This is a genomic window from Paraburkholderia sp. MM5496-R1 (assembly GCF_050436205.1).
In the GTDB taxonomy this organism is placed as follows: domain Bacteria; phylum Pseudomonadota; class Gammaproteobacteria; order Burkholderiales; family Burkholderiaceae; genus Paraburkholderia; species Paraburkholderia tuberum.
In genome coordinates this window covers 1,487,498-1,601,289 of the sequence record NZ_JBNDLT010000002.1, presented here as the reverse complement: position 1 = coordinate 1,601,289, position 113,792 = coordinate 1,487,498, and the positions used below count along the sequence as shown (strand labels likewise).

At 61.8% G+C, this 113,792-nt stretch carries 101 protein-coding genes and 6 pseudogenes; 59 read left to right on the top strand and 48 right to left on the bottom strand.

Translation table 11 applies throughout. The features are described 5' to 3' along the window. Positions 1-282: 282 nt before the first annotated feature. Positions 283-1,750: pseudogene (locus OKW38_RS14305) on the top strand (DEAD/DEAH box helicase). 107 nt (positions 1,751-1,857) lie between these two features. Here OKW38_RS14305 and gluQRS read toward each other — a convergent pair. Together gluQRS and OKW38_RS14295 are read right to left on the bottom strand one after the other, a co-directional pair. Further along, positions 1,858-2,748 (bottom strand): tRNA glutamyl-Q(34) synthetase GluQRS, encoded by an 891-nt coding sequence (gluQRS, locus tag OKW38_RS14300; protein WP_429361998.1) that lies wholly within the window; start codon positions 2,746-2,748, stop codon positions 1,858-1,860. Between the two features lie 52 nt (positions 2,749-2,800). Next, positions 2,801-3,664: a sulfurtransferase gene (locus tag OKW38_RS14295; protein ID WP_429361996.1), complete on the bottom strand. Its 864-nt coding sequence runs from the start codon at positions 3,662-3,664 to the stop codon at positions 2,801-2,803. A 314-nt stretch (positions 3,665-3,978) separates the two neighbouring features. Between OKW38_RS14295 and dnaE the strand changes: the two genes are divergently transcribed. Beyond that, the gene (dnaE, locus tag OKW38_RS14290) at positions 3,979-7,545 is read left to right on the top strand and encodes a DNA polymerase III subunit alpha (RefSeq protein ID WP_429336001.1); all 3,567 of its coding nucleotides are present in this window, start codon (positions 3,979-3,981) and stop codon (positions 7,543-7,545) included. 48 nt (positions 7,546-7,593) lie between these two features. Here the strand turns inward: dnaE and OKW38_RS14285 are convergent. After that, positions 7,594-8,356, bottom strand: a pseudogene (locus OKW38_RS14285) (glycosyltransferase family 2 protein). A 241-nt stretch (positions 8,357-8,597) separates the two neighbouring features. Here OKW38_RS14285 and msbA point away from each other — a divergent pair. Together msbA and OKW38_RS14275 are read left to right on the top strand one after the other, a co-directional pair. Further along, positions 8,598-10,391 carry a lipid A export permease/ATP-binding protein MsbA gene (gene msbA, locus OKW38_RS14280; RefSeq protein WP_429361995.1) on the top strand — a complete coding sequence of 598 codons (1,794 nt, stop codon included), beginning with the start codon at positions 8,598-8,600 and terminating at the stop codon, positions 10,389-10,391. A 124-nt stretch (positions 10,392-10,515) separates the two neighbouring features. Further along, positions 10,516-11,568: a glycosyltransferase family 2 protein gene (locus tag OKW38_RS14275; RefSeq protein ID WP_429361993.1), complete on the top strand. Its 1,053-nt coding sequence runs from the start codon at positions 10,516-10,518 to the stop codon at positions 11,566-11,568. A 43-nt stretch (positions 11,569-11,611) separates the two neighbouring features. Here OKW38_RS14275 and OKW38_RS14270 read toward each other — a convergent pair whose 3' ends face one another. Continuing rightward, positions 11,612-12,628 (bottom strand): glycosyltransferase family 2 protein, encoded by a 1,017-nt coding sequence (locus OKW38_RS14270; RefSeq protein WP_429361992.1) that lies wholly within the window; start codon positions 12,626-12,628, stop codon positions 11,612-11,614. A 181-nt stretch (positions 12,629-12,809) separates the two neighbouring features. Between OKW38_RS14270 and OKW38_RS14265 the strand changes: the two genes are divergently transcribed. Then, complete coding sequence (locus tag OKW38_RS14265) at positions 12,810-13,916, top strand: glycosyltransferase family 4 protein (protein ID WP_429336005.1); 1,107 nt, start codon at positions 12,810-12,812, stop codon at positions 13,914-13,916. A gap of 45 nt (positions 13,917-13,961) precedes the next feature. On the opposite strand, the gene OKW38_RS14260 is transcribed toward OKW38_RS14265, so the two are convergent. Then, on the bottom strand, positions 13,962-15,263 hold the full coding sequence (locus OKW38_RS14260) for an O-antigen ligase family protein (RefSeq protein WP_090803677.1): 1,302 nt from the start codon (positions 15,261-15,263) through the stop codon (positions 13,962-13,964). 291 nt (positions 15,264-15,554) lie between these two features. On the opposite strand from OKW38_RS14260, the gene OKW38_RS14255 reads away from it, so the two are divergent. Beyond that, positions 15,555-16,400 carry a glycosyltransferase family 2 protein gene (locus OKW38_RS14255; protein ID WP_184045841.1) on the top strand — a complete coding sequence of 282 codons (846 nt, stop codon included), beginning with the start codon at positions 15,555-15,557 and terminating at the stop codon, positions 16,398-16,400. A gap of 42 nt (positions 16,401-16,442) precedes the next feature. Here OKW38_RS14255 and OKW38_RS14250 read toward each other — a convergent pair whose 3' ends face one another. After that, positions 16,443-16,769, bottom strand: a complete 327-nt coding sequence (locus tag OKW38_RS14250; protein ID WP_429361990.1) for a hypothetical protein — start codon at positions 16,767-16,769, stop codon at positions 16,443-16,445. Between the two features lie 296 nt (positions 16,770-17,065). Here OKW38_RS14250 and OKW38_RS14245 point away from each other — a divergent pair, with 296 nt between their 5' ends. Then, positions 17,066-17,998, top strand: coding sequence for a recombination-associated protein RdgC (locus OKW38_RS14245; protein ID WP_429361989.1), 933 nt, complete (start codon positions 17,066-17,068; stop codon positions 17,996-17,998). Between the two features lie 3 nt (positions 17,999-18,001). Here OKW38_RS14245 and OKW38_RS14240 read toward each other — a convergent pair whose 3' ends face one another. The 5 genes from OKW38_RS14240 to OKW38_RS14220 all read right to left on the bottom strand — a co-directional run bounded on the left by OKW38_RS14240 (position 18,002) and on the right by OKW38_RS14220 (position 23,464). Next, positions 18,002-18,817 carry a FecR family protein gene (locus OKW38_RS14240; protein WP_429361987.1) on the bottom strand — a complete coding sequence of 272 codons (816 nt, stop codon included), beginning with the start codon at positions 18,815-18,817 and terminating at the stop codon, positions 18,002-18,004. Between the two features lie 607 nt (positions 18,818-19,424). Beyond that, on the bottom strand, positions 19,425-20,645 hold the full coding sequence (locus tag OKW38_RS14235; protein ID WP_429361985.1) for an MFS transporter: 1,221 nt from the start codon (positions 20,643-20,645) through the stop codon (positions 19,425-19,427). Between the two features lie 83 nt (positions 20,646-20,728). Then, on the bottom strand, positions 20,729-21,205 hold the full coding sequence (locus OKW38_RS14230) for a VOC family protein (RefSeq protein ID WP_187611002.1): 477 nt from the start codon (positions 21,203-21,205) through the stop codon (positions 20,729-20,731). A gap of 67 nt (positions 21,206-21,272) precedes the next feature. Then, positions 21,273-21,758 carry a VOC family protein gene (locus OKW38_RS14225; RefSeq protein ID WP_187611001.1) on the bottom strand — a complete coding sequence of 162 codons (486 nt, stop codon included), beginning with the start codon at positions 21,756-21,758 and terminating at the stop codon, positions 21,273-21,275. A 143-nt stretch (positions 21,759-21,901) separates the two neighbouring features. Then, positions 21,902-23,464, bottom strand: a complete 1,563-nt coding sequence (locus OKW38_RS14220; RefSeq protein ID WP_429361984.1) for an SH3 domain-containing protein — start codon at positions 23,462-23,464, stop codon at positions 21,902-21,904. Positions 23,465-23,622: 158 nt separating this feature from the next. Here OKW38_RS14220 and OKW38_RS14215 point away from each other — a divergent pair, with 158 nt between their 5' ends. Further along, on the top strand, positions 23,623-24,048 hold the full coding sequence (locus tag OKW38_RS14215) for a TOBE domain-containing protein (RefSeq protein ID WP_429361982.1): 426 nt from the start codon (positions 23,623-23,625) through the stop codon (positions 24,046-24,048). Positions 24,049-24,085: 37 nt separating this feature from the next. Here the strand turns inward: OKW38_RS14215 and OKW38_RS14210 are convergent, their stop codons facing one another. After that, complete coding sequence (locus OKW38_RS14210) at positions 24,086-24,526, bottom strand: hypothetical protein (RefSeq protein ID WP_429361981.1); 441 nt, start codon at positions 24,524-24,526, stop codon at positions 24,086-24,088. Between the two features lie 174 nt (positions 24,527-24,700). On the opposite strand from OKW38_RS14210, the gene OKW38_RS14205 reads away from it, so the two are divergent. After that, entirely contained in the window at positions 24,701-25,201 is a 501-nt protein-coding gene (locus OKW38_RS14205) for a GAF domain-containing protein (RefSeq protein ID WP_018419924.1), read from the top strand. 486 nt (positions 25,202-25,687) lie between these two features. On the opposite strand, the gene OKW38_RS14200 is transcribed toward OKW38_RS14205, so the two are convergent. The 4 genes from OKW38_RS14200 to OKW38_RS14185 all read right to left on the bottom strand — a co-directional run bounded on the left by OKW38_RS14200 (position 25,688) and on the right by OKW38_RS14185 (position 29,552). After that, positions 25,688-26,701: a tyrosine-type recombinase/integrase gene (locus OKW38_RS14200; RefSeq protein ID WP_429359809.1), complete on the bottom strand. Its 1,014-nt coding sequence runs from the start codon at positions 26,699-26,701 to the stop codon at positions 25,688-25,690. After that, positions 26,694-27,671: a tyrosine-type recombinase/integrase gene (locus OKW38_RS14195; RefSeq protein ID WP_429359807.1), complete on the bottom strand. Its 978-nt coding sequence runs from the start codon at positions 27,669-27,671 to the stop codon at positions 26,694-26,696. The genes OKW38_RS14200 and OKW38_RS14195 overlap by 8 nt, the downstream gene beginning before the upstream one ends. Further along, positions 27,668-28,921 carry a site-specific integrase gene (locus tag OKW38_RS14190; RefSeq protein ID WP_429359805.1) on the bottom strand — a complete coding sequence of 418 codons (1,254 nt, stop codon included), beginning with the start codon at positions 28,919-28,921 and terminating at the stop codon, positions 27,668-27,670. Before OKW38_RS14190 ends, OKW38_RS14195 begins: the two co-directional genes overlap by 4 nt. A gap of 241 nt (positions 28,922-29,162) precedes the next feature. Continuing rightward, positions 29,163-29,552 carry a hypothetical protein gene (locus OKW38_RS14185; protein WP_429361979.1) on the bottom strand — a complete coding sequence of 130 codons (390 nt, stop codon included), beginning with the start codon at positions 29,550-29,552 and terminating at the stop codon, positions 29,163-29,165. 625 nt (positions 29,553-30,177) lie between these two features. Here OKW38_RS14185 and oxlT point away from each other — a divergent pair. The 4 genes from oxlT (at position 30,178) to OKW38_RS14165 (ending at position 35,125) form a co-directional block, all read left to right on the top strand. Continuing rightward, on the top strand, positions 30,178-31,509 hold the full coding sequence (gene oxlT, locus OKW38_RS14180; RefSeq protein ID WP_429336015.1) for an oxalate/formate MFS antiporter: 1,332 nt from the start codon (positions 30,178-30,180) through the stop codon (positions 31,507-31,509). Between the two features lie 63 nt (positions 31,510-31,572). After that, on the top strand, positions 31,573-33,315 hold the full coding sequence (gene oxc, locus OKW38_RS14175) for an oxalyl-CoA decarboxylase (protein ID WP_429336016.1): 1,743 nt from the start codon (positions 31,573-31,575) through the stop codon (positions 33,313-33,315). A 25-nt stretch (positions 33,316-33,340) separates the two neighbouring features. Beyond that, positions 33,341-34,591 carry a formyl-CoA transferase gene (gene frc, locus OKW38_RS14170; protein ID WP_429361977.1) on the top strand — a complete coding sequence of 417 codons (1,251 nt, stop codon included), beginning with the start codon at positions 33,341-33,343 and terminating at the stop codon, positions 34,589-34,591. A 102-nt stretch (positions 34,592-34,693) separates the two neighbouring features. After that, entirely contained in the window at positions 34,694-35,125 is a 432-nt protein-coding gene (locus OKW38_RS14165) for a PAS domain-containing protein (protein ID WP_429361976.1), read from the top strand. A gap of 865 nt (positions 35,126-35,990) precedes the next feature. Here OKW38_RS14165 and rng read toward each other — a convergent pair. The 9 genes from rng to upp all read right to left on the bottom strand — a co-directional run bounded on the left by rng (position 35,991) and on the right by upp (position 44,660). After that, positions 35,991-37,460, bottom strand: a complete 1,470-nt coding sequence (rng, locus tag OKW38_RS14160) for a ribonuclease G (RefSeq protein WP_090803712.1) — start codon at positions 37,458-37,460, stop codon at positions 35,991-35,993. Between the two features lie 9 nt (positions 37,461-37,469). Next, entirely contained in the window at positions 37,470-38,099 is a 630-nt protein-coding gene (locus tag OKW38_RS14155; protein ID WP_429336019.1) for a Maf family protein, read from the bottom strand. A gap of 254 nt (positions 38,100-38,353) precedes the next feature. After that, positions 38,354-38,824, bottom strand: coding sequence for a 23S rRNA (pseudouridine(1915)-N(3))-methyltransferase RlmH (gene rlmH, locus OKW38_RS14150; protein WP_008919684.1), 471 nt, complete (start codon positions 38,822-38,824; stop codon positions 38,354-38,356). A gap of 36 nt (positions 38,825-38,860) precedes the next feature. Then, the gene (gene rsfS, locus OKW38_RS14145; protein ID WP_187610991.1) at positions 38,861-39,310 is read right to left on the bottom strand and encodes a ribosome silencing factor; all 450 of its coding nucleotides are present in this window, start codon (positions 39,308-39,310) and stop codon (positions 38,861-38,863) included. Between the two features lie 4 nt (positions 39,311-39,314). After that, positions 39,315-40,037 carry a nicotinate-nucleotide adenylyltransferase gene (locus tag OKW38_RS14140; RefSeq protein ID WP_221307877.1) on the bottom strand — a complete coding sequence of 241 codons (723 nt, stop codon included), beginning with the start codon at positions 40,035-40,037 and terminating at the stop codon, positions 39,315-39,317. 43 nt (positions 40,038-40,080) lie between these two features. Next, complete coding sequence (gene hemF, locus OKW38_RS14135) at positions 40,081-41,004, bottom strand: oxygen-dependent coproporphyrinogen oxidase (protein ID WP_429361975.1); 924 nt, start codon at positions 41,002-41,004, stop codon at positions 40,081-40,083. A 292-nt stretch (positions 41,005-41,296) separates the two neighbouring features. Further along, a complete protein-coding gene (purD, locus tag OKW38_RS14130; RefSeq protein WP_184059377.1) occupies positions 41,297-42,580 on the bottom strand; it encodes a phosphoribosylamine--glycine ligase in 1,284 nt (427 codons plus the stop codon). Between the two features lie 104 nt (positions 42,581-42,684). Further along, positions 42,685-43,413 (bottom strand): YebC/PmpR family DNA-binding transcriptional regulator, encoded by a 729-nt coding sequence (locus OKW38_RS14125; protein ID WP_018419973.1) that lies wholly within the window; start codon positions 43,411-43,413, stop codon positions 42,685-42,687. Between the two features lie 596 nt (positions 43,414-44,009). Beyond that, positions 44,010-44,660, bottom strand: coding sequence for a uracil phosphoribosyltransferase (gene upp / locus OKW38_RS14120; protein WP_026225693.1), 651 nt, complete (start codon positions 44,658-44,660; stop codon positions 44,010-44,012). Between the two features lie 215 nt (positions 44,661-44,875). Here upp and OKW38_RS14115 point away from each other — a divergent pair, with 215 nt between their 5' ends. From OKW38_RS14115 to OKW38_RS14050, 14 genes are all read left to right on the top strand, one after another. Next, positions 44,876-45,655, top strand: coding sequence for an SDR family oxidoreductase (locus OKW38_RS14115; protein ID WP_429361974.1), 780 nt, complete (start codon positions 44,876-44,878; stop codon positions 45,653-45,655). 101 nt (positions 45,656-45,756) lie between these two features. Beyond that, positions 45,757-46,146 (top strand): methylglyoxal synthase, encoded by a 390-nt coding sequence (locus OKW38_RS14110; protein ID WP_013088898.1) that lies wholly within the window; start codon positions 45,757-45,759, stop codon positions 46,144-46,146. A gap of 53 nt (positions 46,147-46,199) precedes the next feature. Continuing rightward, the gene (locus OKW38_RS14105) at positions 46,200-47,174 is read left to right on the top strand and encodes a quinone oxidoreductase family protein (protein ID WP_429363763.1); all 975 of its coding nucleotides are present in this window, start codon (positions 46,200-46,202) and stop codon (positions 47,172-47,174) included. 181 nt (positions 47,175-47,355) lie between these two features. Further along, entirely contained in the window at positions 47,356-47,466 is a 111-nt protein-coding gene (locus tag OKW38_RS14100) for a hypothetical protein (protein ID WP_018419977.1), read from the top strand. Next, positions 47,466-47,558 carry a K(+)-transporting ATPase subunit F gene (kdpF, locus tag OKW38_RS14095; RefSeq protein WP_013088901.1) on the top strand — a complete coding sequence of 31 codons (93 nt, stop codon included), beginning with the start codon at positions 47,466-47,468 and terminating at the stop codon, positions 47,556-47,558. The genes OKW38_RS14100 and kdpF overlap by 1 nt, the downstream gene beginning before the upstream one ends. Continuing rightward, positions 47,555-49,360, top strand: a complete 1,806-nt coding sequence (gene kdpA / locus OKW38_RS14090; RefSeq protein ID WP_429361972.1) for a potassium-transporting ATPase subunit KdpA — start codon at positions 47,555-47,557, stop codon at positions 49,358-49,360. The genes kdpF and kdpA overlap by 4 nt, the downstream gene beginning before the upstream one ends. A gap of 92 nt (positions 49,361-49,452) precedes the next feature. Continuing rightward, complete coding sequence (gene kdpB / locus OKW38_RS14085) at positions 49,453-51,564, top strand: potassium-transporting ATPase subunit KdpB (protein WP_429361970.1); 2,112 nt, start codon at positions 49,453-49,455, stop codon at positions 51,562-51,564. Positions 51,565-51,603: 39 nt separating this feature from the next. Continuing rightward, positions 51,604-52,182, top strand: a complete 579-nt coding sequence (gene kdpC, locus OKW38_RS14080) for a potassium-transporting ATPase subunit KdpC (RefSeq protein WP_429361969.1) — start codon at positions 51,604-51,606, stop codon at positions 52,180-52,182. Between the two features lie 152 nt (positions 52,183-52,334). Next, entirely contained in the window at positions 52,335-55,223 is a 2,889-nt protein-coding gene (locus tag OKW38_RS14075) for a DUF4118 domain-containing protein (protein WP_429361967.1), read from the top strand. After that, positions 55,216-55,914, top strand: coding sequence for a two-component system response regulator KdpE (kdpE, locus tag OKW38_RS14070; RefSeq protein WP_176109149.1), 699 nt, complete (start codon positions 55,216-55,218; stop codon positions 55,912-55,914). Before OKW38_RS14075 ends, kdpE begins: the two co-directional genes overlap by 8 nt. A 102-nt stretch (positions 55,915-56,016) precedes the next feature. Further along, positions 56,017-56,337: a quaternary ammonium compound efflux SMR transporter SugE gene (sugE, locus tag OKW38_RS14065; protein ID WP_429361965.1), complete on the top strand. Its 321-nt coding sequence runs from the start codon at positions 56,017-56,019 to the stop codon at positions 56,335-56,337. A gap of 232 nt (positions 56,338-56,569) precedes the next feature. Further along, complete coding sequence (locus OKW38_RS14060) at positions 56,570-57,181, top strand: DUF4126 domain-containing protein (protein ID WP_429336026.1); 612 nt, start codon at positions 56,570-56,572, stop codon at positions 57,179-57,181. 101 nt (positions 57,182-57,282) lie between these two features. Beyond that, the gene (locus OKW38_RS14055; protein ID WP_429363761.1) at positions 57,283-59,772 is read left to right on the top strand and encodes an ABC transporter permease; all 2,490 of its coding nucleotides are present in this window, start codon (positions 57,283-57,285) and stop codon (positions 59,770-59,772) included. A gap of 37 nt (positions 59,773-59,809) precedes the next feature. Further along, complete coding sequence (locus OKW38_RS14050) at positions 59,810-60,238, top strand: group II truncated hemoglobin (RefSeq protein ID WP_429361964.1); 429 nt, start codon at positions 59,810-59,812, stop codon at positions 60,236-60,238. Between the two features lie 543 nt (positions 60,239-60,781). Here the strand turns inward: OKW38_RS14050 and OKW38_RS14045 are convergent. From OKW38_RS14045 to OKW38_RS14035, 3 genes are all read right to left on the bottom strand, one after another. Then, positions 60,782-61,030, bottom strand: coding sequence for a helix-turn-helix domain-containing protein (locus OKW38_RS14045; RefSeq protein ID WP_429361962.1), 249 nt, complete (start codon positions 61,028-61,030; stop codon positions 60,782-60,784). 277 nt (positions 61,031-61,307) lie between these two features. Then, positions 61,308-62,684, bottom strand: a complete 1,377-nt coding sequence (locus OKW38_RS14040; RefSeq protein WP_429361960.1) for an IS4 family transposase — start codon at positions 62,682-62,684, stop codon at positions 61,308-61,310. A gap of 149 nt (positions 62,685-62,833) precedes the next feature. Continuing rightward, complete coding sequence (locus tag OKW38_RS14035; RefSeq protein ID WP_429363759.1) at positions 62,834-63,637, bottom strand: IS5 family transposase; 804 nt, start codon at positions 63,635-63,637, stop codon at positions 62,834-62,836. 62 nt (positions 63,638-63,699) lie between these two features. Here OKW38_RS14035 and OKW38_RS14030 point away from each other — a divergent pair, with 62 nt between their 5' ends. The 6 genes from OKW38_RS14030 (at position 63,700) to OKW38_RS14005 (ending at position 67,758) form a co-directional block, all read left to right on the top strand. Continuing rightward, on the top strand, positions 63,700-64,218 hold the full coding sequence (locus OKW38_RS14030) for a hypothetical protein (protein ID WP_429361958.1): 519 nt from the start codon (positions 63,700-63,702) through the stop codon (positions 64,216-64,218). Between the two features lie 756 nt (positions 64,219-64,974). Continuing rightward, a complete protein-coding gene (locus tag OKW38_RS14025) occupies positions 64,975-65,184 on the top strand; it encodes a BPSL0761 family protein (RefSeq protein ID WP_429361956.1) in 210 nt (69 codons plus the stop codon). A 74-nt stretch (positions 65,185-65,258) separates the two neighbouring features. Then, positions 65,259-65,615 (top strand): hypothetical protein, encoded by a 357-nt coding sequence (locus tag OKW38_RS14020; protein ID WP_429361955.1) that lies wholly within the window; start codon positions 65,259-65,261, stop codon positions 65,613-65,615. 153 nt (positions 65,616-65,768) lie between these two features. Beyond that, complete coding sequence (locus tag OKW38_RS14015; RefSeq protein WP_429361954.1) at positions 65,769-66,305, top strand: HAD domain-containing protein; 537 nt, start codon at positions 65,769-65,771, stop codon at positions 66,303-66,305. A gap of 23 nt (positions 66,306-66,328) precedes the next feature. Beyond that, on the top strand, positions 66,329-66,841 hold the full coding sequence (locus tag OKW38_RS14010) for an HAD domain-containing protein (protein ID WP_429361952.1): 513 nt from the start codon (positions 66,329-66,331) through the stop codon (positions 66,839-66,841). 290 nt (positions 66,842-67,131) lie between these two features. Further along, positions 67,132-67,758, top strand: coding sequence for a hypothetical protein (locus OKW38_RS14005; RefSeq protein ID WP_429361950.1), 627 nt, complete (start codon positions 67,132-67,134; stop codon positions 67,756-67,758). A 479-nt stretch (positions 67,759-68,237) separates the two neighbouring features. Here the strand turns inward: OKW38_RS14005 and OKW38_RS14000 are convergent, their stop codons facing one another. The 4 genes from OKW38_RS14000 to OKW38_RS13985 all read right to left on the bottom strand — a co-directional run bounded on the left by OKW38_RS14000 (position 68,238) and on the right by OKW38_RS13985 (position 73,194). Continuing rightward, positions 68,238-68,789, bottom strand: coding sequence for a hypothetical protein (locus tag OKW38_RS14000; RefSeq protein WP_429361948.1), 552 nt, complete (start codon positions 68,787-68,789; stop codon positions 68,238-68,240). A 1,650-nt stretch (positions 68,790-70,439) separates the two neighbouring features. Next, on the bottom strand, positions 70,440-70,634 hold the full coding sequence (locus tag OKW38_RS13995; RefSeq protein ID WP_429361946.1) for a type II toxin-antitoxin system Phd/YefM family antitoxin: 195 nt from the start codon (positions 70,632-70,634) through the stop codon (positions 70,440-70,442). 899 nt (positions 70,635-71,533) lie between these two features. Continuing rightward, positions 71,534-72,232, bottom strand: a complete 699-nt coding sequence (locus OKW38_RS13990) for an SDR family NAD(P)-dependent oxidoreductase (protein ID WP_429361944.1) — start codon at positions 72,230-72,232, stop codon at positions 71,534-71,536. Positions 72,233-72,309: 77 nt separating this feature from the next. After that, positions 72,310-73,194, bottom strand: coding sequence for an SDR family oxidoreductase (locus OKW38_RS13985; RefSeq protein WP_429361942.1), 885 nt, complete (start codon positions 73,192-73,194; stop codon positions 72,310-72,312). Between the two features lie 160 nt (positions 73,195-73,354). Between OKW38_RS13985 and OKW38_RS13980 the strand changes: the two genes are divergently transcribed. After that, positions 73,355-73,549, top strand: a complete 195-nt coding sequence (locus OKW38_RS13980) for a hypothetical protein (RefSeq protein WP_429361941.1) — start codon at positions 73,355-73,357, stop codon at positions 73,547-73,549. A gap of 919 nt (positions 73,550-74,468) precedes the next feature. Here OKW38_RS13980 and OKW38_RS13975 read toward each other — a convergent pair. Continuing rightward, complete coding sequence (locus tag OKW38_RS13975; RefSeq protein WP_429361939.1) at positions 74,469-74,867, bottom strand: fasciclin domain-containing protein; 399 nt, start codon at positions 74,865-74,867, stop codon at positions 74,469-74,471. 1,558 nt (positions 74,868-76,425) lie between these two features. Then, on the bottom strand, positions 76,426-76,815 hold the full coding sequence (locus OKW38_RS13970; RefSeq protein WP_429361937.1) for a response regulator: 390 nt from the start codon (positions 76,813-76,815) through the stop codon (positions 76,426-76,428). Positions 76,816-76,958: 143 nt separating this feature from the next. Between OKW38_RS13970 and OKW38_RS13965 the strand changes: the two are divergent. Continuing rightward, positions 76,959-77,225 (top strand): annotated as a pseudogene (locus OKW38_RS13965) (SOS response-associated peptidase family protein); the annotation flags it as partial. Between the two features lie 270 nt (positions 77,226-77,495). Here the strand turns inward: OKW38_RS13965 and OKW38_RS13960 are convergent. The 7 genes from OKW38_RS13960 to OKW38_RS13930 all read right to left on the bottom strand — a co-directional run bounded on the left by OKW38_RS13960 (position 77,496) and on the right by OKW38_RS13930 (position 83,396). Further along, complete coding sequence (locus tag OKW38_RS13960; RefSeq protein ID WP_429361935.1) at positions 77,496-77,705, bottom strand: hypothetical protein; 210 nt, start codon at positions 77,703-77,705, stop codon at positions 77,496-77,498. A gap of 104 nt (positions 77,706-77,809) precedes the next feature. Continuing rightward, entirely contained in the window at positions 77,810-78,382 is a 573-nt protein-coding gene (locus OKW38_RS13955; RefSeq protein ID WP_429361933.1) for a DUF3331 domain-containing protein, read from the bottom strand. 111 nt (positions 78,383-78,493) lie between these two features. Then, the gene (locus OKW38_RS13950; protein WP_429361931.1) at positions 78,494-78,859 is read right to left on the bottom strand and encodes a response regulator; all 366 of its coding nucleotides are present in this window, start codon (positions 78,857-78,859) and stop codon (positions 78,494-78,496) included. Between the two features lie 1,049 nt (positions 78,860-79,908). Beyond that, positions 79,909-80,715, bottom strand: a complete 807-nt coding sequence (locus OKW38_RS13945) for an IS5 family transposase (RefSeq protein ID WP_429361929.1) — start codon at positions 80,713-80,715, stop codon at positions 79,909-79,911. A gap of 638 nt (positions 80,716-81,353) precedes the next feature. Further along, positions 81,354-82,226, bottom strand: a complete 873-nt coding sequence (locus OKW38_RS13940) for a YihY/virulence factor BrkB family protein (RefSeq protein WP_429363757.1) — start codon at positions 82,224-82,226, stop codon at positions 81,354-81,356. A gap of 155 nt (positions 82,227-82,381) precedes the next feature. Continuing rightward, the gene (locus OKW38_RS13935; RefSeq protein WP_429363755.1) at positions 82,382-82,504 is read right to left on the bottom strand and encodes a glycine zipper domain-containing protein; all 123 of its coding nucleotides are present in this window, start codon (positions 82,502-82,504) and stop codon (positions 82,382-82,384) included. Between the two features lie 433 nt (positions 82,505-82,937). After that, positions 82,938-83,396 carry a hypothetical protein gene (locus OKW38_RS13930; protein WP_429361927.1) on the bottom strand — a complete coding sequence of 153 codons (459 nt, stop codon included), beginning with the start codon at positions 83,394-83,396 and terminating at the stop codon, positions 82,938-82,940. Between the two features lie 192 nt (positions 83,397-83,588). Here OKW38_RS13930 and tnpA point away from each other — a divergent pair, with 192 nt between their 5' ends. The 4 genes from tnpA to OKW38_RS13910 are packed head-to-tail and all read left to right on the top strand — an operon-like array spanning position 83,589 to position 86,525. Then, entirely contained in the window at positions 83,589-84,002 is a 414-nt protein-coding gene (gene tnpA / locus OKW38_RS13925; protein WP_090801995.1) for an IS66-like element accessory protein TnpA, read from the top strand. After that, complete coding sequence (gene tnpB, locus OKW38_RS13920) at positions 83,999-84,346, top strand: IS66 family insertion sequence element accessory protein TnpB (RefSeq protein WP_090801994.1); 348 nt, start codon at positions 83,999-84,001, stop codon at positions 84,344-84,346. Before tnpA ends, tnpB begins: the two co-directional genes overlap by 4 nt. Before the next feature lie 41 nt (positions 84,347-84,387). Beyond that, entirely contained in the window at positions 84,388-85,929 is a 1,542-nt protein-coding gene (tnpC, locus tag OKW38_RS13915; RefSeq protein WP_429361925.1) for an IS66 family transposase, read from the top strand. Positions 85,930-85,931: 2 nt separating this feature from the next. Further along, on the top strand, positions 85,932-86,525 hold the full coding sequence (locus OKW38_RS13910; protein ID WP_429332306.1) for a plasmid pRiA4b ORF-3 family protein: 594 nt from the start codon (positions 85,932-85,934) through the stop codon (positions 86,523-86,525). Positions 86,526-86,551: 26 nt separating this feature from the next. Here OKW38_RS13910 and OKW38_RS13905 read toward each other — a convergent pair whose 3' ends face one another. Further along, positions 86,552-87,391 (bottom strand): manganese catalase family protein, encoded by an 840-nt coding sequence (locus OKW38_RS13905; RefSeq protein WP_429361923.1) that lies wholly within the window; start codon positions 87,389-87,391, stop codon positions 86,552-86,554. Positions 87,392-87,949: 558 nt separating this feature from the next. Here OKW38_RS13905 and OKW38_RS13900 point away from each other — a divergent pair. The 11 genes and pseudogenes from OKW38_RS13900 (at position 87,950) to OKW38_RS13850 (ending at position 98,589) form a co-directional block, all read left to right on the top strand. Next, positions 87,950-88,444: a ferritin-like domain-containing protein gene (locus OKW38_RS13900; RefSeq protein WP_429361921.1), complete on the top strand. Its 495-nt coding sequence runs from the start codon at positions 87,950-87,952 to the stop codon at positions 88,442-88,444. A 177-nt stretch (positions 88,445-88,621) separates the two neighbouring features. After that, positions 88,622-88,843 carry a hypothetical protein gene (locus OKW38_RS13895; RefSeq protein ID WP_429363753.1) on the top strand — a complete coding sequence of 74 codons (222 nt, stop codon included), beginning with the start codon at positions 88,622-88,624 and terminating at the stop codon, positions 88,841-88,843. Next, positions 88,809-89,416, top strand: a pseudogene (locus tag OKW38_RS13890) (DNA polymerase ligase N-terminal domain-containing protein); the annotation flags it as partial. The gene OKW38_RS13895 and the pseudogene OKW38_RS13890, both read left to right, overlap by 35 nt. Beyond that, positions 89,408-90,688: a non-homologous end-joining DNA ligase gene (gene ligD, locus OKW38_RS13885; protein ID WP_429363751.1), complete on the top strand. Its 1,281-nt coding sequence runs from the start codon at positions 89,408-89,410 to the stop codon at positions 90,686-90,688. The pseudogene OKW38_RS13890 and the gene ligD, both read left to right, overlap by 9 nt. Before the next feature lie 72 nt (positions 90,689-90,760). Continuing rightward, complete coding sequence (locus OKW38_RS13880) at positions 90,761-91,114, top strand: hypothetical protein (RefSeq protein WP_429361920.1); 354 nt, start codon at positions 90,761-90,763, stop codon at positions 91,112-91,114. Further along, on the top strand, positions 91,077-91,544 hold the full coding sequence (locus OKW38_RS13875; RefSeq protein WP_429361918.1) for a DNA primase small subunit domain-containing protein: 468 nt from the start codon (positions 91,077-91,079) through the stop codon (positions 91,542-91,544). The genes OKW38_RS13880 and OKW38_RS13875 overlap by 38 nt, the downstream gene beginning before the upstream one ends. A gap of 217 nt (positions 91,545-91,761) precedes the next feature. Beyond that, complete coding sequence (locus OKW38_RS13870) at positions 91,762-92,712, top strand: Ku protein (protein WP_429361916.1); 951 nt, start codon at positions 91,762-91,764, stop codon at positions 92,710-92,712. Further along, entirely contained in the window at positions 92,709-93,551 is an 843-nt protein-coding gene (locus tag OKW38_RS13865; protein WP_429361914.1) for a tetratricopeptide repeat protein, read from the top strand. Before OKW38_RS13870 ends, OKW38_RS13865 begins: the two co-directional genes overlap by 4 nt. Positions 93,552-94,972: 1,421 nt before the next feature. Continuing rightward, the gene (locus OKW38_RS13860) at positions 94,973-95,872 is read left to right on the top strand and encodes a LysR substrate-binding domain-containing protein (RefSeq protein ID WP_429363749.1); all 900 of its coding nucleotides are present in this window, start codon (positions 94,973-94,975) and stop codon (positions 95,870-95,872) included. 151 nt (positions 95,873-96,023) lie between these two features. Beyond that, the gene (locus OKW38_RS13855; protein WP_429361913.1) at positions 96,024-97,319 is read left to right on the top strand and encodes an MFS transporter; all 1,296 of its coding nucleotides are present in this window, start codon (positions 96,024-96,026) and stop codon (positions 97,317-97,319) included. Between the two features lie 10 nt (positions 97,320-97,329). Continuing rightward, positions 97,330-98,589 (top strand): amidohydrolase family protein, encoded by a 1,260-nt coding sequence (locus tag OKW38_RS13850; protein WP_429361911.1) that lies wholly within the window; start codon positions 97,330-97,332, stop codon positions 98,587-98,589. A gap of 247 nt (positions 98,590-98,836) precedes the next feature. Here OKW38_RS13850 and OKW38_RS13845 read toward each other — a convergent pair. Then, positions 98,837-98,954 (bottom strand): annotated as a pseudogene (locus OKW38_RS13845) (GntR family transcriptional regulator); the annotation flags it as partial. 118 nt (positions 98,955-99,072) lie between these two features. Between OKW38_RS13845 and lhpI the strand changes: the two are divergent. The 3 genes and pseudogenes from lhpI to OKW38_RS13830 all read left to right on the top strand — a co-directional run. Next, positions 99,073-100,020, top strand: coding sequence for a bifunctional Delta(1)-pyrroline-2-carboxylate/Delta(1)-piperideine-2-carboxylate reductase (gene lhpI, locus OKW38_RS13840; protein WP_429361909.1), 948 nt, complete (start codon positions 99,073-99,075; stop codon positions 100,018-100,020). Between the two features lie 78 nt (positions 100,021-100,098). Then, a complete protein-coding gene (lhpH, locus tag OKW38_RS13835; protein ID WP_429361907.1) occupies positions 100,099-101,106 on the top strand; it encodes a trans-3-hydroxy-L-proline dehydratase in 1,008 nt (335 codons plus the stop codon). 1 nt (position 101,107) lies between these two features. After that, a pseudogene (locus tag OKW38_RS13830) lies at positions 101,108-101,335 on the top strand (SOS response-associated peptidase family protein); the annotation flags it as partial. Positions 101,336-101,881: 546 nt separating this feature from the next. Here OKW38_RS13830 and OKW38_RS13825 read toward each other — a convergent pair. Continuing rightward, on the bottom strand, positions 101,882-103,129 hold the full coding sequence (locus tag OKW38_RS13825; RefSeq protein ID WP_429361906.1) for an ISL3 family transposase: 1,248 nt from the start codon (positions 103,127-103,129) through the stop codon (positions 101,882-101,884). Here OKW38_RS13825 and OKW38_RS13820 point away from each other — a divergent pair. Together OKW38_RS13820 and OKW38_RS13815 are read left to right on the top strand one after the other, a co-directional pair. Next, a complete protein-coding gene (locus tag OKW38_RS13820; RefSeq protein WP_090804785.1) occupies positions 103,128-103,559 on the top strand; it encodes a hypothetical protein in 432 nt (143 codons plus the stop codon). The genes OKW38_RS13825 and OKW38_RS13820 overlap by 2 nt on opposite strands. A gap of 203 nt (positions 103,560-103,762) precedes the next feature. Then, the gene (locus OKW38_RS13815) at positions 103,763-104,110 is read left to right on the top strand and encodes a DUF429 domain-containing protein (RefSeq protein WP_429361904.1); all 348 of its coding nucleotides are present in this window, start codon (positions 103,763-103,765) and stop codon (positions 104,108-104,110) included. Between the two features lie 190 nt (positions 104,111-104,300). On the opposite strand, the gene OKW38_RS13810 is transcribed toward OKW38_RS13815, so the two are convergent. Then, on the bottom strand, positions 104,301-104,504 hold the full coding sequence (locus OKW38_RS13810; protein WP_429361902.1) for a hypothetical protein: 204 nt from the start codon (positions 104,502-104,504) through the stop codon (positions 104,301-104,303). 488 nt (positions 104,505-104,992) lie between these two features. Here OKW38_RS13810 and OKW38_RS13805 point away from each other — a divergent pair, with 488 nt between their 5' ends. Then, a complete protein-coding gene (locus OKW38_RS13805) occupies positions 104,993-105,712 on the top strand; it encodes an H-NS family nucleoid-associated regulatory protein (protein WP_429361901.1) in 720 nt (239 codons plus the stop codon). 64 nt (positions 105,713-105,776) lie between these two features. Here the strand turns inward: OKW38_RS13805 and OKW38_RS13800 are convergent, their stop codons facing one another. Continuing rightward, complete coding sequence (locus OKW38_RS13800) at positions 105,777-106,415, bottom strand: sel1 repeat family protein (protein WP_429361899.1); 639 nt, start codon at positions 106,413-106,415, stop codon at positions 105,777-105,779. A gap of 537 nt (positions 106,416-106,952) precedes the next feature. Then, entirely contained in the window at positions 106,953-107,282 is a 330-nt protein-coding gene (locus tag OKW38_RS13795) for an H-NS family nucleoid-associated regulatory protein (RefSeq protein WP_429361898.1), read from the bottom strand. Between the two features lie 907 nt (positions 107,283-108,189). On the opposite strand from OKW38_RS13795, the gene OKW38_RS13790 reads away from it, so the two are divergent. The 3 genes from OKW38_RS13790 (at position 108,190) to OKW38_RS13780 (ending at position 112,327) form a co-directional block, all read left to right on the top strand. Continuing rightward, positions 108,190-109,755 carry a hypothetical protein gene (locus OKW38_RS13790; RefSeq protein ID WP_429361897.1) on the top strand — a complete coding sequence of 522 codons (1,566 nt, stop codon included), beginning with the start codon at positions 108,190-108,192 and terminating at the stop codon, positions 109,753-109,755. Positions 109,756-110,290: 535 nt separating this feature from the next. Next, positions 110,291-110,638 carry a type II toxin-antitoxin system Phd/YefM family antitoxin gene (locus OKW38_RS13785; RefSeq protein WP_429361896.1) on the top strand — a complete coding sequence of 116 codons (348 nt, stop codon included), beginning with the start codon at positions 110,291-110,293 and terminating at the stop codon, positions 110,636-110,638. A 1,389-nt stretch (positions 110,639-112,027) separates the two neighbouring features. After that, on the top strand, positions 112,028-112,327 hold the full coding sequence (locus OKW38_RS13780) for a hypothetical protein (RefSeq protein ID WP_429361895.1): 300 nt from the start codon (positions 112,028-112,030) through the stop codon (positions 112,325-112,327). 146 nt (positions 112,328-112,473) lie between these two features. Here the strand turns inward: OKW38_RS13780 and OKW38_RS13775 are convergent, their stop codons facing one another. Continuing rightward, positions 112,474-113,700 (bottom strand): ISL3 family transposase, encoded by a 1,227-nt coding sequence (locus OKW38_RS13775; RefSeq protein WP_429361893.1) that lies wholly within the window; start codon positions 113,698-113,700, stop codon positions 112,474-112,476. Positions 113,701-113,792 lie beyond the last annotated feature (92 nt).

The following is a 113,792-nucleotide window of genomic DNA, read 5'->3' as shown; positions in this document are numbered from 1 at the left end:
CGAAGTGCCCGGCTGTCACGCCACTGTCGTCTGTGCGCACTACGCTGCGACCGAAGCAACGGCCGCGAGCCGCCGGCCGGCCAGCCGTCACGAGCGTTTTTGCTGAAGTGCTACAATGCTCGGCTTTCGGCGGATGCTTCCGCCAGCCGGAGCCGGCCGCATTATCCGAACTCAGACGGGTCTCGCGCGGAACGACGTGGCTCCGCCTTCATCCTGATGCCCTCCGCGGTCCCGACCGCTGCCGCGCGCATCGCGCCACGCGCCTTTTTAGCGAAAGCCACCATGTCCGACACAGCCGTCACGCCCAGCACCGAGACTATTTGATCAATTCGGCCTCGCGCCCGACATCCTGAAGGCCATCAAGGAATCGGGCTACACGTCGCCCACGCCGATCCAGGCGCAGGCGATCCCGGTCGTGCTGGCGGGCCGTGACGTGATGGGCGCCGCGCAGACCGGCACCGGCAAGACCGCGAGCTTCTCGCTGCCGATCATCCAGCGTCTGCTGCCGCAGGCCAGTACGAGCGCGTCGCCGGCGCGCCATCCGGTCCGTGCGCTGATCCTCACGCCGACCCGCGAACTGGCCGACCAGGTCGCCGCGAATGTGCAGGCGTACGCGAAGCACACGGCGCTGCGCAGCGCGGTCGTGTTCGGTGGCGTCGACATGAATCCGCAGTCGGACCAGTTGCGCCGCGGCGTCGAAATCCTGATCGCGACGCCGGGCCGTCTGCTCGATCACGTGCAGCAGAAAACCGCGAACCTGGGCCAGGTGCAGATGCTCGTGCTCGACGAAGCCGACCGCATGCTCGACATGGGCTTCCTGCCCGACCTGCAGCGCATCCTGAACCTGCTGCCGAAAGAGCGCCAGACGCTGCTGTTCTCCGCGACGTTCTCGGGCGAAATCAAGAAGCTCGCCGCGACGTATCTGCGCAACCCGCAGACCATCGAAGTGGCGCGCAGCAACTCGACCGCGACCAATGTCACGCAGATCGTCTACGAAGTCGCCGAGGGCGACAAGACCGGCGCGGTCGTGCAGCTGATCCGCGAGCGTGGCCTGAAGCAGGTGCTCGTGTTCTGCAACAGCAAGATCGGCGCGAGCCGGCTCGCGCGCAGTCTCGAACGCGACGGCGTGGTCGCGACCGCGATTCACGGCGACCGCACGCAGAGCGAGCGCATGCAGGCGCTCGATGCGTTCAAGCGCGGCGAAGTCGAGGCGCTCGTCGCGACGGATGTCGCCGCGCGCGGTCTCGACATCGTCGAACTGCCGACTGTGATCAACTTCGACCTGCCGTTCAACGCCGAAGACTACGTGCACCGGATCGGCCGCACGGGCCGCGCGGGTGCATCGGGCGACGCGCTGTCGCTGTGCAGCCCGAACGAGCGCAAGCAACTGGCCGACATCGAGAAGCTGATCAAGCGTCCGCTCGACTTGCAGCGGCTGTCCGTCGAGGCGCCGGTGCGCCATCATCACGAGGACCGTCCGCCGCGCCGCGAGCGCAGCGAATCGCGCGACGAGCGCAGCCGCCGTCGCCCGGGCGGGGCGTCGGGTTCGTATGACCGTGCGCATCATCATCGCGCGCAACCGGTCGACGATTTCTTCCTGAAGCCGTACGAGCCGTCGCCGGCATCGGTGCTCAAGATCGAGGAGACGGCCGCGTCGAACTCCGCGCCGCAAAAGACGGCGCCGCAGCGGCCACTGGCCGCGTTGCTCGGTGGCTTCGGAATGCCGAGGAAGACGCCTTCGTCGTCGTAAGACGGGCTGTCGGGTTCAGAGCTCGGGGTGCAACGCCTCGAGCGTAAAAACGGTGGGGCCGCGCGGTTCGATGTCTCGGAAAACGCAGCAGGCTTCACGCGTGCGCATCATCGGGATGCGCGAATGTTCATCCGTTTTGCCCAGGCCGCGGTCGCGGCGCTGTAGAACTGCTCCAGCGTCGTGGGCGGCTCGCTTCCCAACTTCAGTCCCAGATGCCGTGCCGCCGCGCCTAGTGCTTCGAGCGGCTTGTCGCTATCGAGCGCGGTCGCGCCGTTCTGCTTGCTCAGTTTCTCGCCGTGCTCGTTGGTGACGACCGGCACATGCAGATACTCGGGCGTTGCCACACCCAGACAACGCTGCAGATAAATCTGCCGCGCCGTCGAATCCATCAGATCCGCGCCGCGCACGATGTGCGTGATGCCCGCGTCCGCATCGTCCACCACCACCGCCAGCTGATATGCCCACTGATCGTCCGCGCGGCGCAGCACGAAATCGCCGACCTCGGTCGCGAGATTTTGCGTCTGCGGACCCTGCCAGCGGTCGTCGAACGTGATCACGGCGGGCTCGCCGTCGGGTACGCGCAGGCGCCACGCGCGTGCCGGCTTGCCATGCAGACCCGTGCGGCAGGTGCCGGGGTAGGCGAGTGTAGTGTTGCGCGCGTGCGCGTGCAGCAGCGAATCGGCGATTTCCTTGCGCGTGCAGCCGCACGGATAGACGAGACCGGTCGATTTCAACTGCTCCAGCGCGTGCTGATAGCGCGCCATGCGCTGGCTTTGCCAGACCGGCGTTTCGTCCGCGCGCATGCCGAAGCGTTCGAGGGTCGCGAGGATGTCCTCGGCGGCACCCGGCACCGTGCGCGGTCCGTCGATATCTTCGACGCGCACGAGCCACGCGCCGCGCTGCGCGCGCGCGTCGAGCCAGCTCGTGAGCGCGCTGACCAGCGAGCCGAAATGCAGCGGGCCGGTCGGCGACGGCGCGAAGCGTCCGCGATAGGTCATGGTTTGGGGACGACAGGTGCGGCGCCCGCGTCACGGAGCCCCCCGGCTGTCATTACGCGGCGCACGCGGCCTTGCTGTCCGGATGGCACGCCGGACAGGTCTTGCCCGCGACGTACATCGGCGATTGCTGTTGCTCGGGCGTGACCACCGCGCGGCAGCCGAAGCATTGCGCGGTCGCGGTCGGTTCGAGTTGCGGATTCAGCGCGGTGCGGTAGTCGAACACGAAGCAGTCGCCGTGATAATGCGCGCCGCCCACTTCCTCGAAGTATTTGAGGATGCCGCCTTCGAGCTGGTACACGTTCTCGATGCCGACCTCCTTCATATGGATCGCGGCCTTCTCGCAGCGGATGCCGCCCGTGCAGAACGACACCACGGTCTTGTCTTGGAGATCGGCACGGTTGTTCTCGATTACCTCGGGGAATTCGCTGAACTTCGTGATCCGATAGTCGAGCGCGTTGTCGAACGTGCCGACGTCGACTTCGAACGCGTTGCGCGTGTCGAGCATCACGACCGGACGGCCTTCGTCGTCGTGACCGCGGTCGAGCCAGGTCTTCAGCGTCGGCGCGTCGACGAACGGTGCGCGGCCGAGCTCGGGGCGGATCGCCGGCTTTTTCATCGTGATGATTTCGCGCTTGAGCTTGACCAGCATGCGCGTGAAGGGCTGCTTGTCCGACAGGCTTTCCTTGAACTGCAGATTCGCGAACTTGCCTTCGAACAGCGCGTCGTGGCGAATGTAGTCGATGAATGCGTCGGTGTTCTCGCGCGTGCCGGCGATGAACAGGTTGATGCCTTCCGGCGCGAGCAGGATGGTGCCACGCAGGCCGAGCGCATTGCAGCGTTCGGTGACGAGCGGGCGCCAGGCGGCGGTGTCTTCGATGGTCGCGAATTGATACGCGGCGAGATTGACGATACTCATGTGTGTTCTGCGGTAAAGATGGCCGGCGTGGCGAGGGGCGGCGGGATGTGCCGCCGCTGTTGCGCCCCGTATGAGACCCGGGGTTTGACGCGCGGGTTCGCGCGCGTTTGCCGCGCGTTTGCCGCGCGTTTGCCGGTTAAATGGCCACGTCGAGAGAGGCGAAACCTCTATTATCCCTCAACCCGGCATTTTCCCCGACCTGGCCGAATGGCTAACGAGTTGCGCTAGCGCAAACAGCGCTCGCGCCGACCTCGTCCTGGCCGCATGGCCAACGCGCCGTTTTGACCTGAAATCCGCGGAAGGGTGGAGTTACAATGTCGCCCATGTCAGATCCCCGCTTCGTTCATCTCCGCGTTCACTCCGAATTCTCGATTGCCGACGGCATCGTGCGTCTCGACGACATCGTCGCGGCGGCGGCCAAAGACGGTCAGGGCGCGCTCGCGCTTACCGACCTCGGCAACGCGTTCGGCCTCGTCCGTTTCTACCAGGAAGCGCGTGGCAAAGGGATCAAACCCATTGCCGGCTGCGACGTCTGGATCACCAATCCTGACGACCGCGACAAGCCTTCCCGCCTGCTGCTGCTGGTCAAGGACCGCCGCGGTTACCTGAACCTCTGCGAATTGCTCAGCAAGGCCTCGCTGACGAACCAGTATCGCGGCCGCGCGGAAATCGAAGCCGGCTGGCTCGAATCCGGTCTGGGCGAAGGGCTGCTCGCCCTGTCGGGCGCGCAGCAGGGCGACATCGGTCTCGCGCTGGCGGCCGGCAACGAAGAGGCGGCGAAGCGCCACGCGCAGCATTGGGCGAAGGTGTTCCCAGGCGGCTTCTATATCGAGCTGCAGCGCTACGGCCAGCCTGGCGGCGAGCAGTACGTGCAGCAGGCGGTCGCGCTCGCGGCATCGCTGAAACTGCCGGTCGTCGCGACGCACCCGATGCAGTTCATGACGCCGGACGACTTCACCGCGCACGAAGCGCGCGTGTGTATTTCCGAAGGCGACATTCTCGCGAATCCGCGTCGCCAGAAGCGCTTCACGGCCGAGCAGTATTTCCGCACGCAACAGGAAATGGCCACGCTGTTCGCGGACATTCCTTCGGCGCTGGCGAACACGGTGCAGATCGCCAAGCGCTGCAATCTGACGCTCGAACTCGGCAAGCCGAAGCTGCCGCTCTTTCCGACGCCCGACGGCATGTCGCTCGACGACTACCTGGTGCAGCTATCGAAAGAGGGCCTCGAAAAGCGGCTCGAACAGTTGTATCCGGACGAGGCCGAGCGCGACGCGCAACGCCCGACGTACTACCAGCGCCTCGAATTCGAGTGCGGCACGATCATCAAGATGGGCTTTCCGGGCTACTTCCTGATCGTCGCGGACTTCATCAACTGGGCCAAGAACAACGGCGTGCCGGTCGGGCCGGGCCGGGGTTCGGGCGCGGGTTCGCTGGTCGCCTATGCGCTCGGCGTGACCGATCTCGATCCGCTGCGCTACAACCTGCTGTTCGAACGTTTCCTGAATCCGGAGCGGGTGTCGATGCCCGACTTCGATATCGACTTCTGCCAGCACGGCCGCGATCGCGTGATCCAGTACGTGAAGGAGAAATACGGCGCGAACGCGGTGTCGCAGATCGCGACGTTCGGCACGATGGCGGCGAAGGCGGCGGTGCGCGACATCGGCCGCGTGCTCGATCTCGGCTACATGTTCACGGACGGCATCGCGAAGTTGATCCCGTTCAAGCCGGGCAAGCACGTGACGATCGCCGACGCGATGAAGGAAGAGCCGCTGTTGCAGGAGCGCTTCGACAACGAAGACGAAGTGCACCAGCTGCTCGAACTCGCGCAGCGCGTCGAAGGCTTGACGCGTAACGTCGGCATGCACGCGGGCGGCGTGCTGATCGCGCCGGGCAAGCTGACCGATTTCTGCCCCTTGTACACGCAGGGCGACGAAAGCGGCGTCGTCAGCCAGTACGACAAGGACGACGTCGAAGCGGTCGGCCTCGTGAAGTTCGACTTTCTGGGCCTGACCACGCTGACCATTCTGGATTGGGCCGAGCGCTACATTCGCCGCCTCGATCCGTCGAAGCAGGACTGGTCGCTCGCCCAGGTGCCGCTCGACGATCCGGCGTCGTTCTCGATCCTGAAGAAAGCGAATACGGTCGCCGTGTTCCAGCTGGAAAGCCGCGGCATGCAGGGCATGCTGAAGGACGCGCAGCCCGACCGCTTCGAAGACATCATCGCGCTCGTTGCGTTGTACCGCCCGGGTCCGATGGACCTGATCCCGAGCTTCTGTGCGCGTAAGCACGGCCGCGAGGTGGTGGAATATCCGGACCCGCGCGTCGAACCTGTTCTGAAAGAGACCTACGGCATCATGGTCTACCAGGAGCAGGTGATGCAGATGGCGCAGATCATCGGCGGCTACTCGCTGGGCGGTGCCGACCTGCTGCGTCGCGCGATGGGTAAGAAAAAGCCCGAGGAAATGGCCAAGCACCGCGAAATTTTCGCGGAAGGCGCGGCCACCAACGGCCTCACGCGCGAGAAGTCCGACGAAATCTTCGACCTGATGGAGAAGTTCGCGGGCTACGGCTTCAACAAGTCGCACGCGGCCGCCTACGCGCTGCTTGCGTACTACACCGCGTGGCTGAAGGCGCACCATCCGGCCGAATTCATGGCGGCCAACATGTCGCTCGCGATGGACGACACGGACAAGGTCAAGATCCTGTTCGAAGACTGCCTCGCGAACAAGATGGCCGTGCTGCCGCCGGACGTGAACCTGTCCGCGTATCGCTTCGAGCCGGTCGCCGAAGCCGACGGCAAGCGCTCGCGCACGATCCGCTACGGTCTCGGCGCGATCAAGGGCAGCGGCCAGAACGCGATCGAAGAAATCCTGCGCGCGCGCGAGGAAGGCCGCTTCATCGACATCTTCGATTTCTGCAACCGTGTCGATCGGCGCATCGTCAATCGTCGCACGATCGAGGCGCTGATTCGCGCCGGCGCGTTCGACACGCTGCATCTGAACCGCGCGCAGCTGATCGCGTCGGTGTCGCTCGCGATGGAAGCGGCCGAGCAGGCGGCGGCCAATGCGCTGCAGGCCGGCCTGTTCGACATGGGCGACGCGCCGTCGCAAGGCCACGAACTCGTCGACGAACCGGAGTGGCCGGAAAAGCGCAAGCTGCAGGAAGAGAAGGCCGCGCTCGGTTTCTACCTGTCGGGCCATCTGTTCGATGCATACAAGGACGAAGTGCGTCGCTTCGTGCGCCAGAAGATCGGCGAGCTGAAGGAAGGGCGCGACAAGCTGGTCGCGGGCGTGATCGTGTCGCTGCGCACGCAGATGACCCAGCGCGGCAAGATGCTGATCGCGCTGCTCGACGACGGCACCGGCCAGTGCGAAGTGACGGTGTTCAACGAGGTCTTCGAAGAGCACAAGCAGTTGTTCAAGGAAGACGAGCTGCTGGTCGTGCAGGGCCAGGCGCGCAACGACGCGTTCACGGGCGGCATCCGCTTCACGGTCGAAACGGTGATGGATCTCGGCCGCGCGCGCTGCCGTTACGCGGACTCGCTGAAGGTGCAGATGAACGGCAACGCGGACGCGCAGGCATTGCGCCGGGTGCTCGAAGCGCACACCGCCGGCAAGGACGAGCCGTCCGCCACAGCCGCGCCGGCGGCCGCGCCGCGCGGCAATGGCGGTGGGCGTGGCGGCTTCGGCGGCGACGGCGGCCGTCAGCGTCAAGCGGTGCAGATTCCGAACGGGCTCGCGGTGCAGGTCGTTTATCGCAGCGAGCATGCGCAAGGCGAAATGCGTCTGGGCGACGCGTGGCGCGTGAAGCCGACCGATGAACTGCTCGCCGCGCTGCGCGGCGAGTTTGCGGGAAGCTCGATCGAAATCGTGTATTGAGCGCGGTCCGCGGTATGGATGGGCCAGTGCCGCGTGTACCGGCTCGCCTTACCGCCCGCCCGTTTTTTCCAGGCGCGCGAGCTTCAGAAACCGGTAGTACACCGTCTCCGCATTGAACAGCGCGATCATCAGCCCGGTGCGGCCATCCAGAAAACCGCGCCGCAGCAGATAAGTCCGCACGAACGCCCACAGGCCGCGCCCGAGCGCGAGTCGAATGCTGCCTTTCTGCCCGGCCTCGTAACGCTGCCGCGCGCCGGCCGTCGAATACGCGTCGAGCTTGCGCAGCACACCCTCGTAGTCCTCGTACGAGTAGTGCATCAGCTTGCCGGTCAGGCGTTGCGCGGGCGTGTCGAACACGAGGCGCTCGTGCACGAGGTCGTCGGAGAAGCGCGCGGTGCCGCGTTTGAAGAGGCGCGGAATCCAGTCGGGATACCAGCCGCTGTGATGAACCCAGTGGCCGCAGAAGCTCGACAGACGGTCCACCGCGTAGACGTCGGCGGCGGGCGCGGCGAGCGTCGCGCGAATCGATGCGGCAAGTTCCGGCGTGACGATTTCGTCGGCGTCGAGCGAGAGGATCCAGCTGGTGGTCAGTGCATCGACCGCGCGGTTCTTTTGCGGGCCGAAGCCCGGCCAGTCCGTCTGTTCGATGACACGCGCGCCGTGCGCGCGAGCGATGTCGGCGGTGCCGTCGGTGCTGCCGCCGTCGATCACGACGATCTGGTCGGCAAAGGCCACGGCCTGCAGGCATTCGGCCAGCCGCGCCGCCGCGTTCCGCGGTGATGATGGCAACGCCAAGAGTGGTTTCTTGCATACCTGAGTTGCGTGGAGGACGAAGTGACGGAGAGGGTCGCGACCCGGCAATCGAGCAGCGAGTATACACATCTCATCCGTCCCCACACCACGGCACCGATCCGCCAGGCGTTGCGCGCATGCCGTCGCGCGCCGAGCGCCGGCCGTCATCTGCAACCGATTACAATGCTCTTTTTTGATATTTCACGTGGCCGTCCGATCATGCGCCGCGTGCTCGCCGTTCCGCATTTCCAGAGGATTCCTTGAGCGCGAAGCCAACGTTAAGCAAACCCATGGGTGCAGGCGATGCGTCGTCGCCGGCCGTCGTCCTGCGGCGCCTGTGGCCTTTCATCAAGCCGCTGCTGGGGGTCGGGGTCGGCGCGATCATCGCGATGGCGGTGAGCGCCGGCACCGACGCCGCCATTCCCGCGCTGCTCAAGCCGCTGCTCGACAAGGGCTTCGGCTCGCACGCAGTCGACACGACCAAGTGGCTCGTGCCGATCGCGGTGATCGGCCTCGCGCTGATTCGCGGCGTGTCGCAGTACGCGTCCGGCTATCTGCTCGCGTACGTGTCGAACAAGATCCTGCTCGAGCTGCGTCTGAAGATGTTCGACCGCATGATCCACACGAGCGTCGCGTTCTTCCAGCGCGAAACCGCGAGCACGGTGATCAACGCGATCGTCTTCGAGGTCAATCAGATCCTGAACGTGCTGCTGAGCGTGATGGTCACGCTCGTGCGCGACTCGCTGACGGTGATCTTCCTGCTTGGCTATCTGTTCTATCTGAACTGGCGCCTGACGTTGATCGTCGCGGTGCTGCTGCCGGGCATCGGCTGGCTGGTCGGCAAGATCAATCGCCGGCTGCGGCGACTGAACCGCGAGCACCAGCTGCTCACCAACGAGCTGTCGTATATCGTCGAAGAAACGGTGGGCGGCTACAAGGTCGTCAAGGTGCATAACGGCGAGCAATACGAGACGGACCGCTTCACCGCGATGAGCCGGCGCCTGCGCGGCTACGCGATGCGCATGACGGTGTCCGGTGGCCTCGCGCAGCCGTTGACGCAGTTCCTGGCGTCGATCGCGCTCGCGGTCGTGATCACGATCGCGGTGGTGCAGTCGTCGTCGGATCAGACGACGGTCGGCGGCTTCGTCGCGTTCGTCACGTCGATGCTCCTGATCATCTCGCCGCTCAAGCATCTGATGGACGTGAACCAGCCGTTGCAGCGCGGCATGACCGCGGCCGAGCTGATCTTCGGCCTGATCGACGAGCCGGCCGAGCCGGAAGGCGGCGGCAAGCCGCTCGCTCACGCGCGCGGCGAGGTCGAGTTCCGCGACGTGTCGTTCATCTACGGCACGAACTCCACGCACAACCGCCATACGCTCGACCAGGTGTCGTTCAAGATCGCGCCGGGCGAGATGGTCGCGCTCGCGGGTCCGTCGGGCAGCGGCAAGACCACGCTCGTGAACCTGTTGCCGCGCTTCTTCGATCCGACCGGCGGCGCGATTCTGGTCGACGGCGTCGCGCTGCCCGAGTACGACCTGCACGCGCTGCGCAGCCAGATCGCGATGGTGAGCCAGGACGTCGTGCTGTTCAACGACACCATCGCGCACAACGTTGCGTACGGTCAGGAGGTCGATGCGGAGAAGGTCAAGGCGGCGTTGCGCGCGGCTAACCTGTGGGACACCGTGCAGGCGATGCCGCAGGGCATCGAGACGCTCGTCGGTGACAACGGCATGATGCTGTCGGGCGGCCAACGCCAGCGTCTCGCGATCGCGCGCGCGATCTACAAGAACGCGCCGATCCTGATTCTCGACGAAGCGACGTCGGCGCTCGATTCCGAGTCCGAGCGCCACGTGCAGGCGGCGCTCGAAACGCTGATGAAAGGCCGCACCACGCTCGTGATCGCGCACCGCCTGTCGACGATCGAGCGCGCCGACCGCATCCTCGTGATGGAGGCGGGGCGGATCGTCGAGCGCGGCAGCCATCGCGAGCTGCTCGAGCACGACGGCTTGTACGCCCATCTGCATCGCATCCAGTTCCAGCAAAGCCCGGTTTGATCCGGCACATTGCGAACGGGAGCGCGGGCCGGTGTTGCGTTTAAGTCTCAATTTATTGCGCTTTTTCGGCGCTAATCGCATGCTGGCGGGCAATCACGGTCCGCCTCGCGGAAATCGACTGCCCATGTCTCACGACGATCCGAGCAAGCCGCTCGTCTCCATCGCGCTCGCGACGTACAACGGCCGCACTTATCTGCCCGAGCTGCTGGCTTCGCTCGAAGGGCAGAGCTGGCCCCATCTCGAAGTCGTGGTATCCGACGACGCCTCCTGCGACGGCACCCGCGAACTGCTCGCGTCCCATACGGGACGCGTGCCGGTGCGGCTCGTCGGCGATGGCACGCGGGCCGGCATCGTCGGCAATTTCGAGCGCGCGCTCGCCGGCTGCCGCGGCGACTACATCGCGCTCGCCGACCAGGACGACGTCTGGGCGCCCGAGAAGGTCACCGATCTGATGCGCGAGCTGCGGCGCGTGGAAAGCGCGGGCGACGCCGCCGCGACGCCGGCGCTCGCGTTCTGCGACATCGAGCTCGTCGACTCGACGCTGTGCTGTATGTCACGCTCGCTGTTCGATATCACCGCGAAGTCGCGCTGCGCGACGCGACTGCGCGATTTTCTGCTGAGCAACCATGTGCCCGGCTGCGCGATGCTCGTCAATCGCGCGACGCTCGAACGTGCGCTGCCGTTCCCGCCCGGCATCGTGATGCACGACTGGTGGCTCGCGATGGTGGTCGCGTCGTTCGGCGAGATTCGCCACGTCGCGGCGCCGCACCTGAAGTATCGGCAGCATGACGGCAACGCGGTCGGCGCGAGCGCGACCAACGAGCGCGGCGCGGCGCGCGACGAATGCGGCGCCGAGGCGGCACGACGGCGCGGCGCGAGCCGGCAGCGGCAGATCGAAGCCATCGCGGATCAGGTGCGGGTGTTCGTGCGACGCTTCGGCGCCGAGCTGCCCGTCGATGCGCGTCACGACATGTATGCGTTTTCGCGCGGTGTCGCGAGCTGGCGCGGCGCATTCGAGTTCGTGATGATCAGCCACACCGGCGAGACCTTCGTGCGCTCGGTGAAGATCCTGCGGCGCTTGCGCGCGAGCGTGCTGAGCTTCGGCGTCGAGGTGCGAAGGCCGAGTCTCGCGCGACGCTTGCGGCAGCGGCGGGGCGCGTCGCGCGGACTTTCCTGACCCATGTGGCGTCGCCAGGCACCGCGAGACCGTATCGTCGTCTTCAGGCCTTTCTGCCCCGCACGACCCCCTTGATCCAGATGCCCGGCGCGTAGACCATCGGGCAACTCGCATACAGGAACATCCGAATCCGCAGCCCGAGCTTCACGCCGGCGCTGCGCGTCACCAGCCCGAGGCGTTCGCCGAGGCTGCCCGCTTCGAACATCGCATGGATGAACTGCTCGCGCGCGAGCTTCGGCGCCATCGCCGCGCGCATGCGTTCACCGACGCCGGCGATCTGAGCGTCGCGCTGCAGTTGCGCGAGCTCCGCGAGTCCGTAGCGATTGCTTTGCCGCATCCGCGCGATCAGCTCGTCGACCGACTGGTAGCGGCGCTTGCGCGAAAGTCCGCCGCGCCGATAGCGCACCAGCGGCTCGCGCAGACTGATCGCGCCGCCCGACAGGATCGCGCGCAGCACCATGATCTGATCCTCGGCCGCGGCGCCCGGCAGCATCGGCCCGAAGCGCTCGATCAGGCGTCGCGACCACGTATGTGCCGCGCCGATCAGCCATGGACGCTCGACGAGCCAGTCGTCGAAGCTGCGATAGCGATCGAGCTCGGTCGGGCTCACGCGCTCGTGCACGTGACCCGCTTCGTCCATGTCGGCGAGATCGGTGGCGATCAGGTCGGGGCGGCGCCCATGCGCGAGCCAGCAGTCGACGACGCGCTCGCAGCGCTCGGGCGTCGACATGTCGTCGCCAGCGGCGACGAACAGCAGTTCGCCGTGCGCGAGCTGCGCGAGTTGCGACAGGTGCGCGCTGATGCCCTGGTTCACGGTATTGCGCCGTGCGATCACGCGATGCGGGCCCGCGTAGCCGGCGAGCGCCGCTTCGATCGCGGCGTAGGTGGCGTCGCTGGACGCGTCGTCGGAGACGATGATTTCGAGCGGCTCGTAGGTTTGCGCGAGCGCGCTGCGCACGGCGTCGCCGATCTGCTCTGCCTGGTTGTAGGCGATCAGCAGCATCGAGACGAGCGGGCGGGTGGTGTCGACGGTTGCGGCGGACGGCGGGCTATCGGTCATGGAGTCGGGACGAAGGCGATTGGCCTAGATTCTAGCCGCTGACGGCCGCGCCGCGCGACGCACGCGGCAAACCCGGGCACCCCGAGCTGAGCCCGGCGAAACCCATCCTTTACAATTGCCGCTGCCCCGAAACTGCGCACCCACGGCCTCGCCCGCGCGTGCGCCTCAACGAGACCGATCCTTGTCAGAGCCAACCCGCGACGCAGCCCTCGACCCGAACCGCCGCCCCCTCACCGACATCGCGCTGACCGCCCAGGCGCTGAAGAACAGCGGCGGCGCCGAGCGTTACACGCGCGACGTGATCGCCGGCCTGCATCGCATGGGTTTGCGCCCGACGCTGTTCGCGCGCGAGATCGACCGCGCGCTGCCCGAGGCCGCGTGGATCGATGCGCAGCCGCTCGACGTACGCTGGGCGCCGCGCAAGCTGCGCAACCTCGCGTTCGACTGGCGTCTGAAGCAGCGGTTGAAGCGGCATCGTCCGGCGTGCGTGTTCTCGATCAATCACTCGACGCATGCCGACGTCGCGTTGTGCGGCGGCACGCATCCGGGTTCGCTCGAAGCCGCGGGCCGCGCGCCGCGCCGCAGCGACGAATGGCAGATCGAGCTCGAGCAGCGCGTCTACACGCGGGCGCGCTCGATCGTCGCGCATTCGCAATTGATGAGCCGCGAGTTGCAGCGTTTTTATGACGTGCCGGCCGCGCGGATCGACGTGCTTTATCCGCCGGTCGATACCGCACGCTTCAGGCCGCTCGACCCCGCCGCGCGCGCGGCCGTGCGCCGCCAGCTCGGCGTGCCCGACGATCGCGTGATGTTCGTGTTCTCGTCGACGAGTCACGAGCGCAAAGGCTATCCGCTGCTCGAAGCGTTTTTCTCGCGCACGACGCTGCCGGTCTGCCTCGTCGTCGCGGGACGCCCGGTGCCGAAAACCGGCGACACAATTCGTTACGCGGGTTACAGCAAGGAGATCGAAAAACTGTTCGCGGCCGCCGATTTTACGGTCGTCGCGTCGGCGTACGAGCCGTTCGGGCTCGTCGGCGTGGAGTCGGTGATGTGCGGCACGCCGCTCGTGATCGCCGACAACGTCGGCTCGGCGGAGACGGTGACCGGTGCCGCGAAGATCGAGTTCTCGCGGCAGACCGCGGGCAGTTTCGAGCGCGCGATCGAGCAGGCGGTCGAGCGCGTGAAGAGCGGCGCCGCGCGCATCGCGACGCCGCGCGACAGCCTCGTGTACGACCCGAGCGTCGACGCGCACGTCGCGGCGCTTTACGAGGTGTTCACGCGGGGATGAGGGCGGCGCTCCGCGCTCGGGTTGCCGCTTCTCGTCAAATCAAAATCAATCGCGCGGCTGCGTCTCGGGCACGAGCGCGGCTGGCGCCGGCGTGGTCCGCGCATCGCTTCGCAACTCGCGCTTGCGTGCATCGATCACCGCCAGCAGCGTCGCCACCAGCGAGGCGAGCAGCACCGCCACCATCATCGGCACCAGCACGTCGATAGTGAGCCCGAAGATCACCGTGCTCGCCGCGACCGCGAGACCCGCGTACGACGCGGCGCGAATCGCCGGATCGGTCGCATGCCGGTGTCGCCAGAAATACACCGTGATCCCGTAGTAGAACAGCAACAGGCAGATCACGCCGACCGCGCCCATCTCGGCGAGCGTCGAGAAAAAGTCGCTATGCGCGCGCTCGTTGACGATCTCGGCCTTCACTTCGCCGCGCTTCGCCATCACGCCGAGCTCGTCGACCAGATGGCCTTTGCCGACGCCCCACACCGGATGCCGCTCGAACATCATCCGCGACGCGTTCCACAGTTGCAGGCGCAGGCCGGTGGCCGTGTCGTCCTCGCCCTTGCGCATCATCGACACGTCGTTCGGCACCTCGGCAAAGCGCTTCTGAACCCGTTCGGTCGACAACAGACCGCCCGCCCCGATCACGATGACGAGCGTCGCGATCAGCAGGCGCTTCTTGTGCGTGAACCAGTGGTACTGCATGCCGAGCAGCACGACGAACACCGGCACGGCGACCCAGCCGCCGCGCGAGCCCGACAGAAACGATGCATAGCCGCCCGACACCAGCGCGAGCACGCGCGGCACCAGCACGCGCCAGTCGCGCGGATTGTCCCAGCCAAGCGTGAACACCGACAGGAACCCGAGCAGCAGCGCGGTATCGCCGAACGGAATCGCGTTCGTGTACGAGTTGTTCAGCCGGTTCGCGTCGGTCCAGCCGCCGGGCGGCTGATCGATGAACGCCCATGCGCCGACCGCGAGCGCGCCGGCCGCGCAGCCCCAGCCGATCAAGCGCAGATTGCGCGACGGCAATTGCCGCAGCAGCAGGAACACCAGAAGCGCGAGCACGAAACGCGACGCATTGTCGAACTCGCGTGGCAGCCAGTAGCCGAGCACCAACTGCTGCGCGCCGATCCCGACGACGAACGCGAGCATGCCGATGGTGAACCAGCGGTAGGTCCGCAACGCGGAGAAATAGCCCGGCATGCGCCGGTTGACGATGGCCGCGCCGAGCGCGAGCGCGACGAGCGCGAAAAAGCAGTAGCCGGTGCCGCCGCGCCACACCAGATTGACTGCCGGCGCGAGAAACAGCAGAGCCGACGTGAGCCAGACCAGACTGGAAGCAAAAATCATAGATCTACGTTATCGATGAAAACACTACCGTTCCGGTGGTGAAATTGCAGGGGGACGCCGGACCATTTGAGTTTCTCAAGACGGTAGAGCGATCCGGATTATAACCATGCGCTTCCTTGCGAAATGCTTGCTGCCGAACGCGGGGAGGTTGCGCTGGTCCGCGGCATGCGGGTGGGGCGGGCGCGGGTGGCGTCTGTCGTGCGAGCAGGCGGGGGCGGTACAATCGCGCGACATTCATGGCCGGGGCGCGGCGCATGCCGCGCCCCGCGCCCAGCTCAACGGACCGACTCGATGTTCTCAATCATCATCCCGACCTGGAACAACCTGCCTTATCTGCGCCTCGTGATCAAAAGCCTGCGCCGTCATTCGACGCATCCGCACCAGCTCATCGTGCACGTGAACGACGGTTCGGACGGCACGCTCGCGTGGGTGCGCGACGAGGGCATCGAGCACACGGCGTCGCCCGGCAATATCGGCATCTGCCACGCGGTCAATATTGCGGCGGCGCGCGCGACGCAGGATTACATCGTCTACATGAACGACGACATGTACTGCTGCCCCGGCTGGGACGACGCGCTCGTCAAGCGTCTCGCGCAGATGCCGGCCGACAACCTGTTCATGTTGTCGGGCACGATGATCGAGCCGGTCGATTCGGGCAATCCATGCGTGGTCGTGCGCGACTTCGGCCGCGACGCGCAGGCGTTTCGCGCCGACGAGCTGGTCGCCGCCGCGGCCGGTCTCGTGCGCGCCGACTGGCGCGGCGCGACGTGGCCGCCGACGCTCGTGCATCGGGACTGGTGGTTCAAGGTGGGCGGCTACAGCAGCGAACTGAGCCCCGGCATGAGCAGCGACAACGATTTCTCGATGAAGCTGTGGGACGCGGGCTGCCGCGTGTTCGTCGGCGTCGGCGACAGTCTCGTCTATCACTTCCAGCAGAAGAGCACCGGCAAGATCGTGAAGAACGACGGGCGTCGCCAGTTCCTCAACAAGTGGGGGATGACACAGGCGACCTTCGACCGCTATTACCTGCGCCGCGGCACCGCCATCGACGGCGCGCTCGCGGTCAGCGAGCCCGAGCGCACCGGCCGGCTGCGCCGTGCGCTGCTGAAGTCGCGCATCAAGCGCGCGTTGGGCTGACGGGCGTCGAGCCGAAAACGGCTGCTTGACGCGCTGCGTGTGTCAAACGCCGCGCGTTACGAGCGGCAGCACCGTCAGATCCGGATGCGTGCCGTCGACGATGCTGCGTCCCACGTGCACCGCTTCGGAGAGCGCGTCGGCGAGGCTCGCGAAGCTCTCCTCGCCGTCCGCGTGAAACGGCACCGCATGGCCGGGAAGCTGGGGGTTGGCGCCCGGATGGCAGACGTAGCCTAGATACGTGTAGCGGCTGGTTTTCGCGGCCGCATCGGCGGCATGCGCCGGGTCGGGCGGATCCTTCGCGACAGGTGACACGTGTATCTCGAAGCCCTCGTATTGCACCGTCTGCCAGCTTGCGGTTTGGTCGGCCATGACCGCCTCCGTCCGGGTCTGTCCTGTCCAAAAGTCTAGGTGATTTGCCGCCAAAACGCGCGGGCCGCCGGCTACGGCCAAACCATGACGGCTTCGACTATGGAGGCGCTCCTGGGAAGTGGGTTGATGAAGCGCATTCTGCTGAGATCGGCGACGTTTTGATAATTGGGCCGCAGTTGGAGAGATTTTCGTTTAATTTTTGAAATTAGGCGGTCTGCAGGATCGCGTCCGCCAGAACGCCCCGGCTGGTTCTCCTCGGATAAAATGTTGCGCTTTGCCTAAATCCGACTTCGCTCATGTGGTTCAAAAACCTTCAGCTGCACCGTCTGCCCGCGCCGTGGTCCGTTAACCCTGAACAGATGCAGAAGTGGCTCGCGCCGTACGCGTTCGCGCCCGGCCAGAGCATCGAGATGCAGGCCCAAGGCTGGGCGCCCCCGCGCGACGGCGACTCGCTGGTCTACGCAATGAACGGTCAGATGCTGCTGACGTTCCGTGCCGAGAAGAAGCTGCTGCCCGCGTCGGTCGTCACCCAGGTCACGCGCGAGCGCGCGGCCGAGCTCGAGGAGCAGCAGGGCTTCAAGCCGGGCCGCAAGCAGATGCGCGATCTGAAGGAGCAGGTCACCGACGAACTGCGGCCGCGCGCGTTCAGCATCCGCCGCGATACGCGCGTGTGGATCGATTGCACGAATGGCTGGCTCGTGATCGACGCGGCGTCGCAGGCGGTCGCCGACGATGTGCGCGGCCTGCTCGTGAAGTCGATCGACCAGTTGCCGCTGATGACGGTGCGCGTCGCGCAGTCGCCGGTCGCGGCGATGACCGGCTGGCTGCTCGACGGCGACGCGCCGGCGGGTTTCACGCTCGATCAGGACACCGAGCTGCGTTCGGCCGCCGAGGGCAACGCGACGGTGCGCTATGTCGGGCATGCGCTGGACGCCGAAGACATGCGCCGCCACATCGAGGCGGGCAAGCAATGCATGCGGCTTGCGATGACGTGGAACGATCGCGTGTCGTTCGTGCTGACGCCGTCGCTGACGATCAAGCGCGTCGCGCCGCTCGACGTGCTCAAGGAAGCGAGCGACCCGACCGCGCAGAACGACGACGAGCGCTTCGATTCCGACGTCGCGCTGATGACGGCCGAGCTCGACCGCATGCTGCGCGATCTGCTCGATGCGCTGGGCGGCGAGCAGGGCGAGCAAGGGTTCGCGTTGCCGCAGGCCGTCGCGGCCTGAGCGTCAGATTCTCGCGCTGTCGAGCGCTTCGACGACGGTCCAGTAAGGCGTGATCGAGCGCAAGCGGATCGGGTAGGTCCGCTGCAGCAGCGCGAGCGTCGCGTCGGTATCGGTGAGCTGATAGATGCCCGACACGCGCAGATCGGCGACGTCGTCGGCATAGCGCAATACGCCGGCGTGATAGCGCGCGAGTTCGTCGACGAGATCCGCGATACGCATGTTGTTCGCGTAGAGCAGGCCACGCGTCCACATCGCCTCGCGCGGGTCGAGCGCTTGCGGCGCCGCGACGCCGAAGCGTGTCAGCGTGCACCGTTGGCCTTGCGTCAGCACCAGCGCCGCGCCTGATGCCGGCCTCACCAGCGCGTCGCCGCGAAACGCGGCCACGCGTGTGAAACCATCCCCTTGCCTCACGCTGAACTGCGTGCCGCGCGCTTCGACGACGCCTTCGGCCGTCTGCACGAGCAAAGGCGCATGAGTCGTTCGGGCGCCCGGTGCGCCGCCAACATCGCTCACGGGCCGCACCATGATTTCCCCTCCGAGCAGATCGACGCGCCGAACCTTCGCCTCGAACGCGGCGTTGATCGCGCTCGCGCTGCCCAGCGTGATATGAGTGCCGTCCGCCAGCAGCACGTCGTCCAGTTCGCCAGTCGCGGTGTGGAATTCGGCGGTCCACATCTGCCACGGCAAGCGGCTCGCGAGCCAGCCCGCGGGCGCGGCGATCGCAAGCCCCCAGAGCGTTTTCAGCGCGCGCCGCCGTCCCTGCGACACGCCGGCAGCATCCGCGTCTTCGCGTAGCGCGGGGCCGACGTCCGCGGGCACGGCGCCGGTTTCGCGCCGTAATTGCTGCGCTCGCCGAAGCATTTGGTTAAAGATGCGGTACTCCGGACGCATTTGACAAATGTGATTTAAATTGAATTTAGCAGATCGGGATTTAACGATTTATATCTGTTAATAATGATTTGCGGCGGATATTCGGATCGAGTTCACAGCGAATTGACTCAATACCTTATCCTAAGCGGAAGCGTAGGCCCAGATTGCGTCAGGACATGCAGATCCATTGTCATCGATACAAAAAATTTAGGCTATGTATGGATCGTTACTTTTCGTGAATTCTTAAGCAGAAATGCGGCTAATTGCGCTGCAATAGAACGTGGCATTTTTGTCACGAATTACAGCGTGCCGGGTTTAGCTGACGAGCGTGTAAATCTGATGAAACTCTTCGCATGCGCACGGCGCTGACGACGGTCTGCGCACAGCCGGCCACTCATGAACCCCGGTAAAACTCCGTGCGCTGCCGCACCTTCGATGCAGACGAAAAAACGACAGGCGTATCAAAGGCTTGCGGATTTTCCCGGGAAGTTATGCACAGATTTGCCAACAAAAACTGTGGGTAACTTCGAGCGTGTCGTCGCGCGTCGAAGCGCCGTTAGTCTTCGAGCGCCCACGCGCGCTTGCGGCGCTGCAGCGCCGAGCCGATCGATACCGCCGCGCCGATGCCGCCCATCGTCAGCGACAGCGCGACGATCAGTGGGCCGGTTTGGGTGCTCGCCGAGAACACGCCGACGAGCAGGCCGGCGAGCGGCTGCGTCAGGTTGTTCAGCAGAATCGCGACGCCGATGGTCTTGCCGTAGTCCTCGGGCGGGATGATCTGCAAACGCGCGCTGCGGATGTAGACGTTGAACATCTTGTCGAAGCCGACGATCAGCAGGAAGCCGAGCGCATAGCCCCACGGCGACGCGCTCGCGCCTGCGATCACGCCGCCCGCGCAGATCGTCACGAATGCGACGAGACCGAGCACGCGCGCCGGCCATCCGGCGCGCGCAACCGTCAGCAGCACCAGCACCGTGGCGATCGCGCCGGCCGTTTGCAGACCGGCGTAGTAGCGGCTCGATTGCGCATGCAAACCCGTCACCATCGCCGCCGACGTCGCAAGCGTGACACCGATGACGAGGTTCTCCGCGGCCGCGAACATGATGACCTTCTTCAGGCCCGGCAGCGTCCACACGTGATCGAGCGCGATGCGCAGCGGCGTGGTCCAGTGGGCGGCGGGCGTGAGCGATCGGGCGGACACAGGCGAAGGAGCGCGAAAGCCGCTCAGTCGCTGCCAGACGAACAGTGCGGCGTCGGCGCACAGAAACAGCACGCCGGTCGCGGCGACCACCGATTCCCAATGCCACACACCGAGCAGCAACGCGGCGAGCATCGGCCCAAGCACGAAGCCGAGCTGATCGGCCAGTTGCGAATACGCGAGCACCTTCTGGATCTGCTGCGTGCTGAAGATCTGCGGCAGCATCACCTCGCGCGCGACGAGCCCTTGGCTCGTCAGCACGCCGCACGCGGCCGACAGCGCGATCAGCCAGCCGATGCCGCCGAACAGCGCATACGCGGCGATACCGCCGAAGCATGCGAGCGCACGCACCGCCTGGCTCAGCCGCATCAGGCGCAGCGGTGGAAAGCGATCGCAGAGCGCGCCGAAGAACGGGAACACGAGGTAGCGCGGCAGCGTTTCGATGAAAAACGCGAGCCCCGACCACGAGACCTGGCGCGTCGTTTGAAACACCACGAGCGGCACCAGAAAGAGCAGGATCTGATCGGCGAGACGCGCGATGAACAGCGAGCAGAAGAAGGCCTGATGGTTGACGCGCACCGTGGTTGTCTCGCCGTGTTGGGGTCGAGACCGATCCTATCAAAAGATCGCGCGGGCGAGGGGGGCGCCCGCTGGCCGCCGTCCTATTCGCCGCGATACGCCTGTTCGAGCGGCGCGATATCAAGCTTGACCATCTTCATCATCTGCGCCATCACGCGGCTTGCCTTGGCGCGATCCGGGTCGCGCAGCATCTGCAGCAGCACGTTGGGCGCGATCTGCCACGACACGCCGAAGCGGTCCCGCAGCCAGCCGCATGCCCACGGCTCGCCGCCGCCGTCGAGCAGCTTCGACCAGTAGCGATCGATTTCCTCCTGCGAGTCGCAGTGCACGAACAGCGAGATGGCCGGCGTGAATTTATATTGCGGGCCACCGTTCAGCGCCATGAACTCCTGGCCTTCGATTTCGAAGGTGACGGCGACGACCTTGCCGGCCGGTCCTGGGCCGGCGTCCGTGGCGTGCAGCGTGGTGGCGATGCGCGACGCCGAAAACACCGACGTGTAGAACTCCACGGCTTCTTCCGCGTTGCCGTCGAACCACAGGCACGGCGCGATTTTCTGCATGACGTTGCTCCTTCGGGATTGGTGTCGGTGGGCGTGGGCGTGCGATTGCCCGCCGCCCATCGGCCGCTCACTTCTTCTCTTGGGACGAACAGTCCATCGCGGCCATCGCCTGCTGGATTTCCTCGGCGCTCAGGTCGCGCTTGTGCGTCGCGAGCGACCAGTTGTGGCCGAACGGGTCCTTGACCTGGCCGTAGCGGTCGCCCCAGAACATGTCGGTGACGGGCATCGTGACGGTCGCGCCCGCGTCGACCGCCTGTTTGAAACTCGCGTCGACGTCCGGTACGTAGTGGTGAATCGTGACCGGCGTGCCCTTCAGCGTGTTCGGGCCGAAGCTTTGGTGCTCGGGCCATTCGTCGGTCAGCATCAGCATGGAGTCCCCGATTTTCAGGGTCGCGTGCATCACCTTGCCGTCGGGGCCGGGCAGACGGATCTGTTCGACGGCGTTGAAGGCTTTCGTGTAGAACGCGATCGCTTCGGCGGCGTTCTTGCAGATCAGGTACGGCGTGAGCGAGTGCATCCCGTCCGGGATCGGTTTGGCTGCGGCGCTGGACATGACGGTGACTCCTTGAAGTAACGGTTCCTCAGGGGAAAGACCGGCTGCATGAGCTGGGTCTTCAACGTTACGACGAGTTGGTCACCGTCGGATCGACACTCCGAAAAAAATATTTTCAGGCGCGGGGGAGGGCGGCCCGCCATTTATCCCGCCGGATTGTCCTCGTCCGCCGGCGGCGCGGACGACGGCGCCGTGCTGCCCGCCGGCGCGCCGAGGATGCTGATCTGGAACGTGGGCGTCGCGGCGAGCGACTGCAGCGTCGCGTCCTCGGGGATGCGCTCGTCGAGCGGCAGGATCACCGAGCCGCCGATGACCGCGCGCCGGCTGTTGTCGGCCGGGCGCAGGCCCCACACGTCCTGATAGACGACGGGGACCGTGGCGCCGTTGCGCGTCGTGTTGCCGAGGTACAGCATCACGTGGCCGCCGATGTAGATCAGCGTGCGCAGCGGCACGCCATGCCGCGCCAGATAGTCGAGCCGTTCGGCGGGTGTCGACTCCGACAGATCGACCATGCGGCCGGCGCTCATCTGCGTCGACGAATGGCGCGGCAGCCACACGCCGAACGCGGCGAAGATGCTTTGCAGTTCCGACGAACAGTCGTTGTAGAGCCCGCTATTGCCCCAGCCGTACGGCCGACCGATCAGCGCCTTCAACAGCATCGCGAGATGGCGCGGCGTCGCGGCGAGCGGCATCGGCGTGATCTGCGTGGCGTCGAGCGACGCGGTGCGGATCAGCGCGCGGCCGTCGACGTCGCGTGCGGGAACGAGGAGCTGGAGTGTGCCTGCATTGGTGCTGGTCGCGGCTGGCGATGCCGAGGCGCCCGCCACCAGCGGCAGCATCGTCCCGGCCGGGGCAGCGAAGCGGAACACGCCGTGGCCGTCGTTGACCGCCGCCGACGCGACGATCACCGCCCCTAGCGACTTCCCGGCCGCCGCGCGCCATTGATCGATGAAACCATCGTCGGCGAACGCGACGCCGTCGCTGCGCACCCAGCCCTGTACGTCGGGCGTCTGCACGTAATGCCACGCGCCGTCGACGCTGCTACCGAGCACATAGAGCGGCGTGCCGGGTCGCACCGCCGAGATCTGCAGGTTGTCGAACGGATAACCCTCGCCGGCCAGGCGATGGTCGTAGAACGACGGATCGGTGGTAGGCAACTCGCGCACCATCAGGTTGCCGGTCGCGATCGCGCGCCGCTCGGGCTGATAGACCGGTGTTTGCGTGAACTGCGCGACGTTGATGTTGCGCGCGATCGCGTCGATCCACGCCTTGTCGTGCGGCCGGAAGTTTTCGCCGTAACCGATGATGCTGCCACGCTTGCCGGTGTTGTCGAACCTGTCGATGCGGCGCTGTTGCAGTGCCGCAATGTCCTCGCCCTGCTCGCGAAACACGTGTGTCGTCACCCAGGCGGGATTCCACGGCGACGGCGCGTTCTCGCCCGTGCCGAAGTAGCGCGCGAACAGCGCGTCGAAATGTGCGCGCTGCTCGGCGGCGCTGAGAAACGGCCGATCGTAGTCGGGGCTGTTCGGATCGAGCCAGTGATCGACGTTCTGGTCGTAATGGGCGAGCGAAAACAGCGTGACGTTGTCGACGAACGCGTGCGTGCCGCGCGGCGGCGTTGGCGTGCTGCACGCGGCGAGCGTCGTGACGGCGACGCACAGCACAACGGCGCGGCAGGCACGGCGGGAGAGAACGGCGACGGGCATAAAGATTCGGCGTATGAGGTGCACGGCCAAGATGATACGGTGTCGGCGATGCGCACGGCGCATCGGATGTTGGGCGGGGACGCGCGCGGCTTCGATTACACTCGCTTTATCCGCCCACCCGCGCGTCGCCACGCGCGACAATCGCCAGGGAGTCCGCCATGAAAACCAGCGCACGCAATCAGTTCAGCGGCGAAGTCACCGACGTCAAGCACGGCGCCGTCAACGACGAAGTCACGCTGCGCACGCCGGACGGTCTCGAGGTCGTCGCGATCATCACGCACGGCAGCGCGAAGTCGCTCGGGCTGGCGACCGGCAAGCAGGCGTTTGCGCTCGTGAAGGCATCGTCGGTAATCGTAATGGTCGATGTCGAGAGGCAGCAGGTGTCGGCGCGCAACTGCATCGAAGGGACCGTCGCGGCGGTGACGAAGGGCGCCGTCAATTCGGAAGTGACGATCAGTGCCGGCAGCGCGCAGATCGCGGCGATCATCACGAACGGCAGCGTCGAGCGCCTCGGCCTCGCGAGCGGCAAGGCGGCGACGGCGGTTTTCAAGGCGTCGAGCGTGATCATTGGGGTCGATCAGTAAAAGGCCCGGGCCTCTGGGACGGGTACTCAACGAGCTCTCACTGATCGCGGATGGCGCGAACGATGATCCCGTCCCATCCAAAAACAATCCTGTGAGCGTCCATCCGGAAGATCGCAAAACAATTGTCGCTATCTACGACAACGGTTGTAGCGGGCAACCCGGTTTCATTCACGCGAAGGTCGAACTGTTTCTTCAACGCCGAAAGCGTGTCAATTCGCTTGACGGTAAAACCTGTGTTGGGCTTGCAGGTTTCACTGTCGAAGCTCATGGATTGCGGCGTAATTGTCGTCGTCATGCCGAGAATCCGTTTTGCTTCGGGGATGCCACCAGAAATATCGGCATAGTCAACTACATCGGTCACGACCCAATTGCCGATGAAATCATTAATCGTAGCGTGTGGTGGTGTTTGTGCCGCGCACACGCTCGCCGAGGCGGTCAGCGTGAGAGCCACATACGAAAAAAGCTTGTGGCCTGTCATTGTGCCGACTGCCGGAAGGGAGAAACCAAGGACGGAGAGTCGAGAACCGACGGGGACGGCGAGCGTAGACGCGCGGCGCGTGTCACAGCGTTCGACACCCGCGCGCGGGGATTGCGCTTGCTTTACACTTCACCCCTTACCGCTTGCCATCCCGCTCTGATCACGGACGCCGTCATGTTCGAAGTTTCCTCCACCTCGCATCTGCCCAAAGCCGCGCAATATGAAGAACTGGTCGCGCAGGCGCGCGCGCTGCTGGCCGGCGAAACGGACTGGATCGCCAACGCCGCGAATTTCTCGTCGTTCGTCTTTCATTCGTTGAGCGATCTGAACTGGGCCGGCTTTTACTTTCACGACGGCCGCGAACTGGTGGTCGGCCCGTTCCAGGGCAAGCCCGCGTGCGTGCGCATTGCGCTGGGCAAGGGCGTCTGCGGTACGGCCGCGCAAACCCGTCAGACCCAGGTTGTGCGCGACGTGCACGAGTTTCCCGGCCATATCGCATGCGATTCGGCGTCGCAATCGGAAATCGTCGTGCCGCTCGTCGCGCCCGACGGCACGCTGATCGGCGTGTGGGATGTCGATAGCCCGGTCGTCGCGCGCTTCGACGAGGAGGACGCGAAGGGCATGGAAGCGTTGTGCGCGGTGTTCATCGAGGCAGCGCTGCCGCGCGGCGTGTAGCGTCGCCGGTCCGCTCCGCTTCGGCCAGCAAGTCGCGCACCGCGAGGCGTAACGGAGGGCCAGGAACGCATCACGCGTCGGCGCGATGTTCGCGAAGGCGCACACGCGTACGCACGCGGACCCGACCCTCGCGCCGATGTTGGCCGCGTTGGGCACGTGGGCGAGGTCGCCGGATGCGTCGTTGGCTGGCCGCAATCTGCACCAGAGGGCGCAGGCTGTGTTGGAGCAGACGGGGTGTGACGTGGCGGCTGAGAGGTTAGGGCTTGTTGCTAGTCGCTGCAATCTGCGCAATCTGACACGCCGGGACCGAAAAAGTACATTCTATCGGGCCGTTTCAATCTGCTGCAGTTTTCGCGTAACCGCAGCTTGTCGCGACCGGCCGCAGCCGACCCCTATGTATAGATCTCAACTATGTATAGGTTGGCTCGAAGGCGGGTATCGGCCCCTGTTCCGCAGGGCTTGAGGGGCCGACGGATCTTTACATAGTTATAGCGTCTGTAAGAAGCGGATGAGCGAATCCGGCGCACGAAATCGCCGCATCTTGGTCGCGGGAGCTTCCAGCCGAGCGAGTGCCTTCTCCTTGATGGCGAGGTCTGCCTCAACGTAGCGGTGAGTGGTATTGGTGCTCTCATGTCCGAGCCAGAGTGCGATCACGTTGAAGGGCACGCCCGATTGCAGCAGGTGCATCGCCGTGGTGTGACGCAACGTATGCGGTGAAACCTGCTTGTTGGCAAGGCTCAGCAGGCTGGTCGCGGCGCGGGCGACGGCAAGATCCAAGCGTTGCCCAACATTACAGCGAGTCATCGCGCGCCCGTCGCGATTAGGAAGCAAGGCTGCTTCAGTTCGCAGTTGTGGGTTGAGGCGCAGCCATGCGCGGATTTCCTGCACAGTCGTCTTCCACAGCGGTACCGATCGTTGTTTGCGACCCTTGCCCTGCAGGTGCACGCAAGCCGCTCCGTCGAGTACGACATCGCTCACGCGCACGCCGATAATCTCGGACACACGAGCGCCGGTGTTGTAGAGCATCGCCATGAGTAGATGGTCGCGCTGCGAGGACCAGGTCGGTCCGGGTTGCCCCAGGACTGCCACCATCTCTTCGCGAGTGAGGAAACCCAGCATCGGGCGTTCGAAGCGCTTCATCGGCACCGCCAAGGCTCGCTCTACAACATGTAGCGAGGCGACATCGCGTCGGCCGGCAAACTTCAGGAATGCGCGCAGCCCGGTCAGCCGCAGATTGCGGCTGCGAACCGAGTTGTTCCGCTCGCGCTCCAGATGATCCAGGAATGCCAGGATCAGATCGGGCTGGATGTCCACGAGTTGCATCGCGGTCGGCTCCTTGCCCAGCTTGCGCCCGGCGAAGTCCAGAAACAGCACCAGGGCGTCGCGGTAACACGCTACCGTGCGCGAGCTGAGCGCGCGCTGTGTGACCAGGTATTCGGTAAAGAACTGCTGCACGAGCGAAGCGAATGAAGGCGGCTTGGGTGCGACGGCATTACGCATCGGGCACCTCCACCTGGGGCATGAACGACTCGAATCGCTCTGCAGCCAAACCCATCAACTCCGGAACCGCCGAGAGGTACCAATACGTGTTGGTCACCATGGCGTGCCCGACGTAGGTCGACAGCGATAGCATCGCCTGATCGATATCAACACCCTGCGTGTGCCATCGCATGATGCGGTGCACGACGAAGGTGTGCCGCAGATCGTGGATACGCGGGGCGTGATGGGTCCCGCGGTTGCGCCAGTTCAGGTTCTCGCGTAGCCCTTTGAAGACGCGATGTACCTGGCGCTCGCCCAGCGGCAGTCCCCGGCGTTGACCGCGCGTGCCGACGAAGAACGGTGCGTCCTCCTGCACGGACTCGCCAGACAGGTCACGCGTCAACCGATAGCGACGCAGGGTTTCGATCGTGGTGGGGTGCATAGGTACCTGCCGCGACTTGCCGAACTTGGTCTGGTGGATGGTGAGCATGCCGCGCGTGAGGTCGACATCCTCGATGCGCAGCGCCAGCGCTTCTGAGATTCGCAGCCCCGTGCTGGCGACCAGTCCGAACAGTGTCTCGAAGATGATTCCGCGCAAGCCCGGGGCCGGCCCAAGCTGTCGAGCGGCAGCCAGCAGATCAACGATCTCGCTCTCGCTATAGATATGCGGTGCCTGTCGCTCCGGCAGGCGACCGAAGATCGCATCGTCGGGAACCTCGGTACGCGGCTCGAACTGTTGCAGCCAGCGCATGAACGAGCGCAACTGTTTGAGTCGTCTCGCCCACGTGTGCGGGTCGCTGCTGCCATGGCTGTCGCGTCGCGCCCAATCGGCCATGACCTCCACAGTCAACGGTCCGCGGTGACCGATGGACTGAACGTGCCGTGCGAAGCTGCGTAAGGCATAAGCCGGGCTGCGTAGACCAAACCCGAGGCCGCGGCGCTCAGTAAGGTAGCGCTCAACGTACGCGTGCAGAGAGAGGACGGCGCTCATGATGGGCTCCCCGGCCACGGCAGCGCCACCTCGACCAATTTACGGCTGTCGAGCTTGGCGTAGATTAGTGTCGTGTTCAGGGACCGATGGCGCAGCACGTCGGCCACCTCCTTGAGGGAGGAGCCGCTTGCCAGCAGTCGGTTTGCCATGGTGTGGCGAAGCAGGTGTGAGCCTGTGTATGGCAGCCCAGCGCGAGCGTAGGCCTGGCGAATCGTCTTGCGCACGAGATCGGGGCCTGCGGGCTCGCCGCGTGGGGCGACGTGACGTACGAAGACAGCGCGATTGCGGGTCTTGGGACGTTCATCCTTCAGGTACGCGGCAATCGCTGCGCCGGTGGTCGATGGCAGCGGCAGTACGTCTTCCCGACGCCCCTTGGTGTGCCGGAGTGTGATCGTACCGGCGCGCCAGTCGATGTCATCAAGGCCGAGCCGCGCAACTTCACCGCTGCGAAGCCCAAGATCAAGGGCACATCGTACGATGGCGGTACGCCGCATCGGGCAGCGGCCGGCTTGGCCGAGAGACCCGATCAGCCGCTCGACTTCTTCGGTCGTCAGGGTCTTGGGCAGCGAAGCCAATTGCCAGTTGGCAGGATACGAGAGCGCGCCGATGAGCCCATGTACAAGATCGCCGAGTGACGCGCGGTAGCGGAAGTAGCCGCGCAGCGCGGCCACCACTGCGCCGGCACTCGCCGGCTTGCTGTAGAGCTTTGCCTCTTGGGCGAAGAAGCGGCGCACGTGCTCAGGCCTGACCATCGGGATGTCGATGACGTAGTCGCCGAACCGCGAGGTCAGGAACCGACCTACGATGCGTAGTGCCGACTCCCGGGTCTTGGGAGCGAGGCCACGAACATGATCCATGTACTCGTCGTACTGGCGTAGTTCTTCGCTTACCGGCGCTTTGCTCACGACCGGTGGGGTGATCACTCCTCGAGCGCGTAGCACTACCAGCAGATGCCCTAGTGCAGCGCTCAGACTGGGTCGATGGCGTTGAACGACACCGTCGCAACGGCAGGACGGAAGGTGCTCGTTCAGAAACTCGGCGAGCACTGATTCGTCGATGCGACAAACATCCACACGACGGCGATGAATCCATTGCGCAAAATGATCGATGCTGCGCACGTAAGTGGCAAAACTGTTCTTGGCGTAACCACGGTCCGCCAGATATTGCACGAACGCATCGACATGAGGCGCCAAGGGCCCCACGTCGAGCCAGTTGCTGAAGCTGCGTTGAGGCAGTCGGACGTTTCCCATGACGGTCTCCTGAAGTGGAACCACCACTGGACTCCGATACCAAAACTATGTCTAGAAGATCGCTGACCGGCCTGCCACCAGCCGCGCTGCGCCTACATTACGCGAATTCGAAGCCAGCAAACTATACATAGTTGAGATCTATACATAGGGGTCGCTATGCAAAGCTTTACATAGCGACCCTGAACAGCCTTTCAGTTCTACCAATAACGGCCGTTCAACATACGCGGCTAACCACCGCGGTTTACACGCCAGCCAGCGCTGGCAACTCCACGCCATACGAACTGCGTTCGGACCAGCGGCTCATCGGTGGTTGATGCATCACTTGGCTCGGATGCGGCGCGCTATCGACGCGCTTCTGTAAGCGCGATGGATTGCGGGCGTTTTTCTTTTCGAGAATGGCTCGGCTCAGAAATTCGGCGCTATAGGCTTTCAGCAAGTGTGCATGATGCGTTTCGATATACGAGGCAATCTGCTCCTGTTCGCCGTCAATCATGGCCAGGGACATCAGCGTGTGCTCATCCCAACGGAAACGCAGGCCGAGTTCGTCGAAAGCGATGTTATAGGCAGAAACTTGTGCCTGGACTTCCGCGTCATGCGCGCTGTCGCAAACATGGAATTGAGAGGGATTCATGGTCGACTCCTTCCGGCAAATGGCCTGAGCAGAGAATAGGAGACGGCATAAATAAACAACAGTTAAAGTTTCTTCTACTAACCATACTAATTTGTTTATGCACGTGGAAGGCACTCATTTTCTCGGAGTGCTGCAATAGTACAGAGCATCACACGACATCCGACGACATCCAGGGCAGTGAGAGAACCCAGTCGCGCGTGCGCTCCGATCCGTTCAATTTCCAAATCGAACGCCCGCTGGGCGAAACCCAATTTCAGAGGTCTGCGGGCGAAAATATTACATGCCGGTCGACGGCTGGAAGACTTGCCGTTGGCGGGGGCCGCGTTCCGCATCACCGCGGCCGATCCATATATTATGGATACCTAATGCAAATCATAAAATATTTTAACTTCCGTTTATCACCGTTCTCGCGCAGCATCCCCTCACCCATGCTGCTCGCGCAATCGCTTGCACTCCACTGTTGTGCGTTCAACGAGCAAGGGGGTTTCGGTAGTGCAAGTTAGTGCAATACCCTCTGGCCGACCATTGGCGCTTCATTGCCGCAGGCGAACTGGCGACGAAGCGATTCGATCACGTAAGTCCAACGCGCCGCTTGAGCGCGACGGAATATGCAGGAGACGAAGGCATGGGACATTCGAACGTATCGGATGGCGGCCGCGCACGATTCTGGCATCACCGGTGGGTGCAACTCGCTATCGGCATCGTGTGCATGGGGCTCGTCGCGAATCTGCAGTATGCGTGGACGCTGTTCGTCGTACCAATGGACAACGCCCACCATTGGGGGCAGGCAGCGATCCAGACCGCATTCACGATTTTCATCGTCACTGAAACTTGGCTCGTACCCGTCGAAGGCTGGCTCGTCGACAAGTTCGGGCCACGCCCGGTTGTAACCGGCGGTGCGCTGTGCGCAGCGCTCGGCTGGATCATCAACGCGCATGCGAGCAGTCTCGCGGAGCTATACGTCGCAGCAGTCATCGCCGGCATCGGCGCGGGCTGTGTGTATGGCACCTGCGTCGGCATGGCGCTCAAATGGTTTCCGGACAAACGCGGTCTCGCAGCCGGTTTGACAGCGGCGGGTTTCGGCGCCGGCGCGGCCGTCACAGTGATACCGATCGCCAACATGATCCAGCGTTCAGGCTACGAGCACGCGTTCATGTTCTTCGGCATTTTCCAGGGTGTCTGCATCCTGCTGCTCGCCACCATGCTGGTAAGGCCAAAGCCGCCCGCCAGTGCGATCCCGACTAGACGTATCGTTGCAAGCAAGATCGACTACACGTCCGGCGAGATGGTCCGCTCGCCGCTCTTCTGGGTGCTGTATCTGATGTTCGTGTTCGTTGCGGCCGGCGGCATCATTGCGACCGCGCAGCTTGGGCCGATCGCGAAGGAATACGGCTTTGCCAAGCTGCCTGTGAGTTTGATCGGCATCACGCTGCCGCTCCTCACGATGACGCTGTCGATCGACAACCTGTGCAACGGACTCACCCGTCCCTTATGCGGCTTTCTGTCGGACCGCATTGGCCGCGAAAACACGATGTTCATGATCTTCCTCGGCGAAGGCGTGGCGCTGCTAGGGCTGATGCAGTTTGGCCACAACCCGTATGCATTCATGTTCTTCGCGGCCGCCGTTTTCCTCTGCTGGGGCGAGATCTTCTCGATCTTCCCCGCGACCTGCGCGGACACGTTCGGCAGCAAATACGCCGCTGCGAATGCGGGGACGCTTTACACGGCGAAGGGTACGGCCTCGATGCTGGTGCCGGTCGCATCGCTTCTGTCGGCGAATGGCGGCTGGAGCACGGTGTTCATCTCGGCGGCAGTGATATCGATCGCGGCCGCCATATCCGCGAAGTTCATCCTTGGACCCATGAGAAAGCGCTGGATCGAAAACTCGGGCGTGCCAGCAGGCGTAGCCATTGCCGAAGCACGACTGCAGCAGTGGCCAGGCGGCTCGTCTGAATAAACGACAGCGTGAGTGCACCGCTCACGACCAACCACACAACGCTCCACCACCAGGAGACATGTCATGGCAGAAGCCGACCAGCTCACAACAGACGGCACGTTGAAACAACGGACGACCGAAACGACCGACGGATTCCATCTCGTCATCGATGCACTGAAACTGAACGACATCAATACCATATTTGGACTGGTCGGCATCCCCATTACCGACCTGGCGCGACTGGCACAAGCCGAAGGAATGCGTTTCATCGGCTTTCGTCATGAGCAGCACGCCGGCAACGCGGCAGCCATATCCGGCTACATCACGCAGAAGCCGGGCATCTGCCTGACCGTGTCGGCGCCGGGCTTTCTCAACGGCCTGACCGCCCTCGCCAATGCGACCACTAACTGTTTCCCGATGATCCTGATCAGCGGCTCGAGCGAACGCGAAATCGTCGATCTGCAGCAAGGCGATTACGAAGAAATGGATCAGTTGAACGCGGCCAAGCCTTACGCGAAGGCTGCATATCGCGTTCTGCATGCGGAGGATATTGGCATCGGCGTAGCGCGTGCGATCCGCGCGGCGGTGTCGGGCCGACCAGGTGGCGTGTATCTGGATTTACCGGCCAAACTGCTTTCGCAAACGCTGGACGCCGTGAAGGCGCAGCAGTCGTTGGTGAAAGTCGTCGACGCCGCACCGCGTCAACTGCCGGCGCCGGAATCTGTCGAACGTGCGATCGAGGTGCTGAAGAACGCCAAACGTCCGTTGATTCTGCTGGGCAAGGGCGCGGCGTACGCGCAGGCTGACGCCGAGATCCGCGGCTTCGTCGAGCAAAGCGGCATTCCGTATCTGCCGATGTCGATGGCCAAAGGCCTGCTGCCCGATACACACGAGCAATCGGCGTCAGCGGCGCGCTCGTTCGTGCTCCAGGAAGCCGACGTGGTCGTGTTGATCGGTGCGCGTCTGAACTGGCTGCTCTCGCACGGCAAAGGCAAGACGTGGGGAGCGCAGCCGAAGAGATTCATCCAGGTCGATATCTCGCCGACGGAAATCGACAGCAACGTCGCGATTGCCGCGCCGGTGATCGGCGATATCGGCTCATGCGTGGCGGCGCTTCGCACCGGCATCGACGCGAGCTTCGGCAAACCGGACGCCGAGTGGATCGGAGCGATCGCCGAGCGCAAGAACAAGAATCTCGCCAAGATGGCCGCGACGCTCGACAAGAACCCGTTGCCGATGAACTTCCACAGCGCATTGCGCGCGATTCGCGATGTGCTGAAGACGCGCCCGGAAATCAACGTCGTCAACGAAGGCGCGAATACGCTCGACTACGCGCGCAGCATTATCGACATGTACGAGCCGCGCAAACGCTTTGATTCGGGCACGTGGGGAATCATGGGTATCGGTATGGGCTTCGCTATCGGCGCAGCGGTAACGACAGGCAAACCGGTTGTCGCGATCGAAGGCGATAGCGCGTTCGGATTCAGCGGTATGGAACTCGAAACGATCTGCCGTTACGACTTGCCGGTTTGCACGGTCGTATTCAACAACAACGGCGTGTATCGCGGCACCGACGTGAACCCGACGGGCGGCAAGGACGTCGCGCCGACCGTATTCGTGAAGGGTGCGCGTTACGACAGGATGATCGAGGCATTCGGCGGTGTTGGCTACAACGCGACCACTCCGGAAGAACTGGCGAAGGCGTTGCTCGAGGCTATCGCATCAGGAAAGCCGACCTTGATCAATGCCGTCATCGACGAAGCGGCCGGAACCGAAAGCGGCCGACTGACCAATCTGAATCCGCAAAGCGCGGCAATGAAGAAGTAATCAGGCTAACTCAGGAGATACCCAAATGACCAAACCTCTCGAAGGGATCAAGATCATCGACTTCACCCACGTTCAAGCCGGTCCCGCGTGCACGCAGTTGCTCGCCTGGTTCGGCGCCAATGTGATCAAGGTCGAAAGACCGGGTTCGGGCGATGTGACGCGTAACCAGCTGCGCGACATTCCCGATGCCGACGCGCTGTACTTCACGATGCTCAACAGCAATAAGAAGTCGCTAACGCTGGACACCAAAAAAGCCGAAGGCAAGGAGGTGCTCGAAAAGCTGATCCGCGAGTCCGACGTTCTGGTCGAAAATTTTGGGCCGGGCGCGTTGGACCGGATGGGCTTTTCGTGGGAGCGCCTGAATGAACTCAATCCGAAGATGATCGTCGCCTCGGTGAAGGGCTTCAGCGACGGCCATCACTACGATGACCTGAAAGTCTACGAAAACGTCGCCCAATGCGCAGGCGGCGCGGCGTCCACCACCGGCTTCTGGGACGGTCCGCCGACCATTAGCGCCGCTGCGCTCGGCGACAGCAACACCGGCATGCATCTGGCGATCGGCATTCTCACCGCGCTGCTTGGCCGCGACAAAACCGGCAAGGGCCAGAAGGTCGCGGTGTCGATGCAGGACAGCGTGCTGAACCTGTGCCGGGTGAAATTGCGTGACCAGCAGCGGCTTGAGCGAGTTGGCTATCTTGAGGAATATCCGCAATATCCGCACGGCGAATTCAGCGACGTGGTGCCACGCGGCGGCAATGCGGGTGGCGGCGGTCAACCGGGCTGGGTGCTGAAGTGCAAAGGCTGGGAGACGGACCCGAACGCCTACATCTACTTCACGATCCAGGGGCATGCATGGGAGCCGATCTGCAAAGCACTCGGCAAGCCAGAGTGGATCGATGACCCAGCCTACAAGACCGCTGAAGCGCGTCAGCCCCATATCTTCGAAATCTTCAAGACGATCGAAGCGTGGCTTGCCGACAAGACGAAATTCGAAGCGGTCGACATCTTGCGCAAGTTCGACATTCCGTGCGCGCCGGTGCTGACGATGAAAGAACTGGCCAACGATCCGTCGTTGCGCGCGAGCGGCACGATTGTCGAGGTGCCGCACAAGAAACGCGGCTCGTATCTGACCGTCGGCAGCCCGATCAAGTTCTCGGACATGAAGCCGCACGTCACCGCGTCGCCGCTGCTCGGAGAACATACGGACGAAGTCCTGGCGGGCCTTGGCTACAGCCAGCAGGAAATCTTCAATCTACGCGAGATCAAAGCAGTTTAACGGTGTCACGCAGGCGCAGTTTCAGCTTCTGACGTGCAAATGCGGTACCCCTGACGGCGCCGCATCCGATTTAAGTATACCCATTCGCTTTGGAGGAACGCCGTGCAAACTGCCATCGACTTCCAGCAACTTGCCAACGCAATCGGCGACGCCATCATCATCTCCAATTCCGGTGGCAGCATCACTTTCTGGAACCCCGCGGCCGAACGCATGTTCGGATTTACGCAGAGCGAGGCGCTGGGAAAGTCGCTGGACCTGATCATTCCGGAACGCATGCGCGGCCGCCATTGGGATGGCTATCACAAGACCATGGCAACGGGCGAAACGCGTTACGGCAATGATGTGCTGCGCGTCCCCGCTGTGCACAAAGACGGACGGTCAATGTCGATCGCCTTTACAGTCGCGTTGCTGCATTCGCAGCAAAATGGACTCACCGGCATCGTCGCAGTGATCCGCGACGAAACCACCCGCTTCCAGCAGGATCGCGTGCTACGCAAACGTCTTGCGGAGCTGGAGGCGTCCCAAGGCGCGTGAGACGCCGTGTGAATGAGCCACTCCCGTTCCGCGTCTACCGCTATCGCAGCCGGGATGACGGGCGTTGCCGCAGCCAGCGGCGCAAGCGCGTAAGCACGGTCCGAGGATGTCCCGGCGAGCCTTGCGACATAGAGAAAGTCTGGGCCGCAATCGGATTGGATAATTGCCTGACCAGATCGAGGTCGTCCCGTGCATGCACTGACGCAGTACGCGCGGCCAGCACGAACGCCGTCGTAGGTGCGGCACGCAACGGAGCCAAGGTAGATCTGATCAGGCGCAGCGCGTCAGAATCGTTCCACCCTAAAGGAATGAGCCGAGATGATGTCCCGGGTCCGTGGGGATCGTCGACGATCTTGGGGATGTCGTCGAGTGACCGGTAGTGGCCGACGAACTGAGACCGTCGAGGCGGCCGCGTTGCTAGCGGCGCATGACTTCTACGACGCGAACGCACTTCGCATGACCGATAGCATTGCCATCGCCTGCTCGGGCGTGATGCCACCATCGGTCGGCCACCTGTAGTAGGTGTGCTTATCAAACGCAGATGCAGATATGGGCGATTTCCACAAGAAAGACAATACAATGCAGTGGGAATGACCAGCCATCGAAACCGCAGCGACTATGCGGTTCGTGTTGTGAATGCGCATGGCGCTCACCATAGGTGCCGCAGCGCTGCCCGAATATCCACAAGCGAGGCGGAGATCATCCTCAGCGCGGGGTTGATGCGGCGGCAGCATGGCGGGCCGATACGTAATTAGGCGTCACTTAGCGCGCTACCAAGGCCCAAATGGGTACCTAGATGGGTACCAGCTTCCTTCTTTGACGCGATTTATGGACGGAAAGCCTTTCTGGATAAGGCTAGAAAGGTTTACATCAACACAATGTCGTACTGCTCCTGACTCAAATTCGACTCCACCTGCAACGACACCGGCTTGCCGATGAAATCGATCAGCATTGCCAGATGCTGCGACTCTTCCTCGAGAAACAGATCGATCACCTGCTGCGAAGCGACCACGCGAAACTCGCGCGGATTGAACTGCCGCGACTCGCGCAAAATCTCCCGCAACACGTCATAGCACACCGTGCGCGCAGTCTTCACTTGCCCCTTGCCCTGGCAAATCGGGCAAGGCTCGCACAGCACATGCGCGAGCGACTCACGCGTACGCTTGCGCGTCATCTCGACGAGCCCGAGTTGCGAGAAGCCATTGACGGTCACCCGCGTGCGATCGCGCGACAACGCCTTCTTCAATTCGCCTAGCACCTGGTCGCGATGCTCGACGTTTTCCATATCGATGAAATCGATGATGATCACGCCGCCAAGATTCCTTAGCCGCAGTTGCCGCGCGATGGTATGCGCGGCTTCGAGGTTGGTCTTGAAGATCGTGTCGTCGAAGTTGCGCGCGCCGACGTAGCCGCCGGTGTTCACATCGATCGTCGTCATCGCCTCGGTCTGGTCGATCACGAGGTAGCCGCCCGACTTCAGATCCACGCGACGCGATAGCGCGCGCTGAATCTCGGCCTCGATGTTGTACAGATCGAACAGCGGCCGCTCGCCGGTGTAGTGGTGCAGCTTCGACGATACCGCCGGTGTGAACTCGGCCGCGAAATCGGCGAGCATCTGATGCGTCTCGCGCGAATCGACCTGGATGCGCGATGTGTCATCGTTGACGAAATCGCGCAGCACGCGCTGCGCGAGATTCAGATCCTGGTAGAGCAGGCTGGTGGGCGGCATGCGCTGGGCCTGCGACAGAATCGTCGCCCACGTCTTGCGCAGATACGCGACGTCGGCTGCAAGCTCTTCGCTCGTCGCATCCTCGGCGATCGTGCGCACGATGTAGCCGCCTTTCTCGTCGGCGGGCAGCACGGCGGTCAGACGCGCACGCACGGCCTCGCGCTCGGCTTCGCTTTCGATTTTCTGCGAGATGCCGATGTGCGGCTCCTGCGGCAGATACACGAGCGTGCGCCCGGCGATGCTCACTTGCGTGGACAGCCGCGCGCCCTTGGTGCCGATCGGGTCCTTGACGACCTGCACCATCAGCGTCTGACCTTCGAAGACGATCTTTTCGATCGGCTGATGCGGTGTTTGATGTTGCGCTTCGCCGGCGATGCGCGGATGCCAGATGTCGGCGACATGAAGAAACGCGGCGCGTTCGAGGCCGATGTCGATGAACGCCGATTGCATGCCGGGCAGCACGCGCACGACCTTGCCGAGATAGACATTGCCGACGCGGCCGCGCGACAGCGTTCGTTCGACATGAAGTTCCTGGACGGCGCCCTGTTGAACGAGCGCGACGCGCGTTTCCTGCGGCGTGACATTGATCAGGATTTCTTCATTCATGGTGTTGTTCTAGAAGTCGATGCGCGCTGCACGCAGGAGGGCAGCGGTTTCAAAAAGCGGCAAACCCATAATACCCGAATAGGACCCGTCTATATGCTCGATAAACTCCGCCGCGCGTCCCTGCACGCCATACGCCCCCGCCTTGCCGAGCGGCTCACCGCTCGCCGCGTAGCGACGCAACGCGTCTGCGTGCACTGCAGCAAAACGCACCTTCGAGACCGACAACGCCGCGGGCAGCAGCGCGCCGTTGGCATCGATCACGGCGAGCGCGGTCAGCACTTCGTGCGAGCGGCCCGCGAGACGTGTGAGCATGGCGACCGCATCGCCGGCATCGATGGGCTTGCCGAGAATCGCGTCGTCGATCGTGACGGTGGTGTCGGCGACGAGTATCGGCCGCACCTCGTGACCGCCGTCGAGGAGCCGCGCGCGGGCCGCCTGCGCCTTCGCGATGCACACGCGCTGCACGTAGTCGCGCGCGTGTTCGCCGGGCCGTTCGGCTTCGAGCGCTTCGGCGTCTTCATCGGGGCGCGGCAGCAGCAATTCGAAACGCACGCCGAGCTGTTGCAGCAGCTCCTGGCGGCGCGGACTTTGCGAGGCGAGGTAGACGAACGGATGCAGCGAAGCGGAGGGCGTGGGCATGAACGGGTCTCGATGGAGCGGGAAACGGATGGCGCGGGGTGGTGAACGCGGGTGGGCGTGGAAGAGTGAGCGGGCGAGGTTGACCCGGTGATCCGATCGATGCGCTGCATCCACTAGCGGCATCGATGGACAGCGCGTCGGGCGCATCATCGCACGAAGCGGCGGCAATACGCTCAAGCGTATGGAGCAGAGCACCCGCGACGCGTCAGCAGCAACAAATCGTTGCCAGGCGTCGCCGCGCGAGGCTCCAGCACCTACGCGCGATGATACGGATGATTTTGCGTGATGGTCCACGCCCGATAAAGCTGTTCGGCCAGCAGCACGCGCACCATCGCGTGCGGCAGCGTGAGGCTCGACACGCGCAGCATCATATCGGCGCGCGCCTTCAGCTCGGGATCGAGCCCGTCCGCGCCGCCGATCAGAAAGGCCACGTCGCGGCCGTCTTGCTGCCAGCCCGGCAACGCGCCCGCGAGCTGCATCGTGGTCCAGTCCTTGCCGCGTTCGTCGAGCGCGACGATGCGTGCGTTCTTCGGCAACGCGGCTTCGATCTTCTGCCGTTCGGCGGCCATCACGCTTTCGGCCGAACGGCCCGACGAGCGCTGCTCCGGTTTGATCTCGCGCAGTTCGATGCGCAACTCCGGCGGCATGCGTTTCGCGTATTCGTCGAAGCCGGTCGCGATCCAGTCCGGCATCTTGTGGCCGACGGCGAGGATATGCAGTTTCATCGCGAGGACAGTAGCACTGTGCCCGACACGGCCCGCTTACTTGCGGCGCGCCGTGGTCTTGCGCGCGGGCTTCGCGGCCGGCGCTTCCTCGTCTTCCTCGTCGTCGGGCTCGCTTGCGCGCGCGCCGCCGAACGGATTCGGCGTCGACAGCTTAATGCGCACCGGCTTGTCGCCCCAGATTTCCTCGAGGTTGTAGTACTGGCGCAGCGCCGGCTGCAGGATGTGCACGATCGCGTCGCCGCAATCGACCAGCACCCATTCGCCGATATCCTCGCCCTCGGTGCTGATGATCTCGCCGCCGGCTTCCTTCACGCCTTCGCGCACGCTCGACGCGAGCGCCTTGGTTTGCCGGTTCGACGTGCCGCTCGCGACGATCACGCGATCGAACAGCGAGGTCAGGTGGCTGGTGTTGAACACTTTGATGTCTTGCGCCTTGACGTCTTCGAGAGAGTCAACGATTACGCGTTGCAGTTTGCGAATATCCATGGAGTTACCGGTGGTACAGATGATGTTGAAGAATATAGTCCCACACCGCGGCGGGGACGTGACTCGCGGCCCGATCCTGGCTTGTGCCGCCCGCACCCGCGTGGGCGAGCCGCTGGTTGACCTGCTCGCGCAGATGCGCGCGAATGTCGGTGGCCGATACGTTGAACGCGAGCGTCGTGTCGATCAGCAGATGGCCGCAGGGTGTGGCCTGCAGCACGTCGGCGCGCGCACGGCGCGCGGCGATTTCCTTGGCGACCGCGGGGGCGACCGACGCGAGGTCGAAGCCGGGCCGCGTGGCCGCGCCGATATGCGCGAGCTCGAACAGGCGCCGCCAGTCGCGCCATGTGTCGAGATGCACCAGTTGATCCGCGCCGATCAGCAGGGTGATCGATGCGTCGTCGCCTTCGCGCTCGCGCCAGCATTGCAGCGTCTCGACCGTGTAGGTCGCGCCATCGTGCTCGATTTCGTCGGTCGCGACGCGTACCGTCACGCCGGGGATCGCGAGCGACGCGGCCGCCGCGCGCGTCATCGCGAGCCGATGTTCGGCGGGCGACACGTCGGCTTTCTGCCACGGCTGGCCGGCCGGCAGCAGCACCAGTTCGGTCAGCCGCAGCACGTCGGCGAACCGCCGCGCAAGCGCGAGGTGGCCGTCGTGGATCGGGTCGAAAGTGCCGCCCAGCAGACCGATCCGGCGAGGCAGGGCGACAGGGTGAGCGTTTGGCTTCAGGTGAGGGTCCTTTGTCGTGACCGTAAGCGAGACAGGTGGCGCGTCACACCCACTCGCGCGGCACGAGGAAATCGCTGTACAAACGCGCTTCCGGCGTGCCCCGCTCGGGCTGCCAGTCGTAGCGCCAGTTCGCCACGGGCGGCATCGACATCAAGATCGATTCGGTGCGTCCGCCGCTCTGCAGCCCAAACAGTGTGCCACGGTCGAAGACCAGATTGAACTCGACGTAGCGGCCGCGCCGGTAAGCCTGGAACGCGCGCTCGGCTTCGCCGTACGGCGTGTCGCGGCGCCGCTCGATGATCGGCAGGTACGCCTCGAGAAAGCCTTCGCCGACGCTTTTGAGCATCGCGAACGACTGCTCGAAGCCCGGCGCCGAGAAATCGTCGAAGAAAATTCCGCCAATGCCGCGCGGCTCGTTGCGGTGCTTCAGGAAGAAGTACTCGTCGCACCAGCGCTTGAAGCGCGGGTACAGGTCCGCGCCGTACGGCGCGAGCGCGTCGCGACACACCTGATGGAACTGCCGGGCGTCCTCTTCGTAGCCGTAGTAGGGCGTCAGGTCCATGCCGCCGCCGAACCAGAACACCGGTTCTTCGCCTTCCCTCGTCGCGATGAGCAGGCGCACGTTCATGTGCACGGTCGGGCAGTGCGGATTGTGCGGATGCAGCACGAGCGACACGCCCATCGCCTCGAAGCCGCGCCCGGCCAGTTGCGGCCGCGCGGCGCTTGCCGAGCCCGGCAGCGCGTCGCCCGCGACGTCCGAGAAGCCGATGCCGGCGCGCTCGAAGAACTGGCCGCCTTCGAGAATCCGCGTGACGCCGCCGCCGCGCAGCCTCTCGCCGGGCGCGCGCTGCCACGCGTCGGTAGCGAACGCGGAGCCGTCGAAGGCGCCGAGCGTGTCCGCGATATGCGATTGCAGGCCTTGCAGCCAGCTGCGCACGGCTTGTGCGTCGTAGCTCGAATTGCTCATGAATGCAGGTGCTGGGGCGGCACGCTCGTCGTGCCGCGGGTTCTTCGAAAGAAAGCGATGGCCGCGTTGGCGCCGGGTGTCTGCGAACCTGGACCGCTGGTTCGGATTGCCTGGTTGCCGGAGGCGAACATCAGAGGCGGCTTGCCGCTTCAGTCGATTCGCGGGCTCCGGGCCCGTCTGCCGCGACGAGCGGGACAGATTCAGTGTAGCGCGCGTCGTGTAACGTGCCCGCACTGCGGCGCCTGTGGCACCGGCAGTGCGCCGCCCGCACGGCGTCCAGCGCTAGCGAAGCTTACTTGCCGTCGTGCTTGCGGTTGAGCGCGCGATAGCCGATGTCGCGGCGGTACTGCATGCCGTCGAACGCGATCTGGTTGATCGTGTGGTACGCGGCCGCCTGCGCGGTGCGCACCGAATCCGCGAGACCGACGACGCACAGCACCCGCCCGCCCGAGGTGGTCAGCTTGCCGTCCGTCAGCGTGGTGCCGGCGTGGAACGTGACTGAATCCGCGGTTTCGGCGGGAATGCCGTTGATGCGGTCGCCCTTCCTCGGCGTGTCCGGGTAGTTGTGCGCGGCGAGCACGACGCCGAGCGCGGTGCGGCGGTCCCATTCGAGCTCGACGGTGTCGAGCGTGCCGGCGATCGCGTGTTCCACCACCTTCGAATAGTCGCCTTTCAGACGCGCCATGATCGGCTGCGTTTCGGGGTCGCCCATCCGGCAGTTGAATTCGAGCGTCTTCGGGTTGCCTTGCGCGTCGATCATCAGGCCCGCGTACAGGAAGCCGGTGTAGCGGATACCTTCCTTCTCCATGCCGCGCACGGTCGGCAGGATGATTTCGCGCATCACGCGCGCATGCAGTTGCGGCGTGACGATCGGCGCGGGCGAGTAGGCGCCCATGCCGCCCGTATTCGGGCCCTGGTCGCCGTCGAGCAGACGCTTGTGATCCTGGCTCGACGCGAGCGCGAGCACGTGCTTGCCGTCCACCATCACGATGAAGCTCGCTTCCTCGCCGGCGAGGAACTCCTCGATCACGACGCGCGCGCCGGCGTCGCCGAGCTTGTTGTCCGACAGCATCATGTCGACCGCGGCGTGCGCTTCTTGCAGCGTTTGCGCGACCACCACGCCCTTGCCGGCGGCGAGGCCGTCGGCCTTGATCACGATCGGCGCGCCCTTGGCGTCCAGATACGCGTGCGCGGCGGCGACGTCGGCGAAGGTTTCGTACTCGGCCGTCGGGATGCCGTGGCGCTTCATGAACGCTTTGGCGAAATCTTTCGAGCTTTCGAGCTGGGCGGCCTCTTTGGTCGGCCCGAAGATCTTCAGACCGCGCGAGCGGAACAGGTTGACGATGCCTGCCGCGAGCGGCGCTTCCGGCCCGACCAGCGTGAACGCGATCTGTTCTTTTTCGACGAAATCAGCGAGCGCGGCCGGCTCGGTGATGTCGAGGTTGAGCAGACGCTCATCCTGAGCGGTGCCGCCATTGCCCGGCGCGACGTAGACGAGCTGGACCCGCGGCGATTGCGCGAGCTTCCATGCCAGCGCATGTTCGCGACCGCCGGAACCGACGACGAGTAACTTCATGTGAATCCCCGAGACTTGAAAACCATAAACGGCCGAGCGGTGTGCTCAGCCGTGCAATAAACCATCAACAGCAAGGGCAAACGATGCCAGAGCCCGGCGCGCCATCACTCGCCGGCGATCGACGCGTTTGTATAGACTTCCTGCACGTCGTCCAGATTTTCCAGCGCGTCGAGCAGCTTCTGCATTTTCACGGCATCGTCGCCGGTGAATTCGACTTCGGTCTGCGGCTTCATCGTGACTTCGGCCAGTTCGGCCTTGAAGCCCGCCGTTTCGAGTGCAGCCTTCACTTTCGAAAAATCGTTCGGCGGGCACAGCACTTCGATACTGCCGTCCTCGTTCGTCACGACGTCGTCGGCGCCCGCTTCGAGCGCGGCTTCCATCAGCGCGTCTTCGGCGGTGCCGGGAGCGAACAGGAACTGGCCGACGTGATCGAACATGAACGACACCGAGCCGTCGGTGCCCATGTTGCCGCCGTTCTTCGAGAACGCGTGGCGCACTTCCGCGACCGTGCGGGTGCGGTTGTCGGTCATCGTGTCGACGATCACCGCCGCGCCGCCGATGCCATAGCCTTCGTAGCGGATTTCCTCGTAGTTCGCGCCGTCCGCGCCGCCGACACCGCGCTGGATCGCGCGGTTGATGTTGTCTTTCGGCATGTTGGCGTCGTACGCCTTGTCGACCGCGAGCCGCAGACGCGGGTTCGAGTCGATTTCGCCGCCGCCCAGACGGGCCGCAACCTGGATTTCCTTGATGAGCCGCGTCCAGACCTTGCCGCGCTTGGCATCGGCCGCTGCTTTCTTATGCTTGATGTTGGCCCATTTCGAATGACCCGCCATACTTTTCTCCGTCGCGCGCGCCAGCGGGGCGCACGCATAGTGCAATTGTCGTTGCGATGTCGGGCGCCTCGCGTGTTGCGCCTCGATGTCAATCCGTCAGGTGAAAGGCTGCCGGCCGCTCGTGCTTGTCGCTCGTGTTGGCCCGTCGAGGCGGCCACCTGTGCCGCCGATCTCAGCCTGGCCGTTCCCGCGCGTCGTTCCGCGCTTGCCCGCCGGTGGGCGTTCGTGCCGGTTCGTGCATGATCGGCCGGCCAGGCGCAGCCGCAGGGCGGCAGCGCGGTGGAGCGGGGCAGCTTGCGCGGCCAGGCGCCGCATGACCTGATGCGAAAGCGCGGGGCGCCAGTCGAAATTGCAGGCGGTGGTGCGAGTGATCGTGCGGGTCGAGCCGCTCCGTCGAGCGGATTCGAATTTTATCATGCCGCGAGGGTGCGGCAGAGGGGGCCGCGCCGCGAAACCGGCTGCAAATGCAATGAAATCGACGCGAAAATGAATGGAGGCGGTGCGGATGTGTCGCCGGGAGGGCCGGATGCGGGCGAAAACGGGGCCGGTTCCGGGGCGGCGGCATCGCCAGGCCACCCCCGCTGGCCCCCGGCGCGTCAGTTCTTCGTACCGAACAACCGGTCGCCCGCGTCGCCCAGGCCCGGCACGATGTACGCATGCTCGTTCAGATGCGAATCGAGCGACGCGATGAACAGCTTGACGTCCGGATGCGCGTCCTGGAACACCTGCACGCCCTCGGGCGCGGCGACGAGCGCGAGGAACATGATGTTCTCGGCCGCCACGTTGCGGCGCTTGAGCACATCGACCGCGTGCACGGCCGAGTAGCCGGTCGCGACCATCGGATCGCAGAGGATGAACACGCGGTCTTCGAGGTCCGGCAGCCGCACCAGATATTCGACCGGCCGATGATCCTCCGCGCGATACACGCCGATATGGCCGACGCGCGCCGACGGCACCAGCTCAAGCAGGCCGTCCGACATGCCGACGCCCGCGCGCAGCACCGGCACGATCGCGAGCTTCTTGCCGGCGATCACCGGCGCGTCGATCTCGACGAGCGGCGTGGTGATGCGGCGCGTGGTCATTGGCAGGTTGCGGGTGATTTCGTAGCCCATCAGCAGCGTGATTTCGCGCAGCAGTTCGCGGAACGTGCGCGTCGACGTGTCCCGGTCGCGCATGTGCGACAGCTTGTGCTGGATCAGCGGGTGATCGAGGATGAAGAGATTGGGGAAACGGCTGTCCTGGGTCATGGCGGGTTCGCGCGCGGCGGCAAGGTGGATCGGTTCGGCGCGCTCATCAGTTGGCTCAGTCCGCGCTCGAAGGTCGGACGAACGGTGGAAAAGTGCGCCACCGCGCAGTTTACCGAAAGAGTACCGCCCGGCGATACCTGAGATTGCAGCGACGCGGCACAGTCCGGCACCGATTCTTCTAGAATCTGGGGAAACTTCGCAAAGAGGGCATACACATGGACATGGGAATCGCAGGACGCAGCGCGCTGGTTTGCGCGGCGAGCAAAGGTCTGGGACGCGGCTGCGCGGAAGCGCTCGCCGCCGAGGGCGTCGACCTGACGATCGTCGCGCGCACCGCCGAAACGCTCGAAGCGACCGCCGAGGCGATCCGCAAGCAGAGCGGCGTCGAGGTGAAGACCGTCGCATGCGACATCACCACGCCTGAAGGGCGCGCGGCCGCGCTCGCGGCCTGCCCGCAGCCGGACATTCTCGTCAACAACGCGGGCGGTCCGCCGCCGGGCGATTTCCGCAACTTCACGCACGAGGACTGGATCCGCGCGCTCGAAGCCAACATGCTGACGCCGATCGAGCTGATCCGTCAGACCATCGACACGATGAGCGCGCGCGGCTTCGGGCGCATCGTCAACATCACGAGCTCGGCGGTGAAGGCGCCGATCGACGTGCTCGGTCTGTCGAACGGCGCGCGCTCCGGCCTGACCGGTTTCGTCGCGGGGCTCGCGCGCAAGGTCGCGCCGACCGGCGTGACGATCAACAACCTGCTGCCGGGCCTGTTCGACACCGACCGTATCGCGGTCACGTTCGAGGCGCAGGCGAAGACGCACAACATTTCCATCGACGAAGCGCGCAAGCAGCGCATGAAGACGATCCCCGCCGGCCGCTTCGGTAATCGCGAAGAATTCGGCCGCGCCTGCGCGTTCCTGTGCAGCACGCACGCGGGTTACATCACCGGGCAGAACTGGTTGATCGACGGCGGCGCCTATCCCGGTACGTACTGAGCTGGTACGTACTGAGCAGGCACGTACCGAGCCGCCGCGCGCGAACGACACCCGTCACATCACAACAACGATAGTCACAAGGGTTTGAGGAGTCTTACGTCATGAGCACCCGCATTGCGCTGATCGCGCACGATCACAAGAAGGACGACATCGTCAAACTGGCCGGCGAATACGTCGACACGCTCGCGCGCTGCGAGATCGTCGCAACCGGCACGACCGGCGGACGCATCAGCGACGCGCACGGCCTGACGGTCGAGCGCATGCTGTCGGGCCCGCACGGCGGCGACCTGCAGATCGGCGCGCAACTCGCCGAAGGGCGCGTCGACATGGTGATTTTCCTGCGCGACCCGATGACGCCGCAGCCGCACGAGCCGGACATCAACGCGCTAGTGCGCGCGTGCGACGTGCACAACATTCCGTGCGCGACGAACATTTCGACCGCCCGCATGGTGCTCGACGTGCTGACGCTGCGCCTGTCCGGCGAGGCGTGAGCGCGCGCGTCGCCGCACCCGCATCCATACAGATGACAGATGAAGGAGACGTGATGGTCAAGGCAATCCGTTTCGACAAAACCGGCGGCCCCGAAGTCATGAAATGGGTCGACGTCGAGGTGGGCGAGCCCGGCGCGGGCGAGATCCGCATTCGCCAGACGGCGGTCGGCCTCAATTACATCGACGTGTATTTCCGCACCGGTCTGTATCCGCTGCCGCTGCCGGGCGGGCTCGGCATGGAAGCGGCCGGCGAGGTCAGCGCGGTGGGCCCGGGCGTGACCGGTCTGAAGGTCGGCGATCGCGTCGGGTATGTCGCGCGGCCGCCCGGCGCGTATGCGCAGGAGCGCGTGCTGCAGGCCGCGCAGGTCGTCAAGCTGCCCGATGCGATCAGCGACGAGCAGGCCGCGTCGGCGATGCTGCAAGGCTTGACTGCGCAATATCTGCTGCGCCGCACGTATCGCGTGAAGGCCGGTGACACGATCCTCATTCAGGCCGCAGCGGGCGGCGTCGGCCTGCTCGTGTGCCAGTGGGCGAAGGCGCTCGGCGCGACGGTGATCGGCACGGTCGGTTCCGACGAGAAAGCCAAGATCGCGAAAGCGCACGGCTGCGATCACGCGATCGTCTATACGCGCGAGAACTTCACGAAGCGCGTACGCGAGATCACCAACGGCGCGGGCGTGCCGGTCGTCTACGATTCGATCGGCAAGGACACCTTCGAAAAATCGCTCGACTGTCTCGCGCCGCTCGGCCTGTTCGTGAGCTTCGGCAACGCGTCGGGGCCGCTGCCGCCGATCGATTCGTCGGAATTCGCGGGACGCGGCTCGCTGTTCTTTACACGACCGACGCTCTTCACTTATATGGCGAAACGCAGCGACTACGAGGCGATGTCGGCCGAGCTGTTCGACGTGCTGAGCTCGGGCAAGGTCAAGACCAGCATCAATCAGCGCTATGCGCTGCCGGACGTCGGGCAGGCACATGCGGACCTCGAAGGGCGCCGCACGACGGGGTCGACGATCCTGCTGCCGTAAAGAAGTGGCAGCGCGGCCTCGGGCTGCGCTACACGTCATCCATCAGGGCCGTTTCATCGCGAGATGAAACGGCCTTGTCCGTTTACGCGATTTTTACGCGTACCCCGCGATCTTTGACCAGCCCTTTAGGCCGATCGGCATACCGTTCTATCCATCCAAAGTCCGTGAATGGAGAACGAGAATGGATGTGCTGTATGTCGGGGGCCTGGCGCTGTTTGCCTTGCTGACCTTTGGGCTGATTGGCGGCTGCGAGAAGCTGATGCAGTTGCGCCGCGGACAAGGAGCGCGCTGATGACCTGGATGCTGTGGCTGGCCGGCGCGTCCACCGCGCTGCTGTTCGTCTATCTCGTGTATGCGCTGCTGCGCGCGGAGGACATTGAATGAACACGAACGATGTCCTGCAAGCGAGTCTTTTCATTGTCGTGCTACTGGCCGCGGCGGTGCCGATGGCGAGCTATCTCGGCGCCGTGATGGACGGCAGTTCGCGCGTGGTGCGCTTCGGCGCGCCGCTCGAACGGCTGCTTTACCGTATCGCGGGCGTCGATCCAGCGGCGGAAATGGGCTGGAGGCACTACGCGGTCGCCACGCTCGCGTTCAACGTGCTCGGCGCGGCGTTCCTGTACGTGCTGCTGCGCGTGCAAGGGTGGCTGCCCGGCAATCCGCAGCAGTTCGGCGCGATGTCGGTCGACAGCGCCTTCAACACCGCGGTCAGCTTCGTGACCAACACCAACTGGCAGGACTACACGCCCGAGCAGACCGTCGGCTATCTGACGCAGATGCTCGGCCTGACCGTGCAGAACTTCCTGTCGGCGGCAACCGGCATCGTCGTCGTGTTCGCGTTGATGCGCGGCTTCGCGCGTCATACGGCGAAGACGATCGGCAACTTCTGGGTCGACATCACGCGCGTGACGATGTACGTCCTGCTGCCGATGGCGGCGATCATCGCCGCACTGCTGATGAGTCAGGGCGTGATCCAGAACTTCAAGGCATATCAGGAGGTGCCGACGCTGCAGACCACCACCTACGCCGCGCCGAAGCTCGACGCGCAAGGCAATCCGGTGAAGGACGCGAAGGGCGATCCGGTGACGCTCGACACGCCCGTGAAGACGCAGACCATCGCGATGGGCCCGGTCGCGTCGCAGGAAGCGATCAAGATGCTCGGCACCAACGGCGGCGGCTTCTTCAACGGCAACTCAGCGCATCCGTACGAAAACCCGACGCCGTTCTCGAACTTCGTGCAGATCATCTCGATCCTGATCATCCCGGCGGCGCTCGCGCTCGTGTTCGGCCGCGTGATCGGCGATCGCCGGCAGGGCGTCGCGGTGCTCGCGGCGATGACGATCGCGTTCGGCGTTTGCGTGTTCGGCGAGATCAGTGCCGAGCAGAGCGGCAATCCCGCGTTCACGGCGTTCAACATCGACCAGTCGGCGAACGCGCTGCAGGCGGGCGGCAATGCGGAGGGCAAGGAAACGCGCTTCGGCATCGCGCAGTCGGGCATCTTCACGGTCGCGACGACGGCGGCTTCGTGCGGCGCGGTCGACAACATGCACGATTCGTTGACGCCGCTCGGCGGCCTGTATCCGATGCTGCTGATCCAGCTCGGCGAAGTGATCTTCGGCGGTGTCGGTTCCGGCATGTACGGGATGCTCGTGTTCGCGCTGCTCGCGGTGTTCGTCGCGGGACTGATGATCGGGCGTACTCCTGAATATGTCGGCAAGAAGATCGAGGCCTACGAGATGAAGATGGTGTCGATCGTCGTGCTGCTCACGCCGCTGCTCGTGCTGGTGGGTACCTCGATCGCGGTGCTCAGCGCGGCGGGCAAGGCCGGCATCGCAAACCCCGGCGCACACGGCTTCTCCGAGATCCTCTATGCGTTCAGCTCGGCAGCGAACAACAACGGTAGCGCGTTCGCGGGTCTCACGGTGAATACGCCGTTCTACAACTGGCTCACCGCGATCGCGATGTGGTTCGGCCGCTTCGGCACGATCGTGCCGGTGCTCGCGATCGCCGGTTCGCTCGCCGCGAAGAAGCGCATCGCCGTCACCGGCGGCACGCTGCCGACGCACGGACCGCTGTTCGTCGTGCTGCTGCTCGGCACGGTGCTGCTGGTCGGCGCGCTGACCTACGTCCCGGCGCTCGCGCTCGGTCCCGGCGTCGAGCATCTGATGATGATCGGCGTGCAGTGACCCACGGCAGTGACCCACGGCAGCGAGCCAACGACCGAACAGGCGCTTGCACGCCGCAAGCCTGCAAGCGCCCACGGACATTCGAGGATTCAATGACTGAACATAACGCTACCCGGTCCATGTTCGACCCGGCGCTGCTGCGCCCGGCGATCGTGGACTCCTTTAAAAAGCTCACGCCGCGCACGCAGTTTCGCAACCCGGTGATGTTCTGCGTGTACGTCGGCAGCATCCTGACGACCATTCTGTGGATCGCCGCGCTCGGCGGTCAGGCCGAGGCGCCCGCGGGCTTCATCCTCGCGGTCACGCTATGGCTGTGGTTCACGGTGCTGTTCGCGAACTTCGCGGAGGCGCTCGCCGAAGGCCGCTCGAAAGCGCAGGCCGCGTCGCTGCGCAGCGCGAAGAGAGACGTGATGGCGAAGAAGCTCAACGAGCCGCATCCGAAGTCGCCGATCCGCATCACGACCGCGACCGATCTGCGCCGTGGCGACGTCGTGCTGGTCGAGACCGGCGACGTGATCCCGGCCGACGGCGAAGTAATCGAGGGCGTCGCTTCGGTCGACGAATCGGCGATCACCGGTGAATCGGCGCCGGTGATCCGCGAGTCGGGCGGCGACTTTTCGTCGGTGACGGGCGGCACGCGGGTGCTGTCGGACTGGATCGTCGTGCGCGTCACGGCCAACCCGGGCGAGGCGTTCCTCGACCGCATGATCGCGATGGTCGAAGGCGCGAAGCGTCAGAAGACGCCGAACGAAATCGCGCTCACCATCCTGCTCGTCGCGCTGACCATCGTGATGCTGCTCGCCACCGCGACGCTGCTGCCGTTCTCGATGTTCTCCGTCGAAGCCGCGAAAGCGGGCCACGTGGTGACGATCACCGCGCTCGCCGCGCTGCTCGTGTGTCTGATCCCGACGACGATCGGCGGCCTGTTGTCGGCGATCGGCGTGGCCGGGATGAGCCGCATGATGCAGGCGAACGTGATCGCGACCTCGGGCCGTGCCGTCGAAGCGGCCGGCGACGTCGACGTGCTGCTGCTCGACAAGACCGGCACGATCACGCTCGGCAACCGCCAGGCGTCGCAGTTTCTGCCGGCGCCGGGTCTGACCGAAGAGGCGCTTGCCGATGCCGCGCAGCTGTCGTCGCTCGCCGACGAAACGCCGGAAGGCCGCAGCATCGTCGTGCTCGCGAAGCAGCGCTTCAATATCCGTCAGCGCGATATGGCCTCGCTGCATGCGGTGTTTCTCGCGTTCACGGCGCAGACCCGCATGAGCGGCGTCGATCTGTCTGCGCAAGGGACTCCCTACGGGACTCATGGCCGTGAAATCCGCAAGGGCGCGGCCGATGCGGTCAAGCACTATGTCGAAGCGAACGGCGGCCGTTTCCCGAATGAAGTCAGCAACGCGGTCGCCGATGTCGCGCGGCGCGGCAGCACACCGCTGGTGGTCGCCGAGAAAGGCGAGCAGGGCGCGCGCGTGCTCGGCGTGATCGAGTTGAAGGACGTCGTGAAGGGCGGCATCAAGGAGCGCTTCGCCGAGCTGCGCAAGATGGGCATCAAGACCGTGATGGTGACAGGCGACAACCGCCTGACCGCCGCCGCGATCGCGGCCGAAGCGGGCGTCGACGACTTCCTTGCCGAGGCGACACCCGAAACGAAGCTCGCGACGATTCGCGCGCATCAGGCCGAAGGGCGTCTGGTCGCGATGACCGGCGACGGCACCAACGACGCGCCCGCGCTCGCGCAGGCCGACGTCGCGGTCGCGATGAACACCGGCACGCAGGCGGCAAAAGAGGCCGGCAATATGGTCGACCTCGATTCGAATCCGACCAAGCTGATCGAGATCGTCGAGATCGGCAAGCAGATGTTGATGACGCGCGGGTCGTTGACCACATTCTCGATCGCCAACGACCTCGCCAAGTACTTCGCGATCATCCCGGCCGCGTTCGCGTCGACGTATCCGGCGTTGAACGCGCTGAACGTGATGCATCTGGCGACGCCGACCTCGGCAATCATGTCGGCGGTGATCTTCAACGCGCTGATCATCGTGCTGCTGATTCCGCTGGCGCTGAAGGGCGTGCGCTATCGCGCTCTCGGTGCTGCGATCCTGCTGCGCCGCAATCTGCTGATCTATGGCCTTGGCGGGATCGTCGTGCCGTTCATCGGCATCAAGCTGATCGATATGGTGCTCGCCGCGTTCGGCTGGGTTTGAGCGCAGTGACCATGTGATGAAAAGGGAAAGAGACCCATCATGAAAAATCTGTTCCGTCCGCTGATCGTGATCTTCGCGGTGCTGACCGCGATCACAGGACTCGCCTATCCCGCCGTGATGACCGCGTTCGGCCAGGCGGTGTTCCACGAACAGGCCAACGGCAGCCTCATCGAGCAGAACGGCAAGGTGGTCGGCTCACAGCTGATCGGCCAGCAGTTCGACGCGCCCCAGTACTTCTGGGGCCGGCTGTCGGCGACGAGCCCGATGCCGTACAACCCGCAAAGCTCGGGGGGCTCGAACCTCGGGCCGAACAACCCCGCGCTGCTCGACGAGATCAAGGGCCGTCTCGCGGCGCTGAAGGCGGCGGGCACCGACATGTCGAAGCCGGTGCCGGTCGATCTGGTCACGTCGTCGGGCAGCGGGCTCGATCCGGAGATCAGTCCGGCCGCGGCCGCGTATCAGCTCGAGCGGGTCGCGCAGGCCCGTCACCTCGCGCCGAACGACGTGCAGGCGCTCGTCGAGCGCTACACGACGGGGCGCCAGTTCGGCGTGCTCGGCGAGCCGCGCGTGAATGTGCTGAAGCTCAATCTCGCGCTCGATGAAATGAAGCGCGGCTGACACTGAACGCATCGACGACGCACCAGCCGCAATTGCGGTTCATCGATGAAACAGCGGTGTTTCGCGTGGCGCCGCGCCGCCATTTGCGGGCCGGCGCGGGCCGTGCCACCATGCTGACACCGCCGCTCGCACGACTATCAAAACCACTGAGCATGAACCGCCCCGATCCTGACCAACTGCTCGACAAGCTGCAGCGCGACGAAGAAAAACGCCAGCGCGGCCGGCTGAAGGTTTTCTTCGGCGCGTCGGCCGGCGTCGGCAAGACCTATGCGATGCTGCAGGCCGCGAGCCGCCGCCAGCAAGAAGGTGTCGACGTGCTGGTCGGCATCGCCGAAACGCATGGACGCAGCGAAACCGCCGCGTTGCTCGCGGGGCTCGACGTGCTGCCGCTCGCGCAGATCGAGTATCGCGGCCGCAAGCTCGGCGAGTTCGATCTCGACGCCGCGCTCGCGCGCAAGCCGCAACTGATCCTCGTCGACGAACTCGCGCATTCGAACCTGCAGGGCGCGCGTCATCTGAAACGCTGGCAGGACGTCTACGAACTGCTCGACGCGGGCATCGACGTTTATACGACCGTCAACGTGCAGCATCTGGAGAGCCTGAACGACGTGGTCGGCCAGATCACCGGCATCCGGGTGTGGGAGACCGTGCCCGATCGCGTGTTCGATCATGCCGACGAAGTGACGCTCGTCGATCTGCCGGCCGAGGAACTGCTCGACCGCATGCGCGACGGCAAGGTCTACATGGCGCAGCAGGCCGAGCGCGCGGTGCGCAACTTCTTTCGCAAGGGCAACCTGATCGCGCTGCGCGAACTCGCGCTGCGCCGCACCGCCGATCGGGTCGACGCGCAGATGCGCGAGTACCGCGCCGATCGTTCGATCCAGCGTATCTGGCAGGCGCGCGAGCGGCTGCTGGTGTGTGTCGGTCCCGGTCCGGAGGCGCCGGCGCTGGTGCGCTCGGCGGCGCGCCTCGCCGCGAGCCTGAGGGCCGACTGGCTCGCGGTCTATGTCGAAACGCCCGCGTTGCAGCGCCTGCCCGACGCGCGCCGCGAACGCACGCTGAACGCGCTGAAGCTCGCCGCCGAGCTCGGCGCGGAAACCGCGACGCTCGCCGCCAGCGATGCGCTCGACGCGCTGATCGGTTACGCGCAGGCGCGCAACGTATCGAAGCTGGTGGCGGGCGCATCGTCGCGCACGGGCGCGAGCCGCTGGCTGCGCCGGCCGCTGGGCGAGCGCATCGCCGAGAAGAGCGGCGATCTCGATCTCACGCTGATTCGCGTGTCGTCGGAGCGCGACGGCGGCGAGCAGCGGCGGCTGTTGAACACGACCGCGAACGCGTGGCGCGAGGCGTTGAGCGCGGCCCGCGAGCGTCGCTCGCCGCCGCGCGCGTACGCGTTCGCGCTCGCGATCGGCGCGGCGATCACGTTGCTGTCGAGCCGGTTGATCGTCCGCATCGATCTGACCAACCTCGTGATGCTGTATCTGCTCGGCGTGATCTTCACCGCGGTGAAGCTCGGGCGCGGGCCGGGTGTCGTGCTGTCGTTCGCGAGCGTCGCCGCGTTCGATTTCTTCTTCGTACCGCCGCGCATGTCGCTGTCGGTCTCCGACACGCAATACCTGCTGACGTTCTTCGGCATGCTGCTGACCTCGCTCGTGATCAGCCATCTGACTTCGAGCCTGCGCCACGAGGCGAGCGTCGCGCGACGCCGCGAGCAGCGCACCGGCGCGATGTACGAGATGGCGCGCGAGCTCGCCGCGGCGCTCGCGACCGAGCAGATCGTCGGCATCGGCACCCGGCACGTGAGCGAGGTGTTCGGCGCGCGTGTGGCGATCCTGCTGCCCGACAGCGCCGACCAGATCAAACAGAAGATCGAGGACCCCGACGCGGCGATCACGCTCGAAGGCGACGCGCTCGATCTCGACGTCGGCCAGTGGGTCTACGATCAGCAGAAGCCGGCCGGCCACGGCACCGATACGCTGCCGGCCGCCGCGGCGCTGTATCTGCCGCTGAAGGCGCCGATGCGCACGCGCGGCGTGCTCGCGGTGGTCGTGCGTGACGAGCGCGAGCTGACCGTGCCCGAACAGCGCCGCATGCTCGATGCGTTCGCCGCGCAGATCGCGCTCGCTCTCGAACGGGTGCACTACGTCGATATCGCGCGCGATGCGCTCGTCAACATGGAGTCGGAGCGGCTGCGCAATTCGCTGCTGTCGGCGATTTCGCACGATCTGCGCACGCCGCTGACGACGATCGTCGGGTTTTCGTCGATGCTCGCGCAGGGGCGGCAGGCGGGACAGGGGCGGACAGAAGGCGAGGTGAATGCTTCTTTGCGGACCGACGCGCAATCCGCCGCGCGGCGTGACGACGAACTCGTCGACGCAATCCACGAAGAAGCGCTGCGCATGACCGGCATCGTCACGAATCTGCTCGACATGGCGCGCTTGCAGGCCGGCAGCCTGCAACTGAACCAGCAATGGACGCTGCTCGAGGAGACCGTCGGCGCCGCGCTGCGCGCGTGCAAGCGTGTGCTCGCGGATCATCCGGTGCGGGTTACGCTGCCCGCCGATCTGCCGCTGCTGCATCTCGACGCGGTGTTGATGGAGCGCCTGTTCTCGAACCTGTTCGAGAACGCGGCCAAATACACGGCGTCCGGCACGCCGCTCGCGATCGGCGCGCAGCAGATCGACGCGGACGGCACGCCGTTCGTGCGCATCACGATCGACGACAACGGCCCCGGCCTGCCCGCCGGCATGGAAGCGCGCGTGTTCGAGAAGTTCACGCGCGGCGAGAAGGAGTCGGCGAAACCAGGCATCGGCCTTGGGCTCGCGATCTGCCGCGCGATCGTCGAGGCGCACGGCGGTACAATCGGCGCGCTCAACCGGATGGCCACGGATGGCCACGTCGAGGGCGCGCGCTTCTGGTTCACGCTGCCGGTCAAGACGCCGCCCGACGCACCCGAGACGTTTGATACGCTCGAAGACGAAGGCGCAGCCACCGACACCGCCGCCGACCTCAACCCGCTCACCCGCCCCGCCCATGAGTGACCTGAGTATCACCGTCGTTCTGATCGAAGACGAGAAGCAGATTCGCCGCTTCGTGCGCACGGCGCTCGAAGGCGAGGGCATCGCCGTGTACGACGCCGAGACCGGCAAGCAGGGGCTCGTCGAAGCGGCGACGCGCAAGCCCGATCTCGTGATCGTCGATCTGGGCCTGCCCGACACCGACGGCCTCGACGTGATCCGCGAGCTGCGCGGCTGGAGCGAGCTGCCGGTGATCGTGCTGTCGGCGCGTACCCAGGAAAGCGAAAAGGTCGCCGCGCTCGACGCCGGCGCCGACGATTACCTGACCAAGCCGTTCGGCGTGTCCGAGTTGCTTGCGCGGATCCGCGCGCATCTGCGGCGGCGCAATCACGGCGGCGCGAACGAATCGCCGCAGGTGCGTTTCGGTGCGGTCACCGTCGACCTCGCGCTGCGCCAGGTTACGCGCGACGGCGCCGCGGTCCATCTGACGCCGATCGAATACCGGCTGCTCGCGACCCTCGTGCGCCATGCGGGCCGCGTCCTCACGCACCGGCAGTTGCTGCGCGACGTGTGGGGGCCGTCGCACGTCGAGAGTCACCACTATCTGCGCATCTACATGGCGCATCTGCGCGGCAAGCTCGAGCGCGATCCGGCGCAGCCGGAGCATATCGTCACGGAGACGGGCGTCGGGTACCGGCTGGTGGGTGCGGTGTGAGTTCGTCCGCGATGCCGCTTCGTTATAATCTCCCGACGTAAGGACGACCTTGCGCCTGCATCAATCATCGGGGACGGCCCCATTTTTCATGGAGCTGTGTCGATGTCCTGGTTTCTTCTCCTGATTGCCGGTCTGCTCGAAGTCGCGTGGGCGGCCGGTCTCAAAACTTCCGAAGGTTTCACCCGCGTGTGGCCGTCCGTCTTCACGGTCGTGACCGCGCTCGGCAGCTTCGTGCTGCTCGCGCTCGCGATGCGCCAGTTGCCGCTCGGCACAGCCTATGCTGTTTGGACAGGGATCGGCGCGGTCGGCGCGTTCATCTTCGGCGTCGTGATGATGGGCGAGGCGTTGACGGTAGCGCGCGTCGCCAGTGCGTCGCTGATCGTGATCGGCCTCGTCGGGCTGAAGCTGTCGTCGGGGCACTGACCGGGCGGCCACGTCCGCTCGGGGCGCGGCCGCCATTGCCTGCAAGCCACAGCGAAGGCTTCGCGGCTCTACGTTCTGCGAATTATCGTAGCTATAATGAGACAGAAACGACCTTGAGATTGCCCGCGGCCTGGCTGGCGCGGCCAGCTTGGCGAGCCTGATGGCTTCGGCGCGGAACGCCCGCTCGTTCCCGCCGCGGCGCCTGGCACGCACTGAGCGCGCGGAGGCGGCCATGCTTGAATCACTTTCACTTGCAGCGGGCCTTTCATGGGGCAGCGGTCTGCGCCTCTATCTGACGGTCCTCCTGGCCGGCGTGTTCGAACGTCTTGGCCTGATTCACTTGCCGAACACATTGTCCGCGCTGTCATCGCCATGGGTGATCGGTGCGGCGGCTGTGCTGACGCTGGCCGAATTCTTCGCCGACAAGATCCCCGCGTTCGATTCGCTGTGGGATGCGATCCACACCTTCATCCGCATTCCGGCCGGCGCCGTGCTGGCCGCCGGCGCGCTCGGCCACGCCGATCCGACGCTGCTGAGCGTTGCCGCGCTCGCGGGCGGCACGCTCGCCGGCACCGCGCATCTCGCGAAGGCGGGCACGCGCGCGCTGATCAACCTGTCGCCGGAGCCGGTGTCGAACGTCGTCACGTCGACCGCCGAGGACGGCCTCGTGGTCGGCGGCGTGCTGCTTGCGCTGTTCGTGCCGCTCGTGTTTCTGGTCTTGATGGTAGGCTTCCTGCTGCTCGCGGCGTGGGCATTGCCGCGATTGTGGCGTGGCGTGCAGGGCGGTTTTCGCGGCATGGCCACGCACATGGTGTCGCGATTTGCGAGGAGCAGGCACGATTGAGCGAAGCACTACCAGGATCCAAGGCGGGTTCAAGAACGCGCGCCGACACGAGACCGGCGCGGCGGCTTGGCGGCATCGATCTATTGCGCCAGGCCATGCGGATGACGGCGCGCGACTGGCGCGCGGGCGAACTGACGATGTTGCTGCTCGCGCTCGTGCTGGCGGTCGCGGCGTTGTCGAGCGTCGGGTTTCTGGGCGATCGGCTGCATCAGGGGCTCGAGCGCGATGCGCGGCGCATGATCGCCGCCGACTTCATCGTGCGTGCCGATCATCCGGTCGATCCGCAATTCGCCGCCGAGGCGCACGCCCTGGGCCTGCGCACCGCCACCACGGCGATCTTTCCCAGCATGATCAATTCGACCGGCGCGCAGCCGGCGTCGCGGCTCGCCGCCGTCAAGGCGGTGTCGTCCGGCTATCCGTTGCGCGGCGCGCTGCGCATCGCGGCGGCGCCGGGTGCGGCCGATCATGCGGCGACGTCGATTCCGGCGCCGGGCACCGTGTGGGTCGACCGGCAGTTGCTCGACGCGCTGAAGCTGAAGATCGGCGATGCGGTGAAGCTCGGCAATCGCAACTTCACGGTCGGCGCGCTGATCACGCGCGAGCTCGATCGCGGCTTCTCGTTCGTCAACTTTTCGCCGCGCCTGATGCTGAATGCCGCTGACGTACCGTCGACGGGCCTGATCACCTATGGCAGCCGCGTCACGTACCGGCTGCTGGTCGCCGGTTCAGACGAGGCGGTCGCGCGCTTCGCGAAGTTTGCGCATGCGCGCGTCGACGGCGGCAAGATGCGCGGCGTCGCACTCGAGTCGCTGCAGGACGGCCAGCCGCAGGTGCGTCAGACGCTCGATCGCGCGGGCCATTTCCTGACGCTCGTGTCGCTGTTGACCGCGCTGCTCGCGGCCGTCGCGATCGCGATGGCCGCGCACCGCTATATGCGCCGGCATCTCGACGGCTGCGCGGCGATGCGCTGTCTCGGCGTGAGCCAGGCCGCGCTGCGCGCGCTGTTCACGCTCGAATTCGTCGGGCTGGGCGTACTCGGCGGCGTGCTCGGCGTGGCGCTCGGTTATCTCGGGCATCTCGCGCTGCTGACGTGGCTCGGCGGCCTGATCGACGTGGTGCTGCCGCAGCCGACGCTGTGGCCCGCGCTCGAGGGCATCGCGGCCGGCCTCGTGCTGCTGCTCGGCTTCGCGCTGCCGCCGCTGTTGCCGCTCACGCGCGTGCCGCCGGTGCGCGTGCTGCGGCGTGAATGGGGCGAGGAGGGACGCACTGCGTGGGCCGCCTACGCGGTCGGCATCGTGCTGTTCGCGGGGCTGCTGATACTCGCCGCGGGGGAATTGAAGCTCGGGGGCATCGTCGCGGGTGGATTCGCGGGCGGGCTGCTGGTGTTCGCCGGCATCGCGCGGCTCGCGTTGTGGGGCGCGGCGCGCGTGGTGCGCAGCGAGCGCGTCAATGCGGGCATCGGCTGGCGCTATGCGCTGGCGTCGCTCGAGCGGCGCAGCAGTACCAGCACGCTGCAGATCACCGCGCTCGGCATCGGCCTGATGTGCCTGCTGCTGATCGCGATGACGCGCAACGACCTCGTGCAGGGCTGGCGCAAATCAACCCCGCCCGATGCGCCCAACGAGTTCATCATCGACATCCAGCCCGATCAGCGCGACGCGGTCACGCAGTATCTGGACGCGCACGGCATCGCCGGCGCGGCGCTGTCGCCAATGGTGCGCGGGCGGCTCGTCGCGATCAACGGTAAGGCGGTCGATCCGGATTCGTTCAAGGGCGAGGATGCGCGGCGACTGGTCGACCGCGAGTTCAACCTGTCCTACACGACGCAACTGCCCGACGACAACCGGATCGCCGCGGGAACCTGGTTCGGCGAGACGACGAAGCCGCAGATCTCGATCGAGCAGGGTCTCGCGAAGCTGATCAACGTGAAGCCCGGCGACGTGCTGCGCTTCGACGTGACGGGGCTGACTGTCGAGGCGCCGGTGACGAGCGTGCGCAAGCTCGACTGGGGTTCTTTCAAGGTCAACTTCTTCGTGCTGATGCCGCCGGTTTCGTTGCAGGATTTTCCGGCGACTTTCATCACGAGCTTCCATCTGCCGGTGGACAAACAGTCGACGATCGATGGCCTGATCGCCGCGTATCCCAATCTGACCGCGATCGATACCGGCCCGATCCTCGCGCAGGTGCAGCGCGTGTTGCAGCAGGTGATCGGCGCGGTGCAATTCCTGTTTGCGTTCACGCTCGGGGCCGGCGTGCTGGTGCTATACGCGGCGCTCGCCGGCACGCGCGACGAGCGTATGCGAGAATCCGCGCTGCTGCGTGCGCTGGGCGCATCGCATCGTCAGGTGCGGTCGGTGCAGGTGTCCGAATTCGTCGCGGTCGGCGCGCTTGCCGGCCTGATGGCGGCGCTCGGCGCGCAGATCGTCGGCTCGATGCTGGCCACGCACGTGTTCGAGTTTTATCTGGACTTCGATCCGTGGCTGCTGCCGGCGGGCATTGCGGCCGGCATCGCGTGTGCCGGTGTCGGCGGGTGGTTGAGTTTGCGGCATGTGTTGGCGCGGCCAGCGCTGCAGTCGCTGCGCGACGCGTGAGTTTTCCTGGTGATGTCTTTTTGCTGTTGAGCAGGGTATGAGCGATTTGAACGACGAAGTGTCCTCGGACAAGCCGACGGCCTTCGAACTGTTGGGCGGCGAGACGCGCGTGCGCGACCTGGTCGACCGGTTTTACGACCTGATGGATCTCGAGGCGGATTTCGCCGGGATTCGCGCGCTGCATCCGGCGTCGCTCGAGGGTTCGCGCGACAAGCTATTCTGGTTTTTGTGCGGCTGGCTCGGCGGTCCCGATCATTACATCGGCCGCTTTGGCCATCCCCGTCTGCGCGCGCGGCACCTGCCGTTCGCGATCGCGTCGAGCGAGCGTGACCAGTGGTTGAGGTGCATGGCATGGGCGATGGAGGATGTCGGCTTGCCGGAACCGCTGCGCCAGCGCCTGCTCGGCTCGTTCTTCGAAACCGCCGACTGGATGGTCAACCAACATTCGTTAGTTACGAAAAGATGAACTAGACGATGGTGTCAGTCTTTCGTCTCTTCGAGACGAGCAGCAGATAGGGGGTCCGGGGGAAAGACGACGCCTGTGGATAACTTTGCGTTTGGTCCGCTGCGGCCTCTTTGCGGTGGTAAGTTTCGCTTGGAAGCATGAGACCGACCTATTTGCCACTTCGTTCGAGCGGCAGTATCTGGAAGGCATAGCGCCGGTCGGCCGCCTGCGTGAGCCGCGTTCAAGATGGCGCGCTATACAGTGCATGACTCCCCGGAAAAGGCCTCTACGCGCACTTACCCGGCAAATATGAACTGGCCGAGGTTTATGGACTTTCTATCAAACAATCCGTCGACGCTCTAGACAGCGGCCTTGGCTCCTTTTGCCACGGCGCTCGGCTTGCTTCTCGACCGAGCGCACCTGCGCTGGCGGCAGGACGTTTTCGAGACGTGGTTGCTTGAGCGGGAGCGAAGTACGGGTCCGGAGCGACCAACTTGATGTTGCGAATGCATGGCAGGCTCTAGGGTGTCCACGTTTGGCGCGTCAGCAATCCGCCGATTAACGTCACTCATCGGGCTTCTCTTGCCTTTTGTTCGCAGCGGTTTCCGCACGCCGTAGCAGTGTCGACGCAGAGGTGTCGAGAGCGTCGGCGAGTGCAAAAAGGGAGTCGAGCGCAATCTTGCTCTGTCCTCGTTCGACCAACGATATGAAGTTGCGGTGCAGGTTCGCCTTCTCGGCCAGCTCCTCCTGCGAAATGCCTCTCGCGAGCCTCTCCTCTCGGACGACCCGGCCAAAGGCGGCGATGCGGCTCATCTGTCCCCCAGTACTGAACGAATGGGGGAGAGTGTCCTAGCAGCGACTTTAACAATCTACACAATATATTGTGAACATGAGTCGTCTGGTCCAGAATGACCAATATATTGTGAAAACGACCAGTTACTGGAGGTTGCGTGGCGGTGCGAGGCGGCCGTGCCGCTTTGTTTTCAATTCCAATGATGGAGCCACCGTGGTCTATGTTTTTTTCTGCGTGAGCGGCGCTCTTGGCCCGTTGAACCTAAATTTTTCGGTTCCTAGAGCGAATGGCACTTACTTAAGCCCGTGGAGCGTGCCCATATTTTTGGACGCGCTCACGTGCGATGTGACGAGGCTCTTTCAGCCATGGGTAGGACTTCGGTCTTCGTTTGCGCATTCGTGGTTCGATGCGACCGGGGCGACTCCCAACGCAAGACTGCGTGATCAGGTTGAACAGGAGACTCTGGTTGTGAGTTGCCGTCAGACCTCTGGCCAGCCATTCAGTCCATAACTGCACCGTGTGTTTGAAACTCAGTGTTCTCGGGTCAGTGGCATGGTGACTGGCGGCCTGAGCCATCAGCAGCCGAATCACGTTGTAGGCCAGCAGATGGACCCAGATCTCCTTTTCGTTCATGTGGGCAGTCTGGCAATGCAGCACATCCATGCCCATCGTCGTCTTGATGTTACGTAGATCCAGTTCCACGTTCCAGCGCCTGGCGTACAACTGCGAGAGGTCCTGTTTGCTGGTCTTGCGTGCATCACGCATCGTGGTGACCAGCACCCGGTGATGCAGCCTGGACTCGCGCACCATCAGTTCATCGGGGAAGGCCTGGTACTGCTCATGCGTCATCCAGTCGGGACGCTGCCGGGGTTTGGGCCACGTCACAATGTGATCGCGCGTGCCCAGGGACCGGCCTCGCCGAAAGTCGGTGCGGCGTGCCCCATGCTGTTCCATCACGACGTCCACCCCGGCGGCGATCATTGAGGCCATCAGAAAGTAGTGGCAGTACAAGGCATCGGCGACGATCACGTCACCTTTGCGAAACGTGCCTTGCAGCATGCGAAACGCCGTCAGCTCCCCGCTGCCTTTGCCCGCGTAAGTTCCGACCGCCGACTCCAGTACTGCGCCGCTTGCCAGACAGATCACCGCAACCAGATAGGCCAATGGAAAGCCCACTCCTTCGGCCTGAGCACTGGACTGCGGGAAACGGGCCTGGTTCGACGGCGTATCGGGCATCGAGATCCCGGTGCCGTCAACCAGCTTGACCGGGCGCCCGCGCCACTTCCAGGCAGCCTCGGCCTGCTCATGCAGTTGGCGCCCCGTCTCGCGCGCCAACTCCCGCACCATCGTCAGCGGCAGTCTCTGGCGAGCGCGGCAGTAGCCTCCCGTACGCACACTCATGGGCCGCAGCCCGTCGGCAGCTCGCTGCGCCGCCCACCCGTTGACCGCCTTCTGACAGGAGGCGTCCTCTTCCAGCGCCTGGCGCATGAACATCGACAGTGTCACCGTCGGCGGATACAGCCGTTCCCGATGTTCTGGCAAATACGCTTCCGTTATGCCCAACAGCCCCGGGCTCGTCAGTATGTTGAAGTAGTCTACCGCCTGGGCCCTGCACGCCCGGCTTTGAACCCTGCTTCGTGTTTGCCTGTGATGACTTCGTGCATTACGATCCATGGGGGCTGATCTTTGGAATGAGACGGTGTTTGCCTGGTAACAACCATCGTATCAATCCCTGGATCAGCCCCCTCCCTTTCTCTTCAAGCACTTACCCGCGTCTTCTCCTCCATGTAGGCTTAAGTAAGTGCCATTCTTCCTAGAGCGTGTTAGGTACTTTTCATAATCGGTGCAGCATGAACGAGCATGAGCATGGCGAAGACGACGAAGTGCAGGCCTGCCAGGGTTTCGGGCAGGCGCTCGTAGTCGCGTGCCAACCGCCGGAAGCGGTTGAGCCAGCCGAAACTGCGCTCGACCACCCAGCGGCGGGGCAGCAGCACGAAGCCCTTCTTCGCCTCAGGCAGCTTGATGACCTGCAGCTCAATGCCTTCATCACGTGCGGCCTGTGCAGCAGTGTCGCCCGTATAGCCCTGGTCAGCAAACGCAAGTTTCACCGTCTGACCGGTGACGTGCTGAACCTGACGCGCAAGCTCGGCCACCTGCGCGCGCTCCTGCTCGTGGGCCGGCGTAATGTGCACCGCGAGCAGCATCCCCAGTGTGTCGACAGCCATGTGAACCTTGCTGCCCCGCTTGCGCTTGTAACCGTCGTAGCCCGCACGTGGCCCGCTTTCACACGTGGACTGCAATGTGCGTCCATCGAGAATGACCGCGCTGGGCTGGCCCTGACGCTGTTGCGCCACGCGCAGCACCGAGCGCAAATCGTTGACCATCGCCTCGAAACAACCCGCGTTCAGCCAGCGCTGCGTTTGCTGGTAGACCATTTCCCACGGCGGAAAGTTGGTCGGCAGCATGCGCCACGATGCACCCGCGCGCGCCATCCAACGAAGCGCGTTGAACATTTCGCGCAGTTCGTATCGGCGCTGCGGTGCATCTTCGTTCATCAAGGTCAGATACGGAGCGGCGAAGCTCCATTCCTCGTCCGAAACATCTGTCGGGTATGGCTTGCGTTCTATCATCCCGCCAGGTTACCAGGTCTGACAGAAAGTGCCTAACACGCTCTAAGGAGCAGGGCGCGATGGCAAACATGCGAAGTCTTGAGCCGGACGTGTTGCTTTTGACAGAAACTGTGCGCGACTACCCAGGTGTGGTCATCGTCGCCGGGAACGCTTGGCCGTTTCATTACAGCCTAGACTCGCTGCGACAAGCATTTTCTATATTGGGGCGGCGTGTCACAAATTTCGTCAGCACGCTGGCTGATAGGCAGGAAGAAGCGATTTTTGATTTCATGAAAGACCGCGCCGAGCCATACGTGGTCATTGCCTCCAAAGAGACTGAGTTTTCAGAACCCACCGACTTCCAACGTGTTGATTTTGATATGCAGCTCGGATTTAACGAATCAGCGCAATCAGCTCTGGTCTCGCACCTACGGGCAATTGGAGAGCCTGCAATCCGGGAGCTCTCGTACGACGACATGCTGCGTGCCACGGTTTCGGGGCATGCCCTTCGCCGTGCCAGACGAATGTTCTCGCTCATGCATGCGCGAGAAGACACTCTGTTTCAACAAAGCCTGCACGCCCTAGTCGGAAAGCGTTAAACAGGCGGGATAACTCAGAGCTTTCGTCCCCGGAGACATCCGTCGACCGGTTTGGCGTGAGATTCGTACATCGGGGCGAACTCTAGTGGCACTGGCCGCTGGGCAACTGGAATCGAAGCGGGAACGTGGAATGAAAGTCCGTGAACTGATTGAGCAGCTCGTCACAGCTGACCCTGACGCTGTAGTGGTTTACCTGGACTCGTACGCGGACGTCTACGAGTCCGATGAGATTCATGAAGCCTTCGTGGATTCTTACCTTTGGACTCATGAGACGGGATTGCGATACGGTGAATGGTACGACATCCGATACCCAAGCGGTCCCGAGCCAGTAGAGGGCGAGCGCCACGTAATAGCAGCCCAAAAGCCCGAGCACGTGGTCGTTCTGTCAGATGGGCCCACGAATCTCCGGTACGTGACGCGGTACCAGGTAAGTCAGCGTCAGCAGGAACTTGTTAATCGTGGTCTGCGTAGCCATAGATGGGCGCAGGCAATCAACAGATACGCGCCATCCCGCCTTGTTCGCAGGTGGTCGAACGAAAATCCGAATTTGTCCGACCGAGGTAGGCTTGCTCAACGCAAAAGACGGAGGTTTTTGGGTGTTTCCAAACCGAGCGGCCGTAGCCTGGTCACGGTGCCTCGTGCTGTCAGAAGTACGCTCAGGCTCAAGGCTGGAACTCGATTGTGCTGGTATCTCTCGGGCGACGGTTTCGTCTCTTTGAGAACCGGGCCTACCCATTTGCGAAATGGGACCACGCCATGACTATGCGCTATGAGAGAACGAGAGCACCGAGGGAGGTGCGAGGCCTGCTCCTGCAGCTATCTCGCTTGCCTTCTGAACTCAATGCCTGCGGTTTGCGAGAGTTAGCACTTCGCGTCATCAGACAGTACCCAGACGACGGAACCCTCCGATTGATTGCGGAGCAGACGATGTGCTGGCCCCAACGCGTTGGGAGAGATATCAAGTGATGCAGAGCTGTCGTTCACCTGTGTCTCCGCCGGTTGAAGAATTGCCTGAGAAAGGGCGCGACGCAGTGACACCAATGAGTAATTCCAGCCCCACATCGCCGATGAAAGTAAGCGGTCCTTGGTTTTACGTGTGCTACGGCTCGCGCGAGGGCCGGGGTATGGGGGACGGGTTTGTGGTGCAGACATATTCAGACCTGTACAAATTGCTGACTGAAGAAAGCGCCGATAAGACTGAGGCAGATGTGTATATCTGTTCGAAGGAAAAAGGGGGGCCAATGGCGTTCAGACGCGTCGTCGCATTGAGGCCGGTGCGAAGCCCGGACATGCACGCATTTGAGCTCGAAGCCGGGCAAGTTGTGCTGTGGGTAGATGGAAAAACGAGTGCCAAGGCTTATATTGAAATTGGTGGCCGCGTATCGTTGGTCGACTAGAAAGCATCGAGCTCAGGAGGGGCGAACATGCAGCTTGAAAGCGGCTTTAAATGCAATTATCGACTCGACGACTCCACAATCTTCGTACGGTGACCTGCAGCGAGCGGCCTTGAGGGCAGACGTTCAGGCGCCTGCCAATAGCCTTGGATGTAGATGTTGAGCGCTTCTATGACTGAGAGCAACGACAGGGTTGAAAAGACGAAAAGGGGCCGGGAGGTCCTGTTCTTGGATTTTGACGGGGTTATTCACTGCCTTGGCGCGGTAAGGACGCGACACGGTATTCGGAGCGCGTCTCCTTCAATCAATCTGTTCGAATTCGCCCCAGTTTTGTCTGAGCTCTTGGAGCCGCATGTTGGAGTGGAAATAGTTCTCTCAACATCGTGGGTACCTGCTCTTGGTTTTCAACGAGCGAGAGACGCGTTGCCTGCCACGCTTAGGAATCGAGTTGTCGGCGCAACGTATCACTCGAAATTTGCAGACGCGGGCAGGTGGTCGACGATTGAGCGCGGGACGCAGGTGCTACGCTATGTCTGGACACATCGTTTGACCAGATGGCTCGCGATTGACGATGACGTAAAGGGTTTCGGTGAGCACCTCTCACATGTCGTCCGATGTGATGAGAATTTGGGCCTCGGTGATATCGGCACCCGGAATGCGCTGCGCATTCGACTCGCTGAACAATTCGGATAGGCCGATTTTTTCGGAGCAGAACGATGCGAAAGGTTCTATTTATGGATATAGACGGCGTGCTGCATCGAGGCGGCGCTCGTCGTGCCGGCAACCGGGTGATAAGCAGTTCCCCAGAAATTGCATTGTTCGAATACGTTCCAGTGCTCGACGAATTGCTACTTCCTTATTCCGATGTAGAAATCGTGCTTTCAAGCGACTGGTCAGTCGTCCTCGGGACGGAATTTACGCGAAACGCGATTCCATCGTCACTAATTAAGGAGCGCATAGTCGGTGCGACGTTCGACGGTTGCGCATGCAATCCGCTGTTTTGGCCAGTTCTCTCACGCGGACAGCAAATTCTGGATTATGTCGAACGCAATGCGCCGCTCAAATGGTTAGCGGTCGATGACCGAAAGGACGGATTCGAAGCGCACCGGCACAAGCTTGTACATTGTCAAACTGATGCAGGGTTGGGCGACTGTGCTGTGGTCGAGCAATTCCGCGAGAGGCTACAGCAGTATTTCACGGACGGGCCCAGATATGACGCCGAGAACTAACGCGCGCAGGAAAGCAAAGACGCGTGGTGAAAGCACAGACTCGATATCTGAGAGCAGACCGAGCCGACGGGCTAAAAAGCAACTAGCCGTAGCAGTCGACCACGGCCTCGAACCTGTGATATATGAAATAACTCCGCGCCTCTACGTAGAGCTGATGACAACGTCCAGCGCGGAGCTTGGTCGCGCATTTAAGAGAGCTATTCGGGACGAACAATTTGAGCAGCGACCAAAGAGCAGGCCGAAGGCTAAGTCGTAGCCGTGGAGAACGTTGATGGAGATATGGAGGGGGAATGTCTATCTATCTTGAGATTGCTGGAGACGGCCCCGAAATCGTCTGGCTAAGCCACTGGTCGATACGCGAGTCTGCTGACGGTGCGAGGCATTTTGTAGGATACAGTCGGGAAACGCGTAATGGTCGCGTCAGCACAAAAGTACTTCATCTGGATAGCACTACACGTACGGCACAAACACTAAGCGGGCGAATCTACCAGCTTGTCGGCCCGAGCGGGTATCACGCCGATGCGGAATTCGTGTTTAACACGGTCGCGAAGGGTATCGGAGGCGGTAAGGCATGGCGGGATGCGACGGCAGAGCTGATTCCGGATTGTCGGGAGCGCAGCCGTGCTCCTGCCAACTATGACGAGGTGAAGCTCGATGCTGCCGCGCGGCTGCTCTGCCTTTCGCGTGCTTATTTGCGCTCACTGGTTCTTGACGGCAAAATTTCAGGTCGACTGGACGAAGACGGTGCTGTTCAATGGATACCGATTGTCGCTTTGACCGAGTACCGGCAGAGGATGCGCACCGAGCAGAAAGCGGCACTCGAGGCCCTCATGAGCGAATCTCAACGCCTAGGTCTCTATAACTATGACGCGGACCTTCCGCTGCGCTCTGCGTCTAGCGACGAGCCAAACGAATGACGAAGGGGCGAGGCGGTCTATTGTTGCTAGCACCAGATGCATGGACGGCCTATCTCACCATTCGCAGGAGAGTCGGATGAACGGTTTCAAGCTGGAATAACGAAGCCGGGATTGACCGCCCGCAGGATGCCGAAAGTCGCACGGACGAACCAAATAGTCAGGGCGAAACGCCGCCAAGCGACAGGGGTGCAAACCCGGAGTAGACAGAAAGTGGCTTCGCAAGCGGCGGCGCTTCAGGATAGTTCCTGAGAGTTCGCTCAGTACTTTGGCTCTTCGGACGAAGCGGGCCATCAACCGCGAATGAGAGACGCTATGTCTCACAATCGGGCTCCAACATAACTCTGGGTGGAGAACGAATTTCTCACACACCTCCGGGCGCGATTGCTCACGCCGGGCATTGTCTCGCTTCGGGCGGCGAGGAGCACTTCCGCGCATAGCGGCCGTGTGTCGTCTCATGTAGATAGAGTGCGAAAGTGAGGCTAAGCGAAGCCATAGTACGCGGCGCTTAGCGCAGCGTATTTCGTCTGGTCTATGCTTCGTCCGTCATCTCCCACCTTAGCGGTGGGGAGATAATCCTTTGCCGCGACAATTGCTTTCAATTGATTTTCCAGTTGTGCCGTAAAGTTTGTTTTGGTGAGAACACATCCGTCTTCGCAATCGAAGACAATGAGCAAAGGCTCATCAACCTCAATATGTGCGTCGAGAATGGTCTCTGCGTCAATTCCAATCAGGCCACCGTTCAGCATCAGGCATGGATAGTACCTGCCAAACCACGACGCAACGCCCGCACAAACGTCACGTGAACCGTTCATCAAATCACTCGTGCTCATGTCGCGCAGGCTAACGACAATACAATCCTGACCGTCACAGTGTGGAACAGATTCAAGCATTACCCATGCCGGTACGACAAACATATCGGCTTCCTCTTCTGTTAGAGATGTATGGTCCTCAATGTCACCGAGTACGCTTTCGTTTACTTCGTCGAAGGTTAACGTTTTTACTTCATAAGTCAGGGCTGTTCGATTGCTCATGTTTTGTAGACATCGGATTGAACGAGTTTTTGGGCTTGGGATTAACTTGCAGGCGCACCTAATCTGGCGGCAGCAACGTCTCGGCCGCAGAGGGTGCCTCACTGCATTCGCTACTAGGTTGCCGTTAGGGAGATGTGTGTAGTTGCAGTTTGAGAGGGAGGCGAGTTGACCTTTCTGTGCCAACAATTTCTTCGTTTTGGCGTCGTACTTGGCCTGATATCCTTGACGTGCGAGAGCTGTGGCGACACCTTCGGTATGAATCATGCAGTAGGTCGACTTTGTGCTAAGAGGAAAATTGCTAGTAATAGCCTCGCCAACTGCTCCCGAGCTAAGAGCTTCAATCGCTTGGTCACAAAAAATAGCTGATGATTGGACAGGTTTTACAGGGCGAAGGAGTGCGGCTTTGTCGATTCGACGCGTCAAGGGAATAACAAATAGGTGCGTGTTTTCACGGCTCAACGCTACCGAAGCCGACCCGTCGGTATTCCAACTGTTAACGGCGCTTGAGACGGCAGAGTCCGCTGGGTCGGCCAGCCACGACAAGATTGCGTCAGCAAGTTGAATTACGAATAGCAGCATCGGTGTACGAGAACCGTCTATAACCAATGTGGCAAACCTTGAACGGCGCGCGTTAGCGCAGCTTAGTGGGTCGAATTCGACGGGCTGTTCAAGAACAAACCCTCGAAATCGTGGGTTGGGGGAACCGTATTCAGCAGCAGGCAGAAGGAGTCCCAGCGGGACGTCGAAATTTTGGTATGGGTTGTAGATAGTCATTCGTTTGTATAAATAGTTCTAGTTGATTTCAAAGGGGTGATGTGAGATTAACTATTCGACTGATATAAATCAACGGTTAAAATGAATTTCCGTTGATTTTTTTAAAAAATATAAGCATTTGGATTTTGTGTTTATATATTTAAATATAAGGACTTGGTGGAGCGATGAAGTTAATGCTGGGATACGAGCCTGTGTCGGTGTGGTCACGAGCGGTCGCAGTTCGCTCTTGCATGCAACACTAGGCTGAGAAAGATTCATCCGGAAACATCGACGCCCGTGCAATGGAATGCGATGTCCGAGGTTATCAACCAGCGGTTATTTGATGACGCCCGGACTACGGGCATGTCTTATCTAGGGTGGCAGCGTAATCGCGTTTTCCGCAACGTCATTGGTGGGTGGTCAGACGGGCCGTCGGCAACACGGAATCGGCTGTCAGGCTAAAGGCCACGTCCAGTCGAGTCTCGAGTGCAATCGAAACGAACTTCTTGTCCGCCTCGGAGAAGGGATTTGGCGTAGCACGGGCGCAGTTCGGGGCAATGGATGTCGATGACCGAGCCATTGAAATCTACGGGGTATCGGTAAGTTTCGTTGAAAATTGGATTTGTGCCGAACAGCGCAGCTTGAGTGCGATGCCTCTCCCGGATAGTCTAGAAATTGCACCGCGTCTTCGAGCAGTCCCCAATTCTCTCCGCCTGCTTCCAAGCCGGCTGGTTCCCACTGCATCGAGAATCTCCTGCGCGAAATCCAGCCGGCCGAGTGCGCGCTGAACGCTCACGGTAGGGGAATGACTTTCATGAGGAACGACTCTCATCTTCAGCTTGGAATTCAGCGAAGAATGCACCCGGGTCACGGAAGTTGCCCGCCCGAATGTTTTTTTTAATCTAGAGCGAGAATTTTCAGAAGCGCGAGCGCTTGTTGCTGGTCCTCATAGGACTGCGCGTCCTGAACAACGACACAAGCCACGCCGTTCTGGGTGATGAGGATGGGCTCGCCAGTCTCGGTGACGATTTTCACCATCTCGGCCGTATGGCTCTTCAGGTAGCTGACGGGCTTGATTAGGCGGGGTTTCACAGGCGTCTCTCCTGACCAAGGTCTTAATTTGATATCAATCTAGACTGAGTTGACCTGCAGCCTCGCACAGTCGCGCATCGTCCCGCCATGCGTAAATATCTTAGAAAGAAAAGGACCCGCAATCCCTGGTACGTGCCGGGGAGCCTCTCAGTCGCGCAGGCATCGGGGATGGGTACACATATCAGGCTACCGACTAGAGTAACGACGGAATGCCATTTTTGGTCGTGGAAGGCGGCCATGGTGCCGATGAAATGGATGACTGAGTAGTAAGATTGACTCTCTTTTCCGCCGTCGGTGCGGTCCCATCTGTAGTTCCGAAATAAGTCCAAAACAGTTACGTTGATACCCGCTGGCGAATCCATGGCTGGAATCGAACCAAGTTTGTGGCAAGCCCTCAGTGCTGCCTTGCGTTCAACAACAACCAAATATGTCGCCTCGAAGGTCCCGCGAGAATGCGAGCAAACGCAGCCCGGCACTGCGTGCACGTGTAGTGCTCCTCTCGCCGGGAATCTTCAACCGTACCGACGCCGTTGAGCACAAGATTTTGATGAGGCGGTTCTGCCGCCGGTTTGCCATGAAGGTCGGCGCACTCCGCGCAAGGTTGTATCCAAAGGTCCATGCTTGGATTGTCGGAAAGCGGGAGCCTGTCATGCAGCGAGACGGTGCGCGTAGTACGGCCGGTTCCTGTCATCAAGTATCGCGTACATGTCCTGCAAGTTCGATGCATCCGGGCTAAGCCAGGCGTCATGTGCTGGGGTTGATAGGGATGATGTGCCAATCATAACCACGTCCATGCGAAGTCTTTGAAAGAATGGCGAGGTGTATCTCACTGTCTCTTCAGGGAGACCACGGCTGGCATAGCGGCCAAATTCGCAGCGTCGTGAGGTGAGCGGTGTTTCCTAAAACCGCTCCACCCATGGTCGGAGTTCCACCTCCCACGTCCACGCACTGCGGTGCTGACGATGAACGTGCAGGTATTCCCACGCTATTGCGTCAGGGTTCAACCATTTGTCGTCCGTGCCGCCATCGTCTGATTGTGCCCAGCTACTGGCAATGCCGCCGTCAATCACAAAATGCGCAACGTGGATATTCCTTGGGGCAAGCTCTCGCGCCATACACTGGGCCATTCCCCGCAGGGCGAATTTTCCCATGGCAAACGGTGTCGAACCGGCTAGCCCTTTCACACTTGCCGTAGCACCGGTCAGCAGGATGGTGCCGTGGCCGCGGGCCAGCATGCGCACGGCTGCGGCTTGCGCGACGAGAAAGCCGCCGAATGCGGTGACCCTAAGGGCGGCTTCAAGTCTCTCTGCCTCGATGGCTTCAACTGCCGCGCGATAGCGGCCACTCGCGTTGTAGACAACGAGGTCGGGGACGCCAAAGACGCGCTCTACCTGGTCAAAGAGTGCTGCAACCTCGTCCGGGCGACTGGCGTCGCAGCCCACAGCCACTCCACGCGTCTCGTCGACCAGGTCGGCGAGCTTGCTCGTGTCGCGTGCGGCGAGCGCAACCTGCATACCTTCCGCCGCAAACAGGCGAGCAAGGGAGGCGCTCAATCCCTTTCCTGCACCCACAATCAGCGCTGTCTCGGTTCGATTCACGGTTCCTCCGAATTCAACAGGGACTAGAGTAGCTACGTATGCCGTGCCGTCAGTCCGTTTCCGCACATCCTAACTATTTAGCGGAGGGGATTGCGGGATGGACGCTTCGTCATATTGTCCGCCGGCAACATGCCCGGCAAGGCCTCCACAAAGAAATCTGCCTGCAATGCAGCCCCAGCCTGCACGTCGTACTGTGCAAAGTCGCGCACACCGGCTGCCAGCAGAACCTCGTCGTCGAGGAAGAAATTTCCCGAACACTCCCTGGCTTGGCGCGTCAGGATATAGTGGGCCGCGTCGGCAACTATCTCAGGCTTGCGACACGCTGCAATCATGTCCTTACCACCAATCTCATTTCGCACAGCCGCGGTCGCGATAGCTGTTCGAGGCCACAGCGAATTGACTGCGACACCTCGGTCTTTGAACTCCCCGGCAAGCGCTAATGTGAACAGGCTCATTGTGTATTTTGCAATGGTGTATGCCGGAAAGTCGCCAAACCATTTTGCGTCGTGGACCAACGGAGGTGATAGCGTGAGGATGTGCGGGTTCGGCGAATTGAGGAGATGCGGCAGGCACGCTTGCGCGCACACGAACGTGCCTCTGCCATTGACCCCATGCATCAGGTCGTACCGTTTGACGGGTGTGTCTAGCGTGCCAGTCAGTCGAATGGCGCTGGCATTGTTCACGAGGATATCGATGCCACCGAACAACTCAACGGTCTCGGCAACCGCGGCTTTCACGCGTTCTTCGTCGCGAATATCCACAACAAGCGGGAGCGCCTTGCCGCCAGCAGCTTCAACAACTGCAGCCGCCGTGTGAATCATACCCTCGAGACGTGGGTCTGGGTCGGCGGTCTTTGCGGCAATCGCGACATTCGCGCCGTCGCGTGCGGCTCTGAGTGCAATCGCGAGTCCGATGCCGCGACTGCCACCAGACATGAATATGGTCTTGCCGGCAAGGGTCATGGTTGTCTCCTGAACACTCCCTGTAGCATACGCTGCTGCCGTCATCACGCCGTTGCCGATGTAGACGTTACTCGTGAAGGGGATGGCGTACGTTACTCATCTCGTTGTGAGCCGCAGTCGCTGAACTCCTCGTTCGCGCGTGGCTTCCTTCGCTTGAGGTTTGTATCGTGCAACTGGCGACCTTGCCAAGCGCAAGCTGCTGCCAGCACCCTATGAGGCGCATCGCGCAGACTCGGTGCCCGCGGCAGGAGTAAGTATTGGCGTGGTACGCAGACGACTTGACGCCAGTGCTAACTGCGACTGGCAGCGACCCTGCAGATTGGTGAGCGAGTCCAGGTCGCCGACGACTTTCTGACTGCGTCGTATTCATCGTGAAAGCCTACATGACCGGCGGGGGGCTGCCGGCCAGAATGTGCATTTCAGTTTTACCTGGTTTGGCAAGCCACCCGTACAGTCCCAGCCGCTCGCTCTTGCCCTGTACCCGCCAGCAGTGAGCGGGACAGGAGAACTGTATGAAACGCGCCAGCCTTTTACTGGCAGCGGGCACTACTGCCCTGTTTTTGCCGGCATAACATCGTCGTCCGGCGACATACTGTGCATGCCTGTATCGGTCGAGCCAGTGTTCTTTGTCATTTTGCCCGGTCTCGCGTTCCACGGGCTCGAGACAGGCTCGCTGTGGTATGTCATCCCTGCTGTTGCGGCACCGTGAGCACCGCCGCCCCCACTTCCACCGTTCCCATTCCCTCCACCTTGCGCAAACGTCGCGCTCGAGGCGCAGAGCGAGACGACAGCGACGCACGCCAGCACGACTTTCCGCGTTACCTTTTCCATCACATTTCTCCTGCGATTTCGGCGCGTGCTGTAGCAGCGTCGAAGTTTCATGCGCCGCTAACGGCTGACCGTTGGATGACTGATTGCGCAGCGGCGAAACGCAAGCAGCCGCTCGGGCCAGAACAGGGCAGACAGTTGCCTTATCCGGACGCCAGGCATGCAGGTAAGTCGTGGTTTGGCGCCGAAAATGACAGAGCCGGGCTGGATTCGAACATTTGACCGTGCGCGCCGGTCCTGCTACTTCGGCATCGGTATCTTGTCGACCATCATGACTACGCCGTTACCCTGGATGGCGTCGTAGGCCGAGATGTCTGCCGTGTGCCCCCGCAGCGTCCAATAGCACGATGTTGTGTGGTCCGTCCGTCCGAGGACGTGAGCGTCTCGCCGTTCACGGTTTTAAGTTCCACCTCGCCGTCACCTTCCCTGATGGGCTGGTCGGGCAACTAAAAATCGTAACGCCCCGGGATAACGGGACAGGGAAGGATACAGGTCAGCATCGGCTTGTTTTCTGGTTTGATAAGGTTGTCGACCGTGGCCGGCGGCAATGCTGCAAATGCTTCATTGGTTGGTGCGAAAACGATAAGGCGCGCAACACGCTTGTGCGTACCCACGAGGCCTGCTGCCTTAACTGCGACGACGGGCGTGGTGTGTTCCGTCGAATTCATCGCGATGTCCACAATGTCTTCAACGGGATACGTCGCCTGACCGCCCGCCGTGACGGTATCGCTAGCCGCGAAAACCCGGACCCTGCGGCTGACAACACGGCAGCAACGAGAAAAGCAGTGTGCTTCATGAGAGGTTTCCTCATGACGCGACGCCGGATTGCGCTGCGTTGACTGCATATACGGGGGCCTCGGGTAGCTGGATGCGGGGGATGACAGGTGTGTCGCTGCTTCCGATGGCAGTGCGAGCGACCAGGCGCGACTGTCGCCCCTGATTTGCCGATTGTCGATTCCGCTGTCAATCATGACCTTAGCGTTCTATAACATAAACGCAGCAGCGGTCTTATTGGTCAATGGGCGTACAACGTCCTGTCACCGGCGCACTCATTGCGCATACTTCTGCCCCGCCCGGTACCAGCCTCGCGTCATTACCCAGGTAGTCATCGAATAAGTCCGGCTTTGGGCACAAACGGTGCAACAAGCCAACTTCGCATTTGCTCGGCTAAACGGCGTCGGAGACGACGCTGTACGGCATTTGGTAAAGCGAAAGCAGGAATCAGCAAGGAGCGAGAAAAGGCCTAATGCAACCCTCGCGTGCTCGTGGGGATGCCAATCCCCTTGTTATTCCGGAGTCGTGTTATTCGCAACACGTTGACGACAAAGAGGTGACGAGATGAAAGTGCAACTTTTAGCTGTAGTCAGTGCGGTATCCCTGCTCGCTGCGACCGGCGCCGCCCACTCGCAGCAAATGCAACCGTCGGGCACAACTGACCCGTCGTCTGCCCAGCAGCCCATGACAACTGCCCAGCCGGCCACGACTATGGACCGCACCCCTGACCTGGGATACGGACCCCAGCCCGGCGGAAGCAGCGGCAGCGGCAAAGCCAGAAACGGTGCCGCGTGCACGGTGGGCCTGTCCTGCGATATCTATCAGGGCAGCTAGCCACGCAGACCCGAAGTGGGCTCCGCACGTCCGAAAATCCCGTGTCGATTTCGAGTTCGGAGCACGCGAATAGCGAATCTCATGCGTGGAAAACTCAACGTAGATTAAAGGAGCCAACGTGAAATCATCACTGATGGTCGCTTCTGCTGCAGGGTTGTTTGTCATGGCCGGGTTTGCGCATTCGCAAGGCGCGCCCCAAGCCCCTCAACCCGCCCCACAGGAAAACGCCGCGACTCAAGCCACCGACCCCAGTGCGGGGATGGAGGCATATGGCGGTATGCCCGATACGAGGGTACAAAGCGGCGTAAAACACAGCAGGCCCTGCAGGGTGGACCCACAATGCAACGTTTTTTTCGGGGGCAGCTAAAAACAAACTGACGGCGCGCGAGCCAACAACGGAAGCACCAGGCGCCCGCGCCGAGATGGGGGCCGACGTCCTTGGTGGGGCTGGCCCGGTCCCCTTTCATTCTTTAAGGTTCGGGGACGCCTGATTCGGGAAGCCTCTGGACATGCGAAGCGCGCCGGCTTCAAGAGCGAGCGGAATGGAGGTCACTACGAGAGTTTGGGCACTCGGGCGCCTTGAGTCCGAAATAGACGCCGCGAATTGCATGCGTCAGGACGTAGACCTCGACTCGGACCGAGTCCCAGTGACTTGTCGACATGTCGCATCTGCTTGGCGGTTTGCAAACGGTGAGCAGGAATTTTTGCTGACCAAAATTGTGCCCGTACCCCTCACTGGGCTCCGTCAGTCGGCATGTTTCGAGTTGCCCGTCGGCCCAAGCAGCGGTCGTTCGACTACGTTGCTCTGCCGCGCTGCGTTTCCCGGTGCGTGACGTTGTCCGCCAGCAACCGTTGCATTGTGGCCAGTAGCATTTGCCCATCTACAGGCTTGCGAAGAAACCCATCGTAGCTGACGAAGGCTGGTGGGCTGGGCTCCCCCGAAACCAGAATGAATGTGACGTCAGCTAAACCGGGACGTGTTCGCAAACGGTGACAGAGTTCGCTTCCCGACATCACCGGCATGCGCCAGTCGGCAACCACTATGTCGACAGGGGACTCGATGAACATCTTCAATGCCGCCTGGCCGTCGCTCGCGCTTCTTACTTCAAATCCGTCCGCGGCACAGATTGCGCCCCACGCGGCCAAAGCCTCCGCATCATCGTCTACCAGCAGTACGCTTGTCATGACCAATCGCAAGAGTCGCTACATGTTGTTTGGCAACTCGATGCAGGCCAAAGTTCACGGGGCCATTCATCGACGCCGCATATTCGTCGCGCTCGCGTCGTTCGAGAGAATGCGTGTCATGGGAGCATGAAACGGAGGCATCGATGTGCTACTCGGCTCAGATTCTGGTTGACTACCGAAAATTCGTGCGCACCTTCGGCGCCATCACGGACATTAGCGAATTTGCGCGGCTGTTTTTCGAGCGCACCGAAGGCATAAGCAGCGCGAAGATACCCAAGGCGATGGAAGATGCGTTCGCTGAGCCGCAAACTGACGCCGAAGGCGCCATCAAGGCCCTTATCGACAAGTTCAACGAGCAACAGACTTCGAAGCTCGAACAGGACCTCTTCAAACGGCGAAAAAGGCTGGCGTCTCCGGTCGCACTGCGGTAGCGCGCTCCTTTCTGCGTTGATTGGTCGCTCGCAATTGCAGGCGTAAGGTTGTCCGGCTTGATGCCAATCGCCTTAATCCGGCGACAAAGATAAGCAACTATGCTATCTCGCTTTCTTTCATCCATGACAGGCTGACGGTGTGGGACACGCAACAATTCGGAAAAAAAGCTGGATAGCATATGCCGACGGAACCGGCTTTTTGATGGCTGCGAGGCACCTGAAGCAGGCAGCCAGTCCCTAAGCGGTGCGTTACAGCGACTCAAGGGCGTCGAGTCGCACTTGCGCAATCTCGCCTGGATGTTGGCCGCGGTATGCATCGAAGAGCTGTGAGCATAGCTGGGCGAGCGAATAAAGGCCTACGGCCTGGTCTGCGTGGTCGACCTCGCCTGCGCTGAGAATGTCGTCGAGAACCGGGGCGAGACGGCGTAGTCGCACGAACGTGGCTGCCTCAAGTTTCACATTGAACCTCCTGTGGTCAGGCGGTGGAGAGCACCCTGAGACCGCCTGTGTTCTGGGGATGCTTTAGCGAGTCCGAGTCCAACATACATTAACTCCAGCGCGTGTCAGGCGCCTGTGCGGGCTTTGACCAGCTCGCTGGCGAGAATCATTGCGTCTCTGTTAAGTGGTATGACTCGTCCGCGGACTCGGGGACGGTAGACCGAGTCGCCCAGATTGATATGCTTGCCGGATAGGGCGCAACACCCTGACGCGCGAGCGAGACACGCCGCCCAGACCTGCTCTTCGTAGTTGCAAAGGGTCGCGTCACGCCAGCGCAGCACGAAGAGATAATTGGACAGTTCCTCAACGACGGTCACAGTGAAGGGTCGCACGTCGCCGCAGCCCGTCTGCCGCGGACGGAACGGCTCGCCCGTGGAGCGGCGGCGGCCGGACAGGTCCGGAGCAGTTCGCATCGGGTTTGGCGGGGAAGAAAATCGATGGATGGCTGCGAGCGTCGATGTCCAGGGGTCCATGCCATTCGGCGACGAAGTGCCGTAAGCGGACTTTGACTGGGCGAGCCCGCCCGGCCGGTGCGGCGACGGATAGTGGGCTGAAGGCAGCGCGGGGACAATAGACGTACGATTGGAGCCACTCTCTGACAGGATGTTGGAGCCCGTATTCGGTTCAGCGTTCAACATCGTGTTCCTCCCTTTAGCACTGTTTCCAGCGGCTGCGCTTTCTTCGAAAATGCGGTACTCCTCGATGGAGGCAGGAATGGCTTTCCATTGGCGGCATATCGAAGTGACCAGTCACGGCGATTGGGCCTTACTGTGACTGTGCAGTCGAAGCAGTTCGAGCAGGCGCGGGGCCGCGACTGGCTTTCTGAGAAATGCCGCCACCTGCAGGTGGGCCGGTGGTGTCGCCACCGCTGAGTTTAAAAGGACAGGAATAGTTGCGAAGTCCGGCTCGGCCGCGAGCGCACCTATGAGGGTGGGCCCGTCCATGACCGGCATCATGAAATCCGAAACCACGATGTCAGGGCGCCTTCGGCGTGCTGCCTGCAGTGCCTCATCCCCGTTCAACGCAGTCATTACCTCGTAACCTTCTCCGCAAATCAACGTTTCAAGCGCCTGAAGCAGGCTCATGTCGTCATCGACCAGTAACACCATCACCATGACCCGCCCCCGAAGCGGTGGTCTTTCACTTCGTCTGTTTGCCGGCAACAGCTATTCCGCTGCTCGCACGCGTTGAAAGCAGTCCGTTGGACGGGAGCGTTCTCGCGGCAGCTGACGTCGCCGACAGCACAGTCTGCGCTTCCGTCTTCATCAGGTGCGCATGCTTGCCCAGTGGGAGCAGCCTGACTCGCGCGCCTTACCGCGACAAGCGATGGCCGACATTCCGACGCTGACTTTCCGGCTGCGAGCATTTTCTGTTCAAACGCCCCTAGCAGAAACTCTGGGACCGCGTCGCTTAGCGCCTGCGACAGACGGTCGAGCGTCTGTTTTCTTCCGTCGTCGAGAGCGGCTGTCAACAGCGCCGCGAGTTCCTCCGTCAGTGCGGTGGCAATGGGCGCGAGCTGTGTTTTGAGGTCTTCGCGTAGAGTCGGAATTCCCGATGGGGTGATGCTCCTCAATGCAGACTTGCGCTTTGCGGCCATTGGTGGCTCACCAAGGTCTTTCGGTAGCGTGCATCCGCGCGGTGCGTCAGTGCCGGAAGCCGTTGAAATGTCAACGACCTGCACAACAGAGTTTCACGGTACGTGGCTAGAGGTCGAATAGTCCCTGACTTGCGGCTACTGGATGCATATTGCGGAGAGGTCGACGGTACGGCGATAGATGTTCCTGTCAAGCCACGGCACGAACGTGTACTCCGCATACGCGTTACTGCCGATATATATCCAGTTGTGCAAAACAGCTGACACGATGAATCCTTGAAGACGTTAAAAAAACGAACGGGTCGGGCCACCCCAAAAGGCGATGTTGTGGTCGGGCCGAACCGCGAGCTTTGCACTGTCATAACGGCAACGCTGTCTCGATGAGAGAAGAGTAGGTTTTGCCGAACGGAAAATCTACTATGCGGTCGGATATGTCGATACCGCGTTGGCGTTACCTGGTTATACGGGCGTATAACTTCGCTTAGGAGTTTTAACGAGCGGTGCCGAACCGTGCATAGTCCAGTCCCGCCTTGACCCTGAAGGCGATGTTGTCGCCGCGGTTAGAGCGTGTTAGGAACTTTGCATAATCGGTGCAGCATGAACGAGCATAAGCATGGCGAAGACGACGAAGTGCAGGCCTGCCAGCGTTTCAGGCAAGCGCTCGTAATCGCGTGCAAGGCGCCTGAATCGGTTGAGCCAGCCAAAGCTGCGCTCGACCACCCAGCGACGGGGCAGCAGCACGAAGCCCTTCTTCGCCTCAGACAGTTTGATGACCTGCAGCTCAATGCCTTCTTCGCGTGCGGCCTGCGCAGCCGTGTCGCCCGTATAGCCCTGGTCAGCGAATGCAACTTTCACCGTCTGACCGGTTTCGCGCTGAACCTGACGCACGAGCTCGCCCACCTGGGCGCGCTCCTGCTCGTTGGCCGGTGTAATATGCACCGCGAGCAGCAGGCCGAGCGTGTCGACAGCCATGTGGACTTTGCTGCCTCGCTTGCGCTTGTAACCGTCGTAGCCCGCACGCGGGCCGCTTTCACACGTGGACTGCAATGTGCGTCCATCCAGGATGACCGCACTGGGCTGGCCTTGCCGTTCCTGAGCCACGCGCAACACCGAGCGCAAATCGTTCACCATCGCCTCGAAGCAACCCGCGTTCAGCCAGCGTTGCGTTTGCTGGTAGACCAGTTCCCACGGCGGGAAGTTGGTCGGCAGCATACGCCAGGACGCGCCGGCGCGCGCCATCCAGCGCAGCGCGTTGAACATCTCGCGCAGTTCGTATCGGCGCTGCGGTGCATCTTCGCTCATCAAGCTCAGGTACGGAGCGGCGAAGCTCCATTCCTCGTCCGAAACATCCGTTGGGTATGGCTTGCGTTCTGTCATGCCGCCAGGTTACCAGGTCTGACACAAAGTGCCTAACACGCTCTAAGGACTCGGGGTCTGGTATTCGCGACGAAAAGCTTCCGCGACCTTCGAACCGTTCTTCACGACTTGCATTTCCGGCAGGGCGATGGGTCTGCGATTTCCAGTTCAATTCATGCAGCCCATGGTGGGCAAATCTGGGCCCCCAGTTGTTCTTAAGGCGGCGCAACATTCTCATTCAGCCTCTCGCCCGCCCTGACACAGGAGGTGGATGCGAAGGCGGATATAAGCGCTGCGCGCGGGTTGCGTCTAGAAGGATGCGAAGCGCCACAACGGCTCACATTGATACTGCGTATCTGCTGGAGCTGTCTGTAGGAAGCATCACATGTGGCCATGCATGCTGTATCCGGCGTCGCGGCAGGCACGTATTGAGGAGCTCAAGGAAAATTTTCTGGCAAGACATGGAAGCGCCGACCTAAAACGTTTTCTCCTGGCATTAGCGGTAAAACTCGATGCACGTGCAAACAGTGAGGGCGCCGTTGCGGTTCGACATTACGCAAAGTATGGAGCAGCTCCAGAAGCTCCCGTCGGCTCTGCACTCGCGCTCGCGACAAGAGGACACTGCGTACAGCATCACGCTAATCGCGGCCGCCGCAATTTCATCTACCTGGACCCTGCTTCTGCGGCGAAAGGTCAGAAAGCTTTTCGCCCCGTGCCTGTGACGCCTCCCGGATGGATGCGGCAATTTCCGCACCGAATAAGAAAACGACGGCAGAGAAATATAGCCACATCATCAGCACGGCAAGAGAGCCTGCCGCACCGAACGAGTTTGCGGTGCCGGCATGGGCGAGATAAAACGCGAAGAGATGCCTCCCAGCCGTAAAAAGCACCGATGCAGTCACACCGCCGATAAGCGCATGACGAAAATGCACCTTTGCATCCGGCAGCCACTTGATAAGGGCAGCAAACCCAATCGCGAGTATCACCAGCCCGAAGACTGATTCACCTACCGCCGCGAGCACAACCAAACTGGAGTCACCAAAAATCGCATGGCCGGCAAACTGTATGGCCGCGTCCAAGACAAGGGACACGACCAGCAGGAAACCCAGTCCCATGACCATCCCGAAGGAAATCAGACGCGCGCGCAGCAGGAGCGCTAGTCCGGCGATACCTTTAGGCGACTCTGCGCCAAACACGACATCCAGAGCGGTGTTGAGCGACGAAAACGTCGCCGAAGCACCGACAGCCAGAAGGACAATAGACAGTGCAGCGGCGATGCCACTTCCGCTTGCCCTATGTGCGTGTTCGACGAGAGATTGCATTGCGCTCGCAGCATCGTTGCCAAGAACGCCCTTGACCTGGTCAAAGAGCCGCCCTTTGGCTGCGTCCGGCCCGAAGAACCATCCGGCGACGGCAAGTACGATGAGGAGGGTTGGGGCAAGCGAAAAGGCGGAAAAGAAGCCGATGCTCGCGGCCATCATTGACGAACGGTCATCCAAGAATTTGCTGATGGCGGTCCGCGCGATGGCCATCACGGTTAGCTTGCGCTGGACGGCTTGATTTTTTACCTGACGCAACATACGGAACCTCGCGCGCTAAACCTGCGGGGAAGCCTGAAAAAGAGAGCCTGGCTAACTGGCTGCTCCGGCTCGCGCAGCCAGTCAGCGGTTTGTGCATATCACTCTCTTTATCGCGCTAGCAGCATCCCGATAATGATGCCGCCGAGCGCTGCAAAGGCAATGGACTTCCATGGACTCTCGTGCGCAAATTCGTCGGTCGAGGCGGAGACGGTCCGGTATCCGCTTGACACGGCTGCTTGCGCGCTGGTGAACGCACTCTTCGCCACCTCGAGCGCGGGTCTGGAGACGTCGGCCGCAGTTCCAGACTCTGTACCCCCGAAGCGCGCTACCGGCGCTGAAGTACCGACGACAGGTGGTTGCGCGAGCACGACTGGCCCGTCCAGCGGCTCAACCTCCGTGGGCGCGGTTGGAGACGGCGCATTACCAAGCGCCGAGCTTGATGTGTCGGTGCGACGTCTCGCGGCGGTGCGAATTCGGTCGGCGTGTTTGCGTTGCTTGCATTTGTGCTCATGACGGTCTCCCCTTGTTGCCTGTCAAAGCTCCCGCGAACGCTGTCCACTGCGGCCTGCGGTCCAGGTGTCGAACGCGACTGGCGCGTCATGTGCCCCGTAGACCGCTGCGGCAGTTTCCTGGGCGTCGACACATGTTCTCGCCTGTATGCGATTACTGCGGATTAGGCTCGTCCTCGTCGGCTTCTTCGCCGTCCTCTGACTCAATCCGGGTTGTTCCACCTGTCGCAGGTGGGTCACTGCCGGGGAAGCTCTCTTCAACAGCCTTGTCAACATCCTCCTCGGACTTGTCACTTGCGGGGTTCTTCTGCTTCGGGCTGGTGGCCATTTCAGTCTCCGGTTGGGTGGAATGAATTGATACAGCAAGGTGTATTCCGCAAATCAGGGTGAGCGCAATTTTCTCGACAGTTTTCGTCTGAGGTCTGCTTGTCTGGACGAGCACATGGCGCGAGCGCACATCGGCAATCAGGAAGAAGAGGACGAGCGGTATGACCAGATGAAGCTGGTCATGGAGTAAGCCGCCACGGGCGGCTCTCGGTTTTATGGGCGCCTTTGAGGCGCTCACAATCTCAAGCGACCGGCTTTGCCGGTGGTATTTGACTACCGCGCCCATCGCGGGCGGAGTGGCGACGATTTACGCCGCCACTGATGAGTACCCTCACTCTTTCGGCTCTGCCTCTTCGTATCCCGAACCCAGGTCGGCACCGGTGGTTGGGTCGTAAGCGTCATTTGAAGGCCGTATCGACGTCGACGTTGAGAGTGTCCAAAGTGATGCCCATCACTTCGAGTAGTGGGGACCACTTTGATGACAGAGATCGACTGTGCCGGGAGCCGCAAGGGGCGGCCGAATTACGCGCCTCAATTCAGGCGTGAAGTTGCGATGGCAGCGTGCGAGCCGGGCATCTCGGTGGCAAAGCTCGCGCAGTCGCACGGTCTGAATCCGAACATGGTGTTCAAGTGGCGCAGGCAGTACCGTGCTGGTCTGCTGGACAACAGGACGGTGAGCGAGACGGCAGTGTTCGTTCCGGTGGCGATGTCGCCGGATGATTCGATGGCGGTTTCGTCGCTACCGGTGCCGACAGCGCAATTGCCATTGCGCGCACAGGAAGCCGCGACTTCAGGTATCGAGATCGAGCTCAATGGCGCACGCGTGCGAGTGAGCGGGAAGGTAGACCCAGCCCAGCTGCGACTGGTGCTGCATTGCCTGAGGCCGGCATGATCGCGCTGCCGACCGGCACCCGCATCTGGCTCGCCGCAGGCGTCACCGACATGCGCCGTGGCATGGATGGTCTGGCTGCACTGGCGCAGGTGGCCCTTGAGCAAGACCCGTTCTCGGGCCACGTGTTTGCCTTCCGTGGTCGCCGGGGCGATCTGGTGAAACTGCTGTGGTGGAGTGGCGATGGAATGAACCTGTACGTCAAGCGCCTGGAGCGAGGCCGTTTTATCTGGCCGCAGGCCGACGCGGGATGCATCCATCTGTCGGCGGCACAACTGTCGATGCTGCTCGAAGGCATCGACTGGCGACGCCCCGAACGGACGTGGAAGCCCACATGCGCCGCGTAAATTTGCCCCCACTTCTGAACGTGCCTGGTAAACTCCCAGACATGCCAGTCAACCGACTCCCCGACGACATCGACACACTCAAGCGCATGCTTGTTTCGCGCGAAGAAACCATCGCGCGCCTGCTCGCCGAGATCTCGCGTCTGAAGCGCTGGCAGTACGGGCGCTCGTCGGAACGCATGGCAGAACTGACGGGACAATTGCAGCTCGCACTGGGTGACGGGACACTGCCGCAACAAGGTGCCGTGCCCGCATCGGCGCCAGAAGCGGCGTCGGATGAACCCGTAGACACGGCAGCGCCGGTGGTTCCACTGCGCCGCCGCTCGCGCGAATTCCCTGCGCACCTGCCACGCGAGGTGGTGGAGCACCGGCCACAGGGCTGCGACTGCCCCGAATGCGGTGGCCGGCTGCGCAAGCTGGGTGAAGACGCCTCCGAGATGCTGGACTACGTGCCGGGGTACTTCCGGGTGATCCGCCACGTGCGCCCCCGGCTGAGCTGCAGCCGTTGTGCGAAGGTCGTCCAGGAAGCGGCGCCGTCGCGCCCGATCGCACGTGGCATGGCCGGTGCGGGTCTGCTGGCACAGGTGATGGTCGCCAAGTACGCTGACCATATGCCGTTATACCGGCAGGTAGGAATCTATCGCCGTGCCGGCATTGAACTCGATCGTGCCACGCTGGCCTCGTGGGTTCGCGAGTGCGCCGCACTGCTGCAGCCGCTGGCGGATGCCGTTGGCCGGTATGTGCGTGAGGCGCAGAAAATCCATACGGATGACACGCCCGTCCCGGTGCTGGAACCCGGACGCGGCAAGACACGTACGGCACGCTTGTGGACGTATGTACGCGATGACCGGCCGGCGGGCAGCCGGGCACCCCCGGCAGTCTGGTACCAGTACTCGCCCGACCGCAAGGGAGAGCGACCTCGTACGCATCTGCAGGGCTGGTCGGGCATCCTGCAGGCAGATGCCTTTAGTGGCTACGATGCGCTGTACCGCGATGGCACGATCATCGAGGCAGCATGCTGGGCGCATGTGCGGCGCAAGTTCTACGACCTGTACGAACTGGAGCGTTCGCCAGTGGCGCAGGAGGCACTCAGCCGCATCGCAGCCCTGTATGCCATCGAGCGCGAGGTGCGCGGCCACAAGCCGGAGGTCCGGCAGTCCGTGCGCATGGCGCGGGCATTGCCGCTCGCAGGTGCACTGAAGGACTGGCTGGAACATACGCTCGCGCAGGTCTCGGCGAAGTCAGGCCTTGGCAAGGCGATCCGGTATGCGCTGGGGAACTGGCCGGCGCTGGTGCGCTACTGTGAAGACGGACGCATCGAGATAGATAACAACACCGCGGAGCGATCGATCAGGCCGCTGGTTCTCGGCAGGCGCAACTATCTGTTCGCCGGTTCTGACGGCGGTGGACAGAGTGCGGCGGTCATCTACAGCCTGATCGGCACGGCACGCCTGAATGGCATCGAACCGTATGCGTATCTGCGTATGGTGTTCGAGCGCATCGCCGATCATCCCATCAACCGGATCGACGCGTTGCTGCCGTGGCATTTGATGCCGGTGGAGCAGCCATTCCAGCAGGCCGCATGACGATGGCATCGACTCGCAAACCCGCGTTACGCGCGGTCAATTCACAGGTACCGGTCTACCAGCTGCGCATCGAGCTGAAGTATCTGAAGCCGGCGGTCTGGAGACGGGTACTGGTCCCTGCCTCGATCAGGCTGCCGAAGCTGCACGTCGTGCTGCTGTGGGCGATGGGCTGGGATGGCGGCCACCTGCACGAATTCGTGTTCGGCGACATCAACTACGGGGTGCCCGATCCGGACTTCCCGAGTGACCCACCGATGCTCAACGAAGCGCGGGTGAGCCTGGGCAAGGCGCTCGGTGCACTGAAGTCATTCACCTACATCTACGATTACGGTGACAACTGGCAGCATCGTGTGAAGGTCGAGAAGGTCTTGCCACCTGACCCTCAGCTGCGCTCGCCCCTCTGCCTGGACGGCCGCAATGCCTGTCCACCGGAAGATGTTGGCGGCGTACCCGGCTACATCGAGTTCCTCGACGCGATCATCGATCCGGCTCATGACGAACACCAGCGGTTGCTCGACTGGTGCGGCGGTAGTTTCGATCCTGTTGCCTTTGACCTCCAGAGCGTCAACGAACGCCTCTTCGAAATCAAATTCTGATCGTCAAGGCGGCCTTCAAATGTCGCTTACGTTGGGTCAGAACTTGTGTCCGAAGCTGTCCGTGCAGCCATCGCACTCAGCACTTTCGCGTCCGCGCCGGAGATGTTGGCGGAAGCCAACCCATCGCCCCCATCGACGGCAGGTTCGGGCGTCTCAACAAATTCCCAACCGGGGCCGTCGTTCCAGGGACCGCGTGGCGCATCATCGCCCTGTGACAGGTTGTAATAGACGTTCGTAAATTCGGGCACGCCAGGACGCTTGCCTTGCGGGAAGTTTGGTTGAATTGAATGCAGGGCTTTCTCGAAGGACTTCTGGTGAGCAATCTCCCGCGTCATGAGGAAGCCAAGCGCTTCGGAAATGCTCGGGTCGTCGGTCACGTTCATCAGTCGCTCGTAGACAATCTTTGCGCGCGCCTCCGCCGCTATATTTGAACGCAGGTCTGCCGTCGGCTCACCGATAGTGTCGATGTACGCCGCGCTCCACGGAACCCCGGCTGAATTCGTAAGAGCCGGGCCGCCTCCGTACAGCAGCGCTGTCGTGTGCGAATCATTTCCTCCGCCTGTGAGCGAACGGTAGAGTTCGGCCTCCGACTCCACAGCTTCTGCGAGTTGTCCCTTCGCGCCTTTATTGAGCATTGTCACGATAGAGCCGATGATTTCCAGGTGGCTCAGCTCCTCGGTTGCAATGTCAAACAGCAAATCCTTCCGACCGGGGTCATCCTCTCCGACCGCCTGTGTGAAGTATCTACAGGCTGCCGCCAGCTCACCTTGCGGTCCGCCGAATTGTTCCAGCAGGAGGTTGGCGAGGCCGGGATTCGGCGCTGAGACGCGCACCGTATATTGAAGCCGCTTGTTGTGCACAAACATGTCATTTCTCCATAGGAGGCCGGGTAACGGGCTACCGGATGGCCGGACCTGCCGTCACAGCGATGCGCACGTTACTTTGGCTGGTTAGGTAACTCCCGGACAGCGACACGCTGCAATCCTGAATGCCGCACCCTGCTGGGCGCCCGGGTCTCAGAACTGGGTTGCTCTGGCGAATGTGCAGCGAGGCTACACGGTGGAAAGAACATTGCGCTGGACACCGCGCATGCAGCGTTCCTGACCGGTGAAGTGCGGCAATCGCGCCGAGTCTTCGTCACGCGGCGTTCGAATTCCCACGCGGTGCAACCCTCCTGGCCCTGGTAGGGACACGTCTCTACAGCCGCTCATCGCGAAGACATTCCGGCGCTCGCGCGGCGATTGTTGCAACGAGAAGTTTGCAAGACGGCGAGCGCCCGAGACGTCTGGGAATTGTCTCGCCGCACGCTAGGCGCGGGTGTTCCGTCGGGTCAAGCACGTTGCCGAGCGGGAATGGTGATTGCGCCGGTGCGCTCACACCGCGCTTTCTTGCAGAGGCGGTTCCCAACCGACTAAGGAGTAGACATGCCTACGAAGACGTTGAAGGATTTGTTCATTCATTCGCTGTCCGACATTTACAGTGCCGAAAAGCAGATGACAAAGTCGCTTCCCAGGATGGCACGTGCAGCGACGAACCCGGGACTTCGCTCGGCCTTCGAGACGCACCTGGAAGAAACGCAAGGCCAGATTGAAAGAATTGACCAGGTAGTGGAAGCCAGCGGAATCAAACTCAAACGTGTCAAGTGCGTCGCCATGGACGGACTGGTCGAAGAAGGCCAGGAGCAGATTGACGAAATCGAGAAGGGACCGGTGCTGGATACAGCCCTCATCGCGGCAGCACAGAAGGTGGAGCACTACGAAATTGCAGCATATGGCTCCTTGATAGCACTGGCCAAACAGCTTGGCGAAACGGCTGCCGTCACACTTCTCAATGAAACGCTGCAAGAGGAAAAGGCGACTGACGACAAGCTATCTCTGCTCGCAGAAGAAAAGGTGGCGGCAGAGGCCCTGGGGAAGTAGGCCGCCCGACCCTTGCCAGCGGCGGGCGGGCGAACGAAACCGCGAGCGCCGGGAAATCGCGCGGAACTACGGCAAGCGATAGGCCTTCAGGGCGAGATGCCGAAAAGCCTTGGCGACGGGGCGACGGATACGACGCTTGCTGGATGGCTGTCCTCAACCATTCAAAAGGAAAGGATGATGGCAGGCGACAATTCATATAAGCCGAGCGAAACCGTGAAAGTGTCTGGCATCTACGCGGTCGTACATGATGATGGGAAGGACACTTTCGAGGTCACCTGCGTGGAAGGCGAACACTTTCCCCCGACGCGTAGCGGCAAGGGTGCGCATTTCGAGCTGAAATACGCGGCGACACATTCGCACAAGCATGGCGAACTGCAGGGCATGGAAGCTCGAAGCTAACATCCGTGTCGACACGGTACATCGCGGCGGTGAGTCCTCCCGGATGCGCAATAGCTATACCGAGTTCGACCCTTGGAGTCTCACAGCTCGTGCCGTGCGCGAAGCATTGCCGCCACGAGGTGGTACCTCCGGCGCACGGGGTCCGGACACGGCCTACGCATTCGCTTCCTGCTGGAAAACAATCATGGTCTCAGCACGTCAACCGACTTCTCCGCGTCTTAGCCGCTACGGGAAAATGCGAGACTTCGAGGGTACGCCTGAACCCTCGCCGTCAGATGTCACATCTGTCGGGCCAGCAAATGCTGGTTTTGTCGTGCAGAAGCACTGGGCGAGCCGGCTCCATTACGATTTCCGGCTCGAACTGGATGGGGTGCTCCTTTCGTGGGCCCTGCCAAAAGGGCCTGCTACGACCAGAAGGAGAAAAGGATGGCGGTCCATGTGGAGGACCATCCGGTCGCGTATTCGAAGTTCGAGGGAACGATTCCACCCAAGCACTACGGCGCCGGCGCCGTGATACTGTGGGACCGAGGGGCGTGGGAGCCGGTCGGAGACCCGCGCAAGGGAATGAAGGCCGGCAAGCTGGTCTTTCGGCTCCATGGCGAAAAGCTCGCCGGTTTGTGGGAGCTCGTCCGTATATCCAGGCCGGAGGACAAGCAGGACCAGTGGATGCTCTTCAAAAAGCGCGACGAGTGGGCGCAACCGCTCGCGGAATACGACGTTATCAAGGCGCTTCCCGACAGCATTACCACGAAGCCGCTCGGGCTTGTCGAAGAACGGGAGCCGAAAGTCGCGCGGCCTGGGCGCGGTAGTGAACCACAGATAGACCTGTCTGCCGCAGTTAGCGCGGCGCTGCCCGCCAAACTCGAACCGCAGCGCGCGTCGCTAGCTTCGTCGCTACCGACGAGCGGTGACTGGATAATTGAGTCGAAGCTGGATGGTTACAGAATGCTCGCCCGCGTGAACAAGGGGCGTGTGCGGTTGTTTACGAGCGGCGGGCACGACTGGACGAAAAAGCTTGCGAGGCTGGCCACAGAGGTCGAGAAGCTCCCTGTCTCCAGCGGATGGCTTGATGGTGAAATAGTCGTGCTCAGAGACGGTCTGCCCGATTTCGGCGCCCTCCAGAATGCGATAGACGGTGCAGCGAATCAGGAAATTGTCTATTTTCTATTCGACCTGCCGTACTGTATTGGGAAAGACCTGAGAAACGTCCCGCTGTGGGCGAGGCGCGCGCTGCTCTCTCAGCTTCTGCAGAAGGATGGCGACCGCGTACGGTTCAGTCAGGACTTCGACGCTCCGATGGCCCAGATATTCGAGGCCGCCGCGGGATTAGGTCTCGAAGGTCTGATGTTGAAAAGCCGCGACGCGCGATATGAATCGGGAAGGACGCAGACGTGGTTGAAGGCTAAATGCCGACTGCGGCACGAACTGGTCGTCTGTGGTTTCACTGCGAGAGGCGGCAAGGATGGTGAAGTCGGCAGTTTGCTGCTCGGTTACTACGTGGGCAACAAGCTCCACGACGCTGGCAGCGTGGGCACCGGTTGGGACACCCGCACTGGTCGGGACCTATGGGTTCGCCTGACACCGCTTGAGCGCGACGCAACACCATTTGACGTCGCTGTAACGAAGCCGGGTCGTTGGTCCAGGCGTGCCGCCGGCGCCGAACGCTGGGTACGTCCTGAGCTGGTTGCCGAGGTCGAGTTCGCCGAGTGGACTGCGGAAGGTGTTGTTCGGCAGGCGTCGTTCAAAGGTCTGCGCGTCGACAAACCGGCGCGCCGCGTCGTCCGCGAGTCCGGAGAAACGCTGACGCCCGCGCCTGTCTCGCAGGTCAAAGTCACGCATCCTTAGCGTATCGTTGACCCGTCGAGCGGCGTTACAAAACTCGACCTGGTCCGGTACTACGAAAGCGTTATCGAGTGGATGCTGCCTCACCTGAAGGACCGTCCGCTTGCAATGGTCCGCGCACCTACCGGCATATCTGGTCAGATATTTTTCCAAAAGCACGCTGAGAAGACGGGGATGCCCGGTCTCACGGCGCATGACCGCAGTTTGTGGGTGAATCACCCGCCGTTGCTTACCGTCGATACTGCGGACGCGCTGATGTCGGCGGCCCAGATGAATGTCGTTGAGTTCCATACCGGGAACTCGACAATTCTGCGAATCGACAAGCCCGACAGGGTCATCTTTGACCTTGACCCCGGCGATGGCGTGAAGTGGAAGCAGATGCAGGAGGCAGATGCAGGAGGCAGCGCTTCTTGTCCGGGCATTGCTTAACGAACTGGACCTGAAAGCCTGGTTAAAGACGAGCGGCGGCAAGGGGCTGCACGTCGTGGTGCCGTTAACGCCAAGACTGGATTACAAATCTGTGAAGGCGTTCTCGCAGGCGTTCGTCGGGCATCTGGCGAAAACAATTCCCGACCGCTTTTCAGCAACGTCAGGGCCAGCCAACAGAATCGGCAAAGTCTATGTCGACTATCTGCGCAACGGCAAGGCGCAGACGACCGCCACCGCGTTTTCCGCCCGGGCGCGGCCCGGGATGGGTGTCTCGATGCCAGTGTCATGGGAGCAACTGTCAGACCTCAAAAGCGGTGCGCACTGGACGGTGCAAACGGCGAGAGAGTATCTTAGCTTTCAAACGCGAGACCCATGGGAAGCGTACTGGTCCACAAGACAATCGTTGGCGTCAGTCATAAAGCGTCTGTGATGAGACGTCTCGCGCCGGAAGGTCCAGCGGTTCGCGGCGGCAGAAGTAGGAGTGCCGCGACAGCGCGCGTGGTACATGCACGCCAGCCGGTTGCACGGCGCAAGGTCGTCAGCCGACCGGCACATGACATGCTCTCTCTCGCGAAGCTTTGGCCCCTCGTGAATGGCTAGCAAGCAGCGCCGGCAACACTGTCACCGGCCGCTATCAGGAGAATCACATGGCAGCGCGTTCCATCGCATCGCTGACGCTATCCTTCGGATTGGTGTCCATACCGGTAAAACTCTATTCGGCGACAGACAGCGCTGCCGGTGTCGGCTTCAACCTGTTGACGCCGGAAGGCGGTCGGGTCAAGCAGCAGTACATATCGGAGGCCACTGGCGCGGTCGTCGCACGCGCAGATATGAAGAAGGGATACGAATTTGAAAAGGGGCAGTTCGTCGTCTTCGCTGCGGACGAGCTGAAGGCGCTTGAAGAGGGTGCTACGCACGTTGTAGAAATTGTCTCCTTCGTGCCGGAAAAATCGGTCGACCTGCTCTACTACGACAAGGCGTATTTCATTGCGCCGGACAAACGGGGTGGCAAACCCTACAGTCTGCTGCAGCAGGCGATGCGCCAAAGCGAACGGTGCGCACTCGCCAAATGGTCTTATAAAGGCAAAACCCGCATCGTCCAGATACGGCCCGCTGAAGACGGCATGGTTTTCCAGCAGCTGCTGTTCGCAGATGAGGTGCGCGCATTGAGCGATTTGCATATCGAGCAGGCGCCCGTAACCGCCACGGAACTCAAGCTTGCGCTGCAAATCATCGACCAGGTCTCCGAAGACGCTTACGACCCGTCGGCTTATGAGGACGAGGAGAAAAAGCGGATTCTCGAGGCCATCGACCGGAAAATCGCGGGCAAGCAGATTGTGTCTCCAGAGGAGACCACGAGTGAGTCGGGCGGCCAGGTAATTGACCTGATGGAGGCTCTTCGGGCGAGTCTCAGCGCCAACAAGGCGAAACGGGACGTACCGGCGCAGACGGCGCCGGCCAGGACAACGGCAACGAAGAAGACCACCGCCGCTGACGTCGAAGTGTTGGCAGCCAAACCAAGGCGCCCTGTCAAACGAGCCACACCGAAAGCCGACATCAAAGAGGCGCAACCGGCAAAGGTTCGAGCACGCAAGTGACCAGACGGAATCAGTCGAACGATTACTCGCTGCGCAGCCTTCAATCGCTGCTGGGGGTCTCGCGTCGGGTGCTTTCCGGGCTGATTGAAGCCGGATTTGTTCACCCTGCACGCGGCAGAAGAAACGAACTTCGATTCTCTTTCCAGGATGTAGTGGTCCTGCGCACAGCATTTCAGTTGCAATCAGCGAAAGTCTCATCACGGAAGATTCTGAAGGCGCTTGCCAAGCTGAAAGCCGACCTCCCTGATGAGCTTCCCCTGTCTGGAATCCGAATTACATCGGTAGGCGAGACCGTGGCGGTCAGGTCGGGACAGGCCCAATGGGACGCTGCCTCGGGCCAGCATCTGCTCGACTTCGAGGTGGCGCCTATTCGAGGTGATGTGGCTTTCCTCGACTCGGCACCGCGAAACCGGGCGAATCGGGAACAGCAAGCGGAGGAATGGTTTGCGCTCGCGGAACAACTCACCGGAACCGATGCTATTGGCGCAGAGCAGGCGTACCGGAAAGTGCTGCAGCTCGCGCCATCACCGCATTACCACGCTTATACGAATCTGGGCGTATTGCTGTGCGAGGCAGAAACGCGTTGCGACGAGGCATTGTCCGTTTTTGATGGGGCGCTACAGCACTTCCCAGACGACGCGTTACTGCACTTCAACCGCGCGGTCGTTCTCGAAGAGCTGAAACGCTATGACGCTGCGGCGGCGACCTATCAGCGGTGCATAGAACTTGACCCGACGCATGCAGACGCACACTTTAACCTCGCCCGGCTGAGCGAGATTCGCGGCGACAAACAGGGTCTAGTTCGACACCTTAGTGCTTATCGCCGGTTGATTGGCTGAACTGGACTTCGCCGACGATTCGTGTGGTTCAGAGCACGCTTTTCGACCTATCAACCCGTTCATGAGGATGCTGAAACTATGCGGCATGTCCAGGCGACGCCCGATGCAAGCGCGTACAAAGCTGCAGATGCGTTGCGCATCGTTCTCGTGACGCAACTGTTCTGTCGAAGTTCATCGACGTGACTTGTCCTCCACCCACGTTTTGCTTGGCCTTCACACACGGAAAATGGGTATCCACTTCTGAAAACTGTGCTGCAGGCAAGACGTTTTCTCGGTCGAGCACTCCGGTAATCTTATAATCTTTAATCTGTGTAACCCTATGCGTGAGCGAGAAGCCCCTAAGATTAGCTCAAGACAGCGATTCCGATAAATCTTCTCGGTGTTGTTGTACGGCTCTGAATATCCCGGGGGTAGCGCTTATGGCAACCAGGACGAAGGGCTGTGCGCACGAGCGGCGTTTCTGCTATCAAGCCGGGGCCCCCTTAAGGAAGCGTCAAGCTGTTCGGAAGTCACCGCCGTGCAGCGCACTCCCTGGCTGCCCTCTGTACAGGCATGAGAGTCCCGTAAGCGCAACACCGCCCGTGTCGAGGTTCGTGTTTTCCGCTCTCCAGCAGTTCACCTCTTTTGTGGTCGCCGTAAATGCCGGCTTCTTGCGACACGTCCACGAGACACTGCCTGGTTTAGTGGCTTTCTCGAGGTCGCAACTTGTGATACTCACGCACAGCGGCCGCGGACAAACGAAGTTGCGTACGGACGCGCGACGTTCAGAAAACGTACTCCTTCTTCGATTCACATCGATTCGTCCACCACTTGTCGCGATATGCCCAGCATCGACTTGAGAGTCGCAAGAGACAAACACTTCAACCCGCTCGGAGCATCTTCCCCGAAATCTGAGCGAGTGGGAGTGGGGAAAGATGAAGTACATCCGTCCTGTTTCGCACTAGCCATGGCTATCGACCCACGCGCGACACCACGAAAGGCCTGCTGATTCTGCCTCTTCGTCAGTATCGAAAGAGCCAAGCACCCCACCGGTCAGCGCCGGCGTCTCGATGAATGAGTCGGAAGGCACGCACATCTTCTTTGCTCGCAAACAGGTATGCGATGCCCTGGTTCGCGTCGAACCTGCCGGAGATGTACCCATTAATCGCGGCCGTCTGCTTCGTCAATACTGGTGATTTTGGCGAGTCGAGTGACTCGCTTACGCCGCTTACGGCATGAAAGGCACGTTGATATGGTCTGGCACCACGCTGATGAATGTGGAGGTTATCAGGCAGCCTCGGACTGCTCTTCCGTCCGTTCGAGCCGCTATCCAAGTGACGGTTGTACGGCCGTGAAATATGCGAGGACACTCATGACCCATCGGCTGACGTCGTTGGGCTATCCTGTTGCTCTACTACAACCTGGATAGTCCGCCGAACGCCATGGCTCTCTCTCCGTTGCCTCCACTCGCATGTCTGCAAGCATTCGAAGCTAGCGCCCGTTATCTGAGCTTCACTCGTGCGGGGCAGGAACTGCACCTGTCCACCAGTGCTGTGAGCCGCCAAATATCTCAACTCGAAGAATTCCTGGGACGCCGGCTGTTCGTGCGGGAGCACAACACCCTAAGGCTCACGCCGGCAGGGGAAACTTATGCGGTGGATGTGCGGCGCATGTTGGAGCTGTGCACTAGCGTTACGTCGAGCCTGATGGCTCGCGTCGTCAGGTCTCGTCTCACGGTGTCCTGCACAGCTGGCCTCTCGGTATTCTGGCTCGCGCCGAGAATCGGCTCGTTTATCGATGCGAATCCCGATGTGGACCTGCGCATCATCGTGCGGGACCACTTTGGAGCCGTCTCGCCAGCTGAGTACGACGTAGGCATTTTCTATCTGCGCAACCCCGAGGTTCCCGGAACGCACACACGGAAGCTTTTCGACGAGGAGGTATTTCCGGTTTGTTCGCCGACCTATCTTGATGGGCGCAAACTGAAGCCAGTGGAACTGCTGTCCTGCACGCTGCTTGTTCTGGAGGACGCGGAACGTAGCTGGATGTCCTGGCACACCTGGTTCGAACAGGCGGGGCTTGAACGACCAGAGCTCAATCAAACCATCATTGTCAACAGCTACCCACTCATTGTGCAGCTCGCGACGCATGGCAAGGGCGTCGCGCTAGGTTGGAACCGGGTCATTGACCCGCTCCTTGAGCACGGCGCGCTCGTCAGGGCATCGGACTCTTACGCCACCATGGGCGGCTCATACTTTGTCACTTGGCCATCGGAGCGTGCGGAAACACCTGCCGCCCGTCGGTTCCGCGAGTGGGTAATCGGTCAGACAGTCGCTCCCTGAGCTCTCCGTTGCAAGCCTCTCGATGCGGTTGCGTTTTTTGCAAGCGCGTTTGCGAATTTAGCGTTATGAGGTCGTCACGCCAAAAATTACATTGAATGCGTGACGAATCGCGAACGCTCACGTCGCTAAACGACAATTCCGAGAGGTCTAAATGGCAACGAGTGCATCAAACGGCATACTGGTGGGCGAGCCGCCCATCAGGATGGTGACGCGCCGGAAGGCGATTTTCGCCACTGTCATTGGCAGCGGTCTGGAGTGGTTCGATTTTTCCGGGTACGCATTCTTCGCAGCAACCATTGGTAAGTTATTTTTCCCCGCAGGCAACGAGACAACGTCGCTGCTGCTATCACTGGCAACCTTTGGGGTTGGCTTCGTGATGCGACCCCTCGGTGGCATCGCGTTCGGCATCTACGGCGACAAGGTGGGTCGCAAGCGAGCGCTGTCGCTCGCCATGCTCATCATGGCGCTCGGCTCGGGCATCATTGCTTTCGCCCCTACGTACCAATCTATCGGCATCGCCGCGCCGTGTCTTATCGTAATCGCGCGATTGCTGCAGGGGCTGTCCGCTGGCGGTGAAATGGGCGGCGCTACTGCGTTCCTTACCGAGCATGCTCCAGCTAAACGTCGTGCTTTCTATTCGAGCTGGATTCAGACGAGTATCGGTTTCGCCGTGGTCATCGGCAGCCTTACCGGTACGCTCATCACGTCGAGCATGTCGGCTGATTCGCTGACCGCATGGGGATGGCGTATTCCGTTTTTCATCGGCATGCTGGTGGCCCCGGTTGGATACTACATTCGGCTGAAAATCGAGGAAACGCCCGAGTTCGTATCCGAGAAGCGCCACACCAACACGCCGCTGCGTGACGTCATTCGCGAGTATCCTCGCCAGGTGCTCTCCAGCCTGCTGATGGTCGTACTGTGGACCGTCTGCACATACGTCATCCTGTTCTACATCCCGACTTATGTTGTGAAGTATCTGCACATGACCCAGCGTGAGGGCTTCACGTCGGGCGTCGTCAGCGGTGTCGTGCTGATGGTCATGGCGCCCGTGTTCGGGGCACTGTCGGATAAGGTCGGCAAGCGGCGGGTCCTGTCGGTTGCTGCGCTCGTTATTCTGGTTGCCAGCTATCCACTGTTCTCTCATCTGATTAAATCGCCCGACTTTGCCACGCTGCTGACCTTCCAGGCGATTTTCGGCGTGCTGATTGCTGCATACACCGGCCCGATTCTGGCTCTCTTCACGGAAATGTTCCCGAGCCGCGTCCGTGCGACCGGATTGTCTTTGGCCTACAACGGCGCAGTGACCATCTTCGGTGGCTTTGCCGCTTTCATCATCACCTGGCTTACCCAACACACGGGTGACGCCGAGTCTGCGTCTTATTACATCATCTTCGCCGCGGTGGTTAGCCTGCTCGGCATCTTGCTGACAAAGCCATACCAGTCTTGAGAAAATTCACATGAGCATGTTGGTAATCGAAGGGGTGAATGTTTTCGACCCCGCAACGAAGAAACGCCAGACAAACGTCAATGTCTGCATCGCCGACGGGAAGATTGCGGCAATAGGACAGATACCACCGTCGTTTGTCGGTGCCCGCAGAATGAGCCTCCCCGGGCGCACCGTTTTGCCGGGTTTCATCGACCTGCATGTCCACGTTGTCGCGTCGAATGCGAATCTGGGCGCTAACGCGATGATGCCAAACTTTCTGGCTGCGCTTAAAACGTTGCCCATCCTGCGCGGCATGCTGAATCGCGGGTTCACCACCGTTCGTGATGCAGGCGGCGCTGACTTTGCAATGTGCGATGCTGTCAACAGCGGCGTGCTTTGGGGCCCGCGCATCCTGTCTTCGGGCAAGGCGTTATCGCAGACCGGTGGGCACGGCGACTTCCGTCAGCGCAATGACAAGCTTGACGATGCCTGCGGGTGCCTGGGACGTCAGGGAGCGATTGCCCGGGTGGTCGATGGTGTCGAGGCGATGCGCCTGGCGGTACGCGAAGAACTCCTCAAAGGGGCCTCCCAAATCAAAATAATGGCGTCGGGCGGCGTCGCTTCGCCCAACGACCCCATCACCAACACCCAGTACTCGGAAGATGAAATCCGTGCCGCGGTTCAGGAAGCGGAGGCCGCCGGGACTTACGTGATGGCGCACGCCTACACCGCTCGTGCCGTCCGGCGCGCCGTCGAGTGCGGGGTGAAATGTATCGAGCACGGAAACCTCATCGACGAGGAGACTGCCCGTCTGCTCGCGGAGCGTGGCGTAGCGGTTGTGCCCACAATCGCTACTCTCGACCGTCTCATTGAACAAGGTCCCGCGCTTGGTTTCCCCGCTGAATCGCTCGCAAAGATTGAGGGAGCACGCTCTGTCGGCCGGCAGGCACTTGCGCTGATGGCGCGCGAAGGCGTGAAGGTCGGGTTCGGCTCGGACATGCTGGGCGAGCTGCACGCCTTCCAGTCCGACGAGTTTGCGGTTCGGGCAGAAATCGTCGGCAATGTTGAGGCCATCCGGTCGGCAACGTGCGTTGCCGCCGAAATCACGGGTGAACCAGGCGTGCGGGGAACGGTCGCTGTCGGAGCCGTGGCTGACCTCATCGTGGTCGACGGTGACCCCATTGAGGACATTTCCCTTCTGCTGGGGCAAGGCGAACACATTCCCGTGGTCATCAAGGCTGGAGTGTGTATGAAGGAAGCCGGCCGACTGCTCGAACCAATCGCAGAGTGAATTGCTGGTGCGTCGCATCGGTCGCGCCGACCGTTTGCACTCAAGGTCCTCCCGGCATCATTCGCGGCGCGCCGCGATTTCCGGATTCGCCCCATGGCAACCGGTGCCTTTTTCGTTGACCTTGAGCCAGGCCGCTCGCGGCCAGCTCTGGCACTGTAAGCCGGGGTTCGCACCTATTAGCTTAGCGGTCATTTTCTCGGACCCATGCGCTAAAGGGGCAACTTTCCATCTACTGTGAAACGATGTCTCATTGGACGCGATGAATATGTTGCTCTAGTAGAAGGTGCTACGTCAGCATTGCCGGTCACGATAGCCTCGTAAATCAGACGATGTTCAGCGACGTACAGGCGAATGCGCCACGGGTCTGTCGATGGCGGTCATCCAGACCAGGCGGAAGCCGCCGCACACTTGACTGATTAGCACTCAATTGGCGCATCCCTCCAGCGCATGGTCGTACCCACCTCTCCAAAGGCGAACCCGAACATGACCTCTCTCAGAACCCGAAATTTCGACGCCCATGCAACAGCTGCACTGCTGGACTATCCCTCGCTGGTTCGCGTTCTTCGGGAGACCATCGTCGAATACGGCGCAGGACACATCGCGAGTCCTGAGCGGCTGGCCATTCCGATGCAGGAAGGCGGCCTGATGCTGTCGATGCCTGCCAGTGCTGAAGACATCGCCATTCATAAGTTGGTGAACGTCTGTCCTTCGAATGGAAAGCGCCAGCTCCCGACCATCCAAGGCCAGGTCATCGCATGCGACGCGCACACTGGGGAAATGTTGTTCGTGCTCGATGGGCCGACCGTGACCGGGCGCCGAACGGCAGCTGTCACTGTGCTGGGCATCCAGACCCTGCATGGCATGGCTCCGCGCGAAATTCTCATCATTGGCACCAGGAAACAGGCGGCCAATCACGCGGAAGCTCTCGCGGCCTCGTTCCCGGAAGCCAAACTGTTTGCAAAGGGCACGTCACCGGCAGGCACAGACGCCTTCGTGGCCCGGACCCGGTCAGTAGCACCAAACCTGTCTGTCCTTGATGGCGATGTGATTCCCGACAGCATTGAAGTCGTCATGACTTTGACAACCAGCAGGTCTCCGGTCTACACGATGTCGGCGCGACCCGGTCGTCTCGTCGTCGGCGTCGGCGCTTTCACGTCGGACGCAGCGGAAATCGGCAAGGAGACCGTCGACAGAAGTTTCGTGGTCGTAGACGACCCCGTCGGTGCAAAGCATGAAGCGGACGACCTTATCCAGGCCAACGTCGACTGGACCTCAGTTTCTCCGCTTGCCAAGGCATTGGCTGGCGAGTTGAAGCCGAGTGCGCCGATTCTGTTCAAGAGCGTTGGCTGCGCTGCGTGGGACTTGGCCGCGTGCCGCGTCGCACGTAAAGCACTCGACGCAAACGCCTGTCAAGTCGGCGCTGACGTGTAAGTAGCGCCGATTTAAATTGCTTGCCGGTTCCGTACGGCGAGTAAAAGCAGGATACCCACCGAGTTCACCAAAGCAAACATGAAAATCACCCGCACCATCTCGACTGTTGAAGTCCACACCGGCGGTGAAGCATTCCGCATAGTTACCAGCGGTCTGCCGCGTCTTCCTGGCGATACTATTGTCAAGCGACGCGCGTGGCTGAAGGAGAACGCCGACGAAATTCGCAAAGCCCTCATGTTCGAGCCTCGCGGTCATGCGGACATGTATGGCGGTTACCTGACGGAGCCGGTTAGCCCGAACGCTGATTTCGGCATCATCTTCCTTCACAACGAGGGTTACAGCGACCACTGCGGGCATGGCGTCATTGCCCTGTCCACAGCAGCGGTTGAGCTGGGCTGGGTGCAACGTCAGATACCGGAGACACGCATCGGTATCGACGCGCCGTGCGGCTTCATCGAAGCGTTCGTGCAGTGGGACGGCGAGCACGCCGGAAATGTCCGCTTCGTTAATGTGCCGTCCTTTATCTGGAAACAGGACGTGACGGTCGAGACGCCGTCGTTCGGTTCGGTGACTGGCGACATTGCGTTCGGCGGTGCATTTTACTTTTACACCGATGGTCAACCACACGGACTTGAAGTCCGTGAATCGTCGGTGGAAGAACTCATTCGTTTTGGAGCAGAGGTAAAGGAGGCCGCGAACAAGGCATTCCCGGTTGAGCATCCCTTTATCCCTGAAATCAACCACATCTACGGAACAATCATCGCTGCCGCGCCCCGGCACCCCGGTTCGACGCAAGCCAATTGCTGCATCTTCGCAGACCGTGAGGTGGACCGTTCACCGACGGGTTCTGGAACGGGCGGCCGCGTTGCGCAGCTTTATCTGCGTGGAAAGCTGGGAAAGGGCGACACGCTCGTGAACGAGTCCATCATCGGCACTGTATTCAAAGGACGGGTGCTGAGCGAGACGACTGTGGGCAATTTCAGGGCCGTCATCCCCGAGGTCGATGGCAACGCTTTCGTTTGCGGCTTTGCGAATTGGATTGTGGACGAGCGTGACCCTCTGACTTACGGGTTCCTCGTACGGTAGCCGAGCCAAAAAGGAACGTCGCGAGCTTGCTCCGGGTGAGAAGGACGAGAATGTTGTACTGGAGTTCAAGCCCAACCCGCCACACGATATGTTGGTAGCCTGTCTTTGGTCACGCTGGTCAGCGCCGGGAGAGCCCGATTTGCTTTCATTCGCCGCAATTACCGACGAGCCGCCGACGGAAGTTGCGGCCGCCGGCCATGACCGACGAATGGACCTTTGGATTCAACCCTGCGCATCGCGCGCGGACCTCTACGGGCAGCCGGCCACTCAGTCCCCGCACCGTGACCTCACGCTCAACGGCTCTGGCGCAGTTGGGAATGTGCGAGCAGAAGAGCACTACACCTGCGTTCGATGCCGCGCGGTGTTTGCGCGCATTCTTGTAGCACCGCCGACGCGGCAGGTTTGGATGCTGAACGCAGGCCAGCACTGACGCAACGTTTGCTCAACGTCAGGGCGTGAGGTGCCTCACGCCTGGTTTTTCCAAATCGGGAGCGCGCTGCCAAGAGTGCAGTGTGGAGAAAAAAATGTTTGCCAACGCCCTTGCCGTTCAACGGCAAACTCGCACCGGACTATTTTCCGTTTCCTCCTGCGAACGCTGGGATTCATTTGAGGGGAAATTTCACGATGAAGTCGGGACGAGCTGCAGCTGGAATCGACATCGGCGGAGACCGGAAGGGAAATCATCTCGTTATCCTGCGTGGCACTGAGATTGTGTGCAATCTCCGCGAGGAGACGCCGGAGCATATGCTCGAAAAATGCCTCAAATTTAGGTTGGTCAGTAAAAAGTGTGGGTGGATGGAGGCTCGGGGAGCTTGCCAAGTGCATGATAGAGCGCGATTTCCGTGGCTCTGAAGGTTCGGAAGCCGTACGCTTTTCTCATGGTGACTTTGGCTTTGTTGTTCAGCCCCTCGATGACACCGCTGGAGAACTGTTTTCGTGCGCGGAAGTAGTTGAGGATCAGCTCTCGGTGTGTACGCACCGTCCGAGCGAACTTCTTCATCGGCTCGATACGTGAGCGCATTACCTGAGTGCACCACTGGTCGAGGAATTTGCCGGCCCACACGGGCGAGATGTAATCCCAGAGTTGCTGGAACTCTTGTTTGAGCAGATAGGCGCGCACGCTGCGCAGGTTGTACCGAAGCAAATCACGCAGGCGAACGCGTTGCTTGCCGGTGAGATTCTCGCGCCGCTTGAGCAGGCACCAGCGGGATTTCTTGAGCACCGGCTCATAGCCGTCGCGAGTCATGCGCCGGGCCTCGGCGGCACGAACTTCGTCGATGGCCTTGTTCATCTTGGCGACGATATGAAAGCGGTCGAGGATATTCAGGGCGTTCGGGCAATGACGCGCGATCATCTCCAGGTAGGGTTGCCACATGTCCGAGCACACGAATTCAACCTTCTCACATAGCGGCTTTCCGATCATGGCAAAGAACTTCGCGAAACTCTCTTTCGTGCGCTCTTGTCCGACCCACAGCAGTCGCGTATAGCCGGCCTCGATCTGGTAGACGAGCGTGAGGTATTGGTGTCCGCAGCCATACTGGATCTCGTCCACGCCGAAAGCGCGGATCGTGCCGAGCTCGCGATGGCTCAGCCCCCAGTCGACGACCCATTCCACTGCGTTGAAGACCTTCTCCCAACTGGTTCGGAAGCTCAGTGCTGTTTCTTTCCAGGACAGCTTACGCGCCCATTGCGCCAGGAAGATCATGTAAGCGCGGGTGAGCGTGTGCTTGCCGTTGGCCCACGGCAGCGCTTCGACCTTCACGCCACAGGCACGACAATCGACGCGTCGCATGGTATAGAGCAGAAACACGGCAAAGCCCCAGACGGGGATAAACTCGAAGCGGCGCTGTGTGAGCGAGTCGTAACCCCGCGCAGGCCGGTTACAGCATGAGCAAATCGGCTTCGAACCCTTGCGCGGCCGAACGTCGATCTCGATGGATTGAGTTGTCTCGCACAGCCGCGCCCCTTCATATACAAAGCCGGGAAAATGATGACAGGCGTTAAGCAGACGGGTCAGCAACATGGTTAGCAAGCCCAGAACCGGCAAGGACAAAGCCGCCATTGTCCCCGAACAGCAAGCGCTTGCGCAGTACGTCCCTGATCTGCATAACTGGCCTGCGTCGTGGCGAGTCGACGACGAAGATATTCCGACTGGACAGGCAATCGTGGCAATACTCACACCTTTCCTTGAGCATCTCCTAACCTTGGGATACGCACGCAGCACATTGCTTCGGCACCGCGATCACATTTGGATGCTCGGCGGCGAAATAATCCGACGCTGCCATGAAGATACCGATCTCCTTACTCTCCCCGTGGCAACCCTCCTGGACAAACTCATCGAGGAAGACGGCGGCCCCCTCATCTGGCCAGCTATCTCCGAGCCCGCACAAAATTCCTTTGATGCAACGTGTCGCAAGCTCTATCAGTATCTGAATCGAGCTTCACTTGGCTAGCCGCGCACACTAATTCACCCACAGATTCCGCCGACGATCCCAAATTTAAGGTGGCAGGGGTAGGTATCGATGCACCCTGTCGGTGGCGAATTGGCGAGGCCGGAAGGCGAGCTGAGAAGGCGCTTGCGCAGTAACGAATCTTTTCGATTGCGACACCGAGTCGCGAGCTGGCCATAGCCAGTAAAAGCGGATTCTACGGGTGGATGTTCAATGGCGAGCGTGTCTATCATGCATTCGCGCCACACTTTCCTCTTTTCAAGGATGGGGAAATCGGTCGCCAGGTGGGCTTTGAGACGTTTCCCCATGCCATAACCTGCGCCCTTATTAGGAATGCAGTCGCATCTGCGAAGCGAAAGCGAACTCAGCGCCGAGAAATTCTTGACCATGCGGGAATTGATGCAACGTCGCTGAGGTCTATCGACGAAGTGGATGCGGCGCTTTGCGCCTTGACCGCAAGCTTCCTACTTGAAGGGAGAGTCGTTGCGTACGGCGACGAGCTAGGCGGATTCATTATCGTGCCCGCTCCCACTGGCCACAGTAGAGAGGCTTAGGGCAGACCGCTTTCGCGGCCTAACCGACACGGCTGACGTAGCCGAAGCGTCAAGTGTCCCTGAGTCCATCAGGCACACCTTGAAGTTCGCCCACGAGCGACAGCAGCTTAATCACGGCAATCACACTTTATGAGGACCGGTGCATCGAACGCCACATTTGACCTTGCTGCTGTCAATGGCAGCGTTTGGTTCAATCGAAGCATGAGCGAGCGATATTCAATGTGCCACCACGCGGCAACCAGCTGCGCGCGTCATATGCGACCACGCCATCCTGAACAATGAATATGACGATATTTTCACGCAGCAACAGGCTCTGCTGAGTACTGGGAAACTTTCTCCCGAACAACTCGCCCAGTGGAGGCAATCGGAACGCCTGCACCGACGTCCACTGCATCGACGGCGTCTTTGGTCAGTGGAAGGCGATGGCCGAGTCTGTCGAAACCACTTCTCGCGCTGCACTGGCGCCGGCTATGACCTCGTCTACTGCTATGGCTCCCGTCGGACCCGCCCCGGACGCAGTTCCCCCTACCGCATCTCCGGCCTCCCCAACGTCGGAAGCCTCGCTCGTTCGCCAAGGCAGTGCCGCCGGCGTAGCGCTTCCGCAGCCGGTTGCGACGCAGGCCTCTTCGCCTACGGTCGCTTCTGCTGCTTCCAGTCCGAGCGACTCCCGCAGCACGACCGGCATGAGCGCGGGTCTGATGACAGTCTTGCTTGTTGCCATTGGATGCGGTGCGGCGCGCTCGTCAGACGCCGAAAAAAGAGTGATGGCGCGCCGAGGAACCACTAAAGAATGTTCGGTTATCTATTCGGCCATCCAACTAGAAGTAGCGCACTGCATCTTGCGCATGGCATAGTGCCGGCATCTCAACTACGGAGGTGCGAATGACGCCCCTGGAATCCTTGCAAGCAAAAATCCAAAAACTGCAGAACCAAGCAGACGCACTCATCGCGAAGAAGTCGAGCGCTGTTATCGAAAAGATTCGCGAGTTGATGTCAACGCACGGCCTGACGACAGCTGACCTTGACGCGCATGTTGGCGACAAGAAAGGCGGACCGAAAGCCGCAGCTAAATCTGCGGTCATCTCCAAGCCGTCCGCAGCGAAATATCAGGACCCGAAGACAGGGGCCATATGGTCCGGACACGGACGCGCTCCGGGTTGGATTGCGAACGCGAAAGACCGCAGCAAATTCCTGATTGAGGGTAGTGCCGATGCAGTCGTCGCTGCAGGCGTGGCAAGTGCGAAGAAGGCCAAGACTGCGGGCAAGAAGGTCTCGTCGTCAGTCAGCGCCGCTACTGGCACGGGTCGGCCGAAAGGTCCGCAGCCGGCTAAGTATCGCGACGCGAAGTCTGGTGCGACTTGGAGCGGGCGCGGTCGGGCTCCGGCGTGGCTAGCCGGTGCAAAAGACGGGGCAAAGTTTCTGATTGCTAGCGTTAGCGGAGTTGCAGATTCTGGCGCTCCGAGCAAGCCGAAAGTCGTCGCGAAGAAACCCGCGACAAAGGCGGCGGTAGCGAAGAAGGCACCGGCGAAGAACCTGGTTGGCGCCAAAAAGGTGGGCACGACGACGAATGTCGCGGCTGCCTCGGAAGCTGCGGCTGCTTAATCGACCGTGTAAGCGAGCACACAAAGCTCGCTTTTTTTGCGTCGGCACGCGCGATTGGCGTGGTTTACCTCGAACGGGTCCGCAGTGCGTCCAGGCGGGCGGCGCATTTTGCGTTCGAACCACCACGCTTGTAGGCCTGTGCCGCCTTTGTGCTGTCGGGGACGACGTCGCCGGGAGCACTCGTACCCCAGCGTCCCTCCCAATACAAGCCCAAGTTATACGCGGCCGACCGGTGTCCAAGCTCCAAGGCCGTGGCATACATGTCCTTGGCCATCTCAAGGTCGGCGTCCATGCCACGACCAAGCCTCGCGCTGTCCGCAAGAGCCGCTGCCGCCATGCCGCGAAGCGGGTCGCTCGCCATATCGTCCTTCAGGACATCGCCCAGAATGACGTGTCCGCCCTCGAAATCGGCAGGCCCACCTGTCTCCGTGACAAGAGACAGTGCAAGGGCGACCCGGAGCGACGGGTGCCGGTCAGGGCCAACCCGTTCAATAAGGCGCCGGCCGAGATAAGGTGCGCCCGGCAACGGGCTTGTGAGCAGGCCATTCGCAATGGCCGCGATTGATTCAAGTGAAAGAAATCCAACCTTGTTCGCTGACACAACGTGCCGCAAGAACTTTTCTACATCGAGTGTCGGGTCGCTCTGGCGAAGTTGTGCCCACTCACGTTCAATTTGGCCCAACCAGCTGGAATCTACAGACATCAGATTTCGCGTCCTGTGGTGAGTGATGCGCACAATGATACCTCACCGCAGTTGTGACTTGACCTCCGCGTCCTCGGCGCATCACTGCTCGGGGTGCTTGGATTGTGGCAATGCGAAGGCGAAGTGCGACATCTCGTTGCTCAAAAGCTTGTGGATACGTGCATTCGTGATTGTAAGTGCCCACCGTCTCAAAACTGGAGAGCGATAGCAACGAATTCCTGCCGAATGCTAAAAAATGGATGATATGCAGACAGTTGCTTTGCCGAGGCCTCGTCGTTTCAGTTATCGCGGAGATGATGATTCGCACCGGGACGCCCGACAAGAGTGGCAGCCTGACATCGACTCAAACTCAACGTCAACAGTTGTGCGTATCGAACCGTGAACGGTTGAATCGGGATGACCGTGGACTACGGCTCCGTTCCGTCGGTAGTGGTTGCTATCAAGCCAGAACGCAGTCACGTATGGTGTACGTCCAGTCAGACAGGCTGTTACTTATGCCGAAGGCCGTCGCGTGTTGCCAGAAGGTAGCGACGCAGTTCACGGTTGGCGCTGCACCCGTGCCAGCGGACTGCCTGCAAAAGGGTCGTCGCGCCAGTCGACCTTTTCGCGATTCTTCCGCGGCGGCTCCCCGCTTGGGGATACTTTGAAGTGCTCGACGGATTGTCCGGCGCTAATCGCTTGCTGTAGCCATTGCGGCATCTCACCTTCCCCGTTCCACGTGACTCCGGTCGCACTGCGGTAGCGCGCTTCTGTTTGCTTTGATTGCTCAGCCGCCAGGGCTGACGCCAGGTCGTCCGGCTTGATGCCAAACTCCTGCATGCGGCGGCGGAGATAAGCAACTATGCTGTCTCGCTTTCTTTCGTCCATGAACTATTCCTTCTTTAAGCTATCCATTTGTGGAAACCGTTCGCCGATTGCAGCGATGCGCAGTTTCCGTAGATTGGACACTGCAATCAGCTGCGAGCGACCTATGCAGTCCACCACACGCTGTTACGTCGGCGAGCGGTGACCATTTCGGTCCCTGGAAAATGACGGAGGATTATTCGAAACTGTGTTCAGCCCTGGGATTGAAACTTAGCTTCAGCCATGTCGTAAACTCGTAGCAATATTATGTGCGCTCGTGGCATAGGCATATGCTGGCTTGTAGGTCATTCCATCGCATGCCGAGCACCGAACTGCTAGGACGACCAGCGGCAGAGATAAATGGCTGAACGGATGGTGACCGCACGGCGTTGCAACATGATTGGGAGCTATACCGAGAGTCTTGGGAGACGCTGACGACTCGCCCGGCCTCCAATTTTGAGACGAGTAATGGAGTCTGTGTCCCTGCGCGGTGCTCTCAGTCTGCGAGGGCGTCCGTTTCTTTTCGGTATTCCTCGATAGTTTCTTTTCGGTATTCCTCGATATTTTTATATTTTGTACCGAACCGCGAGACAAATCAAACGTTTAATGTATTTCACTATAGTGCTTTCGCCAACCTGATGCGGGGAAGCGTAGTCGCTGGCAAATATTCGCCATCGCCGCGACCGATATCGCGAGACCAGCAGGAAGCGCGTCGCCATCGCCGTCGCCGTCGAAAGCCAATCGACGTCGAAGGAGCACCCGGCGCGACAACGTAGTGGTGTCACAACAGATTTACTTGCAAGCTTGCGCGAGTAGTCAGCATCGCGCCCAATGGATAGCCTGTGTTGCCTGACGTCAGTTCGCGTAGTCCTCTTTTTGTCGATGTGGCGCCCTCCAGGCCTCGCGCGTTTCGTCTGAAGAAAGGAGTGCCGTGAAAAGAGCTCTTTTGAGTCTGCTGGGTTTCGACGAAGCTGTTCGGAGTCGCGAGGGCGAAATGGCCGCGGCCCTTTGGGTCGTGGTGGTCGGCATCGTCGCTTTATGCCTCGGGATTGTCTACGCGGCGTTCTTCCGCTTCCGTTTTGACCCGGTAGTCTTTCCGCCGGTGGCGGTCGTCACGTCGCTCATGTGCGGCCTTGCTGCTTCACCTTTCGTCCGCCTACTGAACAAAGGGTGGTTCGCCCGGTACGACGAAATTCGGAACAGCCTGAGCGAAGGCGCGTTGCGAACTTATCTGGCGCAGTTTTGGGAGGACCGGGTGCGCTTGTATGTCTCCAAGCACCACTTGGAGTCCGAGGTTGTGCGTAATCTTGAAAGCGACGCCGGGCAAACTGTCCGCCGCGACATCTATGACTCCCTTTATCATGACCATTACGGTCTTAAGTCACTTGCTCTCGCGGCCGGCTGGTTGTTAATCGCCATTTTTTTCGATACAGCGCTGGCAACGTATTTACAGTACTTCCCTGACACAAAGATTGTCGGCGCAAGCGCGCAAGTATGTGTTTGCGCGATGGCTGGCGCGTACATCTTTGCGGTCGGCGACAGTGTACTGAGCATGCGACAGCGCAAGCTGAACGTATCGGACGTGTACTGGTACGCGTTGCGGCTCGCGCTCGCCCTCCCTATTGGCGTTGCGGCTGCTGGATTTCCGGATACCGATAAAGCGAGCGTCGGACTTGCCTTCGCCATCGGCCTTTTTCCAGTCGACCGATTCCTTAAGTTTTTCAGGCGACTATCCCTAACGCTCGTCAAGGAGCGGAGCGAAGATAAGGCCGCTCGCCAGTTGATGAGGCTTGAGGGAGTGAGCGCGATGACAGCCACTCTGCTAGAGGCCGAAGGTGTTGGTTCAACTGACCAGCTTGCTACGATGGACCCGGTGTTGCTCGCCATTCGGACGGGTTTGCTTTTCAGATTCATCTTGCATCTAGGGTCTCAGGCCGTGGCATGGCGGTACTTGGGCGATGCGGCGTCGAAATTGACAGATATGGCGCTTGGAAGGGCTGAAAGCATCACGAGTCTGCTTGACTTGTACGCCGTGCAAAGCGCGACGTCCCGGGAATTATGGACGAGAGCGCAGAGCGCACAGCGACGTGAAGCCTCCGCTGAGTACCACGTTTCGAACAGTGCGGCCGGTCTCGATTGTGGTGGGGCGAGCGCGTATGCGCGACACACGGAGCCTTATTTCTTTGACCATCCCGGGGCGACCGTCCATTTCGATGCAGAGCAGGTGATGCTGCAAGTAGCGGAGCGACTCACAGGTCACACTGTTGCCGAATCTCCTTCTTCACTTCAGGCGACCCTCTTTCGCTTCAGCGAGATTAGCGCTGATGGATACACACGTTTTCTTATAAAAGTCATCGACGAAAAAGATAAAGCATTAGCAGGAGCCGGGTCGGCTGTCTCTGACTCGTCGACCAAAGAGGAATGGTCTGAATCCCGTAGTGACCTCGGAGAAGGGGCTACGCGCTCAACCGCACGTCATTCCGGGGTGCCTCGGTAGGTCGTACGGCGAATCGCAACAGCGCATTGGCCGCGGCAATGACGTGATTCCGGCGAAGCATGCGGCCATTCACGGTTCTCTGGCATCAATCATCATGCGCGCTACGGCCGACTGGAAATCGCTAACTGTCGTCACCGGGTCATCTTGCTCATTCTTCTCTGTGCTCCGGAATCTGGGGCGCGAGTTGGTCAGATGTCGGGCCACAGCTTGCGAACGATTGGATTGGCGACAAGACCGCCTATCAAGCAAGCGGTGCCGGTAAGGGAATATTTCAGGGCACCCACTGACGGTAGATTTGGTTGAATGAGGTGCACGGCTGTACGCGTCACCCACCCGCAGTTGCGCCCGCGTTGCCCTCCGCGCGATTCACCAGCTAGCCTTGGCGGACGGTGATTTGGGCTATGCTTATTGGCACGAAGTCGGGCGACTTCTTCGGCGAGCAGCTGGCATGCAAGAAAAAATAGATTCGCTCAGTAGAAAGTTGGCAGTATCGCGCGGTGCACCCCAAGGCGGATTGAAACGGACGAGACCAGTTATGCCAATTCGTGTCCAAGACATGGTGCCCATAAGCGAGGCCTGTTCGCGGCTAGCAGAACTTGCGGAAGACGTCGTCGCAGGTGCCGAGAAATTTTTGACAAAGGATGGTTCGGCATACGTCGCGATTGTCGACGCCCGAAAGCTGAATTACTACCACGCTCTCGAAGCCGAGCACGGTCGGCTCGTCCTGTTGCATGATGCCGAGGAGGGTCTCAAGTCCGGGCTTGCGGACAAGGTGCAGTCCGAAGAAGAATTCCAGAAATCACTGCGGCGTTTTTCAAGTGATGCGGGAAGATTTCGCGGAGTTCGAAAGGCTTGGGTGCCTCTAAAGGCCAAGCGAGGCTAATTCAGTGCCTCAGCGCTTTTCGCAATCCTTGAGTTCGTGACGACCGCGCCTTCGTTTATGAACCGTTCCCACCGCTTTGTGAGCAACACATTCCCAAAGACGTGCCACATCTGGAAACCCGCAATCTCGGTCACCGCATCCGTCTGAAAGCGCCATCTTGCAACTAGCGAGGCCATCGCTTGCCATTTGAGCGCGGTCGGCGCGTGCTCCGGTCCAGACCAGAATTCGTCGACGTGCGGAGTGAACATGGGCATATATCTACAACGTGAAACAACAGATGCCTTTGCTCACCTTCACGGACACAAAACATAATAGGAACTTGCCCCACCCGTATCCACATCTCAATAGACTCATAGACTTCCGGGTCACTTATCTCCGCGACCCAGTAGACCTGCGTGTAACCAAACCGCAGACAGATTGCAATGACGAAAAAGTCGTCCGCCTTGTAATACCCGAAACTAACGGATGACTCGAGGTAATCCGTCGCAAGGCAGTGAGCATCCTCGTCTGACACCGGGCACGTCAACACCGGGGTGTTGTCCGGCAATCCAACCGTCTTTTCCGGTCTCGGATTGAACAGCCAAAGCGGAAGCAACGTACCAAACTCAAAAAGCCCGTCGTCTCCGTCAAAAATGTTCGTGTCGTCCATCAGTATCCCCAGCCAAATATATTTGAGTTTCATTCGAGCACAAACAAGGTGCCCCTACTGCACGTCCGCCACCGCGAACCTCAGTCCTTGAAGACTTGAATCCGCTGCAACAGACGGCAGTAGATATAGCCAATTTAACAGGCGTGAAGGCTCTCAAAAACTGGCTGGCATGCAGGGAGATTTCTCGACGTCCACAAAAACTCCGGGATATGTACCGAGATTTCCGCTCGACAAATATTTCGCGACACGTGGAAATTCGGTGAAATGCCGGAATCAGCGCAACGCCTGTTCGGGAAGCACCTTACGTCTTCGGCGCGATGAGTCACCGACGAAGATGTGCAGCCGGCTCGTGCGAGGCGGTCGGAGTCCAGGGTCACAGGGCAAGCTTGGCCGGTAGATTTGCCGCCGTGTGCGGTACCGGTGGTGAACAATGTCCGTCCGTGAGATGACGTCCGGCATGTAACGGCGTAATTCTTCATCAGCGTCCGCCGATTCTGCAGACGCTGTGTTGACCGCTTTTAAAACGCGAGCGCGCTGGGAAACCCCTCCAGCGCAGCGGCATTCGCGTTCTGGCGCGCGGCCCGTCGATGTGTGCACGATAGCTTGGTTGTTTCCGTCAACGATGAAATCAAGGGCCTTATGCCAAGGCCAGAAGCGGCACGGGAATTGCAGTAAGCAGAACGGCGGGGTTGCACCGACCCAGGTTGCAGCCAGTCGCTCTGCATACGAAGGAGACCGTCATGCGAGCTGCTATGAAAGGAGTCTTGTTTTCGGCGTTCATTTTGAGTTTATCTGGTGTCGCATACGCGCAGGGTGCGGGAACAACTGGTGGCGGGGGCGCTGGTGCAGGCCAGGGTGGCACTGGAATGGGAACCCCGGATGCAAGCGGAACGACAGAGTCACCATCTGGCGCGTCGGGTGCAAACACTATGGGAAAGTCAGGTGAAATGTCGCAAAAGCAGATGAAGCCGAAGATGCATAAAAAGGGGGAAATGGCTGCGCCAGCCTCCGACAGTGGCGGAATGAAGAAGATTTACTGAGAAGGGTGTCGCTGCAAAAGGCTGGCGGCTTCAGGTATCGCCGGTACAATCCAAGGACCTATCGCCTTGACCTCGAACATGACCGGACGCCCAAGCGTACAAGACGATTTTTTGGGCTCTTTTGAAAATGCAGTGGGTAACGGGGCTCACGAGGCATGCGGGTTGAGGCCGGAGAAATCGAGCTTGCCAGCAACGAGAAAGAGGACCGTGCGCATCGTCGCGAAGCGCGTGTAGCCGCGAGCCTTTCGCTTGGCCGCTTGAAACAAGCCGTTGATTGCTTCGATGAAGCCGTTGGTCTGGCGCGTCTGAGTCCAGGCGACGATGCCGTCGAAGTGCCGACGAATCAGACGCGCGACGTCCTTCATCGGCTCGACTTTCGAACGCATGACGTTGGTGCACCACTGCCGCAACATCTCGGAGACGACATGGATTTGCTTGCGCCCGAGAATCTCGCGCAGTTGCTCGCGATACAGCCATGCGCGGGCGGTGCGCTTGGTGGCGTACTGCCTGACCAGCGCCTCGAGGTCGGTCAATTGCGCCAGATTCAGTTTGTTGGCGTCCTTGAGCAGCGTCCAGCGCATCCCTTTAAGTTCTGGGTCGGCTTTCTGTTGTTGGCGGCGCACCGTATCAAGCGCCTTGGACGCGTGGGCGACGACGTGAAACTTGTCGAACGTCAGCCGCGCATTGGGCAGATGTTCGCCCACGCCTTTGATGAAGGCGGGCGACATGTCGATGCTCACCGAGGTGACCTGCTCGGGCGTGCCGTGGTGTCGGCTCAGATATGCCGCGAAGCCTTCAATCGTCTTCGCGTCACGCCCGGGCGTGACGAACACGACCCGTCGCGCCTGCATGTCGGCGACCAGCGTCAGATACTCGTGGCCGCGCCGGTACGAGGTTTCGTCAATAGCTACCGTGCTCACGTCCGACAGGTTCGCCGACGTGAGCGCGAGTTCCACATAGCGCGAACAGATGGCGTGCACTCGGTGCCACGACAGATTGACGATGCGTGCCACCGCGGCAAACGGCATCTGCTGCGCCAGCATCAGCACCAGCGCTTCGAACAGCAACGTGAAGCCGTCGAGTTGGCCGACCCAGTCGGGTTCCACCAGCCGTACCGCGCCATCCGGCAAGCGCACTCGCGGTACCCGCACTTCCAGATAGCACTCGTGCTGGAAGAAATTCAGGTGGCGCAGTCGCTTGATTTGCGTGTCATGCACTGGGTGCTCACCGGCGACCCCGGGGTAGGCGAAGCGGCTGCCAGCGACAAAGTCCACGGCAATCGTGAGCTGCCGTTTGGCCGTGTCGAAGTCGACGCCTTGCAGGTACCACGGGGCCTTGATTCCCAAGGCGGCTTCAAAGAGTTGATTCGTCATGTTCGCTTCGTCTCGCATGGCTGGTTGCCGCATTCTGCCGCAACCAGCCATGCACCAGCTTGCCGGTTCAGGGCGCCTCAAGGGTTCGCTGC

Excerpts from the sequence above, each read along its gene's own strand:
- gluQRS (WP_429361998.1), bottom strand. The coding sequence starts at position 2,748 with ATGACCTATCGCGGACGCTTCGCGCCGTCGCCGACCGGCCCGCTGCAT.
- OKW38_RS14295 (WP_429361996.1), bottom strand. The coding sequence starts at position 3,664 with ATGAGTATCGTCAATCTCGCCGCGTATCAATTCGCGACCATCGAAGAC.
- dnaE (WP_429336001.1), top strand. The coding sequence starts at position 3,979 with ATGTCGCCCATGTCAGATCCCCGCTTCGTTCATCTCCGCGTTCACTCC.
- OKW38_RS14275 (WP_429361993.1), top strand. The coding sequence starts at position 10,516 with ATGTCTCACGACGATCCGAGCAAGCCGCTCGTCTCCATCGCGCTCGCG.
- OKW38_RS14270 (WP_429361992.1), bottom strand. The coding sequence starts at position 12,628 with ATGACCGATAGCCCGCCGTCCGCCGCAACCGTCGACACCACCCGCCCG.
- OKW38_RS14260 (WP_090803677.1), bottom strand. The coding sequence starts at position 15,263 with ATGATTTTTGCTTCCAGTCTGGTCTGGCTCACGTCGGCTCTGCTGTTT.
- OKW38_RS14255 (WP_184045841.1), top strand. The coding sequence starts at position 15,555 with ATGTTCTCAATCATCATCCCGACCTGGAACAACCTGCCTTATCTGCGC.
- OKW38_RS14250 (WP_429361990.1), bottom strand. The coding sequence starts at position 16,769 with ATGGCCGACCAAACCGCAAGCTGGCAGACGGTGCAATACGAGGGCTTC.
- OKW38_RS14245 (WP_429361989.1), top strand. The coding sequence starts at position 17,066 with ATGTGGTTCAAAAACCTTCAGCTGCACCGTCTGCCCGCGCCGTGGTCC.
- OKW38_RS14230 (WP_187611002.1), bottom strand. The coding sequence starts at position 21,205 with ATGCAGAAAATCGCGCCGTGCCTGTGGTTCGACGGCAACGCGGAAGAA.
- OKW38_RS14225 (WP_187611001.1), bottom strand. The coding sequence starts at position 21,758 with ATGTCCAGCGCCGCAGCCAAACCGATCCCGGACGGGATGCACTCGCTC.
- OKW38_RS14220 (WP_429361984.1), bottom strand. The coding sequence starts at position 23,464 with ATGCCCGTCGCCGTTCTCTCCCGCCGTGCCTGCCGCGCCGTTGTGCTG.
- OKW38_RS14215 (WP_429361982.1), top strand. The coding sequence starts at position 23,623 with ATGAAAACCAGCGCACGCAATCAGTTCAGCGGCGAAGTCACCGACGTC.
- OKW38_RS14210 (WP_429361981.1), bottom strand. The coding sequence starts at position 24,526 with ATGACAGGCCACAAGCTTTTTTCGTATGTGGCTCTCACGCTGACCGCC.
- OKW38_RS14205 (WP_018419924.1), top strand. The coding sequence starts at position 24,701 with ATGTTCGAAGTTTCCTCCACCTCGCATCTGCCCAAAGCCGCGCAATAT.
- OKW38_RS14200 (WP_429359809.1), bottom strand. The coding sequence starts at position 26,701 with ATGCGTAATGCCGTCGCACCCAAGCCGCCTTCATTCGCTTCGCTCGTG.
- OKW38_RS14195 (WP_429359807.1), bottom strand. The coding sequence starts at position 27,671 with ATGAGCGCCGTCCTCTCTCTGCACGCGTACGTTGAGCGCTACCTTACT.
- OKW38_RS14190 (WP_429359805.1), bottom strand. The coding sequence starts at position 28,921 with ATGGGAAACGTCCGACTGCCTCAACGCAGCTTCAGCAACTGGCTCGAC.
- OKW38_RS14185 (WP_429361979.1), bottom strand. The coding sequence starts at position 29,552 with ATGAATCCCTCTCAATTCCATGTTTGCGACAGCGCGCATGACGCGGAA.
- oxlT (WP_429336015.1), top strand. The coding sequence starts at position 30,178 with ATGGGACATTCGAACGTATCGGATGGCGGCCGCGCACGATTCTGGCAT.
- oxc (WP_429336016.1), top strand. The coding sequence starts at position 31,573 with ATGGCAGAAGCCGACCAGCTCACAACAGACGGCACGTTGAAACAACGG.
- frc (WP_429361977.1), top strand. The coding sequence starts at position 33,341 with ATGACCAAACCTCTCGAAGGGATCAAGATCATCGACTTCACCCACGTT.
- rng (WP_090803712.1), bottom strand. The coding sequence starts at position 37,460 with ATGAATGAAGAAATCCTGATCAATGTCACGCCGCAGGAAACGCGCGTC.
- OKW38_RS14155 (WP_429336019.1), bottom strand. The coding sequence starts at position 38,099 with ATGCCCACGCCCTCCGCTTCGCTGCATCCGTTCGTCTACCTCGCCTCG.
- rlmH (WP_008919684.1), bottom strand. The coding sequence starts at position 38,824 with ATGAAACTGCATATCCTCGCCGTCGGCCACAAGATGCCGGACTGGATC.
- rsfS (WP_187610991.1), bottom strand. The coding sequence starts at position 39,310 with ATGGATATTCGCAAACTGCAACGCGTAATCGTTGACTCTCTCGAAGAC.
- hemF (WP_429361975.1), bottom strand. The coding sequence starts at position 41,004 with ATGAGCAATTCGAGCTACGACGCACAAGCCGTGCGCAGCTGGCTGCAA.
- purD (WP_184059377.1), bottom strand. The coding sequence starts at position 42,580 with ATGAAGTTACTCGTCGTCGGTTCCGGCGGTCGCGAACATGCGCTGGCA.
- OKW38_RS14125 (WP_018419973.1), bottom strand. The coding sequence starts at position 43,413 with ATGGCGGGTCATTCGAAATGGGCCAACATCAAGCATAAGAAAGCAGCG.
- upp (WP_026225693.1), bottom strand. The coding sequence starts at position 44,660 with ATGACCCAGGACAGCCGTTTCCCCAATCTCTTCATCCTCGATCACCCG.
- OKW38_RS14115 (WP_429361974.1), top strand. The coding sequence starts at position 44,876 with ATGGACATGGGAATCGCAGGACGCAGCGCGCTGGTTTGCGCGGCGAGC.
- OKW38_RS14110 (WP_013088898.1), top strand. The coding sequence starts at position 45,757 with ATGAGCACCCGCATTGCGCTGATCGCGCACGATCACAAGAAGGACGAC.
- OKW38_RS14105 (WP_429363763.1), top strand. The coding sequence starts at position 46,200 with ATGGTCAAGGCAATCCGTTTCGACAAAACCGGCGGCCCCGAAGTCATG.
- OKW38_RS14100 (WP_018419977.1), top strand. The coding sequence starts at position 47,356 with ATGGATGTGCTGTATGTCGGGGGCCTGGCGCTGTTTGCCTTGCTGACC.
- kdpF (WP_013088901.1), top strand. The coding sequence starts at position 47,466 with ATGACCTGGATGCTGTGGCTGGCCGGCGCGTCCACCGCGCTGCTGTTC.
- kdpA (WP_429361972.1), top strand. The coding sequence starts at position 47,555 with ATGAACACGAACGATGTCCTGCAAGCGAGTCTTTTCATTGTCGTGCTA.
- kdpB (WP_429361970.1), top strand. The coding sequence starts at position 49,453 with ATGACTGAACATAACGCTACCCGGTCCATGTTCGACCCGGCGCTGCTG.
- kdpC (WP_429361969.1), top strand. The coding sequence starts at position 51,604 with ATGAAAAATCTGTTCCGTCCGCTGATCGTGATCTTCGCGGTGCTGACC.
- OKW38_RS14075 (WP_429361967.1), top strand. The coding sequence starts at position 52,335 with ATGAACCGCCCCGATCCTGACCAACTGCTCGACAAGCTGCAGCGCGAC.
- kdpE (WP_176109149.1), top strand. The coding sequence starts at position 55,216 with ATGAGTGACCTGAGTATCACCGTCGTTCTGATCGAAGACGAGAAGCAG.
- sugE (WP_429361965.1), top strand. The coding sequence starts at position 56,017 with ATGTCCTGGTTTCTTCTCCTGATTGCCGGTCTGCTCGAAGTCGCGTGG.
- OKW38_RS14060 (WP_429336026.1), top strand. The coding sequence starts at position 56,570 with ATGCTTGAATCACTTTCACTTGCAGCGGGCCTTTCATGGGGCAGCGGT.
- OKW38_RS14055 (WP_429363761.1), top strand. The coding sequence starts at position 57,283 with ATGACGGCGCGCGACTGGCGCGCGGGCGAACTGACGATGTTGCTGCTC.
- OKW38_RS14050 (WP_429361964.1), top strand. The coding sequence starts at position 59,810 with ATGAGCGATTTGAACGACGAAGTGTCCTCGGACAAGCCGACGGCCTTC.
- OKW38_RS14045 (WP_429361962.1), bottom strand. The coding sequence starts at position 61,030 with ATGAGCCGCATCGCCGCCTTTGGCCGGGTCGTCCGAGAGGAGAGGCTC.
- OKW38_RS14040 (WP_429361960.1), bottom strand. The coding sequence starts at position 62,684 with ATGGATCGTAATGCACGAAGTCATCACAGGCAAACACGAAGCAGGGTT.
- OKW38_RS14030 (WP_429361958.1), top strand. The coding sequence starts at position 63,700 with ATGGCAAACATGCGAAGTCTTGAGCCGGACGTGTTGCTTTTGACAGAA.
- OKW38_RS14025 (WP_429361956.1), top strand. The coding sequence starts at position 64,975 with ATGACTATGCGCTATGAGAGAACGAGAGCACCGAGGGAGGTGCGAGGC.
- OKW38_RS14020 (WP_429361955.1), top strand. The coding sequence starts at position 65,259 with ATGAGTAATTCCAGCCCCACATCGCCGATGAAAGTAAGCGGTCCTTGG.
- OKW38_RS14015 (WP_429361954.1), top strand. The coding sequence starts at position 65,769 with ATGTTGAGCGCTTCTATGACTGAGAGCAACGACAGGGTTGAAAAGACG.
- OKW38_RS14010 (WP_429361952.1), top strand. The coding sequence starts at position 66,329 with ATGCGAAAGGTTCTATTTATGGATATAGACGGCGTGCTGCATCGAGGC.
- OKW38_RS14005 (WP_429361950.1), top strand. The coding sequence starts at position 67,132 with ATGTCTATCTATCTTGAGATTGCTGGAGACGGCCCCGAAATCGTCTGG.
- OKW38_RS14000 (WP_429361948.1), bottom strand. The coding sequence starts at position 68,789 with ATGAGCAATCGAACAGCCCTGACTTATGAAGTAAAAACGTTAACCTTC.
- OKW38_RS13985 (WP_429361942.1), bottom strand. The coding sequence starts at position 73,194 with ATGACCCTTGCCGGCAAGACCATATTCATGTCTGGTGGCAGTCGCGGC.
- OKW38_RS13975 (WP_429361939.1), bottom strand. The coding sequence starts at position 74,867 with ATGCAGTCAACGCAGCGCAATCCGGCGTCGCGTCATGAGGAAACCTCT.
- OKW38_RS13970 (WP_429361937.1), bottom strand. The coding sequence starts at position 76,815 with ATGACAAGCGTACTGCTGGTAGACGATGATGCGGAGGCTTTGGCCGCG.
- OKW38_RS13955 (WP_429361933.1), bottom strand. The coding sequence starts at position 78,382 with ATGTTGAACGCTGAACCGAATACGGGCTCCAACATCCTGTCAGAGAGT.
- OKW38_RS13950 (WP_429361931.1), bottom strand. The coding sequence starts at position 78,859 with ATGGTGATGGTGTTACTGGTCGATGACGACATGAGCCTGCTTCAGGCG.
- OKW38_RS13945 (WP_429361929.1), bottom strand. The coding sequence starts at position 80,715 with ATGACAGAACGCAAGCCATACCCAACGGATGTTTCGGACGAGGAATGG.
- OKW38_RS13940 (WP_429363757.1), bottom strand. The coding sequence starts at position 82,226 with ATGGCCATCGCGCGGACCGCCATCAGCAAATTCTTGGATGACCGTTCG.
- OKW38_RS13930 (WP_429361927.1), bottom strand. The coding sequence starts at position 83,396 with ATGGGCGCGGTAGTCAAATACCACCGGCAAAGCCGGTCGCTTGAGATT.
- tnpA (WP_090801995.1), top strand. The coding sequence starts at position 83,589 with ATGACAGAGATCGACTGTGCCGGGAGCCGCAAGGGGCGGCCGAATTAC.
- tnpB (WP_090801994.1), top strand. The coding sequence starts at position 83,999 with ATGATCGCGCTGCCGACCGGCACCCGCATCTGGCTCGCCGCAGGCGTC.
- tnpC (WP_429361925.1), top strand. The coding sequence starts at position 84,388 with ATGCCAGTCAACCGACTCCCCGACGACATCGACACACTCAAGCGCATG.
- OKW38_RS13910 (WP_429332306.1), top strand. The coding sequence starts at position 85,932 with ATGGCATCGACTCGCAAACCCGCGTTACGCGCGGTCAATTCACAGGTA.
- OKW38_RS13905 (WP_429361923.1), bottom strand. The coding sequence starts at position 87,391 with ATGTTTGTGCACAACAAGCGGCTTCAATATACGGTGCGCGTCTCAGCG.
- OKW38_RS13900 (WP_429361921.1), top strand. The coding sequence starts at position 87,950 with ATGCCTACGAAGACGTTGAAGGATTTGTTCATTCATTCGCTGTCCGAC.
- OKW38_RS13895 (WP_429363753.1), top strand. The coding sequence starts at position 88,622 with ATGGCAGGCGACAATTCATATAAGCCGAGCGAAACCGTGAAAGTGTCT.
- ligD (WP_429363751.1), top strand. The coding sequence starts at position 89,408 with ATGAAGGCCGGCAAGCTGGTCTTTCGGCTCCATGGCGAAAAGCTCGCC.
- OKW38_RS13880 (WP_429361920.1), top strand. The coding sequence starts at position 90,761 with ATGCTGCCTCACCTGAAGGACCGTCCGCTTGCAATGGTCCGCGCACCT.
- OKW38_RS13875 (WP_429361918.1), top strand. The coding sequence starts at position 91,077 with ATGCAGGAGGCAGCGCTTCTTGTCCGGGCATTGCTTAACGAACTGGAC.
- OKW38_RS13870 (WP_429361916.1), top strand. The coding sequence starts at position 91,762 with ATGGCAGCGCGTTCCATCGCATCGCTGACGCTATCCTTCGGATTGGTG.
- OKW38_RS13860 (WP_429363749.1), top strand. The coding sequence starts at position 94,973 with ATGGCTCTCTCTCCGTTGCCTCCACTCGCATGTCTGCAAGCATTCGAA.
- OKW38_RS13855 (WP_429361913.1), top strand. The coding sequence starts at position 96,024 with ATGGCAACGAGTGCATCAAACGGCATACTGGTGGGCGAGCCGCCCATC.
- OKW38_RS13850 (WP_429361911.1), top strand. The coding sequence starts at position 97,330 with ATGAGCATGTTGGTAATCGAAGGGGTGAATGTTTTCGACCCCGCAACG.
- lhpI (WP_429361909.1), top strand. The coding sequence starts at position 99,073 with ATGACCTCTCTCAGAACCCGAAATTTCGACGCCCATGCAACAGCTGCA.
- lhpH (WP_429361907.1), top strand. The coding sequence starts at position 100,099 with ATGAAAATCACCCGCACCATCTCGACTGTTGAAGTCCACACCGGCGGT.
- OKW38_RS13820 (WP_090804785.1), top strand. The coding sequence starts at position 103,128 with ATGGTTAGCAAGCCCAGAACCGGCAAGGACAAAGCCGCCATTGTCCCC.
- OKW38_RS13825 (WP_429361906.1), bottom strand. The coding sequence starts at position 103,129 with ATGTTGCTGACCCGTCTGCTTAACGCCTGTCATCATTTTCCCGGCTTT.
- OKW38_RS13815 (WP_429361904.1), top strand. The coding sequence starts at position 103,763 with ATGTTCAATGGCGAGCGTGTCTATCATGCATTCGCGCCACACTTTCCT.
- OKW38_RS13810 (WP_429361902.1), bottom strand. The coding sequence starts at position 104,504 with ATGCAGTGGACGTCGGTGCAGGCGTTCCGATTGCCTCCACTGGGCGAG.
- OKW38_RS13805 (WP_429361901.1), top strand. The coding sequence starts at position 104,993 with ATGACGCCCCTGGAATCCTTGCAAGCAAAAATCCAAAAACTGCAGAAC.
- OKW38_RS13800 (WP_429361899.1), bottom strand. The coding sequence starts at position 106,415 with ATGTCTGTAGATTCCAGCTGGTTGGGCCAAATTGAACGTGAGTGGGCA.
- OKW38_RS13795 (WP_429361898.1), bottom strand. The coding sequence starts at position 107,282 with ATGGACGAAAGAAAGCGAGACAGCATAGTTGCTTATCTCCGCCGCCGC.
- OKW38_RS13785 (WP_429361896.1), top strand. The coding sequence starts at position 110,291 with ATGCCAATTCGTGTCCAAGACATGGTGCCCATAAGCGAGGCCTGTTCG.
- OKW38_RS13780 (WP_429361895.1), top strand. The coding sequence starts at position 112,028 with ATGCGAGCTGCTATGAAAGGAGTCTTGTTTTCGGCGTTCATTTTGAGT.
- OKW38_RS13775 (WP_429361893.1), bottom strand. The coding sequence starts at position 113,700 with ATGACGAATCAACTCTTTGAAGCCGCCTTGGGAATCAAGGCCCCGTGG.